108 protein-coding genes (2 of these 108 running past the window's edge) are annotated in these 115,343 nt (G+C 36.5%); 45 read left to right on the top strand and 63 right to left on the bottom strand.

Features of this window, described 5'->3' with window-relative positions; all coding sequences use genetic code 11:
- On the bottom strand, window positions 1-209 hold the 5' end (the start) of the coding sequence (locus tag GZ212_RS10625) for an RNA methyltransferase (protein ID WP_166959867.1). It extends 460 nt beyond the left edge of the window; 209 of the gene's 669 nt are visible here — the first part of the coding sequence; it begins with the start codon at window positions 207-209; its stop codon lies beyond the left edge, outside the window.
- A gap of 57 nt (window positions 210-266) precedes the next feature.
- Between GZ212_RS10625 and GZ212_RS10620 the strand changes: the two genes are divergently transcribed.
- Window positions 267-944 (top strand): NAD-dependent deacylase, encoded by a 678-nt coding sequence (locus GZ212_RS10620; RefSeq protein ID WP_166959864.1) that lies wholly within the window; start codon window positions 267-269, stop codon window positions 942-944.
- A 1-nt stretch (window position 945) separates the two neighbouring features.
- Here the strand turns inward: GZ212_RS10620 and GZ212_RS10615 are convergent, their stop codons facing one another.
- Window positions 946-1,590 (bottom strand): sterol desaturase family protein, encoded by a 645-nt coding sequence (locus tag GZ212_RS10615; RefSeq protein WP_053972540.1) that lies wholly within the window; start codon window positions 1,588-1,590, stop codon window positions 946-948.
- Window positions 1,591-1,762: 172 nt separating this feature from the next.
- Between GZ212_RS10615 and GZ212_RS10610 the strand changes: the two genes are divergently transcribed.
- Window positions 1,763-2,845, top strand: a complete 1,083-nt coding sequence (locus GZ212_RS10610; protein WP_166959861.1) for an endonuclease/exonuclease/phosphatase family protein — start codon at window positions 1,763-1,765, stop codon at window positions 2,843-2,845.
- Here GZ212_RS10610 and guaB read toward each other — a convergent pair.
- Both guaB and GZ212_RS10600 read right to left on the bottom strand, forming a co-directional pair.
- Window positions 2,829-4,301: an IMP dehydrogenase gene (guaB, locus tag GZ212_RS10605; RefSeq protein WP_166959859.1), complete on the bottom strand. Its 1,473-nt coding sequence runs from the start codon at window positions 4,299-4,301 to the stop codon at window positions 2,829-2,831. The genes GZ212_RS10610 and guaB overlap by 17 nt on opposite strands.
- A gap of 92 nt (window positions 4,302-4,393) precedes the next feature.
- Complete coding sequence (locus GZ212_RS10600) at window positions 4,394-5,110, bottom strand: Insecticidal toxin complex protein (RefSeq protein WP_166959857.1); 717 nt, start codon at window positions 5,108-5,110, stop codon at window positions 4,394-4,396.
- 173 nt (window positions 5,111-5,283) lie between these two features.
- On the opposite strand from GZ212_RS10600, the gene GZ212_RS10595 reads away from it, so the two are divergent.
- Entirely contained in the window at window positions 5,284-7,518 is a 2,235-nt protein-coding gene (locus GZ212_RS10595) for a TonB-dependent receptor domain-containing protein (RefSeq protein WP_166959854.1), read from the top strand.
- Here GZ212_RS10595 and GZ212_RS10590 read toward each other — a convergent pair.
- Window positions 7,515-8,378 carry a hydroxymethylglutaryl-CoA lyase gene (locus GZ212_RS10590; protein ID WP_166959852.1) on the bottom strand — a complete coding sequence of 288 codons (864 nt, stop codon included), beginning with the start codon at window positions 8,376-8,378 and terminating at the stop codon, window positions 7,515-7,517. The genes GZ212_RS10595 and GZ212_RS10590 overlap by 4 nt on opposite strands.
- Before the next feature lie 89 nt (window positions 8,379-8,467).
- On the opposite strand from GZ212_RS10590, the gene GZ212_RS10585 reads away from it, so the two are divergent.
- Window positions 8,468-8,959 carry an N-acetyltransferase gene (locus GZ212_RS10585; protein ID WP_166959849.1) on the top strand — a complete coding sequence of 164 codons (492 nt, stop codon included), beginning with the start codon at window positions 8,468-8,470 and terminating at the stop codon, window positions 8,957-8,959.
- Here the strand turns inward: GZ212_RS10585 and GZ212_RS10580 are convergent.
- Window positions 8,956-9,990 carry a quinone-dependent dihydroorotate dehydrogenase gene (locus GZ212_RS10580; protein WP_166959942.1) on the bottom strand — a complete coding sequence of 345 codons (1,035 nt, stop codon included), beginning with the start codon at window positions 9,988-9,990 and terminating at the stop codon, window positions 8,956-8,958. The genes GZ212_RS10585 and GZ212_RS10580 overlap by 4 nt on opposite strands.
- Window positions 9,991-10,063: 73 nt before the next feature.
- Here GZ212_RS10580 and pepT point away from each other — a divergent pair, with 73 nt between their 5' ends.
- Window positions 10,064-11,305, top strand: coding sequence for a peptidase T (pepT, locus tag GZ212_RS10575; protein WP_166959847.1), 1,242 nt, complete (start codon window positions 10,064-10,066; stop codon window positions 11,303-11,305).
- A 63-nt stretch (window positions 11,306-11,368) separates the two neighbouring features.
- Here pepT and GZ212_RS10570 read toward each other — a convergent pair whose 3' ends face one another.
- A complete protein-coding gene (locus GZ212_RS10570; protein ID WP_166959845.1) occupies window positions 11,369-13,744 on the bottom strand; it encodes a TonB-dependent receptor in 2,376 nt (791 codons plus the stop codon).
- Window positions 13,745-13,910: 166 nt separating this feature from the next.
- Here GZ212_RS10570 and GZ212_RS10565 point away from each other — a divergent pair, with 166 nt between their 5' ends.
- Window positions 13,911-14,516: a YdeI family protein gene (locus GZ212_RS10565; RefSeq protein WP_166959842.1), complete on the top strand. Its 606-nt coding sequence runs from the start codon at window positions 13,911-13,913 to the stop codon at window positions 14,514-14,516.
- Window positions 14,517-14,569: 53 nt separating this feature from the next.
- Here the strand turns inward: GZ212_RS10565 and yajC are convergent, their stop codons facing one another.
- The 4 genes from yajC to GZ212_RS10545 form a co-directional block, all read right to left on the bottom strand.
- Complete coding sequence (gene yajC / locus GZ212_RS10560) at window positions 14,570-14,860, bottom strand: preprotein translocase subunit YajC (RefSeq protein ID WP_053972527.1); 291 nt, start codon at window positions 14,858-14,860, stop codon at window positions 14,570-14,572.
- A gap of 4 nt (window positions 14,861-14,864) precedes the next feature.
- A complete protein-coding gene (locus GZ212_RS10555) occupies window positions 14,865-15,356 on the bottom strand; it encodes a DUF1573 domain-containing protein (RefSeq protein WP_053972586.1) in 492 nt (163 codons plus the stop codon).
- 49 nt (window positions 15,357-15,405) lie between these two features.
- Window positions 15,406-16,317: a transcription antitermination factor NusB gene (gene nusB / locus GZ212_RS10550; protein WP_053972585.1), complete on the bottom strand. Its 912-nt coding sequence runs from the start codon at window positions 16,315-16,317 to the stop codon at window positions 15,406-15,408.
- A 116-nt stretch (window positions 16,318-16,433) separates the two neighbouring features.
- On the bottom strand, window positions 16,434-17,537 hold the full coding sequence (locus GZ212_RS10545) for a Glu/Leu/Phe/Val dehydrogenase (RefSeq protein WP_166959840.1): 1,104 nt from the start codon (window positions 17,535-17,537) through the stop codon (window positions 16,434-16,436).
- A gap of 149 nt (window positions 17,538-17,686) precedes the next feature.
- Between GZ212_RS10545 and GZ212_RS10540 the strand changes: the two genes are divergently transcribed.
- Together GZ212_RS10540 and GZ212_RS10535 are read left to right on the top strand one after the other, a co-directional pair.
- Entirely contained in the window at window positions 17,687-19,441 is a 1,755-nt protein-coding gene (locus GZ212_RS10540) for an ABC transporter ATP-binding protein (protein WP_166959837.1), read from the top strand.
- Window positions 19,442-19,561: 120 nt separating this feature from the next.
- Entirely contained in the window at window positions 19,562-19,936 is a 375-nt protein-coding gene (locus GZ212_RS10535; RefSeq protein ID WP_053972524.1) for a PUR family DNA/RNA-binding protein, read from the top strand.
- A gap of 63 nt (window positions 19,937-19,999) precedes the next feature.
- Here the strand turns inward: GZ212_RS10535 and GZ212_RS10530 are convergent, their stop codons facing one another.
- Window positions 20,000-20,335, bottom strand: a complete 336-nt coding sequence (locus GZ212_RS10530; protein ID WP_166959835.1) for a tRNA-binding protein — start codon at window positions 20,333-20,335, stop codon at window positions 20,000-20,002.
- Between the two features lie 48 nt (window positions 20,336-20,383).
- Here GZ212_RS10530 and GZ212_RS10525 point away from each other — a divergent pair, with 48 nt between their 5' ends.
- Window positions 20,384-20,941 carry a thioredoxin family protein gene (locus tag GZ212_RS10525; protein WP_166959833.1) on the top strand — a complete coding sequence of 186 codons (558 nt, stop codon included), beginning with the start codon at window positions 20,384-20,386 and terminating at the stop codon, window positions 20,939-20,941.
- Here the strand turns inward: GZ212_RS10525 and GZ212_RS10520 are convergent, their stop codons facing one another.
- Together GZ212_RS10520 and GZ212_RS10515 are read right to left on the bottom strand one after the other, a co-directional pair.
- On the bottom strand, window positions 20,942-21,487 hold the full coding sequence (locus GZ212_RS10520; protein ID WP_166959831.1) for a YfiT family bacillithiol transferase: 546 nt from the start codon (window positions 21,485-21,487) through the stop codon (window positions 20,942-20,944).
- Between the two features lie 67 nt (window positions 21,488-21,554).
- On the bottom strand, window positions 21,555-22,487 hold the full coding sequence (locus tag GZ212_RS10515; protein ID WP_166959829.1) for a peptidylprolyl isomerase: 933 nt from the start codon (window positions 22,485-22,487) through the stop codon (window positions 21,555-21,557).
- Window positions 22,488-23,347: 860 nt separating this feature from the next.
- Here GZ212_RS10515 and GZ212_RS10510 point away from each other — a divergent pair.
- The 7 genes from GZ212_RS10510 (at window position 23,348) to GZ212_RS10480 (ending at window position 28,014) form a co-directional block, all read left to right on the top strand.
- Window positions 23,348-23,986 carry a suppressor of fused domain protein gene (locus GZ212_RS10510; RefSeq protein ID WP_206080430.1) on the top strand — a complete coding sequence of 213 codons (639 nt, stop codon included), beginning with the start codon at window positions 23,348-23,350 and terminating at the stop codon, window positions 23,984-23,986.
- 117 nt (window positions 23,987-24,103) lie between these two features.
- Window positions 24,104-24,814 (top strand): SIMPL domain-containing protein, encoded by a 711-nt coding sequence (locus GZ212_RS10505; protein WP_166959824.1) that lies wholly within the window; start codon window positions 24,104-24,106, stop codon window positions 24,812-24,814.
- Window positions 24,815-24,881: 67 nt separating this feature from the next.
- On the top strand, window positions 24,882-25,274 hold the full coding sequence (locus GZ212_RS10500; RefSeq protein WP_166959822.1) for a hypothetical protein: 393 nt from the start codon (window positions 24,882-24,884) through the stop codon (window positions 25,272-25,274).
- 104 nt (window positions 25,275-25,378) lie between these two features.
- Window positions 25,379-25,870, top strand: coding sequence for a hypothetical protein (locus tag GZ212_RS10495; protein WP_166959819.1), 492 nt, complete (start codon window positions 25,379-25,381; stop codon window positions 25,868-25,870).
- Between the two features lie 129 nt (window positions 25,871-25,999).
- Window positions 26,000-26,371: a hypothetical protein gene (locus GZ212_RS10490; protein WP_166959817.1), complete on the top strand. Its 372-nt coding sequence runs from the start codon at window positions 26,000-26,002 to the stop codon at window positions 26,369-26,371.
- 109 nt (window positions 26,372-26,480) lie between these two features.
- A complete protein-coding gene (locus GZ212_RS10485; RefSeq protein ID WP_166959815.1) occupies window positions 26,481-27,317 on the top strand; it encodes a hypothetical protein in 837 nt (278 codons plus the stop codon).
- 436 nt (window positions 27,318-27,753) lie between these two features.
- Complete coding sequence (locus tag GZ212_RS10480; protein WP_166959813.1) at window positions 27,754-28,014, top strand: hypothetical protein; 261 nt, start codon at window positions 27,754-27,756, stop codon at window positions 28,012-28,014.
- A 207-nt stretch (window positions 28,015-28,221) separates the two neighbouring features.
- Here the strand turns inward: GZ212_RS10480 and GZ212_RS10475 are convergent, their stop codons facing one another.
- The gene (locus tag GZ212_RS10475) at window positions 28,222-28,656 is read right to left on the bottom strand and encodes a cupin domain-containing protein (RefSeq protein WP_166959810.1); all 435 of its coding nucleotides are present in this window, start codon (window positions 28,654-28,656) and stop codon (window positions 28,222-28,224) included.
- 72 nt (window positions 28,657-28,728) lie between these two features.
- Between GZ212_RS10475 and GZ212_RS10470 the strand changes: the two genes are divergently transcribed.
- The 6 genes from GZ212_RS10470 to GZ212_RS10445 all read left to right on the top strand — a co-directional run bounded on the left by GZ212_RS10470 (window position 28,729) and on the right by GZ212_RS10445 (window position 33,355).
- Entirely contained in the window at window positions 28,729-29,325 is a 597-nt protein-coding gene (locus tag GZ212_RS10470; protein WP_166959807.1) for a TetR/AcrR family transcriptional regulator, read from the top strand.
- Between the two features lie 351 nt (window positions 29,326-29,676).
- Window positions 29,677-30,192, top strand: a complete 516-nt coding sequence (locus tag GZ212_RS10465) for a RidA family protein (protein WP_166959804.1) — start codon at window positions 29,677-29,679, stop codon at window positions 30,190-30,192.
- Window positions 30,193-30,390: 198 nt separating this feature from the next.
- On the top strand, window positions 30,391-30,921 hold the full coding sequence (locus tag GZ212_RS10460) for a hypothetical protein (RefSeq protein ID WP_166959801.1): 531 nt from the start codon (window positions 30,391-30,393) through the stop codon (window positions 30,919-30,921).
- Window positions 30,922-31,142: 221 nt separating this feature from the next.
- Window positions 31,143-31,646, top strand: a complete 504-nt coding sequence (locus GZ212_RS10455; protein WP_166959798.1) for a hypothetical protein — start codon at window positions 31,143-31,145, stop codon at window positions 31,644-31,646.
- A 171-nt stretch (window positions 31,647-31,817) separates the two neighbouring features.
- Entirely contained in the window at window positions 31,818-32,723 is a 906-nt protein-coding gene (locus GZ212_RS10450; protein WP_166959795.1) for a pirin family protein, read from the top strand.
- 32 nt (window positions 32,724-32,755) lie between these two features.
- Window positions 32,756-33,355: a hypothetical protein gene (locus GZ212_RS10445; protein WP_166959792.1), complete on the top strand. Its 600-nt coding sequence runs from the start codon at window positions 32,756-32,758 to the stop codon at window positions 33,353-33,355.
- 167 nt (window positions 33,356-33,522) lie between these two features.
- On the opposite strand, the gene recQ is transcribed toward GZ212_RS10445, so the two are convergent.
- Window positions 33,523-35,724, bottom strand: a complete 2,202-nt coding sequence (gene recQ, locus GZ212_RS10440) for a DNA helicase RecQ (RefSeq protein ID WP_166959789.1) — start codon at window positions 35,722-35,724, stop codon at window positions 33,523-33,525.
- 231 nt (window positions 35,725-35,955) lie between these two features.
- On the opposite strand from recQ, the gene GZ212_RS10435 reads away from it, so the two are divergent.
- The 4 genes from GZ212_RS10435 to lptB all read left to right on the top strand — a co-directional run bounded on the left by GZ212_RS10435 (window position 35,956) and on the right by lptB (window position 38,852).
- Complete coding sequence (locus tag GZ212_RS10435; RefSeq protein ID WP_053972584.1) at window positions 35,956-36,873, top strand: SIS domain-containing protein; 918 nt, start codon at window positions 35,956-35,958, stop codon at window positions 36,871-36,873.
- The gene (gene tatC, locus GZ212_RS10430) at window positions 36,873-37,685 is read left to right on the top strand and encodes a twin-arginine translocase subunit TatC (protein WP_166959786.1); all 813 of its coding nucleotides are present in this window, start codon (window positions 36,873-36,875) and stop codon (window positions 37,683-37,685) included. The genes GZ212_RS10435 and tatC overlap by 1 nt, the downstream gene beginning before the upstream one ends.
- 3 nt (window positions 37,686-37,688) lie before the next feature.
- Window positions 37,689-38,036, top strand: coding sequence for a carboxymuconolactone decarboxylase family protein (locus tag GZ212_RS10425; RefSeq protein ID WP_053972512.1), 348 nt, complete (start codon window positions 37,689-37,691; stop codon window positions 38,034-38,036).
- A 75-nt stretch (window positions 38,037-38,111) separates the two neighbouring features.
- Window positions 38,112-38,852 carry an LPS export ABC transporter ATP-binding protein gene (gene lptB / locus GZ212_RS10420; RefSeq protein ID WP_053972511.1) on the top strand — a complete coding sequence of 247 codons (741 nt, stop codon included), beginning with the start codon at window positions 38,112-38,114 and terminating at the stop codon, window positions 38,850-38,852.
- Between the two features lie 335 nt (window positions 38,853-39,187).
- Here the strand turns inward: lptB and GZ212_RS10415 are convergent, their stop codons facing one another.
- Window positions 39,188-40,060 (bottom strand): DUF808 domain-containing protein, encoded by an 873-nt coding sequence (locus GZ212_RS10415; protein ID WP_166959784.1) that lies wholly within the window; start codon window positions 40,058-40,060, stop codon window positions 39,188-39,190.
- Window positions 40,061-40,264: 204 nt separating this feature from the next.
- Window positions 40,265-41,014 (bottom strand): phosphatidylcholine/phosphatidylserine synthase, encoded by a 750-nt coding sequence (locus tag GZ212_RS10410; RefSeq protein WP_166959781.1) that lies wholly within the window; start codon window positions 41,012-41,014, stop codon window positions 40,265-40,267.
- A gap of 129 nt (window positions 41,015-41,143) precedes the next feature.
- Between GZ212_RS10410 and GZ212_RS10405 the strand changes: the two genes are divergently transcribed.
- A complete protein-coding gene (locus tag GZ212_RS10405) occupies window positions 41,144-42,214 on the top strand; it encodes a PorV/PorQ family protein (RefSeq protein ID WP_166959778.1) in 1,071 nt (356 codons plus the stop codon).
- 12 nt (window positions 42,215-42,226) lie between these two features.
- Window positions 42,227-43,381, top strand: a complete 1,155-nt coding sequence (locus GZ212_RS10400) for a DUF4105 domain-containing protein (RefSeq protein WP_166959775.1) — start codon at window positions 42,227-42,229, stop codon at window positions 43,379-43,381.
- Window positions 43,382-43,575: 194 nt separating this feature from the next.
- On the opposite strand, the gene GZ212_RS10395 is transcribed toward GZ212_RS10400, so the two are convergent.
- From GZ212_RS10395 to GZ212_RS10375, 5 genes are all read right to left on the bottom strand, one after another.
- Window positions 43,576-44,967 (bottom strand): exopolysaccharide biosynthesis polyprenyl glycosylphosphotransferase, encoded by a 1,392-nt coding sequence (locus GZ212_RS10395; RefSeq protein ID WP_166959772.1) that lies wholly within the window; start codon window positions 44,965-44,967, stop codon window positions 43,576-43,578.
- 1,187 nt (window positions 44,968-46,154) lie between these two features.
- Window positions 46,155-47,162, bottom strand: a complete 1,008-nt coding sequence (locus GZ212_RS10390) for a glycosyltransferase family 4 protein (RefSeq protein ID WP_166959769.1) — start codon at window positions 47,160-47,162, stop codon at window positions 46,155-46,157.
- A complete protein-coding gene (locus GZ212_RS10385; RefSeq protein WP_240923797.1) occupies window positions 47,113-48,480 on the bottom strand; it encodes an O-antigen ligase in 1,368 nt (455 codons plus the stop codon). The genes GZ212_RS10390 and GZ212_RS10385 overlap by 50 nt, the downstream gene beginning before the upstream one ends.
- Entirely contained in the window at window positions 48,477-49,178 is a 702-nt protein-coding gene (locus tag GZ212_RS10380; protein ID WP_166959765.1) for a transglutaminase domain-containing protein, read from the bottom strand. The genes GZ212_RS10385 and GZ212_RS10380 overlap by 4 nt, the downstream gene beginning before the upstream one ends.
- 200 nt (window positions 49,179-49,378) lie before the next feature.
- A complete protein-coding gene (locus GZ212_RS10375) occupies window positions 49,379-50,497 on the bottom strand; it encodes a glycosyltransferase (protein ID WP_166959762.1) in 1,119 nt (372 codons plus the stop codon).
- Between the two features lie 627 nt (window positions 50,498-51,124).
- Between GZ212_RS10375 and GZ212_RS10370 the strand changes: the two genes are divergently transcribed.
- Window positions 51,125-51,412: a GIY-YIG nuclease family protein gene (locus GZ212_RS10370; RefSeq protein WP_166959759.1), complete on the top strand. Its 288-nt coding sequence runs from the start codon at window positions 51,125-51,127 to the stop codon at window positions 51,410-51,412.
- A gap of 275 nt (window positions 51,413-51,687) precedes the next feature.
- Here GZ212_RS10370 and GZ212_RS10365 read toward each other — a convergent pair whose 3' ends face one another.
- The 12 genes from GZ212_RS10365 to GZ212_RS10310 form a co-directional block, all read right to left on the bottom strand.
- Window positions 51,688-52,776, bottom strand: a complete 1,089-nt coding sequence (locus tag GZ212_RS10365) for a glycosyltransferase family 4 protein (protein WP_206080428.1) — start codon at window positions 52,774-52,776, stop codon at window positions 51,688-51,690.
- A 323-nt stretch (window positions 52,777-53,099) separates the two neighbouring features.
- Window positions 53,100-54,437, bottom strand: coding sequence for a glycosyltransferase family 2 protein (locus tag GZ212_RS10360; protein WP_166959753.1), 1,338 nt, complete (start codon window positions 54,435-54,437; stop codon window positions 53,100-53,102).
- Window positions 54,437-55,264 carry an FkbM family methyltransferase gene (locus GZ212_RS10355; RefSeq protein WP_166959750.1) on the bottom strand — a complete coding sequence of 276 codons (828 nt, stop codon included), beginning with the start codon at window positions 55,262-55,264 and terminating at the stop codon, window positions 54,437-54,439. The genes GZ212_RS10360 and GZ212_RS10355 overlap by 1 nt, the downstream gene beginning before the upstream one ends.
- 254 nt (window positions 55,265-55,518) lie before the next feature.
- A complete protein-coding gene (locus tag GZ212_RS10350) occupies window positions 55,519-56,607 on the bottom strand; it encodes a glycosyltransferase family 4 protein (protein ID WP_166959747.1) in 1,089 nt (362 codons plus the stop codon).
- Entirely contained in the window at window positions 56,607-57,221 is a 615-nt protein-coding gene (locus GZ212_RS10345) for a sulfotransferase family protein (RefSeq protein WP_166959744.1), read from the bottom strand. Before GZ212_RS10345 ends, GZ212_RS10350 begins: the two co-directional genes overlap by 1 nt.
- Before the next feature lie 17 nt (window positions 57,222-57,238).
- On the bottom strand, window positions 57,239-57,913 hold the full coding sequence (locus GZ212_RS10340) for a sulfotransferase (RefSeq protein ID WP_166959741.1): 675 nt from the start codon (window positions 57,911-57,913) through the stop codon (window positions 57,239-57,241).
- Between the two features lie 2 nt (window positions 57,914-57,915).
- Window positions 57,916-58,659 (bottom strand): bifunctional 2-polyprenyl-6-hydroxyphenol methylase/3-demethylubiquinol 3-O-methyltransferase UbiG, encoded by a 744-nt coding sequence (locus GZ212_RS10335; RefSeq protein ID WP_166959737.1) that lies wholly within the window; start codon window positions 58,657-58,659, stop codon window positions 57,916-57,918.
- A gap of 200 nt (window positions 58,660-58,859) precedes the next feature.
- Complete coding sequence (locus GZ212_RS16220; RefSeq protein WP_166959734.1) at window positions 58,860-60,047, bottom strand: glycosyltransferase family 4 protein; 1,188 nt, start codon at window positions 60,045-60,047, stop codon at window positions 58,860-58,862.
- Window positions 60,048-60,168: 121 nt separating this feature from the next.
- Window positions 60,169-61,347 (bottom strand): glycosyltransferase family 4 protein, encoded by a 1,179-nt coding sequence (locus tag GZ212_RS10325; protein WP_166959731.1) that lies wholly within the window; start codon window positions 61,345-61,347, stop codon window positions 60,169-60,171.
- Window positions 61,348-61,355: 8 nt separating this feature from the next.
- On the bottom strand, window positions 61,356-62,465 hold the full coding sequence (locus tag GZ212_RS10320; RefSeq protein WP_166959728.1) for a glycosyltransferase: 1,110 nt from the start codon (window positions 62,463-62,465) through the stop codon (window positions 61,356-61,358).
- A gap of 126 nt (window positions 62,466-62,591) precedes the next feature.
- Window positions 62,592-63,986, bottom strand: a complete 1,395-nt coding sequence (locus GZ212_RS10315) for an asparagine synthase-related protein (protein WP_166959725.1) — start codon at window positions 63,984-63,986, stop codon at window positions 62,592-62,594.
- 10 nt (window positions 63,987-63,996) lie between these two features.
- Window positions 63,997-64,926 (bottom strand): glycosyltransferase family 2 protein, encoded by a 930-nt coding sequence (locus GZ212_RS10310; protein ID WP_166959722.1) that lies wholly within the window; start codon window positions 64,924-64,926, stop codon window positions 63,997-63,999.
- 282 nt (window positions 64,927-65,208) lie between these two features.
- On the opposite strand from GZ212_RS10310, the gene GZ212_RS10305 reads away from it, so the two are divergent.
- The 4 genes from GZ212_RS10305 (at window position 65,209) to GZ212_RS10290 (ending at window position 69,846) form a co-directional block, all read left to right on the top strand.
- Window positions 65,209-66,159, top strand: coding sequence for a hypothetical protein (locus GZ212_RS10305; RefSeq protein ID WP_166959719.1), 951 nt, complete (start codon window positions 65,209-65,211; stop codon window positions 66,157-66,159).
- Window positions 66,160-66,365: 206 nt separating this feature from the next.
- Entirely contained in the window at window positions 66,366-67,145 is a 780-nt protein-coding gene (locus GZ212_RS10300) for a putative capsular polysaccharide synthesis family protein (protein ID WP_166959716.1), read from the top strand.
- 356 nt (window positions 67,146-67,501) lie between these two features.
- The gene (locus GZ212_RS10295) at window positions 67,502-68,938 is read left to right on the top strand and encodes an MBOAT family protein (protein WP_166959713.1); all 1,437 of its coding nucleotides are present in this window, start codon (window positions 67,502-67,504) and stop codon (window positions 68,936-68,938) included.
- 2 nt (window positions 68,939-68,940) lie between these two features.
- Window positions 68,941-69,846 (top strand): hypothetical protein, encoded by a 906-nt coding sequence (locus GZ212_RS10290; protein WP_166959710.1) that lies wholly within the window; start codon window positions 68,941-68,943, stop codon window positions 69,844-69,846.
- A gap of 16 nt (window positions 69,847-69,862) precedes the next feature.
- On the opposite strand, the gene GZ212_RS10285 is transcribed toward GZ212_RS10290, so the two are convergent.
- From GZ212_RS10285 to GZ212_RS10195, 19 genes are all read right to left on the bottom strand, one after another.
- A complete protein-coding gene (locus GZ212_RS10285) occupies window positions 69,863-70,789 on the bottom strand; it encodes a glycosyltransferase family 2 protein (protein WP_166959707.1) in 927 nt (308 codons plus the stop codon).
- Window positions 70,779-71,405, bottom strand: a complete 627-nt coding sequence (locus tag GZ212_RS10280) for a bifunctional 2-polyprenyl-6-hydroxyphenol methylase/3-demethylubiquinol 3-O-methyltransferase UbiG (RefSeq protein WP_166959705.1) — start codon at window positions 71,403-71,405, stop codon at window positions 70,779-70,781. The genes GZ212_RS10285 and GZ212_RS10280 overlap by 11 nt, the downstream gene beginning before the upstream one ends.
- Window positions 71,406-71,427: 22 nt before the next feature.
- Entirely contained in the window at window positions 71,428-72,198 is a 771-nt protein-coding gene (locus GZ212_RS10275; RefSeq protein WP_166959702.1) for a glycosyltransferase domain-containing protein, read from the bottom strand.
- The gene (locus tag GZ212_RS10270; protein WP_166959699.1) at window positions 72,198-72,932 is read right to left on the bottom strand and encodes an O-methyltransferase; all 735 of its coding nucleotides are present in this window, start codon (window positions 72,930-72,932) and stop codon (window positions 72,198-72,200) included. Before GZ212_RS10270 ends, GZ212_RS10275 begins: the two co-directional genes overlap by 1 nt.
- 4 nt (window positions 72,933-72,936) lie before the next feature.
- On the bottom strand, window positions 72,937-73,770 hold the full coding sequence (locus GZ212_RS10265; protein WP_166959696.1) for a glycosyltransferase family 2 protein: 834 nt from the start codon (window positions 73,768-73,770) through the stop codon (window positions 72,937-72,939).
- Window positions 73,771-73,880: 110 nt separating this feature from the next.
- Entirely contained in the window at window positions 73,881-74,795 is a 915-nt protein-coding gene (locus GZ212_RS10260; protein WP_166959693.1) for a sulfotransferase, read from the bottom strand.
- 65 nt (window positions 74,796-74,860) lie between these two features.
- Window positions 74,861-75,826: a glycosyltransferase family 2 protein gene (locus tag GZ212_RS10255; protein ID WP_166959690.1), complete on the bottom strand. Its 966-nt coding sequence runs from the start codon at window positions 75,824-75,826 to the stop codon at window positions 74,861-74,863.
- A 12-nt stretch (window positions 75,827-75,838) separates the two neighbouring features.
- Window positions 75,839-76,816, bottom strand: coding sequence for a glycosyltransferase (locus tag GZ212_RS10250; RefSeq protein WP_166959688.1), 978 nt, complete (start codon window positions 76,814-76,816; stop codon window positions 75,839-75,841).
- Between the two features lie 129 nt (window positions 76,817-76,945).
- Window positions 76,946-77,818 (bottom strand): glycosyltransferase family 2 protein, encoded by an 873-nt coding sequence (locus GZ212_RS10245; protein WP_166959685.1) that lies wholly within the window; start codon window positions 77,816-77,818, stop codon window positions 76,946-76,948.
- The gene (locus tag GZ212_RS10240; protein ID WP_166959682.1) at window positions 77,811-78,632 is read right to left on the bottom strand and encodes a glycosyltransferase family A protein; all 822 of its coding nucleotides are present in this window, start codon (window positions 78,630-78,632) and stop codon (window positions 77,811-77,813) included. The genes GZ212_RS10245 and GZ212_RS10240 overlap by 8 nt, the downstream gene beginning before the upstream one ends.
- Window positions 78,633-78,636: 4 nt before the next feature.
- Window positions 78,637-79,371: a glycosyltransferase family 2 protein gene (locus tag GZ212_RS10235; RefSeq protein ID WP_166959679.1), complete on the bottom strand. Its 735-nt coding sequence runs from the start codon at window positions 79,369-79,371 to the stop codon at window positions 78,637-78,639.
- Window positions 79,372-79,534: 163 nt separating this feature from the next.
- Window positions 79,535-80,362, bottom strand: coding sequence for a DUF5672 family protein (locus tag GZ212_RS10230; protein ID WP_166959676.1), 828 nt, complete (start codon window positions 80,360-80,362; stop codon window positions 79,535-79,537).
- Window positions 80,355-81,350: a glycosyl transferase gene (locus GZ212_RS10225; protein WP_166959673.1), complete on the bottom strand. Its 996-nt coding sequence runs from the start codon at window positions 81,348-81,350 to the stop codon at window positions 80,355-80,357. Before GZ212_RS10225 ends, GZ212_RS10230 begins: the two co-directional genes overlap by 8 nt.
- Before the next feature lie 6 nt (window positions 81,351-81,356).
- Entirely contained in the window at window positions 81,357-82,040 is a 684-nt protein-coding gene (locus tag GZ212_RS10220; protein ID WP_166959670.1) for a sulfotransferase family 2 domain-containing protein, read from the bottom strand.
- On the bottom strand, window positions 82,037-82,789 hold the full coding sequence (locus GZ212_RS10215; protein WP_166959667.1) for a sulfotransferase domain-containing protein: 753 nt from the start codon (window positions 82,787-82,789) through the stop codon (window positions 82,037-82,039). The genes GZ212_RS10220 and GZ212_RS10215 overlap by 4 nt, the downstream gene beginning before the upstream one ends.
- Before the next feature lie 3 nt (window positions 82,790-82,792).
- The gene (locus tag GZ212_RS10210) at window positions 82,793-84,034 is read right to left on the bottom strand and encodes an ABC transporter ATP-binding protein (RefSeq protein ID WP_166959664.1); all 1,242 of its coding nucleotides are present in this window, start codon (window positions 84,032-84,034) and stop codon (window positions 82,793-82,795) included.
- Between the two features lie 133 nt (window positions 84,035-84,167).
- Window positions 84,168-84,518, bottom strand: coding sequence for a four helix bundle protein (locus GZ212_RS10205; protein ID WP_166959661.1), 351 nt, complete (start codon window positions 84,516-84,518; stop codon window positions 84,168-84,170).
- Window positions 84,519-84,712: 194 nt separating this feature from the next.
- Complete coding sequence (locus GZ212_RS10200; RefSeq protein WP_166959659.1) at window positions 84,713-85,552, bottom strand: ABC transporter permease; 840 nt, start codon at window positions 85,550-85,552, stop codon at window positions 84,713-84,715.
- A gap of 593 nt (window positions 85,553-86,145) precedes the next feature.
- On the bottom strand, window positions 86,146-86,538 hold the full coding sequence (locus GZ212_RS10195; protein ID WP_166959656.1) for a hypothetical protein: 393 nt from the start codon (window positions 86,536-86,538) through the stop codon (window positions 86,146-86,148).
- Window positions 86,539-87,090: 552 nt separating this feature from the next.
- Between GZ212_RS10195 and GZ212_RS10190 the strand changes: the two genes are divergently transcribed.
- Window positions 87,091-87,840, top strand: coding sequence for a hypothetical protein (locus GZ212_RS10190; RefSeq protein ID WP_166959653.1), 750 nt, complete (start codon window positions 87,091-87,093; stop codon window positions 87,838-87,840).
- A gap of 1,228 nt (window positions 87,841-89,068) precedes the next feature.
- On the opposite strand, the gene GZ212_RS10185 is transcribed toward GZ212_RS10190, so the two are convergent.
- From GZ212_RS10185 to GZ212_RS10170, 4 genes are all read right to left on the bottom strand, one after another.
- Complete coding sequence (locus GZ212_RS10185; protein WP_166959650.1) at window positions 89,069-90,037, bottom strand: SDR family oxidoreductase; 969 nt, start codon at window positions 90,035-90,037, stop codon at window positions 89,069-89,071.
- A 1,290-nt stretch (window positions 90,038-91,327) separates the two neighbouring features.
- On the bottom strand, window positions 91,328-92,614 hold the full coding sequence (locus tag GZ212_RS10180; protein WP_166959647.1) for a nucleotide sugar dehydrogenase: 1,287 nt from the start codon (window positions 92,612-92,614) through the stop codon (window positions 91,328-91,330).
- A gap of 17 nt (window positions 92,615-92,631) precedes the next feature.
- Window positions 92,632-95,103: an exopolysaccharide transport family protein gene (locus GZ212_RS10175; RefSeq protein ID WP_166959644.1), complete on the bottom strand. Its 2,472-nt coding sequence runs from the start codon at window positions 95,101-95,103 to the stop codon at window positions 92,632-92,634.
- Between the two features lies 1 nt (window position 95,104).
- Window positions 95,105-95,905 carry a polysaccharide biosynthesis/export family protein gene (locus tag GZ212_RS10170; RefSeq protein WP_166959641.1) on the bottom strand — a complete coding sequence of 267 codons (801 nt, stop codon included), beginning with the start codon at window positions 95,903-95,905 and terminating at the stop codon, window positions 95,105-95,107.
- A 106-nt stretch (window positions 95,906-96,011) separates the two neighbouring features.
- On the opposite strand from GZ212_RS10170, the gene GZ212_RS10165 reads away from it, so the two are divergent.
- From GZ212_RS10165 to GZ212_RS10135, 7 genes are all read left to right on the top strand, one after another.
- Window positions 96,012-97,868 (top strand): ABC-F family ATP-binding cassette domain-containing protein, encoded by a 1,857-nt coding sequence (locus GZ212_RS10165; RefSeq protein WP_166959638.1) that lies wholly within the window; start codon window positions 96,012-96,014, stop codon window positions 97,866-97,868.
- Window positions 97,869-97,962: 94 nt separating this feature from the next.
- Window positions 97,963-98,730, top strand: a complete 768-nt coding sequence (locus GZ212_RS10160; RefSeq protein ID WP_166959635.1) for an O-methyltransferase — start codon at window positions 97,963-97,965, stop codon at window positions 98,728-98,730.
- A 121-nt stretch (window positions 98,731-98,851) separates the two neighbouring features.
- Complete coding sequence (locus GZ212_RS10155) at window positions 98,852-99,424, top strand: cob(I)yrinic acid a,c-diamide adenosyltransferase (protein WP_166959632.1); 573 nt, start codon at window positions 98,852-98,854, stop codon at window positions 99,422-99,424.
- A 163-nt stretch (window positions 99,425-99,587) separates the two neighbouring features.
- The gene (locus GZ212_RS10150; RefSeq protein WP_053972467.1) at window positions 99,588-99,809 is read left to right on the top strand and encodes a DUF2795 domain-containing protein; all 222 of its coding nucleotides are present in this window, start codon (window positions 99,588-99,590) and stop codon (window positions 99,807-99,809) included.
- A gap of 157 nt (window positions 99,810-99,966) precedes the next feature.
- Window positions 99,967-103,320, top strand: coding sequence for a preprotein translocase subunit SecA (gene secA, locus GZ212_RS10145; RefSeq protein ID WP_166959629.1), 3,354 nt, complete (start codon window positions 99,967-99,969; stop codon window positions 103,318-103,320).
- Window positions 103,321-103,531: 211 nt separating this feature from the next.
- The gene (locus GZ212_RS10140; protein WP_166959626.1) at window positions 103,532-108,112 is read left to right on the top strand and encodes a malectin domain-containing carbohydrate-binding protein; all 4,581 of its coding nucleotides are present in this window, start codon (window positions 103,532-103,534) and stop codon (window positions 108,110-108,112) included.
- Between the two features lie 14 nt (window positions 108,113-108,126).
- Window positions 108,127-108,873, top strand: a complete 747-nt coding sequence (locus tag GZ212_RS10135; protein ID WP_166959623.1) for a T9SS type A sorting domain-containing protein — start codon at window positions 108,127-108,129, stop codon at window positions 108,871-108,873.
- Here GZ212_RS10135 and GZ212_RS10130 read toward each other — a convergent pair.
- Genes GZ212_RS10130 through GZ212_RS10115 form a run of 4 tightly spaced genes read right to left on the bottom strand, consistent with a single transcriptional unit; the run spans window position 108,851 to window position 112,216 of the window.
- Window positions 108,851-109,561 (bottom strand): peptidoglycan DD-metalloendopeptidase family protein, encoded by a 711-nt coding sequence (locus tag GZ212_RS10130; protein ID WP_166959620.1) that lies wholly within the window; start codon window positions 109,559-109,561, stop codon window positions 108,851-108,853. The genes GZ212_RS10135 and GZ212_RS10130 overlap by 23 nt on opposite strands.
- Before the next feature lie 17 nt (window positions 109,562-109,578).
- A complete protein-coding gene (locus GZ212_RS10125; RefSeq protein ID WP_053972463.1) occupies window positions 109,579-111,045 on the bottom strand; it encodes a hypothetical protein in 1,467 nt (488 codons plus the stop codon).
- Window positions 111,046-111,096: 51 nt separating this feature from the next.
- Window positions 111,097-111,681: a hypothetical protein gene (locus tag GZ212_RS10120; RefSeq protein WP_166959617.1), complete on the bottom strand. Its 585-nt coding sequence runs from the start codon at window positions 111,679-111,681 to the stop codon at window positions 111,097-111,099.
- On the bottom strand, window positions 111,665-112,216 hold the full coding sequence (locus GZ212_RS10115; protein WP_053972461.1) for an RNA polymerase sigma factor: 552 nt from the start codon (window positions 112,214-112,216) through the stop codon (window positions 111,665-111,667). The genes GZ212_RS10120 and GZ212_RS10115 overlap by 17 nt, the downstream gene beginning before the upstream one ends.
- A 172-nt stretch (window positions 112,217-112,388) precedes the next feature.
- Here GZ212_RS10115 and GZ212_RS10110 point away from each other — a divergent pair, with 172 nt between their 5' ends.
- Complete coding sequence (locus tag GZ212_RS10110) at window positions 112,389-112,955, top strand: DUF2911 domain-containing protein (protein WP_053972580.1); 567 nt, start codon at window positions 112,389-112,391, stop codon at window positions 112,953-112,955.
- A gap of 4 nt (window positions 112,956-112,959) precedes the next feature.
- On the opposite strand, the gene GZ212_RS10105 is transcribed toward GZ212_RS10110, so the two are convergent.
- Complete coding sequence (locus GZ212_RS10105) at window positions 112,960-113,901, bottom strand: NAD(P)-dependent oxidoreductase (protein WP_166959614.1); 942 nt, start codon at window positions 113,899-113,901, stop codon at window positions 112,960-112,962.
- Window positions 113,902-113,991: 90 nt separating this feature from the next.
- Here GZ212_RS10105 and GZ212_RS10100 point away from each other — a divergent pair, with 90 nt between their 5' ends.
- The 3 genes in view from GZ212_RS10100 to GZ212_RS10090 are tightly spaced (each overlapping or abutting the next) and all read left to right on the top strand, a layout consistent with a single transcriptional unit that may run on beyond the window.
- Window positions 113,992-114,705, top strand: coding sequence for a glycosyltransferase (locus tag GZ212_RS10100; protein WP_166959611.1), 714 nt, complete (start codon window positions 113,992-113,994; stop codon window positions 114,703-114,705).
- Window positions 114,705-115,331 (top strand): lipid-A-disaccharide synthase N-terminal domain-containing protein, encoded by a 627-nt coding sequence (locus GZ212_RS10095; protein ID WP_053972458.1) that lies wholly within the window; start codon window positions 114,705-114,707, stop codon window positions 115,329-115,331. The genes GZ212_RS10100 and GZ212_RS10095 overlap by 1 nt, the downstream gene beginning before the upstream one ends.
- Window positions 115,324-115,343, top strand: the beginning of a protein-coding gene (locus GZ212_RS10090; RefSeq protein WP_166959608.1) for a glycosyltransferase family 39 protein. The gene runs 1,603 nt beyond the window's last position; 20 of the gene's 1,623 nt are visible here — the first part of the coding sequence; the start codon lies at window positions 115,324-115,326; its stop codon lies beyond the right edge, outside the window. Before GZ212_RS10095 ends, GZ212_RS10090 begins: the two co-directional genes overlap by 8 nt.

The raw sequence follows: 115,343 nt of genomic DNA, 5'->3' as shown, positions 1-115,343 counted from the left end.
TTAGCATTTTGCTCCTCAATCACCTGAACATCCTGAATCCCAAATACGTCACAACTCCTTATAACCGCGCTGGTATTGTGTAATTGAAAAACATCTTCCGTAGCAACTGTAAAATGTCTCGTTCGTCCTTCCAAAACCTCCAAAAAACGATCTCTTCGAGATTCGGTCATAAAGGATTCTAAATATTCAATAAGTTTTAAATCGGTCATTTTTCAAAGATAATTGAAATTCATAATTTGCAAGGACAATACGCAATAGGAATCCTAATGAAACATTTGGTAGTATTAACTGGAGCTGGTATGAGTGCCGAAAGCGGCATTAAAACATTTAGAGATGCAGATGGCCTCTGGGAGGGTCATGATGTTATGCAAGTGGCCTCTCCTCAAGGATTTTCACAAAATCCAGAATTGGTCCTAGACTTTTACAATCAAAGAAGAAAACAACTTCTAGAAGTGTCTCCAAATGATGCCCATCTAGCTTTAGCTGCACTAGAAAATAATTTCAAAATGTCCATCATCACTCAAAATATTGATGATTTGCATGAACGTGCTGGAAGTTCAAACGTGTTACATTTGCATGGAGAATTACTGAAAGCCAAAAGCACCAAAGATGAATCCCATATTGTTTCTTGGACCAAGGATATAAACATTGGCGATCTATGCCCTAATGGGCATCAAATGAGACCACATGTTGTTTGGTTTGGAGAAGCAGTTCCAATGATAGAAAAAGCGGTAGATATTTGTTTAACGGCGGACATCCTTCTGATAATAGGAACTTCTATGCAGGTCTATCCTGCTGCTAGCCTAATGCATTATGTGGCAGATGATATTCCTATTTATTTTATTGATCCCAATCCAGCCATGGCATCCAATAACAAAATTACCGTGATACCTGAAAAAGCATCAACAGGCATGAAACTATTTGAAAAACTGGTAACCTCTTGATTTACCTTTTTTGAGGTTTTGGGGGCATGGTTCCAAATACCTTATCCCAAAAAGTATTAGAAACACCGTAAGCCTTGTCAGGGTATTGGAAATGGTGTAAGTTATGATGATGCCATAAATGCTTAAAACGCTTTGGTGGACGCTTTACATGTATAGCACGGTGCACAAAGGAATACATTAAATATCCTAAAAAGAAACCTGGAAAGTATCCCCATGTTAAATTAGGAAATCCAAAAATCCAAAATAGCAGATAAAAAATACCAAACAATAAGGAAGCTAAAATCAATCCTGGAACTGGAGGCATCAATAAACGCTCTTCATCTTTAGGATATTGATGGTGTGACCCATGCATGATAAAGTGAAACCTTTTGGTCCATTTCCATTCGTTATACCAATGAAACAGGTATCTATGAAGCAAATATTCGGCTAAAGTCCACGACGCAAATCCAATCGCAAATAAACCTAAAAATCCAAGTACAGAAATACCCTTCATAGCAATAGCTACATAGGCTATGGCCGCAATGGTAATTCCATAAACAATGATATTGGAAATGGGATTGGTCTTGGTCAAGCTTTCCAAAAATGGATTTTTAAAAATCTGAGCTTGTCCAGTTTGAAAATCGGTGGTGACCCTATGTGGTTTCATATAAGATGAAATTTTAGGGTGTAAAGATAAAAAAGAAGCTTGACACTCAAAAGTAGATTAAGCTAAACCCCTAAAAAAAAACAGATTCGTAAAAGAAATCCGAGATACGAGGAATTATGGCATTAAATCGACGAGATTTTGTATTTTAAAGCAAAATTAATCCTTTAATGTATTGAATTTAAAATCCTTCTTATACACATTAGGTACATTAGCTGTTGTTATGACATGCCTTCCTTTACTACCTTTGGATGCTTGGTGGATTAGAATGTTTGATTTTCCTCATGTACAACTAACGGTTTTTACTTTAATCGCCTTGGTGTCCTTTGTTACCAAATTTAAAATAGATGATTGGAAAGAATATGTCTTTGTGGGAGCATTGATAAGCTGTTTTATTTATCAAGGCATCAAAGTATATCCTTACACACCTACAGCCTCTTTGGAAGTCATGGATAGCTCAAAACCTCAAAAAAATCAAGTTTTAAAACTTTACACAGCCAATGTCCTTCAAAAAAACAAGCACTATGATACAATAAACCAACAAATTCACACTTTAAAACCTGATATCATCCTATTGACCGAAACCGATAAAAAATGGCGAAATGCCATTGTTTCTCAACTACCGAGTGACTATAAATACCGAAAGGAGGCTCCTTTGGACAATACATATGGTATGGTTCTTTATTCTAAATTGGAATTGAAAAACCCAGAAACCCATTTTTTGGTTAATGATAGCATCCCCTCCATGAGTAGTGAAGTAAAACTGCCTGATGGAAGTTGGATTCAATTATACACCATCCACCCTACTCCTCCCATGCCACAAGAAAATCCCATGTCAACTGATCGGGATGCTGAAATGATGATTGTGGCAGAAAAATGTAGAAATTCAAAACTACCTGTCGTCGTTTTGGGAGATTTTAATGATGTAGCATGGTCAAAAACCACCAACCTTTTCCAACGTACAGGTGAATTACTGGATTTGAGAAAAGGTCGTGGATTTTATTGTTCCTACGATGCCAATAATATGATTTTTAGATGGCCTTTGGACCACCTGTTCATTTCTGACGAATTCAGACTGAAAAAAGTCATGCTTTGCGATAAAACAGGATCTGATCATTTTCCTTTTTACACAGAGTTAACCTATGAACCCAATTTGGCACATGAACAAACTCCTGAACCTCCAACAGAATTGGAGTTAAAACAAGCCAATGATCAGATTAAACGACTTAGGAAAAAAAGACCTATCGCGAATAATTAGGTGATTCCTTAGTGATGGTCACATCATGTGGATGACTTTCATTGATTCCCGATGCCGTAATTTTCACAAAACGACCATTTTCTTTTAAGGTCTCAATATCCTTAGCACCACAATAACCCATTCCAGCGCGTAAACCTCCTACAAATTGGTGAATGCTCTCAAACAACTCACCTTTATATGGCACACGACCAACAATTCCTTCTGGAACCAATTTTTTAATATCATCTTCTACATCTTGGAAATAACGATCTTTACTACCTTTCTCCATGGCTTCCAAAGATCCCATTCCTCGGTAAGATTTAAATTTTCTTCCTTCATAGATAATGGTCTCACCCGGAGATTCTTTTGTTCCGGCCAATAGAGAACCTAACATCACACTATCAGCACCAGCAGCAATAGCCTTTGGAATATCCCCTGTATAACGAATACCACCATCAGCAATAACTGGAACACCTGAACCCTTAATAGCTGCTGCTACTTCCAATACAGCAGAAAATTGAGGAAATCCAACCCCTGCTACTACTCTAGTAGTACAAATAGAACCAGGACCTATACCCACTTTGACAGCATCAGCACCTGCTTCAACCAAATACTTGGCTGCTTCTGGAGTGGCAATGTTTCCAACTACTACATCCAATTGCGGGAATTTGGTTTTTACTTCTTTCAATACAGCAACCACACCTTTGGTATGTCCGTGAGCGGTATCAATAATAACCGCGTCTACTCCTGCATGAACCAAAGCTTCAACTCGTTCAACAGCATCACCTGTAACACCAACAGCCGCTGCTACTCTCAAACGACCAAACTGGTCTTTATTAGCCTTTGGTTTTTGAGTCAATTTGGTAATATCTCTAAACGTAATCAAGCCTACCAATTTGAAATCCTTATCAACAACCGGAAGTTTTTCAATTTTGTTTTCTTGTAAAATGACCTCAGCATCCATCAAAGAAGTACCTTCTCCAGCCGTTACCAAATTTTCAGAAGTCATGACCTCAACAATGGGACGTTGGTTGTTTCTTTCAAAACGCAAATCGCGATTAGTAACAATGCCTTTTAAAACCCCTTGATCGTCAACAATAGGAATTCCTCCGATGCTATGCTCAGCCATGTTTTGTTTGGCATCAACCACCTTAGCACTTAAAGGCAATGTCACAGGGTCTATAATCATCCCACTTTCAGCACGCTTAACACGTCTTACTTTGTTGGCTTGCTGTTCAATTGTCATGTTTTTATGCAACACACCAATTCCTCCTTCCCTAGCAATAGCAATAGCCATCCTACTTTCTGTCACCGTATCCATAGCGGCAGAAACAATAGGAGTATTTAAAGTAATATTTCTTGAAAATTTAGTCTCTATACTAACTTCGCGAGGAAGAACTTCAGAATAAGCTGGAACTAAAAGGACGTCATCATAGGTTAAACCTTCACCTAGAATCTTGTTTTGATGTGCAGTCATGTTGCAATTACGTTTATAATTGCGGGCAAATTTACATATTTTTTTTCACTTTAAATCCCATGGAAATTATAAATGAACGTTAAGTTTCATATTTATTCCTCAGTTGTGTAAATTTCCTTTTTAAAATGAGGCCTTAGCGTTTCTAAGGCATATTGGTAGCGTACATCTGCATTGGTTATATCTCCCTGAAAACGAATATCTTTAGGAACCATCAATCCATAAAAGCCTTTCCCTTTTGCCATTTTTTCAATGGTATGTAAAGTCTTTTCGTCCACCTCACTATAAATGGGTCCCAACCATTGAAATTGTTCCATTTTCAACATATCCTGATCCCAAGAGAGCGCTTCATCCCCTTTAATAACTTCTCCTTTCAGCAATTTATCTACGGGATCAAAACAAGCATTAAAGACTGTAACACTCCCCATCTCTGCATAGGTTTTTATATCCTTACTTGTAAAAACGGAATAGGGAAATACCTTTATCAAAGCCAATTTTTTAGAAATATAATGAGCCATAGTAGGCCAAACAATCTCATACCCCCTTGCCACTAAAGTCTCATTGAGCCACACATAAAAATCACGACGTTGTTTGATGGTGGTATACTCCTGAGGTAATTGATGTTCTAAATTATAGAGATTCGCCTTTTGCCAAACCAGAGTATTTTGCTTTCTATCTTTTTTCAACCAGTCTGAGGGACCCAATTCTTTCAGATTTGTAGTCTTTTGATAGGTTTTTAAACATGGCCACTCACTAGCAGAGACAAAACACCCAATTAACATAAGGCATAAAAAAAAGAAGGTTTGTTTCATGATAAGGTCAATTAAAGCTAAAATAAATCATTTTTTAAACTTTACAACGAATTAAAATCCTAGCATCCAAGGAAAAGCAAATCGCCAACCATCCCTTTATTTTTATTTATTCTAAATAAATTTGATATTTTAAAAGGTGTTTGTACTTTTGCCGCAAAATTTAAAAAACACCAATGAAACATCTTAAAACTCTATTAATTGGCTTCCTATTTATTTCCCTAAATACCTTGGCTCAAGAACAAAAAGAGGAAACAACTTTAGATAGCGTTCAGGATTTAAGTGAAGTGATTATTAAAAGCCATGTAATATTAGGAAATAAGCATGTTGCCAAAAATCGTACGGGCTCAGCATACTACCTATCTAGTGAGGAATTAAAGAAATATAACTATACCAATATTAATAGAGTATTGGCCAGTGTTCCTGGTGTGAATTTAGTAGAAGAAGATGGATTTGGATTAAGACCCAACATTAGCTTAAGAGGGACGTCACCTGAACGAAGTGCTAAAATAAGTTTAATGGAAGATGGTGTTTTAATTGCACCAGCACCATATAGTGCTTCTTCCGCATATTATTTCCCGTCAGTGGCGCGCATGGAAGCAATTGAAATACTTAAAGGAAGTAGTCAAGTACAATATGGCCCCTTTACGACTGGAGGTGCCATCAACATGGTTTCTTCTGCTATTCCTGATTCATTTTCAGGAAACATTAGCGGCTCTTATGGAAGCTTCAATACGCAGCAATGGCATGCTTCGGTTGGAGATAGTAAAAATTTAATTGGATATCAGATTGAATATTTAAACTACAATTCAGACGGCTTCAAATTTCTTCCTAATCAATCAAATACGGGATTCGACAAGAATGACTTTATGGCCAAGTTTCGAGTAAACACCCCTAAAGACGCGAAAATCCAACAAGCTGTTGAATTGAAGTTCCAATATAGTGATGAAGTATCCAATGAAACCTATTTGGGTTTGACTGACGCCGATTTCTCCAATAGTCCATTCGATAGGTATGCCGGTTCTCAGAAAGACAAAATGACAAATGACCATCTACAATTTATGGTAAGTCATGACTTGAATTTCTCAGAAAATCTCAAATTGGTAACCAAGGGTTATTACAATAGCTTTTCTAGAAATTGGTATAAACTAAATGATGTTACAGCAAATGGTGATAAAGTGGGAATTGCAAATATCGTGGAACAACCAGAAGCCTATTCTTCACATTACCATTTGATTACCGGAAGTTTATCTTCAACATCTGATGATTATTTAGCGGTAAAGGCCAATAATAGAGATTATATTTCTAAAGGTGTTCAAACCAAATTGGATTATCATTATACCATTGGAAATACGTTTCATGATTTGGAAGTTGGTGCTAGATATCACTACGATGAGGAAGACCGTTTTCAATGGGTAGATAAATATGGTATTTATGATCAAACGATGGTTTTAGTAAATGCGGGTGTACCTGGAACAGATGCTAACCGTATTAGTAGCGCTAAAGCCTTTGCAGCATTTGCCATGTACAAATTAAAATTTAACAATTGGACTATTGCACCAGGTATACGTTACGAAAATATCGAGCTCATGAGGTCTGATTATGGAAAAAATGATGTTAGCAGAATTGGGACCGAACTATCTAAAAGAGACAATCAAGTAGATGTTTTCATTCCTGGTATTGGGGCCAATTATAAGTTCAACAATCAAATGTCCCTTTTCGGTGGTATTCATAAAGGATTTTCTCCACCAGGCAATGAACCAGGACAAAAACCTGAAGAAAGTTTAAACTATGAATTGGGAGGACGATTTAATTTCATGAATATTTCGGGTGAAGTGGTTGGGTTTTACAATCAGTACAGTAATCTTTTAGGTAGTGATTCGGCTGCCTCAGGAGGTACTGGATCTTTAGACCAATTTAATGCCGGAGAAGTAAATGTATATGGTTTAGAAGTATTGCTAAATTATGATTTACTTCGTAATAATGCCAATTGGAACCTACCTATTGCCTTAGGATATACCTTTACAGATACGGAATTCTTAACCAGTTTTGATAGTGATGAAGGTATCTGGGGAGAAGTTACAGAAGGTGATGAAATCCCTTATATTTCAAAGCATCAAGCCAATGCATCCATGACCTTGGAAAACAAACATTTTCTATTGGCACTTAATGGAAGATATAATGGTGCTTTTAGAACCGTAGCGGGTACCGGAGACATCCCTGTCAATCAAAAAGTTGACGGGAATATTGTTATTGATTTTTCTGGAAAATACTTTGCTACAAAATACTTGGCCCTAACTGGGCGCATCATCAATTTACTAGATAATACCTATGCTGTTTCTAGAACTCCTGCAGGATTGAGACCTGGACATCCATTTGGTATTTATGGTGGAATAGAACTACAGTTTTAATGATAAATACTGAAAATTTTGGTGGCCTCGTTGTGGGCACTTTCAAAACTGAAGGCATTCAAGCCTGAAGCTTTTTTTGTGGTAAAATAGGAAAGTAATTTTTCAGTTGGCATATTACCGGTGAGTTCATCTTTGGCCATGGGACAACCTCCAAACCCCTGGATGGCTCCATCAAACCGCACGCATCCAGCTTTATAAGCAGCATCTACCTTTTCAAACCAAGTGGTTGGTGTGGTGTGTAAATGAGCTCCAAATTCAATATGTGGGTATTTGGGTATTAAATTGGAAAAAAGGTAGTCTATGGTCTCTGGATCGGAGGTACCTACGGTATCACTCAAGGACAGTATTTTAACACCCATGTTGGCTAACCTTTCGGTCCACTCCCCTACTATATCCACATTCCATGGATCGCCATAAGGATTTCCAAATCCCATAGAAATATAAACCACGACTTCCTTATAAGACTTATTGGCTATTTCCAAAATCTCGCTTAAAGTGTCAACCGACTGGCCTATGGTTTTGTGAGTGTTCCGCATTTGAAAGTTCTCTGAAATTGAAAACGGATATCCCAAATAATCGATTTCTGAATGTATAGAAGCATCCTGGGCACCACGAGTATTGGCAACAATGGCCAATAATTTACTTTTGGTGGCACTTAAATCCAGTTGTGACAATACCTCTGCCGTATCCACCATTTGAGGGATGGCTTTGGGTGATACAAAACTGCCAAAATCTATAGTATCAAACCCCACCCTTAAAAGGGATTGAATGTATTGCACTTTCTTTTCGGTTGGAATAAATGCCTTGATACCTTGCATTGCATCTCTGGGGCATTCAATGATTTTTACGGTGTCACTCATAGAAGCTCAAAGATAAGAAAGATTCACATCTGCGAAAACGTTTTCTTATCCCTAAATTTTCTTATTTTAAATTTTCTAATTATTACATTTTGATTAAAACAGTAACCAAACCTAAAGAAATAAAAAGAATAGCCCAATTAGCACACCGCATTTGGAACCAACATTATGTGCCCATTATTGGTCAAGCACAAGTAGATTATATGGTTGGTAAATTTCAAAGTGAGGCAGCCATAACTGCCCAAATAGATAACGGCTATCTCTATTATTTAATCCATTGGAAAGATTTGCCTGCTGGTTATTTGGCGCTTGCTCCAGACTTAACAGCAAAGAAATTAATGATTAGTAAAATTTACATAGCACAAGAGTTTAGAGGAAAACACCTCGGTCAGCAGCTTATAAATTTTTCGGTCAATAAAGCCATTGAACTTCAAGCCTCTATCCTATGGCTAACAGTAAACAAAGACAATCTGAAATCCATAGAATGGTACCAAGCCCAAGGCTTTAAAATCAAAGAAAAAGTGGAGTTTGATATTGGTAATGGCTTTATAATGGACGATTACCTCATGGAAAAGAAGCTTTAAGCCTTCTTCAATACCGCTTTATTAATCGCCTTCACCAACTTTGGACCTTCGTAAATAAACCCAGTATAAACCTGAACTAAATCGGCTCCCGCCTCAAGCTTCTCTAAAGCATCTTCTGCAGAGTGAATACCACCCACACCAATAATGGGGAATGCTTTTCCACTTTTATCTGCAAGATACTTTATGGTTTGGGTACTCTTTTCCTTAATGGGTTGTCCACTTAATCCGCCATTTCCAATCTCTTGCAAACGTTCTGTTGAAGTCGTCAGACCACTTCGATCCACACTCGTATTACTGGCAATGACACCATCCAACTTCGTTTGTGCCATAATTTCAATAATTTCATCCAACTGAAATTCATTCAAATCTGGAGCAATTTTTAAAAGGATGGGCTTCTGTTGTGAAAAAGATGTATTACTTTTTTGCACCGCTTCAATCAATTCTATCAAATAATCCTTATCGCTTAATTTAGCATGACTTCCTACATTGGGACAGCTTACATTCAGTACAAAATAATCGACATAAGGATGTAGCGCTTCAAAACAAGCTAGATAATCTGCGGTATAATGCTCGGGAGCAGTCTGGGTGTTTTTCCCAATGTTCCCGCCAATAATCATTCGGTGTTTGTTTTTCTTCAGCTGGGAGATAGCAGCCTCCAGACCCTTATTGTTAAAACCCATTCGGTTAATCAGTCCCTGATCCTCTTTAAGTCGAAACAAGCGTTTTTTCGGATTCCCTGCTTGCGCCTTGGGAGTTACTGTTCCTATTTCTACAAATCCGAAACCAAAAGACCCCAATTCGTTATATAACTCGGCATTTTTATCAAATCCCGCAGCCAATCCCACTGGGTTTTTAAAAGTAAGACCAAAGAGATTGCGCTCCAATCGTTTATCCTCTACGTGATACATCGATTTAACCAAGGCTCCCATACCAGGCACCTTATGCAGTGTTTTTATAAAACTAAAGGTAAAATGATGGATGCGTTCAGGATCGAAGGAGAATAATAGAGGCCGAATAAAAGCTTTGTACATATTGGCAGAATTGTGGTGCAAAAATAGTATTTTTGAAGGTCTTTTTATAGCGAACACAAACAAAACTTATTTCATGTTAAATAAACAGCATATAATCGATAGGTTTACGAAGTATGTTACCATCGATACGGAATCAGATCCAGATTCTAAAACAACTCCTAGCACCGAAAAACAATGGGACTTAGCCAATTTATTGGCCGAGGAATTAAAGGCCATTGGCATGACCGATGTGTCCATAGATGAAAATGCCTATATCATGGCTACCTTACCAAGTAATGTTGATCATGAGGTACCCGCCATTGGATTTATTTCCCATTTTGATACCTCCCCTGACTTTACTGGGGCGAATGTGAAACCTAGAATCATTGAAAATTATGATGGAAAGGATATCACGCTCAATGAGGAAGAAAATATCATTTTGTCTCCAGACTATTTTGATGATCTGTTACAATACAAAGGACAGACCCTAATTGTAACAGATGGAACAACCCTTTTAGGTGCTGATGACAAGGCGGGTATTTGTGAAATTGTTTCTGCCATGGAGTACTTAATCAATCATCCTGAAATTAAGCACGGGGATATTAAAGTAGGATTTACCCCAGATGAAGAAATTGGTCGTGGTGCCCATAAGTTTGATGTAGAAAAATTTGGAGCCGATTGGGCCTACACCATGGATGGAAGTCAAATTGGTGAATTGGAATACGAAAACTTTAATGCTGCTGGAGCCACTGTAAAAGTGAAAGGAAAAATTGTACACCCTGGATATGCCAAGGGCAAATTGGTCAACTCCATGTATATAGCGACCGAGTTTATCAATTCCTTACCTAGGCTTGAAACACCTGAGCATACTGAAGGTTACCAAGGCTTTTTCCATTTGCATGACATGGAAGGCCATGTAGAAGAAACCGTTTTGAAATACATCATACGAGATCACGATAAAAATCATTTTGAGGCTAGAAAGGAAGTGATGTCCAAACTGGCTACTGAAATCAATCAGCAATACGGTAAAGAAGTGATTGAAATTGAGATCAAAGACCAATACTTCAATATGAAGGAAAAGGTAGAGCCTGTGATGCATATTGTGGATATTGCAGAAGAAGCGATGAAGCAACTAGATATCACACCCATCATCAAACCTATTCGTGGAGGGACCGATGGGTCGCAATTAAGCTACATGGGATTACCTTGTCCTAACATTTTTGCTGGCGGACATAATTTCCATGGACGTTATGAGTATGTGCCTGTAGAAAGTATTATGAAGGCTACCGAAGTTATTTGTAAAATTGCCGAAATAACAGCTGAAAAACACAAATAATAAAACATTATTATAAATAAAAAAGCAGTCTAAATGACTGCTTTTTTATTGTTTGAATGTTTCTTAGAACTGATAAGTTAACACACCTGAGAAATTTCGAGGGTCAGTTTGATTGATAAAACTTGTTCTGTAAGCATTATATCCTATTTCATTAAACACATTGTTTAATAGCAACCTAACGTTCCAGTGGTTATTGATTCGGTATCCCGCTTGTAGATTTACAAGCGTATAAGCATCCACATTAAACGGCTTTTGGCCAGGAACAATTCCTTCATGGGTCACAGCCCCAGAACTCCAGTCATTGATAGGTCTTTCACCAGTATAATAGGCTCCTGCTCCAATTGAAAATCCTTCCAAAGCACCTCTAAATTGGTAGTTTCCATACAGATTTGCTGTGTGCTTGGGTGTATTTAAAGGCGATGAACCACTTACATAGGCTGTATGCTCTTTGTACTGGGCATCTATGTAACTATACCCTGCAATCACCTCTAGGTTTTCCAATACTCTTCCAGTCAATTCTACTTCAATCCCTTGACGTTGGTCATTTCCTCCTTTTTGATAATATAAAATAGTTGACCACGTATCATCATAAACAGGTAAGTTAATATCCTTGTTGTTGATTCGGAATAAAGTTAAGTTAAACCTAAGACGGTCTTCCAACCAAGTGGTTTTAACACCTGCTTCCAATTGGTCGTAACGCTCATTACCCAGTTCTTCGCCATTTTCTCCCAATCGTGCCGCTGTTCGTGGATAAGAACTGTTGGTATAGGAGGCAAAAATATTGATGTTCTTTGTAGGTGAAACCACAATACCTCCCAGAGGATTAAAGGCATCACTCATCGTATTTTCTACCTCTCCAATCGTCTCCGTGGTACTGTATCTCAAGCCCACAAAAGTTTGGAACCAATCAGTCCAGGCTACAACATCTTGGGCAACAAAGCCAAGAGACCTAGTTTTACCACCTCCCAATCGGGCATCTCCTAAGGACAAATTAGGTAACTTATTGCTGACACTACCAAAAACATCAATAGTATCAACCGTTGAAACAGATTGACTTGAAGTGCTGTATTTAGTAGTTCGGTAATCAAAACCTACTTGTAAGGTGTGTTTTACCTTCCCGGTATAGATGTCTTGTCCTATAAGGTCAAACTGTAACACGCTGTTGTCATCGGTTCTATTGGAAACCGAGTACCCACGTCTTTTCAAGTTGTAAATGGTCTCTCCATCCTGTTCGATGGCACTTCCCAAACTAGCGCCTTTATCATCCAATTGTAAATGGGATTTATAATAGGCTGCCTTTAAGGTCAAATGGTCGCTTAACTCTCTGTCAAATCTAATGGAATAGGTACTGTTTTGAGTAATGGAACGGTCATTGGCAAACCCTAGAAATTGATCATAAGTCAAATCATAAATGGCATTGGTGTCATTTTCAGCCAAATTGATGGTTCCTACATCTGGAGTACGGCTGTCATCAAAATAATCCATTTCTACTGTGAAACGAGACTTGTCATCTACCTTCCACTGAAAGGAAGGGTTGATATAAAACCTTTCTGAAGAAATTCCATCACGGTAACTATTGGCTCGCTCAAGAGCACCATTGATTCTATAGGCTACCTTATCATTGCTATCGATAGGTCCATAGACATCAAAGGTGGGACGTACTTGTCCAAAACTACCCACCCTCATAGAGGCTTGTCCACCAAACTCATATTTTGGTGTTTTGGTCACAATATTGATTACACCTCCCGGACTTCCTAAATCGGTGGCTACACCCTGAGTAACGGAGGCAGATCCTTTTAAAACTTGGATGTTATCTACCCCTTGCATGTCGGTAAGGATACCAACACCTCTAAAATCAGAATGTACCCTGACACCGTTTTTCAAAATCGGAATTCCTCTAAACCCTCTGGAAGACATACTTTCACGTTTGTTACCATAAGTAGCGAAAGTATAAACCCCAGGCACATTTTTAGTGACTTCAGAAATACTTAGTCCACCTTGGTTCTCAATTAACTTCTCCCCAATAACCGAAATACTTTGAATTTGTTTATAGGGTTCTAGTGGCAATCTGGTAAGCGCCTCAATCTTATCTGGATTTTTAAGACGTCTTCCAAAAACCTCAACGGCATTTAAATCGTTGTTAAACTCCAAGCTAACATTTAAGCTATAGACCTTGTTCTCTGAAAAGTCTAGGGTCTGACTTTGGGTTTCAAACCCCATATTGGACACCCTGACCTCATATCGCCCAAAAGGAATATCCTTTATAAGGAATTCTCCTTCATCATTGGTCATCGTTCCTATCGATGTTCCTTGAAGGGTCACATAGGCATTGGGAATAGGTTCTTGATTGGTTTCTGTAATAATTCCTTGCAAACTGGCTTGTGCAAAAGAAAATTGTGTGAATACAAACGCTAGTAAAATAAGTGTAAATCGGCGCATGAACAATCAGTGTTTTTATTTAGATTTATTTAAAATAACGACGCAAATATACTTCCCTTCATATATCTCACCAACTTATTTAGAATGATTTTAAACAAAAATTTATAAGTGACTAAGCCAATGAAAATTAGAAGTTGTATTTTTATACATAAACAAAAAAACACCCATGAAAAAAGCCACTTCCGTTGAAGAATACATTGAGAACAATGCCCATTTCAAAGAGGAATTGACTCTGTTAAGAGACCTTTTATTGCAAACAGAATTAGAAGAAACCCTCAAATGGAGTGCCCCTGTTTACACCATAAATGGAAAAAATGTTGTGGGTTTAGGAGCCTTTAAAAACCACTTTGGCATTTGGTTTTTTAATGGCGTGTTTCTAAAAGATGAACAGGGTTTGTTAATTAATGCCCAAGAGGACAAAACCAAAGCCTTGAGACAAATGAGATTTGAAAACCTTTCAGAAATCAAAAAAGAAGCTGTTCTCTCCTATGTCAAGGAAGCAATAGACAATCAAAAATTGGGTAAAACTGTGAAACCAGCCAAAAAGGTTACCAAAGACACCTTAGAGATCCCAACCGAACTATCCCAATTTTTAAAGCGGGATAAGAATCTTTTAAAATCTTTTGAAGCCCTTACCCCTTTCAAGCAAAAGGAATATGCCGAGTATATTGCCACCGCTAAAAGAGAAGCCACCAAAACGTCCCGATTGGAAAAAATAAAGCCCATGATAGAAAACGGGCGGGGTCTTAATGACAAATACCGGAATTGTTAGCATAAAAAAAGCCACTTAAAAAGTGGCTTTCCTTAAATTGTACTAAACTGAAACTATTTGGCTTTAGCAGGTTCGTTAAGCTTTCTACTTCCCTCCATAGAGATGGCAGAACGATCAAACTTAATTTTTCCAGCTAAGGTTTCAATGACACAGCTACTGTCTTTCTCATTCAATTCAACAATTTTACCGTGCATACCACTTTTGGTAATCACCTTATCCCCTTTTTTAATTTCAGCGAGGTATTTCTTTTCTTGTTTTTGACGCTTAATTTGAGGGGCTATCATGAAAAAATAGACCACAGCAAACATCAAAATAAGCGGTAAAAAACTTCCAATTCCTTCCATATTCTTATTTTACAGCAGGTGCTTTAGAAATTGCTTTTGAAGGAGCGTTAGGATCTTCTTTTACAAAAGCTTTGATCTTTACCATTTCCTTACCTTTTTCAGTGTTGGCAGTAACAGTAATTGTTTTACTTACGTTTCCTTTACCAGAACCGTTGTACTTAACAGTAAACTGTCCAGACTCTCCAGCAGCTAAAGGCTCTTTACTCCAGTCTTTAGGAACTGTACATCCGCAAGAACTTTTAATATCTGTGATAACCAAAGGAGCTTCTCCTGTGTTGGTATATTTAAATACAGTTTCTACAGATTGCTTTGATTCAATTTGACCAAAATCATGTTCAGTCTTATCGAAAGAAATTTCAGGATACTTGGTAGCCTGAGCATCTCTTGCAGAAGCTTCTGCTACGTTTTCTTCACTAATTTTTTTTGAAGCATCCTCCTTACAAGAAGTAAATGCCACTAAGCATAAGGCAGATAAGCCTAATATTACTTTTTTCATAATCATTTATTTTTTGAGTTCGGGTGGTAAATGTAACAATAAATTCTTATTACATCAACCCTCGCCCTATTTTATTTAGGTTCCCTTGGTCTTCATATTCCTTTACCAACTTGTCTAAAATACCATTAATAAAGATGCTACTTTTAGGCGTAGAATATTCTTTGGCTATCTCTAAATACTCATTAATAGTAACTTTCACCGGAATGGTTGGAAACTTTTGCAGTTCACACATGGCCATTTTCAACAAAACAGTATCAATGATGGCAATTCGGTCTGCATCCCAATTTTGGGTTTTCTCCTCTATTATTTTGGCATAAGAAGATTGGTTCAACAAAGTTTTTTTAAACAAAGCGACCGCATAATCCTTATCATCCAAATCCTTGAATAAAGGAGGTAAAAAGAACTCATCATTCGATTTAGCCTTTACCTTTCTCAATAATTTTAAAATCACTGTATTCACCAAAGGTAAATCATCTAACCAAGTTAGGTTTTTGTCCTCTAGATAATCGTAAAGCTTTTCGTTAGGTGCAATAATTTCCTTGAAAAGATCAATAACAAACTCCTTATCTTCCTGGAATGTGGAAGTCTTGGTTTTCATATAGTCCTTATAAAGATCACTCTTCATAAGCTCCTTAAACAACACATCAATGTACTCGTCGTCTAATTCCCAATTGCGAATGTGACGATCTGCCATGGCTTCCTGAAAAGGTTCGTTATTGATTAATTTTTGTAGAACTTCATTGTTTACCAGCTTTCGGTTGGGATTTTTGTCCTCAGAGGTAGCCAAATACTTTTTACTAGACCTGTCTAAATGGTCATCGGCTTTCTTTTGCAATTCAATTAAAATGGATAGCAATAATAAATACAAGTTATACATGTTATCCATACTTTGAAGAAGAAACTTTTGTTCCTTTCCAAAATCATCTCCTTCTCCACCTTGGAAGGAATAAATGGTTTGCATGACCTTAATTCTAATTTGTCTCCTGTTAAGCATATAAACAAAGAACTTTTATAACATTAAAAAGGGCAAAAGCTGCTTGAACTTTTGCCCGACAAAATTAATATTATTTTGAAGAATTACTTCTTGTTTTCTTTTTTTCTTGTCTCAATTCGATCTTGAGCCATCTTTAAAGCCGCTTGGTGGGTTGTGATATCCTCATTTTCAGCTTTATTCAAAATATCTAAAGTGGTATTATAGATGTTTTCGGTTTTACGGATGATTTCATCTTTACCATAACCTTCCAATTCTGCATACACATTGATGATACCTCCCGCATTAATCAAGAAATCAGGAGCATATACAATCCCCTTCTCTCTTAATATGCGTCCGTGTTTTTGCTCTTCAGCCAATTGGTTATTAGCAGCACCAGCAATTACTTTTGCTTGAATTTGGTTGATGGTAGCATCATTGATTGTTGCTCCCAAAGCACAAGGTGCATAGATATCCATAGCTTCTTGGTACATGTTATCTCCCGTATAAATAGTAGCGCCATAAGTTTTGGCAACTTCCAATAAGCGATCTTGATTGATATCAACGATGGTTACTTGCGCTCCTTCTTCGGTTAAATGTTTTACCAAAGTTTCACCCACATGGCCAATACCTTGTACAAACACTTTTTTACCTTCCAACTGGTCTGTTCCAAATTGGTATTTGGTAGCTGCCTTTAATCCCATAAATACCCCATAGGCTGTAATAGGTGACGGATTACCTGCGCCTCCTTTAGCTTCAGAAATACCGGTAACGTAAGGTGTCGTTTCTCTTACCAAATCCATGTCTGCTGTTTCCATTCCAACATCTTCGGCAGTGATATATTTTCCTCCTAAAGAATGTACAAACTCAGCAAAGCGAGTCATTAATTCAGGCGTTTTTTGGGTTTTGGCATCTCCAATAATAACGGCCTTTCCACCTCCTAAGTTCAAACCAGTAATGGCCGACTTAAAAGTCATCCCTCTCGAAAGACGTAAAACGTCATTTAGGGCTTCCCATTCATTGTTATAATTCCACATTCTAGTACCGCCAAGGGCTGGTCCTAAGGTCGTATTATGGATACCGATTATTGCTTTTAAACCTGTATCTTTGTCGTTGCAAAAAACAACTTGTTCATGATTGTCAAAAGAAAGTTGACCAAAAACAGGGTCTACTTTTTTTAACTCTTGTGGGTTTAGGACGTCTGAAATCATTTAATGAAATATTAGGTTAAACGTTTACGTGATTTAAAAATCATTAAAATCACCGCGCAAAATTAAATCAAAATTATCAATATGTCAAAATTAACGTATCAAAAATAACAAATCGTTAATTTGATGTGTAATTTCTGTTAAATCAATATATGAAGGAACTTCGCCATCTCAATAAATACTTCCTAAAATATAAAGGCAAATTGCTTTTAGGAATCATCATTACCATCATTGCCAGAATCTTTCTATTGTTTACCCCAAGACTCATCAGAGAATCGGTGAATGTGGTAGATCAATTCCGAAAAGGCGGACTCTCTATGCAAGAAGTGCAGGATGAATTGCTTCAGGACATCATTTATATCATCATAGCTGCTGTGATTGCAGGAATTTTTACCTTTTTAATGAGGCAAACCATTATCAATGTGTCCAGGTTCATTGAATATGACCTAAAAAATGAGGTCTACCAACAATACCAGAAACTATCTCTTAACTTTTACAAGCAAAATCGTACTGGGGATTTAATGAACCGCATCAGTGAAGATGTGGGACGAGTAAGAATGTATGCAGGTCCAGCTATAATGTATAGCATCAACACGGTGACCCTGTTTGTGATTGCACTTATCTATATGTTTAATGAGGCTCCTAAACTAACCCTATATACGGTGTTGCCATTGCCGATCCTTTCTGTAGCTATTTATAAACTGAGTAAGGAAATCCATAAACGCAGTACTATTGTTCAGGAGTTTCTTTCCAAATTATCCTCTTCCACTCAGGAAAGTTTTAGTGGTATTGCCATTATAAAGGCGTATGGTTTGGAACCCATGACTTCAACTTCCTTTAATGAATTGGCTTCAGAAAGCCGTGACAAGCAAATGGATTTGGTCAAAGTTAGATCCCTATTCTTTCCTATGATGATCCTATTAATAGGTGTCAGCAATTTAATGGTGATATATATAGGAGGAAAACAATATATAGACGGTGAGATAGAAACCTTAGGGACTATTGCCGAGTTTATTATTTATGTCAATATGTTGACCTGGCCAGTAGCCACTGTAGGTTGGGTGACTTCAATTGTACAGCAGGCGGAAGCCTCACAAAAACGTATCAATGAGTTTTTAAAAATCCAACCAGAAATCACCAATAACAATTCAGAGCCTACTAACATCGTTGGCGATATCGAATTTAAAGATGTATCTTTTACCTATGATGATACCAACATTCAGGCATTGAAGCATGTATCCTTTAAACTTATTCATGGTGAAACTTTGGCGATTATTGGCAAAACAGGATCTGGGAAGTCTACCGTTTTAGATTTAATAGGACGCCTATACGATGTGACTGATGGAACCATCCTTATAGACAACAAACCCGTTGAAGATATTAACCTAACCTCTTTAAGAGACCATATAGGTTATGTCCCTCAAGATGCCTTTTTGTTTTCTGATTCCATCAGCAACAACATTAAGTTTGGTAAAGAAGAGGCTACCGACGAGGAAGTCATTCAAGCGGCGAAATATGCCCAAGTTCATAAAAACATTATGGGCTTTAGTAAAGGATACGAAACCGTATTGGGTGAAAGGGGGATTACCCTTTCTGGCGGACAAAAACAAAGGGTATCTATTGCCAGAGCCATTGTCAAAAACCCGAATATCTTACTATTGGATGATTCCCTTTCAGCAGTGGATACGGAAACTGAAGAAAAAATCCTAAGACACCTAAAGGAAATAGCCAAAAACAAAACAACTATTATTGTGAGCCACCGGGTGTCATCGGCTAAAAATGCAGATAAAATACTCGTTTTGGAAGATGGAAAAATCATCCAACAAGGAAACCACCAAACCTTGTCTGCACAAGATGGATATTATAAGAAATTGTATTTGGAACAATTGAGTGAAACCCATTCTTAAGAGGATTCCTATTAAAATTTCTTAAAATCAGCCAAAAAAGAAATAACACAAATTGTTGGTTAATATGGTTTTTTTTTAGATTTTTGGACTTCTTAAAATTGATAATTTAACAATTAGACTATGAGTAATAATGATATGATGGAGAAAGAGGAAATATTCTCTAAAGTGCTAAGGGCAGGTAGAAGAACCTATTTCTTTGATGTAAGATCTACTAAGGCTGGAGACTACTACCTAACGATTACTGAGAGCAAGAAATTTACCAATGACGATGGTTCATTTCACTACAAAAAGCACAAAATTTATCTATACAAAGAGGACTTTACTGACTTCAATGAAATCATGCAAGAGATGACTGAATACATTATTGATGAAAAAGGCAATGAGGTAATCAGTGAGCGTCACCAAAAGGATTTCAAAAAGGAGTATGAAGAGGAAACTGTAGGAGAAACTAGTTCTGCAGACAAGTTTACCGATATTGATTTTGATGATATTTAATCATCAATCTTACTAAAAGACTAACAAAGAAAAAGCCATTACAATGTAATGGCTTTTTTATTTTTAAGATATGGTGCTTCCGTTAGGAACTACCTGTTCAGGATGCAATAACATAACGTCTTTTTCCTTAACCGCTCCCATGACCAAACATTCACTCATGAACTGGGCTATTTGTTTTCTGGGAAAATTGACAACAGCCACAATTTGCCTTCCTAATAAATCTTCTTTTGTGTACAATTGAGTGATTTGTGCCGAAGTTTTACGAATCCCCAAGGCTCCAAAATCAATGCGCATTTGATAAGCCGGTTTTCGGGCTTCAGGAAAATCATTTACCTCAATTATCGTCCCTACTCTGAGGTCTACTTTAACAAACGCTTCAAAATTTATTTCTGGTTTCATTCCTCAAAAGTATCATTTTTTGCGTTATTTTGAAGTAAATAAAATACGATGGCAAATACACCTTCAAACATGCTTCCCTTAGGAACCAAAGCTCCAGAATTCACATTACGAGATGTGGTATCAAACGATGAGATTTCGCTAGATAATGCCAAAGGACTTAAAGGCACCTTGATTATGTTTATTTGCAACCACTGTCCGTTTGTAAAACATGTGAATGAACAGATCAGCCTTTTGGCCAAAGACTATAAATCAAAGGGTATTGCATGTGTTGCTATTTCCAGTAACGATGTGGAAAACTATCCACAGGATGGACCAGATGAAATGAAAGCTAATGCCATAGAACAAGACTTTATCTTTCCTTATTTATATGATCAAACCCAGGAAGTAGCGAGAAACTATAACGCTGCCTGCACGCCAGACTTTTTTCTATTTGACGACCAGCTCACTTTGGTGTATCGCGGGCAATTAGATGATTCGAGACCTGGAAATGGTGTTCCGGTGACTGGAAAAGACTTAAGACACGCTATGGATTGCCTGCTTGAGAATGAAACCAATACCTGGGACCAAAAACCAAGCATTGGGTGCAACATTAAGTGGAAGTCTTAATTAGTGCCAGTGGTTTCTAATGATTAAGTGCTCAATGTGGGCATAGTGGTGCAAACTGTGCCACGAGTACATACCTAGATTGACTTTTAAAGGAATCTCACTGTGGGTTTCTGGATGAATAAAGGACTTCTCAAAATCTTCAGGAGACAAACCTTTTAATAAATATACCAACTTGCCATGGACTGCCGTCAAGTGATCAAGTGACAATTGTATTGGTGCTGTTTTTGAATCAAACAAATCAGCCCATCGGTCTTCATAATAAGCCTTGATGACCGGCTTGTTTTCGGTGAGTGCCCATTTAAATCGAGCGTAGCTGTGGTGGTGACTGTCTGCAATGTGGTGAATCAATTGCCTAACCGTCCAACCATAAGGTCGGTATGGCGTTTCTAGTTGCTCGTCTGTTAACGGATGTACCAAAAGCGTTAATCTTTTGGGAAAGGTCTCCAATACATCTATCCATTCCTCGATATGTCCCGGGGTAATCGTGCTAGGTAGCTCAAAGTTACCTATGGGATATTTCAGTTTTTCCAGCTGCGCTTCGGTCATACCTAAAATTAAAAAAAGCTGTTCATTTGGAACAGCTTTTTAACGTTTTATATAAAGCGCGAGCTTCTTATTTCACATCCACAAGTTCGACATCAAATACCAAAGTAGCATGAGGAGGAATTACACCGCCAGCACCTCTGGCACCATAACCCAAATCACTTGGGATCACCAAACGAGCCTTATCACCTACCTTCAATAGACCGATACCTTCATCCCATCCTGAAATAACTTGTCCTACCCCTAATGGAAAATCAATAGGTGCATTTCTTTTGTATGAAGAGTCAAATACAGTTCCATCGGCCAATTGCCCTTTGTAGTGTACTGAAACGGTTTGTCCTTTTTGGGCTGCTTTACCAGAACCTTCTTGTAATATTTGGTAACGTAGACCACTATCTGTTCTTTTGAAACCTGCTGCCAACTTATCCAACTCGGCTTCTCTAGCAGCTTGTTCTTCTAAAAGTCTTTTTTCACGAGCCCCTTCAAAGGTTCTAAAAGCCTCTACGGCGTGGAACTTTTCTGCAGCTTCACCTTGACGAATAATCTCAACGTGGTCTATGGTATCACCTTGAGCAATAGCATCAACTACGTCTTGGCCTTCTACCACTTTCCCAAAAACGGTATGATTGTTATCCAACCATGGGGTTTCTACATGAGTAATAAAAAATTGGCTTCCGTTAGTTCCCGGTCCGGCATTGGCCATAGAAAGTACCCCTGGGCCATCGTGTTTTAAATCGGGGTGGAACTCGTCATCAAACTGGTATCCTGGGTTACCAGAACCGGTGCCTTGAGGGCAACCGCCTTGAATCATAAAATCTGGAATGACGCGGTGAAACTTCAAGCCATCATAATAAGGTTTCCCTTGCGGTCTGGCTTCGTTTTCCAAATTTCCTTCTGCCAAGGCCACAAAGTTTCCTACCGTGCCTGGGGTTTTTTCAAATTCCAAGTTAACTAGGATATCTCCCTTTGGGGTTTGGAATTTTGCATATAATCCGTCTTGCATGTTCTTGTTTTTAAATGAGGTGCAAAGATACATGTTTTGAACTTAAGAAGGAAGTCAGGAAGCTGTTTGGTTGGGAGTGTTTTTTGTGATGGTATACATGGTTTGGTCATGCTGGAATTAATGCCAGTAAAAAGTGAGTAATGGGTATTTAATTTATTTACTTTTGAATTCATAAGGTGCTAAGCTTTAGCCCTTGATATTTCAAATTTAAGAATTCTAGATGCCATTAAAAAAATTGACATATAATCCTAAAAAGAATTCGATTCTAATACTTGGAATTTGCCTGACAGGAATGTTAGTTGGAAATTACGTTCAACGATTTCGAATTTCTGACCACCATTGGATTTATCAATATGGTAGTTATATAAATATGGCTATGGTTCTTGTTTCCATAACTTGGTCAATGTTTCATCCATTAATAATATTTACTGAGCATAAAATTATCTGGAGAAAAAATATATTATGGATTTTAATAGGACTTATTCCTTCCTTGTATTTTGGAATTGGGACCATTATTTTCATAATTAAAACAATTGAATAAATAGGATACTTTTTAGCGTTCATAAATACAAATAGGTTTGAAAGCATTAGCTGCTTCTGTCATGCTGAACTTGTTTCAGCATCTTATTATCATGAACACCATTTGACAACAGACCCTGAAATGAATTCAGGATAATTCGGGCTGGTGTATTGTAGGAATTTATCTATCTTAGGGGAAAATCTAATAAAATTAGTGGCTCCAGAGTATTTATATACATATTGCTCGAAATTTGAAAAATCAAATGAAAACACACAACTATATCCTAATCATTTTGATTTTCATTTCACCTTTTACCTATTCTCAAGAATCTCCAAAAAATATGAGTAAAAAAGTTCCAAATAGCGTTGAAATTGTTGATAACCATTTAGACCTATTTTTTGATGAAAATACAGACATAGTGGTTTTTGATGAAATAGAGTCTGAAACAATTCATCGAGACATCTTTTTCATAAAAGTATCAGAAGACAGGCCATTTCATATTCTTTTAAGTTGTGGAATGAGTGCATTACCTATGACAATTCCTGAAGATGTTGAATCATCAGAATTTGTTGAAATAATGATTTTACTTCCTAAAGAATGGAATTTGGAATACGAATCTTTATGCGATGAGAAAAATTATTGGCCGATTAGAATCATGAAAGAAATAATGATGGCTCCTCACGAAAATAAAACTTGGTTTGGATATGGACACACTTATGGACACGAAGAAGATGAGGAATTTGCCAAAGGAATTGGATTTAGTTCAATAATGTTAGCTTATTCAATGGAATTATCTGACGATTTTACTCAAATAGAATTAGAAAATGAAAAAGTCGTTGATATTTATACGCTAATTCCACTTTATAAAGAGGAACTGGAATTTAAGAAAAAGAATGGAGCTAGAGCCCTACTTGAACGTTTTGACAATTTTGGAATTGAGGAAATAGTAAAAATCGGAAGAAAAAATGTGTGTAAATAAAATACTACTGTTAACAATATAGAACTGTAATAACACCACATTTTAAACCAAAAAGCATCAATATAAAACCTTCTGCTGACGGTTAATGAGCCGTTAACAGACATATTTACAAAACTTATGAAACACGTTAATCTTTATTTACTACTATTAGTATCTACTATTTCATTTGCACAGGAATTGGACTACACCAAAATCCCCCAACTTCAAACAAAAGCTACTTATACAACACAGGTAAGCCCAGATAAAATTACACTTTCCATAACTTTATCAGAATCCAACACAAGAGGAAAAGTATCCGTTGAAGAGTTAGAGAAAAGAATGGAGGAAGTACTAATGGAAAATAATATAGATTTACAAAAACAACTTACACTCACAGACTTATCCAGCAATTTCAAAGAGTACTTTCTTAAGAAAACAGATGTCCAGAAAACAAAAAATTTTCAACTAGAAATAAATGATGCTGTTAAGGCAGGAAAAATATTAAGAGGTCTTGAAAATCAAGATATATCAAACGTTCAATTATTAAAAACAGAATATTCCAAACTTGAGGATTTAAAAATCGAATTAAAGGGAAAAGCTATTGAAAAAGCAAAACGACAAGCGGAAGAAATGGTAAAAAGTCTTAATCAAAATTTAGGTTCAGTAATTTTTATTTCCGATCTGGAAACTAACATAACAGGACTATTTAATGGTAGAGTTTCCGGAATAAATATCAGGGGCTTGAATTCCATTGGTTATGTTGCACCAAAACCAGAAAGTGATTTGGATATTGAATTTGACAAAATAAGAGTCGATGCGACCGTAATAGTTTATTTTAAAATAGAATAAAAACAAAATGCAGGGGCGGCTGGGTGAATGATTTGAATTGCTTGAGAAAACACCTAAAAATCTGAAAATGACGGATAATAAATTGAGGATTATTTCCATAATCTCATATTCTCTTATTGTTCTAGCAGGACAAATGATTGGCCTTCCATTCATTTTATGGTTGATCTTTATCAGCTTTAGCTTTGGACACCATGATCAGATTTTTGCCATATGTGGAATACTTGGTCTTTTTATGAATTTTATAAAATTTACAAAATCGAGAAAGAGAAAAATATTGAGTTTTATTCTGATGATTTCACCAATTGCAAAACGATTAACTGAAACTCCAATTGAAAAGTTTAACTATTTGGCTTTCCAAATACCTTTTTTCGTTTTTTTAATCACTTATCTTATTTTCATATTAATACCAAGCGATGACAAAAAAACTGCTTGCAATGGGATGTGTAATGAAAAGCCTTAGTGTGGTCATGGGTTGTTTGTAGGAAATTTATTTATTTTTGGAAATAATAAACATAAACACCAAGGTCTGTTTATACATATAATGTCCAATTCAAAAAACGTAGAATGAACAAAGAAAATACCTTGTTAGTATTATGGATCCTCTTCGGATTTATGTTCATTAGCGCGATTGATTCTTTTTTACGTCTACTTACATTCTCAATATATGTTTTAAAAAGTGAGTTAGGACTTTCTTACAAAATACTGACCTTTTCAATGCCTTTAGTCACTTTGACGCTATATAGTTTAATTACATTCTTCATTTTAAGAAAACTGAAATCTGATGTCAGCGGCATTTATTTGACCAAATTTCCTAAAATCCTTTTTATAGGATCATTTCTAGTAACACTGCTTTTGAACCCCTTGACCAATAGGTTATCTCGCTTATATTCAGAACGTCTAACCTCGATTAAAAATGCAAATGTTTACGATGTCCTTGAGGTTCATGAATGGATGTCTTTTGGAATAGGTTTTTCGAGATGGATTATTTTAATCATTTTAGCTTTTATTTTTTTGAACAAACTAAACAAGACCATAAATAAAAACGAAACACATTAAAGACGGTCATAAAAAGACCTAGTTCGGTTTTTAGCGTTGTTTATTGTAAATAGCTAATTAATTTTAAAATGAATGAATCAATAATAAATATAATTAAACCAATATGTTCAGTAATAAGTTACGTGAAGCATGAAGCAATCATTTAAACTATTTCTTTTCCTTCTTTTGTTAAGTTCTTGTGATTTTGGTAGAAAAGGCATTGAAGTCAAAGTTGAAAATACTACCAAAAGTACTCTTCATAATATATCTGTAATAGCGAGTCCTCAATCCTATGTCATATTTGACAGTATTGCTCCGAACGAAACCACTACAAAATTCTTAGATATGAAAGAAACTAATATTTTGGATGGTTCATTTACCCTAAATTTCACATACCCAGACGGAGAGAAAGCAACTCAAACTTTCGGATATCATAACAACGGATTCCCTAATAATTATCTAATTTGCTGTAAAATAAATAAAATGACAGCCTATGTAGCTTTTGACAGGTACTGTGATTAATTCAAAACATTTTATCATAAAAAGAATTGTACCGATTTTTGGATTGCGAGTTATGAAACTCTAATAAATTTTTAAAATCAAAACTAACCACAAACTATAACCTACACTTATGAAAAAACTATTTTTACCATTCCTTCTCATGGCATTTTCATTACAGGCGCAACAAAGAGAAACTGTGGATTTGAAATGGAAAATTAACGATACGTTGACTTATAATACGGTTATGCGCAATGTAGTTCTTGAGAGAAGTAAAGAACAGACCGAGAATGATTCCATTTCAGAAAAAATGAACAATATGTTCAAGGTTGTACAAGAACAATTATACCACCTGAAATACGAAACAAAACTATTCCCAGACAAAAATAGAAATGTGGACATTGCTATGATGCTCAAAAAAGATAAAGCAGATACAACCGAAACTATGTTTTCGGGATTGGCAAAAATGAATGGAAACGTAGTTTTAAGAGGAAAAGTGAGTCCTGATGGAGAAGTTTTAAGTTTTTATTACAAAGAGGATCAAAAGAATCTGATTTCAATTCTCTTTGAACTTCCTTCAAAACCAGTAGCAACAGGAGATGAATGGGATTTGAAAGTTAGTATGGTTTCAATGGACCAAAACTTTATAGCAGATACTCTTTACAAGAAGAACGTTGTTCGACTAAAAGACTTAAAAAAAATAAACGGTAATAAAATCGCTGTAATTGAATATGATATGGAGGAATACGTTTCGGGAGACTTTGGAAATGGAATGATGACCATGTTTTCTAAAGATAAAACTCTTAAAAAAACGTTTATGAAAATGTCACATAAAGCAACTGCCGAATTTGATATAGAAAAAGGTTACTGGATTTTATACGACGGAATAATGGATATTGAAACTAACTTTTCAATTATGGGATTGGGTGGAAATAAACGAACTGAGTTTAAACTTTCACTTGAAGAATAACTTTGAACTGCATTGACTCCTATAAAAAGCCTTCCATGATGCTAAACGTGTTTCAGTATCTCGTTGTTATGAACACAATTGGTGTTTAGGTTAGAAAATGTATACAAGGAGACTAGCTGGTGTTATATGAGAATTTCTCTATTTTAGGAGTATCTCTAAAAAAATTTAACCCATTGACGTGTATATTTGCTCATAGTACCCAATTTTGAAAAATCCCAAGAACATAAAAGAATTATTACAAATTGATATTGATTTCCTTTATCAAAATTCTCTATTCAAATCAGACTCAAAAAATGACCAAAATGATACTCGGAATTATTTACTTTTCCATTTGGAGTCAAAATTTTTAGATTTATTTGACCAATTTCAAATAACACTATTTGACGGAAATGCTCGTCATTTGGAGTTAATTTCCAATTATATAAACTCCGATAAGATGAAAAAGATTATTGAATTGATAATAAGCCAATACGGAGTTGACGAAAATAATCAAACCATATCAGATTGGAATACTTCAAAATATCTGTCGTGGTGGTTTAAAAATTCCAATCTTCAACAAACAATTGATGAACCAGAAAACTCAGACGAATTGTATTACGGCATAGTGATTGACGGAATGAAAAATAACCAATTAAATATAGTATTGCTTGACTATATAAATATTGACCCAAAACTGAATAATAAAAACTGGTTATAACATCGTGTCCAATAAAAACCCTTCTGTCATGCTGAACTTGTTTCAGCATCTGGTTGTGATCAAAAAAATTTGTAAATAGACCCTGAAATGAATTCAGGGTGACAGGGAGCTGATCCCAAACTAGCTACTCTCAAATCGGGTCGTTTCCAAGCTCCTAATCATAGACCATTGATCAAGAAAACGACCTTGAAGCCGCCCATGCCCTATTTAGACTTTTATAATCATATCGTAATCCGCTGCAGTATCCATAACCCTTTTAATGATTTCAGGGGCCAGGGATTTTTCAATGGCATTTTCTTCTCCTTCAGGAATTCCCATATCTTCAAAAAAAGACCTAAAGCCTTTTGGACTATGGATATTAACCCATTTACAGGATTTAGAACTTTTATTTGAAAACGTATGCAACGTATTTGGTGGTATATCGATAGATTCACCTGCCTTTAAAACCCTTATTTCCCCATTTATGAAAAATTCCATTTCTCCCTCTACAATCAAGAATGATTCTTTTAAGGAATTATGAAAATGTGGTGGGGGACCTTGAACTTGTGATGGTGTTTCTGCTAACATTAAATCAAAATCACCCGTAGTATCATGAGGGGTAATTTTATGTCCTAAAACCCATTTTGCGCTTGTTGATTCCATTTTATGAGATTTTTGTCTCACAAACTTATCGTTTTATTTTTTTACAAGCAAATTTTATAAGATATTTGTCTCATGAAAGAAAAATACATAAATACGGGTAGAACGCATCAAAAACTTGAAACTAGGAAGCTTATTCTAAAAACCGCCCAAAAGTTTTTAAATAAGGGTATGGATGTCAACCTTGAAGATATTGCCAAAGAAGCAGGAATCTCGAGAGCCACAGTTTATAGGTATTTCTCCAATACAGATATTTTGGCCGCTGAGGCCGGCCTTGATATCAGCACTAAAGATCCTAGCGACATTTATCAAGAGATTAAAGGAAAAAGTTTTGAAGAAAAAGTACTGGAAACCCAACGCTATTATAATGAGCTTGCCGTAAATCATGAAAAGCTCTTTCGTAAGTACCTGAGTACCGTTTTAAACTCAAACGCTTCAACTCCCAAAAGGGGTGCTAGAAGAAAAAAGACCTTAGAACTAATTCTAAATGATACCGACTTTTCTCAGGATGAAAAACAAAAACTTTCTAATTTACTTACCATATTTATGGGGATAGAACCCCTTATCGTGGCTAAAGATGTATGTAATTTAAACAATAGCGAATCCATGCAGCTTATGGAATGGGGCATGGAATTATTGTTTAAAGGATTATTTCACAAAAAAGAGGAATAAACTCCTATTGAATCAAATACCATCATTGCCAATTAGCAGCCTTCATTGTCATTCAGAGGCCCATGAATTGTGTTTATCAATGGATATCCAGTCCCTCCTACTCTTGGTTAGCTTGGTAAGGGAATTAAATAAAAAGCATTAGCCAACTTGCCACACAATTCCACAATGGTTCAATCATAATGGAAAAAGCATTACCTTTAGCTTAGCCCGATTTCTATCTTTCCAACGCTTACAGAATTTATGGCTAGCATACCTTTTAAAAACCGTTATTCATAATAGTGAAAAACGGAAATACCATACAAAACGGTATCGCCGAAAACCGACCAAAGTAGGCACTAAACCATTTGAATTATGAAAAAAGCAACCAACCAACTGACTTTATTTGCTACCCTTACCATTCTAACCTTAAACCTTCAAAGTTGCGAGCAAAAACAAAAAGAAGCTCCTAAAGAAATGGAAAAAGAAATAATCGTAAAATCGGAAAAACCAGAATATTTCCTTTTGCGACCTGAAGTAGAAAAAGCATATGGCTATTCTCATGCCGTAAAAATTGGAAATGATATAAAAATTTCTGGAGCAGTCAGTATGGACGATGAGGGAGATCCTACTGCCATTGGCGATTTGGAGCAACAGATGAAAAACTGCTACTCCGATTTAGAAAAGATTTTAAAGCATTACGGATGTACATTTGATGATGTAGTGGTAGAAAACATTTTTACAACAAATATGCCCTTAATGCTGGAAAAATCTGCATACCGAGCTGAAATTTACAAAAATGGTTTCCCCACAGGTTCTTGGCTTGGGGTTAAGGAATTGGCACTTCCTGAATTTATGATTGAAATTGAGTTGGAAGTGCATAAACCTTAAAAATTAATAAGGAGGTTTTGAACTCTCAAGAAAAGTTTGCTACGGGTTTTAACTATCAAAGGTCTGTAGTAGTAGGATCTTATGACTTATAACATGTTAAATCAAAATTCATTACTTTTAGTTTGATTCGACTCCGAAGTTGAAAATCCTCACAAAATTACTAACTTGGTTGTGAATACTGAAACTCATAATTATCGAATGATTAAGAAGATATTTTTATTGCTTTTATTGTTACAAGTATTGATTTCTTGTTCAACTAAAAAAAAATCGGATGAAGCTGTAAAAAAAGTATATCCTGCTGAGAGGTTTGGACAATTGAATAGAAGTATTATAGATTCTGTTTTGCAGCAAAATGGTAATATAAGAATTGATTCACATAAACCATTGGTAATTATATACTATCCAGGAAAGGATAAATGTAACTCATCGGGTACTTCAACAAGACAATCCACAGAAGTTTGGTACAATCAAATGGAAATAGGGATTAATAAAATAAAGCCCTCAAATATTCTTTATGTTTATAAAGATTCTACAGGCTTGTTTCAAAGGAATGATGGATTTAAGGACTGGAAAAAAGATCCGAATGAAATAATAGAAAAAACTTTTTTCAAAGAGCATCCGCCATGTAGTGGATATGTTCTCGTTTCCGATACTGGAAGATATATTTCATGTTTAGCTGAATTTGATAAGAAATTTTTGTGGCAAAGATTAGAACAATTGGTTAATTAAAAACCAACTTATGTAATCGTTGCAATGAGGAATAAGGCTCACTCAAAGAGGTTGCCCTTATTGTTGCACAACCTCAAAACCCAAAGAATTACCATATTTTATACTGATTAACCAACACCTTTCCTAGCCAATAATTACATATTCCCTAATTAAAAACAAGCTTTTACTAATTCCGATTTACTTTTGGCAATCTGATTAGATAATTTAGTCGAAACGAAAAAATGAATGTTAAGGTATTTATAGGTTTCCTTTTAGTAGCTGCTTTAGTTTCTTGCAAATCAAAACAAATAAAAATTAGTGATGTAGATTTAGAAACTTACTGCACAAATGCTATCAAAAAAGGACTTATTGAAAAAGCCCCTTTAATCCTTTTGGACGCTAAACCAATTGGTTTGCTCTCAGAAATAGATATGGAAAATTTTGAGTTTAAAACAATTAATTCTAATAGTTTAAGCGTCATTCCCAAAGGTTCAGAATACTTAAAAAGGATTTGGGGGGAAGATTCAAAAAATGGTGTGATCGAAATTACTAAATTCAAAACTTTACATTGTGGAACACCACCAAAGTGGATTTATTTGTTAAATGACCAAGAAGTGAGTTTTGAAACAATAAAGAGTTTGAGAGGCAAAGATATTAAGTATTGGACTAGAATTGATGATATAGTAGATTCTGAAAAGAACGATCTTGTGATTGATATTATAATAACAAATAATAAATCAAACTAAAGTCCTTTTAACTTGGCATGAATCTCACCTTCCCAGTATACCTAGCAGGAAGGTATTCTATTGTAAATACTTTACATAAAAACACTAACTTTAAAACCGTATAATACATTCATACAAAATCTCACGATTCCACTATTTTTATGGTGTAACTTTCAAAAGGAAAACCAAGGTATGCAATCTAACGTCGGACTTATTTTAGAAGAAAAAGCAGCTGATATAGGCAATTTTATGGTGGGAAGACTACTCCCATTCAGACAAAAACGAGCCGTTGGTCCGTTTGTGTTTATTGACCACATGGGACCAGCCTGCTTGGAGTCTTATCAAAATCTAGATGTACCTCCACACCCTCATATCGGGCTCTCTACACTTACCTATCTATTTGAAGGAGCCATTTTCCACAGAGACAGTTTGGGCAATGCCATAGAAATCAAACCGGGAGAAGTCAACTGGATGACAGCCGGCAAAGGTGTGGTGCATTCAGAACGAACCCCAGAATACCTGAGACAAAAAGACAAATTTCTACACGGACTCCAAATTTGGATTGGATTACCTAAAGAATTGGAGCAATCAGAACCCTCCTTCTACCATATCAGCAAAGAAGATATTCCAACGTGGAACGACCATGACGTTTCCTACAAGTTGATTGCAGGTAAGCTCGGTGATAAAAAATCGCCTGTTCCAGTACATAGTCCGTTATATTTTTTGGAAATAAAAACCAAATCAGCGCAAAAAATTAAGATTGGCGACCAACTTTATGGCGAGGTGGGTATGTATATTTTAGAAGGTAGTGTCACTATTGAAAACAACTCCTATGGCACCAAACAATTGTTGATTGCCAAAGAAGCAACATTATGTGAATTTGAAACCAATGGGGAGACCTCTTTGTATCTTTTTGGTGGCGAACCATTTGAAGAGGAGCGCTTCATGTTTTGGAATTTCGTAAACTCTGATAAAGCGATTTTGGAGCATGCCAAAGCCAACTGGAAAGAACAAAACTTAGAAGCCTTCCCAAAAATACCTGATGACTCAGAAGAATATGTGCCCCTACCTAAGTATAAGTTTAAAAAGAACAACTAATTTTAAAATCAAAACATAAAGAACCCCAAAACATGAAACACCTATTTCTATTATTTATTTTTAGCATAGCCTGTCAAACCATATCATTGGGTCAAAAAAGTGAAACAGTTTCTGATTTTACAGCTTTTGAGCCTATATATCTCCATCTAAAAGAGAGTCCAAATGTAATTTTTAAGCGATTCAATGAATTACATAGCCAATCTATAGATTCCATATTTAAAAAGGACTATAAAACTTATCATGTGCAGAATGTTTTATCTCAAGAAGAGCTCGAAAGTTTAAAAATCTCTGAAAATGATGTGGATCGTTTTTTTAAATCATTAGAAACCAAAAATCAAGAAGTAACGCTATTTTCTAATTTGGAAAGTCAAGAATCGACAAGTATTAACGATCACATAATATTAATGAAAGTTACAACCAAGGGATATGTTAGAAAAGAAGGAAGCGGTACCCCTCCTTACTACAAAACAAAAATTGCTTTAGCATTTTACAATCTCAATTTAAACCAATTAGAATATTATGAGGAATCCAATTATTTCCCATGGCTTTATGATGGAATGTTTAAAAAGTATAAGAAACAACTAAAAAAGATATTTCAAAATTATCAAGACCATCTGGAACAAAAGGAATAGCTAATTGCTAAAAAACTTCTGGGTTCACGATTAAACTTCTTTCAGTTGACACCAATCATATAACACAATGTTTATTGACATTTATCATCTGTCATTAATCGTAAAGAGCCAAACAGAATCAAAAAGCCACCAAAAACCAACAACTAAAAACAAAAAACCAGTAACAACTAATTAGCCACCTCACTGATAAATTTGATGCGGTACAATCGCAATTCCTCATCGTCATAATCGCCATCAAACTCATCTATGGCCGTTGAAATCTTATCAGATTCTGATTCCATAAAATATTCATGGATTTCTTCCTGTTGGTCATCATCCAGAACATCATCAATCCAATAATCAATGTTCAGTTTGGTCCCTGAATACACAATGGCCTCCATCTCCTTGATGAAATCTGGCATATCCATCCCTTTAGCAGCAGCAATGTCATCTAAAGGTAATTTTCGATCGATACTCTGAATGATATAGAGTTTTAGAGCAGAATTGGTCCCCGTAGATTTCACAATCATGTCATCGGGACGCGTGATATCGTTATCTTCCACATATTGGGCTATCAAACTCACAAAATCCCGACCATATTTTTTGGCTTTTCCTTCTCCTACGCCATGAACATTTCCAAGCTCCTCCAAAGAAGTGGGATATTTCAATGCCATATCCTCAAGGGACGGATCTTGAAAAATCACAAACGGAGGAACTCCCAATTTCTTGGCATTACGTTTTCTTAGGTCTTTCAACATACCCAACAAAACTTCATCTGTAGAAGCACCACCGCCTTTGGCTGCCGTTACAACCGTTTCATCACTGGAATCATCAAACACATGATCCTCAGTCATCATAAAACTCTCAGGAGATTTTAAAAAGGACCTTCCTTCTGGACTCATTTTAATAACCCCATAAGTCTCAATATCTTTATTTAGGTAACCTGCCACCAAAATTTGGCGTACCAAAGCCATCCAATAGGACTTCTCCTTGTCTTTCCCCATTCCAAAGAAAGGCTGCTCATCTGTTCTATGGGACTTGATCATCGCATTGGCTTTACCCACAATGACATTTACCAAATCCTTAGCTTTATACTTTTCATTCGTTTTTGAAACGGTTTCCAAAACAACAACCACATCATCCTGGGCTTCATGTTTCTTTTTGGGATGACGCACATTGTCATCCATATCACCGCCTTCTCCTGTTTCGTTGTCAAACTCTTCCCCAAAATAATGTAGGATGAATTTTCTTCTGGACATAGAGGTTTCGGCATAAGCCACCACTTCTTGCAATAAGGCGTGTCCTATTTCCTGTTCGGCGACAGGTTTCCCAGACATGAATTTCTCTAGTTTCTCAATGTCCTTGTAGGAATAAAACGCCAAACAATGGCCTTCGCCACCGTCCCGACCAGCTCTACCGGTCTCTTGATAATAACTTTCGATACTTTTTGGGATATCATGATGGATCACAAACCGCACATCAGGCTTGTCAATACCCATTCCAAAAGCAATCGTTGCAACCACCACATCCACATCTTCCATCAAAAACATATCCTGATGATTGGCTCTAGTCTTGGCATCCAAACCAGCATGATAAGGCACCGCCTTAATGCCGTTTACTTGCAAAACTTGCGCCAACTCCTCTACCCGCTTTCTACTCAAGCAATAAATAATACCAGATTTTCCCGGGTGCTGTCTCACATACCTAATGATATCGGCATCTACTTGCTTGGTCTTGGGTCTAACTTCATAATACAAATTAGGCCTGTTAAAAGACGCCTTAAAAGTATTAGCATCGGTCATTCCCAAATTCTTCAGAATATCTTCTTGAACCTTGGGGGTAGCCGTAGCCGTTAAAGCAATCATAGGAATGTTTTCCCCTATACGCTTGATGATGTGTCTTAAATTTCGGTATTCTGGTCTAAAATCGTGCCCCCATTCACTAATACAGTGGGCTTCATCTATGGCGACAAAAGAAATGGAAACCGATCTTAAAAAATCGACATTTTCTTCCTTGGTCAAGGATTCTGGTGCCACATAAAGCAACTTGGTCACTCCATTGGTCACATCGGCCTTCACATTTTTGATTTCGGTTTTGGTAAGGGATGAATTCAATACATGGGCTACGCCATTATCATTTGAAACGCCCCGAATGGCATCTACCTGATTTTTCATCAAGGCTATCAAAGGCGAAACAACAATTGCCGTTCCCTCTTGCATGAGAGCAGGTAATTGATAACACAGGGATTTACCACCACCTGTGGGCATGATTACAAAAGTGTTTTGTTTAGAAAGGATGCTATTAACTACTTGTTCTTGTAAACCTTTAAACTGGCTAAACCCAAAATACTTCTTTAAAGCAGATCGCAAATCTTGCTCAACTATCGACATGTATCACTATTGTTTAATTTACACTAAAAGAGAATTTACACTAATCCAAAGATAGTTTAGTTATAGAAACTCCAAGCAATTTTTTCGTTAGCTTTGCAGCACAAAAAATGCAATTAGAGTTTACTCATTAACTTTAAAGATAAAAAAATCTTTAGAAGCATCAACCCAAAAAATATTAAAATTTTGAATAATCATTCAACCATTTTAGAAAATGCACGCCAAACCATTGAAATGGAAACAGAAGCCATTTCTAATTTGAGTCAACTATTGGATCAAGATTTTGCCGAAGCGGTTCAACTAATCTATAATTCCAAAGGAAGAGTCATTATTACTGGGGTTGGTAAAAGTGCTATCATTGCCACAAAAATTGTGGCCACTTTAAATTCTACAGGAACACCTTCAGTTTTTATGCATGCCGCCGATGCCATTCATGGCGATTTGGGGCTTATTCTCGAAGATGATGTTGTGATTTGCATTTCAAAAAGTGGTAACACACCAGAAATAAAGGTTTTGGTCCCATTGATAAAAAATGCCCAAAACAAAATGATTGCCATTACGGGTAAAAAGGATTCCTTTTTAGGGCAACAAGCCGATTTTGTATTGAATGCCTATGTTGAAAAAGAAGCTTGCCCAAACAATCTAGCGCCAACTACCAGCACTACTGCCCAATTGGTTTTAGGTGATGCCCTAGCAGTTTGCTTGTTAAAGCTAAGAGGTTTTTCCAGCAAAGATTTTGCTAAATACCACCCGGGTGGTTCACTAGGTAAAAAACTATACTTAAGAGTTAAAGACTTATCAGAAGTGAATCTAAAACCTCAAGTAAGCCCAGAAACCTCTTTAAAGGATGTGATCATTGAAATTTCAGAAAAAATGTTGGGGGTGACTGCTGTTTTGGAAAACGATGAGATCATTGGGATTATTACCGATGGGGATTTAAGACGAATGCTTTCCAAGGCAGAAGATTTTAATACCCTAACAGCTAAGGATATCATGAGTAAAAATCCCAAACGAATCCAAGGAGATGCCATGGCTGTCGATGCTATGGAGTTGATGGAAGAAAACAACATCTCCCAATTATTGGTTGAAAAAGACGGTAAATACGCTGGAGTGGTCCATATTCATGATTTAGTTAAAGAGGGTATTTTATAATGGCAGCTAAGAATGTAAACGACATGTCCTTCCTAGACCATTTGGAGGACTTGAGATGGCACATCATAAGAGCTGTTCTGGCCATAGTGGTGGGCGGAATTATCGCTTTTATTTTCAAGAGCTTTATTTTTGACACCATCATTTTGGGGCCCAAGCACATGGACTTCCCAACTTACAAATGGCTGTGCAAAATGGCGCAGACCTTAAGCATGGATACCACCTTTTGTGCCGATGAATTTCCGTTTATAATTCAAAATAGAACCATGGCCGGTCAGTTTACGGCACACATCTGGACTTCCATCTATGCCGGATTAGTCATTGCCTTTCCCTATGTTATTTATCAAATGTGGAAGTTCATTAGCCCTGGGATGCATAGCAGTGAAAAAAAATATTCCAGAGGATTTATCATCATTTGCTCCCTGCTGTTCTTTACGGGAGTACTTTTTGGATATTACATTGTTACCCCACTTTCAATCAATTTCTTGGGTACTTACAGCGTGAGTAATGAGATTTCAAATCAAATAGATATTAGCTCCTACATTTCGTTAGTTAGGTCTTCAGCTTTGGCCTCAGGTATTATTTTTGAATTGCCAATACTCATTTATTTCCTAACAAAAATTGGATTGGTGAACCCAACCATGCTTCGCAAATACCGAAAATTTGCTTTGGTTATTGTATTAGTAGTGTCTGCAGTCATCACACCGCCAGATATTGCCAGCCAGATTATTGTAGCAATCCCGGTATTAATTCTATATGAAGTAAGTATTTATATCTCGGCATTTATTTTAAAAAGAAACAAATCTAAAGCCTAAGCTATGTCACAAATAGTAGATGATTTCAACAGTTACCGTTCCAAGATGAACGAAAAGATTTTGTCAGACAATAACAAAATCATTAAAAGAATCTTCAACTTAGATACCAACGCCTTCCAGGAAGGAGCTTTGGATGTAAAAACCAAAGAATTACTCGGTTTGGTAGCTTCGGCGGTACTGCGTTGTGATGATTGCGTCAAGTATCATTTGGAAAAATGCCATGAGGAAGGACTTACCAAGCCGCAAATTGTTGAAGCGCTTTCTATAGCTACTTTGATTGGCGGAACCATTGTTATTCCGCATTTAAGAAGAGCCTACGAGTATTTGGAAGCCTTAGAAGAGACGCGTTAAACTTTTAATAAACTCCTTAGGCCTCCTTCGGTCTCTGGGATTATTTTTTATTTTAGCAACAAGTATTATAATATCATGAAGTTAGTAGCAACCAATTTAATGAAGTCCTACAGTGGACGAAAAGTGGTAAAGGATGTTTCATTGGAAGTAAACCAAGGTGAAATCGTTGGATTACTTGGACCCAATGGAGCGGGAAAAACAACTTCATTCTACATGATTGTGGGACTAATCAAACCCAATGGGGGTACCATCTTCATGGATAATACAGACATTACCAAATTCCCCATGTACAAAAGAGCACAAAACGGAATTGGGTACTTGGCACAAGAAGCTTCGGTTTTTAGAAAGTTAAGTATTGAAGACAATATTTTGAGTGTGCTGCAATTGACCAAATTAAGCAAGAAGGAACAACTTCATAAAATGGAATCCTTGATAGAAGAATTTGGTTTAAACCACATTCGTAAAAACCGAGGAGATTTATTGTCTGGAGGGGAAAGAAGACGTACCGAAATAGCAAGAGCTCTTGCAACCGACCCCAACTTCATTCTATTGGATGAACCATTTGCGGGAGTAGATCCCGTAGCTGTGGAAGACATACAGCGCATTGTAGCCCAATTGACCAAAAAGAACATCGGGATTTTGATTACCGATCACAACGTTCAGGAAACCTTGGCCATTACAGACAGAACCTACTTGATGTTTGAGGGAAGCATCCTAAAAGCTGGAGTTCCAGAGGAATTGGCCAATGATCAAATGGTAAGAAAAGTGTACTTAGGTCAAAACTTCGAATTACGTAAAAAGAAAATCAGGACTTAGAATTGAGTAGTGAGTAGTGAGTAGTGAGTAGTGAGTAGTGAGTAGTGAAAAAAAGCTTCAATGTATCACTCATAACCTTTATTTAATTTATTCTTTTTTAAAAAGATCAGCCTTTATAAAAACTCTTGACTCAAGACCCTATTCAAATCTATTTTCTATATTCTATTCTCTATATTCTATTTTCTATTCTCTCAAACCTTGTCCTGACTCCTGACTCTTGACTCTTGGCTCAGTAATCCATTTTCTATTCTCTATATTCTATTTTCTATTCTCTCACAACTAGTCTTGACTCTTGGCTCCTATCTCTTGATTCTAATATTTCAGGCACCAAAAAACTATTCTTTCTTAAATAACTTTTTAATAAGCATCACGACACCTAGTACCACAAATCCAATCACCAATCCCATCAAAAAATCACGTAGAAAGGATGGCCAAGTTTCCAACAAATGATGTAAGAAAGGAACGTTATGGGTAAAAATACCTCCAGCAACCAAAACTAGGGCTATGGTTCCTACAAAGGACAAACCTTTGACAATTTTAGGAAGTACCCATACCAAGAAATTTCCAATGGTATCGGTAAAACTTTCATCACGATCGTTAAAATTAATCAATCGCAAACCCAAGTCATCTAGTCTTACAATCATGGCAACAATACCATAAACCCCAACAGTTGCAAGTATCGCAACTATAGAAACAACCATGATTTGTACAGATATAGGTTGGTCCATAACCGTTCCTAAGGCAATGATGACAATCTCAACCGAAAGAATAAAATCAGTGACAATGGCCGATTTTATTTTTTGCTTTTCCAATGCCAAAACCGCTTCCTTATCAACAGTTTCAGACAAGTCTACAGCCTCATGACTTTCCTTATGTTTGGAAAAATAGTGAAAGATTTTTTCAGCACCTTCATAAGACAAATAAAGCCCTCCAATAACCAAAATGATGGTTACAGCAATGGGTACAAAAGCACTTAACAAAAAAGCGATAGGTAAAATAATAAGTTTATTCAGGAACGAACCTTTAGTAATGGCCCATAATACAGGGAGTTCCCTAGAAGATACAAATCCCGAGGCCTTTTCAGCATTCACAGCTAAATCATCTCCTAGAATACCTGCTGTTTTTTTGGTACTTACTTTGGCCATCACAGCCACATCATCCATTAGGGAAGCGATATCATCTAAAAGTGCAAAAAATCCGGATGCCATATTGTTTTAATGTTTGGTTTTTAGTGTTTGGTTGTTGGTATTTGGTTTTTGGTTGCAAGATTGAGCATTTTAATCTCATGTCAAGCGCTGTCGAGACATCTCATCATTCTTTCATAATTAAATATATCGTCATGGCTCTTGTTTCTTGCCTCTAGTATCCAACCCGCCATTGTTAATTGTTTATTTCTAATTGCTAATTGATACCTACTTCACAAACCAATAGCGCTCAAATACCACAGAGACTAAGACATATCCTATAATGATCATGGGAATAGCAGCAAATTGAAAAAACAAAATAGCCAAAATACAGAACAGCAAAAAGCCATAGCGCACTAAATTATCCTTAAAGGCATATGTTTTTACTTTCAATGAGAACAGCTTGATAGGCGACACCAATAAATAGGAACTTAAAAAGGTTAATCCAATCAAAAACCAAGGATTCATTATCAAATTGGTTAGCCATATTTGTTGTTGAAATTCCGCTGCCAATGGCAAAGAAACGATTAATAAGGCATTGGCTGGGGTAGGCAATCCTTTAAAATAAGTCTGCTGATCCTCATCCAAATTAAACTTGGCCAACCGATAGCAGGAAGCCAACGTAATCACAAACCCAAGCAAAGCATAGGGCACAAAGGGAACATCAAACCAAGACAAGGCATATTGCCAGTTCTCAAGTCCATTTTCTGGTTCCGCGACGGCAGTAAGCAACCTAAACATGACCATCCCAGGAACCAAGCCACTAGTTACCAAATCCGCCAAAGAATCCAATTGAATCCCCAACGGACTCTGAACGCCCAATATCCGAGCCAGAAAACCATCAAAAAAATCAAATAAAATTCCTAAAGCCAAAAACAAGGCAGCCATTGTAAAATTGTTTTGGGAAGCCAAAGTGACAGCCAAACAACCACAAAATAAATTAAGAAGGGTAACCAGATTAGGTATATGTCTAATCATTAAAAAAAGATTTACAACGTAAAAATAGCAAACTATTTCCGTCTATTCCAAACCAGGCACAATATCTTAAAATAAATCAAGTTTATTATATTGAAAAATAAGTGCATCTTTGCACAAAGAATGAGCTATTTGAAAAAGATTTTAACCGCTATTTGCTTAGTTATTTCTTACGGTGCCGTTGCGCAAACGGCACGCAAGTACTCCAATGAATTTATGAATATAGGAGTCGATGCAGCCGCTATGGGAATGGCCAATGCAGTGACTGCTTATTCGGCCGATGTCAATTCAGGGTATTGGAATCCAGCCGGTTTAGTCCATTTGGAAGACAACCAATTGGCCCTGATGCACTCCAGCTATTTTGCTAACATTGCCAATTACGATTATATTGGATTTGCGATGCCTTTGGATGACCGAAGCGCCATGGGCATTTCTGTTATTCGTTTTGCTGTTGATGACATTTTGGATACCACCCAATTAATTGATGATGAAGGAAATATCAATTATGATCGCATCAGCCAATTTTCTACGGCAGATTATGGTGTGACCTTTTCCTATTCAAGACACCTCCTATTTGAAGGTTTAAACTACGGTATCAATGCCAAGGTCATCAGACGAATTATTGGTGATTTTGCATCTGCTTGGGGATTTGGATTGGATGCCGCCATTCAGTTTCAAACCAAGAACGACTGGAAATTCGGAATCATGGCAAGAGATATCACTACCACCTACAATGCGTGGAGCATCAACGAAGAGGAGTTCGCAAAAATTCAAGATGCTGTGGAAGGACAAAACCAAGAACTACCAGAATCCACAGAAATTACCATTCCGAAATTGCAAATTGGAGCCGCTAAAAAGTTCGTCATCCGTCACGATTATTCCCTTTTGGCTGAAATAGATCTAAATGTTCGTTTTGCTGAAACCAATGACGTGATCGCTACCTCTTTTGCCAGCATCAATCCGGCTTTGGGATTGGAATTTGGATACATAGACATGATTTATTTAAGAGGCGGATTGGGTAATTTTCAAAACGAGTTGCAATTAGATAACTCCGAAAGAGTAGGTTTTCAACCCAGTATGGGAGTGGGCTTTAAATACAAAGGCATTCAGGTAGATTATGCCTTTACCGATATAGGGGACCAAAGTGTTGCTCTTTATTCCAATGTGTTTTCCCTAAAACTCGATTTTAGTATCTTTAGATAAAATTCCCAACCCATGCTTAAAAAGCTTTTAGTTTGCCTCTTCTTTGTACCGCTATTAGCATTTTCTCAAGAAATTTTATCTCCAGAAGCTGAAATAAGTGTGCTTACTGTTGGCCCTGGAAACAACCTCAACGATGCCTTTGGCCACAATGCCTTCCGAGTCAAAGACCCCAGCAAAGGCTTGGATGTCACCTTTGACTATGGTCGATATGATTTTAATGCACCTAATTTTTATCTTAAGTTCGCACAAGGAAAACTGGACTATGCCATTGGCAAGACCAATTACTCAGACTTTTTAGGCTTCTACATTTGGCAAAAAAGAACGGTTAGAGAACAAGTTTTAAACCTAAAACCCTTTCAAAAAGAAGAAATCTATAAATACTTAGAACGTAATTACCAACCAGAAAACCGCAATTACAAATACGATTTCTTTTACGACAATTGCGCCACAAAAATCAAAGATGTTTTAGTAAAGGCGCAACCAGAAAAAATCAAATTTGAAAAACCAACCAACTACGAACCCCAAACTTTCAGAACCCTTATTCAAAGAGAATTGCATTGGAATACTTGGGGTAGTTTGGGCATAGATATCGCTTTGGGTTCGGTCATTGACCAAATGGCTACACCAGAAGAGCAGATGTTTTTACCAAAATACATTCATGCCTATTTTGAAAAGGCTCAAATAGGAAGCCAACCCCTAGTAAAAGAGGAAAAAACAGTGTATCAAGCTCCAGACAAAGTATTAAGTACGTCCTTCTGGGTGAGTCCCATGTTTATTTTTTCCATTATAGCATTATTCATTTTATTCCAAACATACAAGAACTATACGAACCAATCCCGAAGCCGCTATTTAGACACCATTATTTTTGTTCTTACAGGATTTATTGGCTTGGTACTACTGTTACTTTGGTTAGCTACAGATCATTCAGCTACAGCCGCCAATTACAACCTGCTATGGGCATTCCCCTTAAACCTTTTGATATGGCCGCAGCTACTTTCAAAACAGCCCAAACCATGGTTGAACCGCTATCTTAAATTTTTGATTATTATGCTTTGCCTTATGGGGCTTCATTGGATTATTGGGGTGCAACGCTTTGCTCCTAGCCTGATACCATTAGTTTTCGCCTTAGCCATCAGATATGTGTATTTGATAAAAAGCATGAAATAGGGAATAGTGGTTAGGAGTTAGGAGAAAAAATAATAGTCACTTGGATCTTTGTCACTATTGAAAATACAGATCTTTTGCATCTGAACATTGATTTTCAAGATCCTTACTACTAGAAAATAGTCTTTCCAAGAAATCTATATTCTGTGTTCTGTTCTCTTTGTTCTATTCTCCATTCACTTTTCACTTTTCTTCTTTCATTGCCCCCTGTAAAAAATAATGGTACTTAAAGTTTTCACAAGAATATTGGCATCCAAAAAGAAACTGCGGTGTTTGATATAATATAAATCATACTGAAGTTTAAGAAGGCTATCCTCCACGGTTTCTCCATAACGAACCTTTACTTGAGCCCAACCGGTAAGGCCAGGTTTAATCACATGACGCGTTTCATAAAACGGAATGACTTGAGAGAGATCTTGAACAAAAATAGGACGTTCGGGTCTGGGTCCTATCAAACTCATATCTCCTTTTAGAACATTCCAAAATTGAGGAAACTCATCCAAACGGGAACGTCTTAAAAACTTTCCAAAGGATGTGATGCGAACATCATCCTTACTCGCCATTTGAGCTCCTGAGGCCTCAGCATCCTTAACCATAGTTCGAAATTTAAGAATTTGAAACGTCTTGCCATTCTGGCCAACCCGCTCCTGTCGGTAAAACAGAGAGCCTCGATTACCAAATACATTCCCGATAAGAATAAGGGGTAGTAAACAAAATCCCACGAATAGACCTATCACAGAAATGAACCAATCAAACAGACTATGAAAAAACAGATAAAACTTATTTCTATTACTACGACTAAAAGGAAAATAACGGTAAAAATCTTTCCCCACATAGTGCACGGGAATACGGTGAACCATCTCCTCAAATACTTGACTATATTCTCTAATAGACACACCCTTTTCCAAAAGACCAATCAAACCTTGGTATAATTCTGGGGTAATATGATCGGCATTATAAGCGGATACCACAATTTCAGTAACTTTTTTTTCATTAACCAAGCGCGATAAATCAGATACGCCAAATTCAGACACCCCACCATAACGAGAAGCTTCTTTGTGGTTTCCCGCGCTGTTAATAATTCCGACAATATAGAAATTAGGATCGGCCTTTCTAAAAGCCGTGACAATCTGCTCCATTTGATCGACTTCCCCAACTAAAAGGACACGTCTGTAAAACCGAGGTCGAGTAACGACCATCAAATAAAAGACCCGCCATAAAAGGATTGGCAACAAGATAGAAAAGAAAAAATAAAGAATCTGCATCCGGTTGGATGGCAGCAGGGGGGTTAAAAAGGGTGTTAACAAATAGAATAATACCGTTACCGAAACGGTAATGCCCACATTGGGGATCACTCGGTGCAACATGGCAGAGCCCTGTATATCATAAATTTCAAAAATGGTCCCAAAAACCATGAGATACAAGCCTAGGACCCCAACCCACATCCAATTCTTGGAAGAAATGGTAAAATAGTCAAAATCAAAATACGAAGACACCAACATAAGCGTAAAGAAAACCACCCCCAAATCGATAACTCGCAAAAGGATTTTACGCTCCGAAATATTAAAATGAATATCTAAGGCTGACACAAATGTTGGTTAATAGCACCCTAAAGATATAAAGAATGCAAACCACTCCAAGCCAAATCGATAAAATCGTATGAAATTTGTTTAATAAAACGTGTTTTTACAAAGTCAACCCTTAAAAAAAGAGGACCCCAATCCTTGTAGACTTCCAAATCCCATAAAACGAATTCAATTAAATCGACCTAACTTTTTGCCCATAACTAAAGACAAACCAAATTTCATCAACGCCAAAAACAATCGACATAATTTTTAAACCGTAGTAAAATCAAAAACCAGCTTTGCTTGGACACCGGAGCGCCGGACTAGCGAAGCGATTGTGGCGCGCACGATAAAGCTGGTTTGCTAGATTTTCAAGGTATAGAAAGTAAGTCTAGCATTTTTTGTTACTTTTTTTGGCAATGCAAAAAAGTAAATTAATCCAAGCTTTTTCATAACTCATCTACAAAAAATTCAAATCAAAACCTATGGTAGCTATCAAAAGATGGTTAATGGCATCAAAACATCTTGATGTTTTGGATACTTTTGCATCAAGGTAAAAGTATCATCCCATTTTCAGTATAGTGCAGTGTAGCATATCATGTGAGTCCTCAAAACAAATCTCGGCAACACCGAAAAAACAACAACCTAATTTTTGACTACAACTAAAGGCAGATCAAATTTCGGCAAAGCCGAAAAATCGATGGTCTGCGACATAATGAGCAGAAATAGCTTTTACCAGAAAAACACTAGGAGCTATCAGACCGAACCATATTAAAAAGAAATAGGTTTAAATGCCCAAAGCTCATGGTAGCTATCGAAAGATAGCTAATGGCATCAGAACATCTTGATGTTTTGGATACTTTTGCATCAAGGTAAAAGTATCATTCTATTTTCAGTATGGTGCAGGGTAGCACATCATGTGAGTCCTCAAAACAAATCTCGGCAACACGGAAAAAACAACGACCTAATTTTTGACCACAACTAAAGGCAAACCAAATTTCGGCAAAGCCGAAAAACAACCGACCTAGTTTTTAAGACGTAGAAAATCAAAAACCTTCCTCGCTCGGGCAGAGGAGCGCCGGACGAGCGCAGCGGTTTTGGCGCACATGATAAAGGAAGTTTGCCAGATTTTCAAGACTTAAAAAGTAAGTCTTGATGTTTTGGTTCGTTTTACATCAAGGTAAAATGAACATGAAAACTAAATTAACTTATCATTTCAACAAACCAACCCACTGTTTCTTCACCACTTCCCAATCAAACCCCTCCACCTTCTTCCTAGCCTCCAAAGCAATGGAACTTGAAACCTCAGAGTGTTCATATAAATAAATCAAAGCCTCGATAAAAGCATTAGCATCATTAGGTGGCACCAACCACCCATCCTTCTTGTGCGAAACCAAATAAGGCATCCCTCCTACATGGGTAGACACCACGGGTAATCCTAAGGCCATGGCTTCAATAACACTTACTGGCATGTTATCAAAATGGGTGGTATTGATAAAAAAGTTGTCGGATTTGGAAAGTTCATGCCAGTCTGACTTGGATAACTTTCCTGTAAATGTTACGATAACATCCAATTGGTTTGCCAAATCCTGCAACTTCTTCAAACTCCCATCACTATCGGGACCAACCATGGTCAAATAGGCTTCATACCCTCGGTCTTGCAAGCCTTTTAAAATTTGAACCGCTAAACTTGGATGGTAAATTTCAGAAAAGGAACGTACCCACAAGAGGCGAATGGATTTAAAGGAGCGTTGATCAAAAGGATATTTAGAAATTTCAATGCTATTGGGAATATAAACTGATGGATAACCATGACTTTCAAAGGTGTCTTTCATAAAAAGCGAAGGTGACACCAAAGTATGTGCAGACCCAAACACACAGCGCGATAATTTAGGATTTCTTTGTAGTCGCTTTTCCAAATTCCCGCCATGAAGTATGGGAATATAAGGCAAGTGCAACAACCGACACAATTGACTCACTGCCAAAGCATAATAAAAATTAGTAGTGCTATAGGTATCGATCAAAACCACATCAGCCCACCGCCGTTTCACTAAAACACACCAACACATATCCAGCAAACGCAACCATTTATGGCGTTTACTAGAGGTATACCACAACTTAAAACCAAAAGCTTCCAGTCTAGACCCTAAAACATGGATACTGGAAACGTTACTCTTTGATTGCTGCAGGTTGTTGCCTACGTAAAGGACGTTTTTCATAAGTAACATTTAATAAGGCCAAGGCATAAACAAAAGCAGGGGCCGCAATACGCATAGACATATGGTTAATGGTTGCAAACCAAAAAGCCAACAAGGCAAAAAAGAACACATTACGTTTATTTTGACTTCGTATGGACAACGGTTTAAATAATAAAATAACCAACATGGCAATCCCAAAAATCCCATGTTCAGCCAGGGTTCGGCTTACCTCATTGTGGGATGTGATTCCTTGTCCTTCCTCCTCAATTCGTTGATCCTTAGCACGACTGGAACCAATCCCCAAAAAAGGATGCTCGATAAACCCTTCCAACTCCTCCATGAACAATTCACTTCTACCCGTAGTTAAATCCTCCTTCTCCCTTCCTAAATGATCCTTATTCTCATACCGTAACTCAATAAAACCGTCTGTTAACTTAGTACTAATGGTCCAAACAAGTGCACTTCCACCAATAAACAATCCCATCATTAAAATCAACTCTGACTGCTTTCTGCGGTTTATCGATAAATAATAAAAAACTAGAAAAGCTATCAAAGTAATAATAGCTGCAATAACGCCACCCCGACTAAAGGTGACCAAAGCACGATACCCAATCAATCCAAACAAACCCAAATTGAAAAATTTTAAAAAGAGGGTGGGTGATTTCATAAAAAATCGGACGGCTACCAAGAACATTCCCAATCCCAAGACAGCAGAGACCTGATTCGCTCCCCAGCCTCCAGCAGCAGATCGATTGGATCCCGTATTGCTCAAAACATCCTTGATACTGGGATTATAAAGATAGATATACACCGTATGGGCAATTATGGGCAACAACATGACGTAAAAGATTTCCATAAGCTGCTTTTGGCTGATCCGCTTGTCATAAGTGAATAAAGCTGCCAACCCCAAACAAACTGGGCCGCTCAACACAAAGGCGATATTAGTTCGAAAATTAGCATCAAAACTCAAGGTCGTGGAGGCCACAAAAATGGAAGGCACCATACACATGATGTATAAGAAATATGGGTATCCTTTCCCTGATATTCCTTTATAAAACATTCCTAAGACACAAAAAGCAATAACCACATATTTTCCTGCTTCATAGGATATATTACCCTTGGTAGTTCTTAAAAACACCTCAGCTCCAACAAAAATAGCGCAGGCCTTTAAAATCTCAAAAACACGTTGGTCGTTGGTGGTATAGACAACACGGTACAAACAATAGCACAACAAACCTAAAAAATATACCTTGGCCAAAGGTTCAAAAAAATATATAATCACGCCCAATAAGACATGTAGGCCAACGGCAATCACATACTTTTGATCTGATGGTCTCAAGAAAATATGCGCTGATAAGAATCCATAGGAAAGAGATAATAATAACTCTTCCGAAACAGATAAATTAAAAAATGAATAACAAAAACTGGAACCAACCTAGGAGCCCATTTTAAAAATGTGTCATAGGTTTTATTGGAATAATTACAAATCAAAAATGGAACTGTTGAGGTATGGAAATAATTTCGATCCAAGGCGGCCTCGTCTACTAACATACCTTCCTTAAAACATTTAACGGATAAGCGTTTTCCTGCTCTCTGCGCTTCAAAATAGTCCAAAACTGACAACGGCACCTCAGATTCCGAATAAAACATCAAACAGTAATACACATCCACCATGACCCACTTCCCAAGTTCCTTACAATAAACTTCATTAAAACTATGACCGCCATAAACTAGGTCAAAAGGGGCCCGAGTTGTTCCCCATTCCCGAACCTGAAGGTCATTGATGACGCAAAAATTATTAAAAATTTGAGCCATATCACTACACACACCTCCTTGGCCAGCCAACATCAACCTCAAAGCTTCTTCAGATGGTTTGCTTAAACCTGGACCTCCTGGAACATGATCATGCAACCAAACACTTAACTTTTTTAAGTTATCTAAATCGTAAGCAAAAGTCCCGCCCAAAAAAATAATATCATTGATAACCTTAAAATAAGCAGGAATGTCAGTTTTGGGATTACGAGAGTTAAAATTCATGCCTTCCATAATTTGTTCATTCCCATTTTGGGATAACAAACGAAATCGAGTTAAATAAAAAAAAGGGTGTCGCTTAATAAACCGCGTAAAACTCTTTATGGGCATCTTGAATTCCTTTTAACACCTCTAAAATAGATTAATTTTGTAAAACACAACAATTTTCACTCAATTGTCTGAATAAAATTCTATAACTTAAACCTTTATAAAAGGACCTCTTTTAAATGTTCACCATAGGAGGCATAGGAGAACTTCTTAACGCCATCCAAACATTGCTTACCCATATTTTGATAGGTCTCTGTAGTCAAATCCAAAAAAGATGATAAAGTTTTTACCAAGGTTTCAATTTTCAAATCATCCAACAAAAAGCCTGTATCAACAGTCACATACTGACCAATAGCAGAAACCGAGGAGACTATAGGGACGCACCCATATGCCATAGCTTCAGAAATGACTTTGGGAAAACCTTCCGATTGAGTGGGAAGCACAATACCATGACTTTTGGCATAGATATTATGGACATCAACCCGAGACAAAAGACCATGAAATAGGACTGGAATATTAAAACCTGCCATGAGATTTTCATATCGAGCAATCTCAGGACCGGTGCCTACCACGTGAACTTGATCCAATTTTTTAAGAATGGAATCGGGCAATTTTTTCAAGGCATTTAAAAAAACATCTACGCCTTTGGCTTCTTCTAAGCGTCCAACAAAACAGAGAACCACTCCTTCAGTTATAGGTTTTTTAGTTTGGAAGGCGGCTACTCCTTTTTCAAGTTCGGTTTCCGTCAAACAAGGATTCTCAAAGGTCAAACATTGACTGGGTTGATCAGGCCAATGCCCATTAATGGTTACCTTCCGTTTTTGATGCATCAACAGCCACCGTTGAAAACGGTATGACAAAGGTGCTGCCTCCTGTTTCCAGTTACCTGCATATTTAAACCAACCTGATTTTTGAGTACACATCAAGTAAGGAATCACATATACCCCTATCCCCGTGGGCGCCCGAAATTGGAACCAGTCACTTTCTGCCACTGCCTTTTTAACCTGACGTAGTACCTCAGGAGCTTGCCCAAGCACCCTTAATTTGTCGGTCATTTTTAGTCCTCCTATGGCTGGTAAGGGCCGAAACTCAATCCGCTGATCCTGGTAAGCCATAGCATGGGCAGGTGGCGTTCCATCGTGTAACATCGCCACATGAACAATCCGATCAAAAAGTTTTAAAAGACTATTGATTTCCATTACGGTTGGTCCAAACCCCACAATCTGGCCATTGGCTGTTTTATAATGTTCCGTATGTGAAATAATGGTCAAAGTCATAAAGAATGGTTTGCCAATCAAATATAGTCCATTACCCCAAACCACCAAATGTATTTGTTAAAGATGCTTTCGATTCTAAGACCCACACAATACAAATACCCGTTGTCACTTCGAGTGGTTTTGCGACACTAGGAGCAAAAATGTATCGAGAAGCATGTCGCTTTGGGCATTGGCCCGAAGGAAAAATCAGATCTTTTGCATTTAAATATTTATCGTCGGGATCATTCCAGCTAGAAAATTGTATCTAGAAGCAACTAACAACTAAAAACCATCAACCAAACACTAACCTGTCACTTCGAGTTACCTACCGTTAGGCATTAGGTGATTTTGTTAAGCGTAATAGTCCAAAATACTATCTATAAGTATGTCAATTCGAGTGGTTTTATGAAGCGTAGCGGAATAAAACTGTATCGAGAAGTCATGTTTCAATTTTAAAAATTGATTATTTCCTCATTGTTCTCGATACACCTCCCTGCGGTCGGAACTCAAACTGACATGACACTTTTCTGTCACTCCGAGTAATTTTGGGAGCAAAGCGATCAAAATTGTATCGAGAAGTCACTTCGAGTGATCGTTCGAAGAGCAACAAAGAGCGATTTTTATCGAGAAGCTTACTATCTTTAAAAAATGAAAGTCTATTTCGTGTACATTTTAGAATGCTCTGACAAGTCATACTACACTGGGATTACCTCAAATCTTGAAAAAAGACTTTCTGACCATCTTTCAAGGAAATATTCCAATAGCTACACAAGCACAAGACTACCAGTAAAATTGGTTTTCTATGCAGAATTCACCAATGTCGAACTTGCCATTTCAACCGAAAAGCAAATCAAAAATTGGTCGAGAGTCAAAAAGCAGGCTTTAATTAACAATGAATTTGACAGTTTACCCAATCTATCCAAGAAAAAGTTTTAATAGTTCTCGATACACCTCTCTACGTTCGGCACTCGAACTGACAAGACACCTTTATTGTCACTACTAGTGATTTTTGGAGCAAAGCAATCAAAATTGTATCGAGAAGTCACTTCGAGTAATCGTTCGAAGAGCAACAAGAAGGATTGAATCCTGAATCAACCATCAACTAAAAACAATAAACTAAAATCGTCTTGACACTTGATTCATGAATCCAACTTCCCACGAACTCCTAAATACTAACTCCTAAATACTGACTACTGACTACTGATTACTGTTTACTGTTTACTGATTCCTTCAATCACCTCCACATAACCTTTAACAACCTGCTCCCAAGCATGGGTCTCAGCCCAAGCCTTCGCACCTTCCGAATAAGCTTTATAATGACTCAAAATCTCCTGAATGGCTTCTATTATAGCTTGAGGGTCTTCAGAATCAACCAATTTCCCAGAAACCCCATTCTGTATGGCATCTTCCACCCCACTTCCCAAGCCTCCTAAGGCGGGAATCCCAAAACCATTAGCTTCCAAAATCGCAATCCCAAAGCCCTCAACATCACCAGTAGCGGTCTCCTGACTCAGCATCACAAAGATATCGGCGTCTTTTAAATAGGAAGCCACCTCATCTGTAGACAACCTCCCATGAAAACTCACATGTGACTCGACCCCCAACCGTTCAACCTCTTTTTGAAATCTGGAAACCTCTGTTGGCAGTCCCACACAGTGATAATGTAAGTCTGGAAAAACACGAAGCAATTCAGGCAATAACTTAATAACCTGCAATTGCCCTTTTCGTTCATGAACGTTCCCCACGGTAATCAGTTTAGGGTTCCCTTTCAAAGTAACTGGAATAAGATGGGTGGTTGCCCATTTATCCTCTGCATACCCATTGGGAATCACGCAAACCTTATCCTGGAACTGAGAAACCTTAGAGGCTGTAAAATTGGATACGGCAACCAAACGATCAAATGAATGCAATGCCCTATCGATACTTTTCTTCAAAGTGGTTTTATGGAAATTGACTTCAAACCCATGCAGAATCCCTATACTAGGCTTTTTATAAAGCCATTGGGTAAAACCCACCAACCACAAAGAAAATTTCCCACTGGCAAGAACCACATCCGTATGGCCCACCAAATTACGATACTGTTGAATACGCTGAAAATACATCTGCCACCGGGGACTTCGAAGTGCAGTACGAACTACCCGAAACGGAAGAGCTTCGTCAAATGTATGTTCTTCAAGACCTTCCGAAACTCGTTGATCGCTCAAGACGGTGATGTGATATCCTAATCGATGTAGTTGTTTCGCCAATTGGTAAGCATGCTCACCAATCCCCCCTGGCAAGGGCGGAAACTCAGACGTCACAAGCAATAAATTTTTATTTTTCAATGATTTACACACTTTTTTTTTAGAACACTAACATTAACCTATTCACTATTCACTATTAACTATTAACTATTAACTTAATTCTTACCTCTAGAATCTAACTCTAAACGATTACACAATTAAACCACAACTCACTACTGATTACTGATTACTAACCACTGACTCCTGACTCCTGACTCCTGATTCCTGATTACTGATTACTATTTTGATATGATTTAAGCCAAAAGTTCTATTTTCTATTTTCTTTTCTCCTATAACTAATCCGTCTATTGTTCATTGTTCATTGTTAATTGTCCACACATCTACTCATCCCCTAACTTCTCAACCTTTGGCCCCTCCTTAATTTTCTGACTAGCCATATACCAGGAACGCCCCACTTGAACCAAAACAAGAGGCAACAGCAACAAGCTGATTAAGCCACCCAAAACCATCATACCTCTATTTTTTTTAAATTGATAAGGCATCACCGAAAAAGGTACGGTTCGCACAAGGCTATATATAGATGCCTTAGTACCAAAATACCTCTTAAAATAATAAATAACACTAGGAATAGGTCTAGGTGCCAACCAATGCTTGGGTCGAAACGCATCCCAACTCCCCATCTCTCTTAACCCTCCAGTACCTACTTTCAAATGAAGTCGTTTTGCATGGGGATTAGAAACATTACTAAATCCCGCTAAATAACAGCGCATTCCAAATTCCCCATCGCCCATACGTTGCTTTTCAAACTGCCGATCAAAAAGCCCAACTTGCAGGAAGACTTCTTTTTTTAGCAGTACATTACCCGTGTCCAATTGATCACTGATTCTAAAAAACTGATAATTTAATGGAACTCTGGCTCCCTTTTGACTGATGGATACCCCAGAGGAAATATCTGCATTAAAATAGTCCAAGCCCTTTAAATGGGCTTCAATCCAGTTGGAGTCCACGCGAGAATCATCATCATACAACAAAATAAAATCTCCTTTAGCCCTTTCTATAGCCTCATTTCTAGCCCGCCACAAAGCCTTTTCCGCCTGTCTCCAATGTATCAACTCAAAAGACCATCCTTCATAAATCGTAGCATCATAGTCTTCGGTTTGATCCACTACCAAGACCTCAAAATGTTGATATGTTTGCTGTTCCAAATCCTTAAAAACATCCTGTAGATAGACATAGCGATTCAAGGTAGGTATAACAATGCTTATAAAAGGTGTTTTGGATAACAAGGGCGATTGAAAAATGGAATAACCATCATAAGCAATCCGGTCTTGAACCAAATGTGGTTTTCTAACCTCCCTTTCTTTCCAAAAAGCAAGAAACTCCTTAATAGGATGATGAAAGCTTAAAAGTCGTAATACAAAAACATACCAAACCCAAGCCCAATGAAAATTTTTCCTCAAGAACCGATACTCATCTACCAAAGGAAGTTTTTCAAAGGTATCATAAGTTGGCGTATCCCCAATAAATCCCTGTTGTATCGCCTGCCAAGACAAGTCGTATCGGGTTGCCAATTCCGAGGCGTACTTCATATCAGAAGTCAATTGAGATAGCACTTCTTGAGGAAGGTATCTGGCAATGGGAAACACTGTGAAACCATCTGTTCGGAGCCGTTGAAAGTAATGGGTTGGCTGTAAATATTTTAATAGTCTAAATGGCATTATAATAAATTGGGTAAAGGACTGCTTTCTGCAATGCCGGTCAAATAGTTTGGATATGGTTTTTCTTTAGGAAGAAGTAATAAATGATATTTCCCCCGCCCCTTTACAGCCTCTACAGAAGTTAATTGACTTCCAGTCTTGAGATACCAAGCGCGATAAGACACGACCTCACACCAATCAAGTATCCTTTGAGTGTTTGTTTCCATGGTCAAGTCTTCGTTGCGGTGCATTTCAACAAAAAAACTGCATTTTGATATTTCGGATAGCTTCTTGGCTCCTTCCAAAACCAAAGCTTCAGCCCCTTCTACATCAATCTTCACCAAATCTGGTAATATATTGTAAAATTCCATTAAAAAATCTAGCGTTACCGTTTTTACCTGTATAAAAGAATTAGCCTGAGAGGCTGTTTTGGCATGGGAAGCATACATACTTCCTGCGGCTCCCGTTCCAATCGTATAAAATTTCACCTCCTCATCACAGTTGGCACTAACAAAAGCGGAATAAAAGTTAACTCGGAACCCAAAGTGATTCTCTAAAAACATCTTTGAAGCAGCTTGCAATACTTTGGGGTTGGGATCCACCAAAACAACTTGACGATTGGGATTTTGAATAAGGGAAAGTAAAGTCATATACCCCACATTACTACCTATGTCAAATAGGATGTTATGGTGTTTAACCAAATGAAACCACCATGCATCGTCCTTATCACGACGAAGTCTGATAGATTTTTTTAAAACTTTTAAAGGAACCCCACACAAAGTAATTTTTATAAAAGGCTGCTCCTCCTTTAAAACATACTTCTTAATTCCTTGCCATAGCCAACTCAATACAATAAATGTTTTTGTAAATTAACTCCCCTTTTGAACTATTTTAATAATCGAATAAATCTATTAAAAAATAAGGCCTTTCTCAAAGATTGAAGTTATAATTCTTTAAAATAGCTTCACTAAACCTTCCCTTTTAAAAATAGGCACATATATATTTCCAGTAATTATTTGAGAGATAGACTAATTGGTTTTTAACAAGTAGTTACCTTATCATCAAGAATCAAAGGCTACATTTACTTAAACAAAGAAGATAACTATGGTTTGTTAGTTCTTAAAAGAACGGTTTTAATCTGTTCATAGATGATATCTGGATTAAAATAACGTTCATAAAGGTTTTTAAAATAGGTTCCTTCTAATCCCTGACCTTGAAAATAAGGTAACAATCTTTGGCTTAAAGAATTGGCATCTCGCGGGTCAAAAACAAACCCATCCAAAGTATGGGCTTCCTCTGTTAAATATCCCAAAGAACCAAAAGATGATGATACTAAAACCGGACACCCCATTGCCAGCGCCTCAATAAACACTAACCCAAAAGCTTCATGCAAACTAGGTAACACAATAACATCCATCGATTGGTAAAATTCAATCATTTCAGTATGAGATAAATTCCCTAAAAAGTCAACATGTCTCTCAAGTAGAAGATCTGAAGTCCATTGTTTTAAAAAAGATTCATCCTTACCTTGACCTGCCAAAAACAATTTAAAATGGACAATTCCGGAATCCTTTAATTGGTTTAAAGCTTGAAGAACCAGTTTTTGATTTTTATGGACTTCCAACCGACCCGGACACCCTATTTTAAGCACGCCTTTACTTGAGCGCTCCAGTTGAAATTCGCTAACGTCTTTCAGTATATTATGAATAGGCGTCCAAAAGGGAATTGTTGTAATTCTGGCGTCCAAAATACCATAAGCGTTTATAAGCTCCTTCTTAGTTGCTTGGGAATTTGCAATAATAACATGGGCCAATTTCAAAAATTGCTTTTTTATAAAAATTTGTTTTCTAGAGGCTCCAGTCTGTTCATTTAAAGAATGATACCAAACAATATTTTTTTTAACGCCCAAAATCCGACCAAACAAAAGAGCAGGATTCACATAGCTAAAATTGGAAACCACCACATCCGGCTGAACGCTCTTTAGTATATTATAAACCTCATAATAGTTCCTAAGGTAGCCTCCTTTTTTTTTGATGATCAATTCAAAAGGGTGAGAATCATCTACCTTCTTTTGCCCTTTCAAGCTAAAAAAAGTGACTTGATGGCCATCATTGGAAAGTCTAATTGCCAATTCCTCATAAAATTGAGAAAGCAATCCCCGGTTAAACGTATATAAAATTAGGATATGCACTAATACCCTTTTTTTAAATTCCAATAGAGAGATCTCAAATCCCGATACCATTTATATGTGGGGAGCCTTCTTCTTCCATTATTTCTTCCATGCGGAAAAGCTTCTCTTGGAATTTCCTGAATATTGAGAAAACCACATAAAGTTTCATAATTGAAATTCTTCTTCATGTCCATAACTAAAAAGTGGGGGTTGTCACCAAAAAATACTTGTACTTCTTCATTGTGCTGTTGATAGACTTCTAAGTAACTCGACTCAAAACCTTCTGCACAAGGCACACCATAAATTTTTTGATGTAATGGGTTTCTAATACTGGCAAAATATTGCACGACACTACGGATCCAAGATTGAGGATCTCTAACTGTCAATATAAAATACGCTTCTGGAAAAAGCCCCAACAACTCTTTGTAAAATAATGGCCAAGGCATATCTTGAACCGCATCCCAATCCAGTAATGTTGTTTTAATATAAGTGTGAAGTTCTTTGGTATCTAGAAATTTCAAAAGATTTTTATCTCCCCCATAGACACGATAACCTAAACGTTGTAATGCCAATTCTAAAGAAGTAGTTCCTGTTTTTTGGAACCCAATGATAAAGACTTTTTCTTCTTTTCTCATTAAAAAACCCAATTTTTTTAACTTAAAACACCGCTCTTTCTTAAAAACGCCACCCACCTTTGCCACCGATGCTCACCAACAACTGGCAAAAAGAAACTTCTAATCTTTGTATTGAATCGATGCTTGAAAGTCATACGTTCCTTAAAATACTTTGCTTTCGCATGTGGCTTTTCGGCTACTTTTCCTAAAATGTTTTTAGGTAGAGGTTCATTTAAAAAATCACACAAATCCTCCCAAGAAAGTGTTTTTATATCCACACTCAAAACTTTTTCTGGATGCTTGTCTTTATAAAATCCAAAATGATCATAGTACTGCTCAAAAAATTCCAAAAAGTCCCCTTGACTCTCCTGAGATTTCTCTATCTTAAAATAGGGGTATGCCAAATAATTGGTTCCCTTATTCCCATACGAATCATAAAAACTTTGCCACCAAGCCGCCTTTTCACGTTTCAATTCAATAAACAAAACCTGTTTATCTTCCTTAAACAGCTCCCATTCAAAACACCAAGGGTAATCCTGAAAGCCATCATAAGTCTCAAAACGGTGCTGTAATAAATCCAAATCTCCAGGTTTAAACTCAAGCTCTGGCCCAGTAACTTGATACCCCAGCATCCGAAGCATCAAAGTAAGTGTAGAGGTTCCGGTTTTGGGCAACCCTACGACAACAATCTTATAAGGTTTAACACCTCCCATAACTAACTTTTACGGACTTTAGCAATCAAATGTGCCGTATTCTGTGAACTTTGGCTCACATTTCGGGATTGCAGACGATTTACCAAATTACAAAATGACGTTTTTAAAAACAACCAAGGCCTTTTCTTGGAAAATCCAGTTAACCCACCAACCCGATATTTCCCAGTTTTAACGGCATAAGTCACTTCCACAATATCAAAATATTGCTTCAATAACTCCTCTAATTCCCTCTTGGAATAATGCCGCACATGATCAGGGTTCTTATGAGGGCCTTCATTTTTGATAAAGTCCCCATTGGGGGTTGTAAAATAAGCCCATCCGCCTGGTTTAAGCACCCTGGCAATGTGCTTAACAAACAAAGCATCTTCCTCAACATGTTCAATAACTTCAATACAGGCCACGGCATCATAGATCTCCGACGGTTGAGCCGATTGGGTCATATCCTCAATAACCAATCCTTGAATATTACTTCGCTTGTCCTGAATGGATGATAATATGGTTTCGGTAAATCCCAGATGCAATTCGGTCTGGGTCGCACTCTCCTGGGGCACATCCAATAAGGTGACTTGTACAGGAAGTCCGATGGTATATGGGGATTTCCGTCCGCCTACATCCAGCAACTGAACACCATCCTTATAGTCACGGTTCATGGAAGCCACCAAACGCTTTAAATCTTGGCGTACCAATTGAAGATGTACCGGCAACACTGGAAGCGCCAACCATCGCAACCACTCATATCGAGTCATAAATAGATCATTTTCTTAATAGCATACAAGTATAACACTCTCCCTTATAAAAACCAAGCCTTATGCTCAATGCCCAATTTTTCTTGACTCTTGACTCTTGGTCCTTAAATCCTCCTACTACCTACTAATAACCGATTACTGAATACCAAGCAATACATTGTTCATTGTCCACAAATCCACACATCTCCACATCCACGCAACTACATATTAAAAAACCTTCCAAAAGCCTCACGTTGCTGCTCCAACCCAAACTCCTGCTGTACCCTTCTCATAGCGCCTGCTCTCACTGCGTCCAAACTCGCAGAAGACAATCCCAACAAATCTATAAGAACTTGAGCTAAAAATTCAGGCCGTCGCTTGGGCACTACCCAGCCGGTCTCTCCATGTAAGACATTTTCAGGTAAGCCTTCAGCATCACTCACCACACATAACAAGCCCATAGCTTGAGCCTCGAGAACTGCATTGCAAAACCCTTCTTGAATACTATATTGCAGATACACATCATGATTCTTATAAGCTTCCCTTACTTGTTCTGGGGTTCTTTCTCCTAAAATCGAAACCTGACTCTGCAATCCCAGCTGATGAGTGGCAAACACCAAACGTTCATATTGATCACCTGTTCCTACGATGGTATATTTAAAATCCACTCCTTCGGACTTCAGTAAAGCCAAGGCCTTCAAAGTATATTCCAAACCTTTTTTCCAATGCAACCGAGCCACCGTAAGGATTCGTAACGGTCTTTTTAGGGACTCCAAGGACACGCTTCCCTTAAAAAAGGACACATCAATCGCTGGAGTAATTACAGATATAATCACCTCTGGGACACCCAACGCCACCAAATCAGTTTTCATTTCTTGGGATAACACATGATAAACACAAGGCTTAGAAAACAAGATTTTATACATAGTGGGTTCTTTTAAAGGAGACAGATACAAATCAAAGCCCCTAAAGCTCACCCCCATTCGAGCCCCCATAACTTCGGCTACATGCTCCCGATGAACTGCCAAGGCACCAAACCCAAAATGCAACCAGTCCAAAGACTCTGTCATCAAATACAAACTCAAAAATACATTTTTTAAACTCCGATAACGGGAACGGCCACTCTTACGATTTAAACTATAAAGTTGGAACCATTTTAAAGGAGACGTTTGAAAACATAAGACCAAAAGCCTAAAAAGCTTCTTAAACAACGGCGCTGAAAAAGGAGATACCCGTACCTCACATAAAAACGGTTCTCTATTAGGCTTATCCTGATCAACAAACAACACCACCTCAAATCCCTGTGCCTGCAAACCTTTGATCTTATTCCTAAAAAAAGTCTCCGAATATCCAGGTACTTGTGATAGCACCAATCCAATACGCTTTTTATGTCCTAATGTCCTACTCACTATTCACTTTTTCTATAATCTTGGTTCTTGGCTCTAGCTTCTCTCCTTTTAAATCCAACTTCCCACAGACTACTAATTCCTGACTCCTGCCTCCTAAATAACCATTGTTCATTGTTAATTGCTAATTGTTAATTGTTAACTGCTCATACAAATCACTCATTCCCTCAACCATCAAATCCAAACGATGCTGGGTTTCTATGGTCTTCCTAGCCTCACGCCTGATGGCTTCCAATCGCTCCTGAGGCAAACCAGCCACATAGGTAATTTTCTCTGCCAACGCCTTGGGATCTCTCACAGGTACCAAAAATCCATTCACCCCATCTTCAAGCACTTCATCCATTCCCCCACAATCTGTAGCTATAACCACCGTACCTATAGCCATGGCCTCCAACACCACATTTGCGATTCCTTCTTCCACGCTAGGAAGCAACAGCACATCGGCACTCTCCATATAATACCGTACCAAATCTCCTGAAACAGCTCGCTCAAAATTGACCACTTCCTCCAATCTTAAATCCCGTCGTTGGTACAACAACTCAAAATCTTCCTGCACTCCCAATAATGTAAAATGAAAATCGAGTCCCTGTTGTTTTAACAAATAACAGGCATCCAAGGCATATCCATAGCCCTTTTTCCAATGAGAACGACCTACGGCCAACAACCGCAAAACAGCCCTGGGTGATTTAATTTCTCGAAAACCAAAAGTAGTCAAATCCAACCCACTATAAACAGTTTTTATCAAGGCAGAAGGAGCCCCATAATGTTTACTCTCCTTTCCAATGGCATTTGAAACCGCATGAAACCCATCTACCTTTGGAAAAAACGTTCGATACATGGATGCCAACTGAAGATCTGCAATGGGGGAATAGTTGACATGGGCACCCCGTAAACTCAACACCAACTTCATCCCAAAATCCTGCACCCAAAGCCACTCACCTATCCCCTTGGCCCATTGCACATGAAACACATCAGGCCGGTGGTACAAAACAGGATAAGTTTTAAGACGGGAATATAAATTAAAGCGTTGTTGCTCTTTTAAATAAACATCCAATGCCTTCTTAGACTTTGAATTAAAAAGACTTAGCAATAACCAATATTTAAATAAATAAAAAATCTTAAACACTCGGGAAGTTCGATATCCTAAAACCCTGACATTATCAGGATAATGGACTCCAAACTTTTGAATGCCAAACAAATAAATGGCATGGTCTTTTTGAGCCAAACCATCAACCAAACGCTCAATAAAGGTTGAACTTGGTATCTCTCCAGAATAAATGGCTATTTTAATTCTTTTACTCAAACTGTATCTTAATTTTTAGAGAGTAGGTTTTTATAAAGCTCAGTATGCGATTTAATAAATTTTTCTACGGAATAGGTGTTTTCCGCTCTAGCTCTCATTTGCTTTCCCATTATATTGCGATCTTCTTTGCTCATCTTCATTATTGTAACAATAGATTTCTTTAAACTCTCAACATCATTGGGCTCGAACAAACAGTTTGGGAAAGGTTCCAATATATCTTTGACGCCACTAACATTTGATCCAATAACAACTTTTCCAGAAGCCATGGCTTCTAAAGGTGCTATAGGAAGCCCTTCTCCTCTTTCTAAAGTCGGGATCACAAACAAATCGGAAATGGCGTGGTAAGGTCTAACATCTAGTTTTTTGCCTACAAAATAAATGGTTTCAATGCCCTTGGTCATGGCTTTTAGGGTATCAGCATACTTGCCTTGATCATTACCTACAATCAAAAGTTTGACCTCTGGTTTATCCAATTCAATAATGGCATTTATTAATACTTCAATGCCTTTAACAGGGATTAGATTCACTACAGAAACAATGACAAAATCATTAATGTCAATATCAATTCCTTGCAAAACCATAGGATCACTTTTAAAGTCAGGATTATAATAGCTGGTATCAACGCCCAAAGGAATTTCTTCAACCTTTTTAAGTAGTTTTTCAGAGTAAAAGGATTTCATATCCGAATTAATTGTAATAATTTTAGAACTTAAGGCACTTCTCCATCTCCAAGCCTTATTCCCCCAACCCATAGATTTTTTAGTATGAATCCAAGGAATACCAGCTAATTTTGCTGCTAAAGGCTCAGAAAAATCACTACTCCAGTGCCAGGAATGGATGATATCAAATTTCTTCTTTCTAAAAAAGCGAATGGTTTTTATAAGCCTAAAGGGAAATGTAAAAAATGGGCGGTAATCAATAGCAAAAGGAAACAAATGAACCTTTACATTCAGGGTTTCAATTTCCTTAAAAAAAGCGCCGCGACTGTGAAAACAACAAATTTCAGGCTCAAAAAGAGTCCGGTCTAAGTTATTTACCAAGTCATAGACTACTTTACCACTTCCCGCCGTATCAAAATTGGTGATGGTAAATAATATTTTGATTTTTTTAGAAGTCATTTTGTTGAAGGGAGCTGATAGCTACAATTTTTCATATGTACTGGCAGCAAGACCTATTTTTTCGCATTTTAATTGAATTATATGGTATAAGTATACTCTTTCACAGAAAAATTATTATTTATTACATTACAATTCCGGTTTCTTATGAAATCTCTCTTGAAACAATGCCAAAGTTAATAGCATACTTACAGAATGAGAATATTTTAAAGCATCCTTTTGTTTAAAATACTCATAGAATTCCTTTATAATCTCCTTTGGAACAAGTTCCTTTAATTTGGATTCAAATAACCATTTTTTTAATGGTTGATCATTGTCCTTCCCAACAAACTGCAATTCCCAATTTCTAGAAATATAAGGTTTACCAATCAACTCATTAAAGGCTCTTTTCATTTTATTGGTCACCCTATACGGTAAATTATACGGTGATTTATTTAAATGGTATGAATTTAAATTAAAAGGCCGTTGTCCCTCCCAAGTAATCTTGGCCAGTTCTGGAGCATTTTTCTTAATGTATGCAATTTGAAGGCGTCTATTTGCCAAATGTTCTTCGGGTACCGTACAGATAAATTCAAACATTCTATCATCATAGTAGGGCAATGTCACAGGATGTACACTCTCGAAAACAGATAAGTTATTGGAAGACCATCGAGATACGTAATACTTGGTTTTAAAGGCACGCAATTTGGCATTGGTATCTTCTATTTCAATACCTTTTAACAGCATCCTTAAACGCCTCTCAAAATAATCTTCAAAACGACCTCCCATACCCCAAGCGTTCCATAAAGAACTGGCTAGTTCTACTCCTCCTTTTTTTAAAAGAAGCTTCGTTAATACGGCAATTTCTTCATCAAAAGACAATTGGGGTAATCCAAAGGAGTCAAACATTAAATCCCCCATATGTCCCAAAGAAAACACATGACCCATCCCCTTAAAAGCATCTATAAATGCCATTTGACGCGGATGGGTAAACTCCGAATAGCATTGATTGATGTCAGCTAAGTCTTCAATACAATCCCATAAATAACCTTTTGGAACGGTAAAAGAAGTAAATGTGAAATCGCACGCTTTAGCTATTCTTTGGGCTATTTTAGTTTCTGGATAGCCTCCGGCATACTCATAACTATAGGAATGAACCTTAGGATGGTCCCGAAGCGCAACAGCCTGTGTTCTACTATCTAACCCGCCAGATATGGGTAAAATGACTTTTTTGTTATCCGTCTGTTCTTTTACGATAGTTTCAAATAAGCTCGTAAACTCCCGAAGCGTATCATCAAAACCAATATTTCTTGGTGAATAATGCCATTGAAACCACTTTTTAGAAGAAATAATTTTATGGTTGTCATCTAATTGATATTGGGTACCTGGAGAAAGTACAACCTCATCCTTCCAATAAGTATCTGAATCGAGGAAAAAACCGCAAGCAACAAAAAAACATATGGCCTCTAAATCTAGTTCATGATTACCCTGAGATTTGACTACAGTTTTTCCGATGGGTAAAATAGGTGTTTTTAAGGTTTTCATTTCCCAGACACTATTTATAAAAATATCGGTTCAATCGGATAAACATGTCTCTCGATATTAAATGGTATTTATATAATTTCAAAAAAGAAGAAGCTCTCATATAACTTAAAAAAGACATGTATTTTTTTGTATAAAACAAACTTAAACTATTTTGTAGGTAAAACAAATCTCCTTTATTATTCGACTTTCCAAAATAGCGTATACATAAAAAGTAATATCCAGTCACTAAACTCCTTTGTCGCTTATCCAATTGGTAATGGACGTGCATATAAGTAATCAAAAAGTCAACAGCTCCGCATATAAGATGAACAGGTTTTTTTTTAATATCTATGGGGGCAACACGATAGTAAAAATCAACTTTGTTATCAATAACCTTATAACTTTTACTATTCAAAAGCGCTCTAATAAATAGCTCCACGTCTTGCAGCCTGTTTAATTCTGTATTGAATTTCCCAATACTCTTAAGAAACGCTTTATTCCATAGCACACAGGATGTTTGCCAAATAAATTTGGCTTGTAAAAAATGATCTAAATAATTGGCATTGGCCGAAGGTGCGGGCCTGCTATTCCCATATTCATCTAAAAGATTAAAATTTTTGAATACGACAAAATCTTCAACTTCAATAAGCCTATTACTCACAAAGTCGTCTGAGATAAGGTCATCTGAATCTAAAAAAACTAAGTACTTGTATGAGGCGAGGTTAATACCAATATTTCTACAAACAGAAGCAGTTGTTTTTTTATCGGTAAAAACGAGTTCAATATTAGAGTTACTATTCTGCTTAAAGTACTCAACAATAGAAGCTTTAACCAAAGGCTCTGAAAAATCATCAACTATAATCCATTCCCAATCGTTAGCACTCTGTTTTACTAAACAATCATATATTTGTTTAATACCTTCAAAATTATTAAAATGAGGTGTTATAATACTTATTGCCATAGATTAACCTGCGAATGAAATAATCACTGCAATATAATAAACCTACCCGCAATTAATTCAGGATAGAATATTATAAGCTTCCTTTGAAAAATTATAGGAACCTACTTTTTTCTTATTTTATCATTGTAAATAAAGTTGATTATAGATGAAATGAGTGTTGGAAAGTAATTTTTAGAAATGTATTTTTAGATCCTATTCTTAAAAGGGAATTAAGCATTAAATAAAGGTTTAGAAATAAAATTAACGTAAAGTCTCGTATGAAATATGCCTCTTAACGCACATATGAATAAATTTATTTTCAAGAGCCTTTTTACTTTTTCAATTATTCTAGGAGGATATTTAGTTGTTTCTTATATCGTAAATGGGGATGATAAGAAAAGTAATGACTATTTGGCCGCAATTGAGGATAAACATAAAAGGATTGGGAAAATCAATAGTCCCAAAATCATTTTGGCGGGAGGTTCCAACTTAGCTTTTGGAATAAATAGCGAAAAAATCCAGAAGGATTTATCTATTCCTGTTGTTAACCTAGGCTTACATGCTGGGTTAGGTTTAGAATTTATAATTAATGAATTAAAAACCTCAATAAAAAAAGATGATATCATCATATTATCTATTGAATATTTTTTAGAAAAAAAAGGGTCATATCGTTTAAAAACCTACACTAAGACGTTGTATCCCAACGCATCTAAATATTTCAAAAAAAATATGAAAGAAGATATTTCCATTCATATCGAAAAGACCCGAAAAAACTTAAAATCAATAAACCAATCCAGAAAGGTAGATACTTCATTCTCCATATACTCGAGGAAAGGATTTAATAAATTTGGTGATGTCGTATCTCATTTAGACCTAATTCCTCCAAAAGAAATAGCTAATAGAACTATCTTATCATATAGAATTTGGGAGGGTATTGAAATCCTTAATGATTTTTTTGATTATGCCAATTCCATAGGGGTACATGTTTTTTTTATATATCCCAATTACCCTAAATCAGAATATAAAAAGAATAAAAAAATTATAGATAAATTACATCAAGACTTGATGAGTAACCTGTTAATTGAAACTTTAGGTACTCCTAAGGATTTTATTTTTAATGACAGTTTATTTTTTGATACTATATATCATTTGAACAAAGAGGGCCGAAATTTAAGAACAATAAGATTAATTGAATTATTAAAGAATAGTGCAAGTATACAGCAATGCATGAAAAAGATAACTAAAACAAAATAGTCAATGGTATGTAGTCTGACGACACAAATAGATTTAAAAAAGGAACTATAAAATACTTCTAAAGGTGATGTTATGACTAACCCGTATGCCGCTATTCAAAATTTTCTAAATATAAATCGTCCTGCTCACTTGGGTATACTATTAGTATTTGGTTTAGTTAAGCAAACCGTTTTTTAATATAAAATATAACAAATCCAATAAAGAAATTGAAAGCATTTACCCATTTTAAAAAACAACTAAAAAAAACTGCCAAAAATTTTTTGTTGACAATAAGATTGCTAAAACGTATCGAAATAATTACAGTTGCAAAAGTAGGAAGCGCTAGTTTTAAACACGTAATGAAACACGATAAGAGATATCTTGTTAATCATGGGCATTCCCTATTACGTTTAAGAACCGTACTAAAAAATAATAAGAATACCTTAATAATTGTTGGTGTAAGAAATCCAATTGATAGAAATTTATCCTATTTATTCCAGACATATGCTCGTGACTTTTACAATGATGTAAGAACAAAAAAGAATGGTTACAAAGGTGAATATTGTTTTATCTGTTCTAAAAATGATTTATCTAAAATGGATAATGATGATTTGATTCAAAAATATTTTAAAATGGGGTATCATAATACATTTAACGATTGGTTTTATGAGTTTTTTGAAATCACAGGAATTGATAAAATGTCATTCAACAAAGAAAAGGGTTTGCAATGTTATAAATTACCAAATAATAACACAGTTATGATTTATGTTTTAGAAAAATTAAACAATAACAAAAGTCAAATATGCAAATATCTAAATATTGAAGATTTACCTCATTTTAATAATAGTGAAGATAGAGAATACAAAACCAAATATCAAGAAATTAAGAGTAATATAAAATACCCGAAATCTTATCTAGACAGACTATTAAAAACGGATATCATTCATTTTTTTTATACAGAAGAAGAAATTGAAGCTATGTATAAGAAATACAAAACATTTGATTAAACCAACCACTAATGGCTTTTGGTATAAGATACTATTTAGATAATAAACCAAAAGTTGCAAAATAACTAGTGTAGGATTTCACTTTTCAGAATGACATTTTAAAATATTCTTCGCTTAAATTAAAATGTATTTATTAAAAATACGATTGTCCGTAATCATTCATAAAGAGCTGTCCCCTCGAGCGCAGTCGAGAGGTTTTAAGTCTTACTTATTCTTAATGAGGTTCGACTGCGCTCGACTTGACAAAAGCATTGTTCTTATGATAGATAACGGATATTCGTTAATAAAAATTATAGTATGAGAAAAAATTCCATTATAATTTATTAAATAGTATTTTTATTCAAAACAACGATTAATTGCTTTTTAACTCCATTGACTTTGCCATTTTCTTACCTATAGTGTTTGTACTCTATTGGTTTGTAGTTAACAACAATCTCAAACGACAAAATTTTTTAATTATCATTTCAAGTTATGTATTCTACGGATGGTGGGACTTTAGGTTTTTAGCCCTAATCCTGCTTAGCACGATAATTGATTATAGTGTCTGTCTTGGACTTGCCAAAGCGGAAAACAAAACCAAAAGAAAAAAACTACTTTGGATTAGCATCCTGTTTAATCTTGGATGTCTTGGTTTTTTTAAATACTATAATTTTTTTCTCGATAATTTCATAACCGCTTTTTCATTTTTCGGAACTACCATCAAGTCTAGTTCCTTAAACATTATTTTACCGGTTGGTATTAGTTTTTACACCTTTCAAACTTTAAGCTACACCATAGATGTTTACAAGCGGCAACTTGAACCGACCAAGGATTTCATTGCATTTTCAGCTTTTGTGAGCTTCTTTCCCCAATTGGTTGCCGGACCAATTGAAAGAGCTACTAATTTGCTACCCCAATTTTATAAAAGGCGAACTTTCGATTATTCAAAAGCAGTTGATGGAATGCGTCAAATTCTTTGGGGCTTGTTTAAAAAAATTGTCATCGCCGATAACTGCGCTATATTTGTTAACATCATTTTTGGTGATTATTCATCATATTCTGGCAGTACACTTTTATTAGGGGCTATTTTGTTTGCGTTTCAAATTTATGGCGATTTTTCTGGGTATTCCGATATAGCAATAGGCACTTCCCGTCTGTTTGGATTTAACCTTAAACAAAATTTTGCCTTCCCATACTTTTCAAGAGACATTGCAGAGTTTTGGAGGCGTTGGCACATTTCACTTTCTACATGGTTTCGAGATTATCTCTATATTCCCCTTGGCGGTAGTCGTGGTGGAACCTGGCATAAAATTAGAAATGTGTTTATTATTTTTCTGGTAAGTGGGTTCTGGCATGGGGCCAATTGGACTTTTATTGCCTGGGGCACGCTTCATGCCATATTCTATCTACCTCTACTATTGACTAAAACCAACAAAGTTCATGTAAATATTGCAGGAAGGTATAATACAATACCAACCCTTAGGGAATTTTCCTTAATGATTATAACATTTGGGCTTACCACATTAGCATGGATCCCTTTTAGAGCAACCTCTATAGGAGAAGCAGGCAACTATTTAATTGGAATTTTTAATTTTTCTTTATTTTCTATCCCTGAAATACGGCCAACCTATTTAATTATTTCTATACTTCTTTTTTTACTAATAGAATGGATTGGAAGACACAATCAATATGCTTTAGAAAATTTTGGTTTTAGTTGGAAACGTCCTTTAAGGCTTACATTCTATTATTGTTTAATAATTGCTATTTTTTGGTATAGTAGAGATGAGCAGGCCTTTATCTATTTTCAGTTTTAATTATGAAGCTTTTTTTAAATAAAGTCATTAAGTTCATATGCTATTTTTATGGCACATGGTTATTATTAAGCCTATCTATTAATTATATAATTGATAAAAATGCCAACTTTAAATTTAACAAGAATATAGATAAAATTATTATCGGACATTCTCAACCTGAATGCGCTTTTAATGACAGTTTAATACCTAACTTCAAAAATTTGTCAAAATCTGCGGAGGCTTATTTTTACAATTACCAAAAACTAAAAAAGGTTTTAGAACAAAACCCACAAATTCAAGAGGTTTTTATAGAATTTAATCCTACAAACATTATGGCAAGAGAAGATCAAAAAATTTGGAGAGATCAATTTATTACCCGCAATCTCCCACATTATTATGCTTTTTTAGAACCAAAAGATCACTTGTTGTTGGCAAGAAAAAATTACTTGGGATACCAACATGCAACTTTGAAATCCATTGGGACCAATATCAACCGAATTATAAATAATAATGAAAATTTTATTGATTCCATAGGAGGATATCACTATTTAAAATCAAATAAAACCCAAAAAATATTAGACACTTTAACTAATTCATTTCAGCATGAACAAATAGGAACAACAGCTAACATTTCATCATATGATTTAAATTATTTGAAAAAGATGGTAGAACTTTGCAAAGAGCGAAATAAAACTGTTTACCTCATAAGAAGCCCATATCACCAAAAATTTGTCGGAAATACTTATGAGGCTATTTTTCAAAAAATAAAAGATGAACAATATAGTAGTATTCCTTTTTTAGACTTTAAGGATTATAAACTGCATAATGATGAGTTTGGAGATTTACAACACCTAAATTATTTAGGTGCTAGAAAGTTTTCAGTTTGGTTTAATCAAAAGCTGCAAAGCAATTTCGATAAACAAAACTAAGTCATATTAATACCTCTCACTCGTTTTTTAAATTTAAGTAATGTAAGCCAATCTCTGCATTTTTCTTCCGACTGTTCATAACTTCAGGAAGAACATTCTTTAATTGCCCATATTTATCCATATTAAATTTAGCCTCAGTAAACTTTAACTTTAAAATTAGCTTCAAAATAGTCTTTACTATAATTTGCTTTTTTATTCTAACATTACTTTCAATTTCAACATTAATATTAGCCCAGGACTGCTTTAACCCACGTTCATAATACGTTAGTTCATCTGCTTGACTCTTGAATTTCTTTCTCTTTCTATATGCTCTATCGTGATATATATATACTTCAGGAACAACACCTATTTTGAAATGATGATACAATACACGATGGCAATAATTAACATCTTCCCCATAGTGGTGAAAAATAGGATCAAAGCCACCAATAATTTCCAAGGTACTGCGTGGTAACAACCAGGCTGCGGCATTCACAAAAGACAACTCATAAACTTCTTGGTTATATAAGTGTTTGTTTAAATCTAGTTGCAAATTTGTATTTTCCTTAATATATTTTGAAAAATTATAATCTAGTTGGTTCCCAATTCCATTGAAATGAATGGGACTTAAAATTCCAAAATCTGTGTTTATCTTATGAACTTGTATTAATTTTTCAATAGTTCCCTGTTCTAAATAAGCGTCTTGATTTAATAAGAACAGATAATCCGCTCCTTTATTTAAAGCATAGGAGATCCCTATATTATTAGCTGCGCCAAAACCAAGATTAGTGTCTTGTTGAAGTAAAACCACTTCAGGAAAATTTTGCCGAATAAAAGCAGCGGTTCCATCACTGGAGTGGTTGTCTACAACTATTACCTTATAAGATTCACAACTTTTTAAACATTTAGAAAGCCATGTCATCCCATTATAAGCAACTATAATGATATAAAGATTAGTCTTCATGCGTACAAACAACAATATGTTGAAAGGTTACCAAGTCTTTATTAATCCGTTTCAACAACTTAAATTTCCAATCAAACTTAGAACCAATGGCATCCCGAGATCTATACTTTCGTTTATATAATACAACTTTCAATCCTGATGCTTCAACTAAATCATAAACATCCTTGCGAGTAAACCACCGTAAATGGGTTTTATCAAAAATACCTCTAGGATTCTGTGGAAACGTCCCTTTTAGGTAAACTTGAATGAATAATTCGATGTGAGCAACATTGGGTAAGGAAATAATAATTTTACCATTTTCATTAAGCCTTGATTTGAAGTCTGTAAGCACATCCTTCGGGTGTAATAAATGCTCCAACACATCTCCAAACAAGATATAATCAAATAAGGGTGATTCATTTAATACAGTATGTCTAAATACATTGGAATTTAAATCTCCACAAAACACTTTGCTATTGCCTTTTGCAGCTTCACTTGCCATTTTGGCATCATACTCAATTCCATAAACAGAAGAAGCTATTTTATTTTTTAGCAAATACTCGCCATTGACTCCCAATGCGCATCCTACGTCCAATACCTTATTAAAATGACCCTCCATCAATTTTAATAATTCCATCCTTAAACCTATATAAGATGTATTATACTCCTCCAAAATTTATTTTCTTTAAAAGTAATATGATTCTTATTGTCATTTTTTTTTGAAATACAAGAAAAGGAATCTGCTTTTGGGTTGTTAAAAATTCATATCTGTTATGATTATGCTTATGAAAAATTGAATATACATTATTTCTAATATCTCCATTAATCCTAATTGGAATAATTTGAAATTTCTTCAAACAATAGGATAAAGAAATTTGGTCCCGTCTTGAAAATGTTTTTGTCTCAAACCACCAACTTTTCAAAAAATCCTCGTTATTAAATTTATTGTTTCTAACAAATAAACCCGTTGCAAAAAGACCTTTATTATTTTTTACCCCTTTCAAGAAATATTTTAACACCTGTTTAAGCAATTGGTGTGGGTAATCTTTTTCCAACTTTATACATTTTATAGCTTCATCATAAACACAATCTCTTTCAGGATGATCAAAAAATGCCAATCCATTTTTAGAGACAAATTTTAATAAGTTTGGGACTTCTTCGTGATTTATCTGCATGTTGGCATCATGCCAAATGACATAATCATAGTTTTTAAAAGCCTCTAACCCTAAAATTTTATAATACCTGGCATTTTTAGTAATATCATCATAGATTGGTTTTTTATGTATAATGTTATAACAATTGGATCTCAATTCTTGATCATCGGTAATAAGAAAGTAATCTATATGTTCATTTTCCACATAGTTTAAGGGATCTTTTACACAATCCTTACCACCAAATATCGCTGTAAATATCGCTACTTCTAAAGACATTAATAACGAATTGGAATTGGGCTAAATTTATCCCTATTTCTAAATACCCCAAGGGTTTCGCTTACAATCTTATAGGTTACATTTCTATTTTTTTGTTTATAGAATTCAACAAGTGCCTGCTCCCCCTTACGATTAACATCATCTAAAACGATACAAAAATCACTTGTTAAAATATCTTCCAACTTTTCCAATGCAGGAAATCTTGAGTATTGTAATTTTGAAGTATTTGCAGGCGGGCCGTCTATGATTACTAAATCAAACTTCTTTTCTTTTAGGGCAAATGTCAGGACATTAAAATCATACCAATTAACAGTTCCCTTTGAGGTCGTTACATCTTTTAAATCTACTCTTATAATAGTTACAAATTTTAGTAAATCTTCATTATCTAAATATTCTTTTAAAGTTTCTGCCCAAGCTTCATTATGCTCAATTGAAATTATTTTCGCATCTAGCTTATTTTTTTTTATCAACCTAGCCATCAAGATGGTAGAAATACCAGAACCAAACTCTAAAACACGCTGTCTTTGATTTATAACAATTTCATTTAATATATAAGTTATACAAAAGGGTCTAAGAGCTCCGCCATTAAATGGTATGTAAGGGTAGCCTATTAATAGGGATTGTAGAACAGCCATAGAATAAATATCATCAGATTTTTTTTTATGATGCCTTAATTCATAGAATGACAAATTGTTCTTTTTTATGGCATTTTTGATTCTTGATATAATAGTCATTCTTTTATTTTAATAAGCCTTTTAATTTCTTGTACAATCTAAATTTTGTCCTAGTTAAATTTAAAGTAATTAGTGATTTATAAAAATTTCTTTGGTAACTTTTTAAAATAGTTGTTCTTAAAGCATTGGCTAATTCGGGTGAAAAGTATTTTTTACACATCACATAGGAATGGACATCTAACATTAAGGGTCTACTACCAACATCTCTGGTGCCTCCATAAGAAGCTCCTATATGATATAATTTAGCATGGGCATTATACCACGTCATGTATCCTTTATTAAAAAGCCTTAAGGCTATATCTCTATCTTCTCCGGCACCTGTAGGGTCAAACTGCTCATCAAAGCCTCCAATGGTATCAAAAACACGTTTCAATATGGCTGAACAACAACCTGGAAATGACATACAGATTCTAGATGTATTTGAATTTGGATTTCTTGTTAAGACTTTGATAAAATTATCCACTCGATAGTCAAAATAATCATGACTTTTTGCCAAATAATTGCCTTCAGTATCACAATTTGCCCCAGCAACAGCATGAAAACCGTCCTTAATAATCGGAGTGGTGATTTCACGTATAAAATTTGAATCGATTCTGGCATCATCATCTAAAAAAACTAAAATATCGCCCTTTGCTTCTTGAGCTCCAACATTTCTAGATATACATGGCCCTGTTGAATCTAAAACGATGTGCTTGCAATTCTTAATCTCTACAGGGTTTATCGATTGATCTACAACAATGATTTCAAAATCCGATATATCTTGATTTAATAGATCCTCAATTAATGGATTTACAAAATCGATTCTATTTCTTGTAGGTATAATGACACTTATATTCATTTTCCTTATCATTTACTTAGCGCAAATTATTAAATAGCCCAGGTAAATGACTACGTGTTTTCCTCTTAAATTCGCGATATAGTTAATAATCCTCTTTAAAATAATACAATTTACCACTCCTTGTCTGTATAGAAATATTTAGAAATTTCGTTTGTCCCCATTTTTATTCTGGATATTTCCTCTTCAGATAGCCTATTCTTCCAATTATAGATATTTTCTTTACTATTTCTATGTACTCCCCCTTTATCTAATTTAGTGTGATTTATAATTTCTTCCTTAACCAAGTTAAAATCTTTGATTCTGAGTTTTTTATAAAGTTTATTAAATTCTTCAATTGGTGCTTCTGAAATATCTTCGTGACGTACAAAAATCCAATTTTTATGCTTGTCTTGATAATCCTTTATTCTATAATGAATAAGATTCCATAACATGATACCTTGGTCAATAATATCATGTTGTTTAGTAGCGTAGTTTTGTATTTCATCTTCAAATGGCTTTAGCACCTCATTTATTAGTTTTTTTTGATTTAAAAAATCATTAAAATCGTGATTCCAATCTTTAACTTTGATACTGGCAACAAAAGCGGCTGGATGTCTAATTATCACTACTACATCTGCGCGATATTTTCTAGCTATCCAATCCGCTGAAAAAATACATATCGGGTCTTTAATTAAATACCTTTTAGTTAGTCTTTTTTTTATAAGACCTAATTTTTTCTTTAAAATTTTAGGTTCCAACTTCACAATTGGTTTTATCAAATCGACAGTAAAATAGTGATAGGGTAAACCAATAATTCCATCAAGATATTTAATGAATTTATTTTTACGTTCAAAACTATCTGAATCAGTAACATATTCAAACATATATTTTATTGGACTCAGACTATTAAGTGGGTAATATTTATTAAATGGCTCATTCACAAAATTGATTTTTCCGGTTAGTGATAACATTTTTCCTAACCATGTTGAGCCAGACCTGTGAGAACCAGTAACAATAATGGGTCTATTATAAAATCTCTTTAACATTAAAATATTTCTTTAAGTATTTCTTATGTCTATTATTAATTAAACAACCATGATCCTTTAATTTTTCAACGGTTTCTTATTAATTTTTCTAATCGATAGCTTCTAACATTTATGAGTCTAGCTACTTTTAAATACCCCATTAGAAAATAGTATTTAAAAATCCCTATTTTATTTTTATAACTATTTATTCCTTTTAAGAGATAATTCTGGGTGTAATTATCCTCATGATCCATTGCTAAAAATAACAAATTCAACAAGGCCTTATATATAAAATGGATCATTTCTTGGTCCCCTATTGTAACCACCCGTTTTAGGTTCTCAAATTCAACATAAGCTTGAGAGGCCCTATTCTTTAAATTATAATTCCCTATTTTAAGACTACCTATAGAATTGCCATGTTTTCTATATAAAAAGAGCTTATCTTCAATAAAATGATACGCATCAGCAGGTAAATCAAACAGGTATCTGTGAAAAAAATCGGTCTCTTGAGCATCTGTTAATTCGACATTAAACAAAGCCATCGACTCTAAGCTTTCCTTTTTAAAGAGAACGGAAGGTGTTAAAACATCCGCCTTCCTCAGCGTAAATTCTTTAAACAAATACCCTTCATTAAAATATTTTGTTGGTCTAATGATATGCAACTTTGAATCCGTATAAAATCCAGAACAAATAATGGCCTGTATCTTGTGGGAGTTAAACAACTGTATTTTTTTTTCTATAAAATCATTTAACATGATATCATCGCTGTCAAACCAATTGACATACATTCCTTTACTTACTTTAAACCCATAATTTCTAGCTGCATTCCCTCCTTTTGGTTCATCTTTAGGCCTGCGATGAAATTGAAACCGAGCGTCATTTTTACAATAGGCCTCCACAACTTCTTGGGTGCTATCTGTAGAACCATCATCTACTACAATACACTCCCAATTGGTATAGGTTTGCGCCAAGACCGAGTCTAAGGTTTCACCTATTAAATGTGATCGGTTATAGGTAGGGATAATAATAGAAACTAACGGGGTTTTCATCATTTTTAGCAAATATCAGACAATGGTATTAGCGACTATCATTGAAAGTAATTGTAAACTAATTAATAAGAAAGAAAGATGTTTTTGATAAGATCTAAAATATTTATTAACTAAAATTCTCCTCTGAAATTTAAAAAACTTCAAGATATCCTTATGAAACAAATAATACAGACTTAATACGAACCAAAATCTAAATGAAATATGATTCGTACTATAAACAAGGTGTTCATAATACCTATATAAACTGTTGTGCTGTTCTTTTTTAAACTTGTTTATATACTTATATATTATTAAGGAAAAATAGATATATCTAGCCTCAAGCTTTTGGCTTTCCCTATATCCCTTTCTTGATATGCTCTCTGGTGAAATTCTTATAAAAGCAATGGCTTCGTTGATGGTGTAAATAGTTTCAAACTCAGTAAAATCTAGCCAGGCAAAATCATCGACACCCCAAGCCAATGGAAAATCTCTAAATCCATGTTTCAAATAGGCTTCTCTTCTAAATAAATGTTCAGAAAGAGAACTTCTGGAGGATTTAAAGATATTTTTATAAAATGAATCTGGTGAAGTTTCAATTTTAGGATGGGTATAAACCTTAGATAATTCAGCACCAAACTTATTAACCTGAGTTGCATACCTTACAACATTTACCCTAGAGGCTTGAATTGCTTCAATTTGCCCGTAAAACGCTTCAATATAGTTAGTGCTAATATAATCATCATCACCTAAAAGCATCAACCATTCTTCATCCTCAGATAAAGCAATACATCGCTCCCATTGCTTGACTAAGGATTCTTTCCCCAAATTAGACTCAAACCTTCTATATACAAAATCAAATTTGTTTTTATAACACTCTAAGAGTGCTACAGGATCTTTAGGGCTAGCATCATCCCCAATATAAACTTTAAACCGTTTATCTGTTTGAGTTGCTAGGGACTCTAAGGTGTCTTTAAAAAAAGTATGTTTATAAAAAGGGATAATGATGGCAAGCATAGTTACGCTTATGGTTTGAAAATTTCTTTTCTATTTAATTTTTAATGTTTTAGTAAATGGGTTGTAAGCCTTCTCCTTTCAAATTCAGACCAAAAATCTCAAAAACCCCACTTGATTTCCACGTCCTCATCACTTAAAGATTCTTTTTATTTTCACTAGCTGTTTAAATAATGGATTGTATTTTTTTAATAACTTCAATTGTAAGTTTCTATTTATCAGGAAAAAATATTTCTCATAAATTATGGTATGGTATTTTAAAAGATCAGATTTCACATGCGTCATATTAGAATTTGTTGCTTGATTGCTATGCAATCTAAATCCAACCAATTTTTTATTCAATACGGCAATTTTATATTTCCTTAAAACTCTATTACAGAATTCAAAATCCAATATTTGAAATAAATCCTCCCTAAAAAATCCAATGTCATCGACTATTTGTTTCCTAAAAAGAAATACCGTGGGTTCTCCTATTTTATTCAAAGGTTCTATTAACAATAAACGTGATTTAAAAACAGATCTATCTAAATATTGAACCCCATCAATTACGGGTATATTTAAGTGGTCTTGCAAATCCCCATAAGTTTCTATCCATTGTTCTGTTTCATCATTCCTATAGGTCTTATCCACAAGAATATCTCTTTTGCAAGCTACCAAACCTACTTTTTTATCATGTTCCAAAAGGTCAACCATTTCAGAAATACAGGTCGGATTTAAAACATCATCCTGAAATAGAAATTTGATATAAATGCCATTGGCCTGTTTGATACAATGGTTCCAATTGGCTCCAATACCACTAGGTTCATGAGGATATATATGTATGGGAATAGCTGTTTTTAATTGATAACGTTTTATAATATCTAAGGTGGCATCACTTGATGCATCATCACTTATTACTATTTCTGTATAAGGATAAGTCTGGGTTAAGGCACTCTCTAGAGCTTCGGCAATATACCGGGCGCCATTATAAGTAGGAATACAAATGGAAACTAAAGGCTTATCCATGAAAAATATGCTTTAATTTCTTCAAAAGCAAGACAACATTTGTCTTATTAGCCTTTGTCAATTTTTTATTTTTTTTAAGTAATTGCTTGTTTTGTTCCAACAATGAAGGAATGGAACCAAAGGTATTAATATATAATTTGTGATGTTTGATACTGATATATCTAAGAGTTTCTTCAAAATCATGCTCAGAAATAGCAACATTTCTTGATTGTTCTTTGATTCTGTAAAAAAAGCAAACGTTTGGAATCCTATATACCTTCCCACCATCCTTTAAGAAATTAATCCAAAACTCCCAATCTTCAAGACCTATAGTTAAATTAATATCATACCCGCCACACTTCACAAAATCTTCCCTTTTAAATAAGGCTGAACAAAAAATTATATTATTTCTTAATAGTTCTTCAAAAGTGTAGTTGGGTAGGTTCATACGTCTATTCTTCTTCCCAAAAAATTGGGCCTCACTATAAACAACTTTAAGCGTGTTGTCCCTATCAAACTCCCTTAATCCTAATTCTAAATAATTTGAAGCAATTTTATCGTCCGCGTCCAATGGCAAAATAAAGTCACCTTTGGCTTCTTGTATCCCAATGTTTCTAGCATGACTCACACCGCCATTCTCAATTTCTATATATTTAAACCGAGTATCTAATTTTAAATACTTACTTGCAACCTCCTTGGTATGATCGGGGCTACCATCGTTAACAATAAGGCATTCCCAATCGGTAAATGTTTGACAAAATACAGACTCCAAACACTCACCCAAATACTGAGCTTGGTTAAAACAGGGAACAATAACGGATATGGTTGCAGACATCAACTTAAAACTTTTGTACTTTAATTAATTGGGTCTTAATTTTTTTCAAAAGTTTTTCAATTTTACTCCGGAAAAAAAACGTCTCTTCCAGCACTTGTTCTCGCTCTTGTTGAACCAATTCTGGCGACGTGCTACTAACACCATTATGATAAAAAGTAGCAATCACTTTATTAAGGGGCTTATAGGTGAACTTATATTTACAGATACCAAGCATAAAAAACTTCCAGTCAGATACAATTTTAAGGGTTTCATCATAAACCATCTTATTAAAACATGATTTTTTTATTAAACTTGCCGGATGAGGTAGGGTATCTTCATAAAAATAGGAGAAATTCAACTTGTTTGGATACGTTTTTATGAACTTTTTTGATGCAATCACTTCAATATGGCCATACAGTATATCTATGTTTTCATCTTGTAACAAAAAAGGTTTAAATAATTCTAAGGATGTTTTGGAATAAAAGTGATCGCCACTATTTAAAAACAACAAGTAATCACCTTTTGCTTGCTTTATACCTTTATTCATAGCATGATAAACGCCTTTATCTGGTTCACTCACCCAATAGGCCAAGTGATCTTTGTGCTGCTTAATAACCTCAACACTCCCATCGGTAGAACCTCCATCAATAATGATATATTCAATGGGGTTGTAGGTCTGGTGTAGCACACTAGCCATAGTTTTCTCAAGACCCGTTTTGTTGTTATAATTGATTGTTATAATAGATAGTAATACGTTCATTCAACTTTAAATGTTGTGTTATAAAACATTTTATAATCCGTTTCCAATCCAAATAGTAATTTTATATCTAATCATTAAAAGTCTTTGTTATGGTTACATGATGCTTCTTCCAATCCTAATTCATAAGTTTATTATTAAATAGATTTTTATGGTCTCCTTCAATCTACTTATTCGAGTTTATTTTATAACCAAAATCCTCAATAAAGGGCTTCCAAAACGCTAGATCGTATCGATACCAAGCATGACACCCCATAGGTAATGTATTTTGGTTTATTTGATACAAGTATTTAGGGTTAACTTCAAAAGCAAAGGGTATGGCTTCATCAATGGGAGCTATTTTAAAATTTTGGATTTTTTTCGATATTACTTGAACAATAAAGCCATCTTCATTTAAATGTTTCGCATTCTGTATGGTATGATTTTCCCAAAAATAAATAGATACATAGTTAAAAATAATAGATAATTTTCTTAATATTTTGTTCTTTTTCCCAAAATAATACCTAACCTCTTTTTTAACACATACTTTCTTTATAGCTCGTTTCATTGCTCTTATATTGCGCAGGGAGAATCCAGAATTACCCACTCCTAGAAATTCCTTTGTTGGTTTATTATAACCAACAAACCAAGGAGCACCTATATAATCATAGCCTTTATGACACCAAGATAAAAGGTCATCCTTAAACACAAAAGCATCTAACTCATAAGTGAGTAAATATTCATAATCATCAAACAACCCATAAAAAAATTTGCTCAATTTTAGTTTGTTATATTTTTCAACAGATGATTGCCAAATCGGGTTAACATAAACCACCTCAAAATCAGGAATCACGACCTTAAATTTTTCAAGATTTAAACCTTTTGGTGCTACTATTTTAATATCATGGGCGCCCAATACTTTAAAACATTGCTCAAACGAAATAAGCTCTAATTCACTTGGAGCATCTGTATGCACGGGGATAACAACAACAACCTTTTTCAAGTATTTAGCCATAAACCAAAACTTTTACAGCTTTTTTAATTCTCTTAGTCAACCTATAGTAAACTGATTTGTTTTCCTTCGGTTTTGGCTTGATAACTGCTTTCCTTTTGGGATAATAAAACACATCCAAGTTACTAATAGTCTCCACATGATTGTTTAAAAGTTTTTCCTGATAATCGTGAAACAACGGAATCAAATCAGGTCTATTATTAAAATCATATCGTGTTAAATAGGAACAAATGTCATCGGGTTTATGGAATTTATAACTACTAAAATGAAAAAACCGAAGATGATACACCTCATTAACCAAATAGGTATGGTCTTGAATCGTCAGGTGTCGTTCATGTAGATTCCAATTAGCCATATTATAACCAGGATGCTTTAAAATAAAATAGTTATCAAATAAAGCAGGTACATAGTTAATCCATATTTGATCATAAAACATACTTTTAGAAAAATCAGCAAATCCATATTTAGTGACTCTTGCTCCCCACCAATCAAGAAAATCAGAGACTTTTTGATAATTGCTTAACCCTATAAACCCCAGATTAAAGACTCCTCCTCTTAATGTATGATAGTCTGTAGGTGCATACTCATCCTCAATGGGTTTACAAATATGGGGCGTTATCACAATGTTTTTATCGTCTAAAATATCAAAGACCTCATTAAAATGGCTTGTCACCAAAATATCAGGGTCTATGTACAATAGTTTTTCTGGCTTTAATTGAGTAAAAATATGATGAAAATAGAAAGGCTTCACTGCCGTATTCAATTCAATAATATTGTACTTTTTATGTAAGTCATCAAAATCAGGAATTTGGATGTCTTCAACGGGTATAATTAAAAATTTCGAAAAAACAGTATAATCAAAAGATAGATCAAACTTATCTACCAACCCAATAATAAATGTTGCTTCCGGATGATGCTCTAAAAAGGAATCTCCCAGTGTTTTGGCATGGGCTAAATAGTTGTTAGAGCAAATAGTAAAGGCAATGGTCATTTAATTTCAAATAAATCTCTTAATATTATTCTTAAAACCCACTCTTTTATTTTCAAACTTATACCCCAACAAGGAAATGTCCTTTTGAAAATATTCATTAACCAACTTTTTTTTTGAACGCGTGTAAAAATTTGAATAATGTGAATACCGTAAGGTTTTGTTTTTATGCAAATTAAATTCTTCCTTGATATCCAATTTATTGATTATAAAATGGATATCTGCATCAAAATTTTCAAACCTACCTATAAAATCAGGTTTATAAACACCTTTAAAATCAAAAAAATCTGTTTGTTGCAACAAATGATCGCCTAAAAAATGAGGTCCCTCATTATTAGTTAATATCTTACCAAACTTATTGGTTTTCTTTATATAGCTAGAAAAGTCCCCTCTAACACCTGAAAAATTTTGAATCCACATAAAGTCAGAATAAGCTCTATCCCATGGGTTTCTAACAAAAGTAAATTTATAATAGGTATTCCATTGTTCTTCGGTAATTAATTCTGTTTCTAACATTTGCCTAGCTGTAGCGTGTTGCATATGTATTTTCCTAACAGGGCACCATCCAAATAAAATATCATAATTTGGTGGTGAAATACCGAATTCAACTTCTGGAAAGAAAAATTCATTGATGCTCGTTCCTGCCGTTTTAGGGATATGAATAAAAATACATTTGTGTTTGTGTGAAATCATACTTTCCAATCATTACAATTCCAATTCAACAACTTTTCAGTTTTCTCAATATCTTCCATAAAAAAATCTAACATAAAACTTTTTTCCATCGTGACTTTCCTTTCGCCATAAGGTATTTTATTAATTTCCATATTATCTGAAATGGTTTCAAACATTTCTAAGTCTAAAAACTCCAAAACCTTTTTCAGGCTATTTTTATTACTTAAATGAAAGTCTTCATACTTAAGAAAAAGTACTTGATGTTTGGGAAAGAATCCATATACTCTTTCTATTTGCTCAGAGTATAAACCTCTTTGCAAATATGATTTTACGGGATGTTGTTTCTTTTTAAAATGCTTTATTTCACAAGCCTCATTCTTTATGGACTCTTCAAAAGATCTATCCTCAAAACCTCTAGAAAACTCCATATTCCAATGTGAGAATGCCCTATTAATAGGGTTTCTAAGTAATGCTACCAATTTTAGTTTCTTGTTATATCTATACATCCTCTCAATACATGGTTCCCAATATAAATATATAGGCGTAGCTTCTCCATATAAAGTGTTTTTTTGTCGCTTTGGATAAAACTCCTCTAGTATTTGATATTTAGGTTTACCGTTAAAATACCTATCATCATCAAAAAAATGTGTTTCTTTAATAGTGGACATGGTAATCCTATCATGCATCCGAAGGTAAGCATCAAGAGCTGATGTGCCTGCCTTTTGAGCTCCAATAATGATAAAATCTAATTTGAATTTTTTTAAAAACATTCCCTACCTACTAATGAATTTTGCTGACAAAAGAAAAGGTGGCCAAATATCAAGTTCATGAATTATTTGAAATTTGGCAATATCATTTTGTCTTAATAGGGGAGCTCTAATTTTTCCTTCTGAAACCAAGATATTTATAGAATATACTCCTTTTGAGAGTTGCAAATTTTGGTGAAAAACACTAAATCTAATGATATCATTATCTAAGGTAAAATCAAAGTTTTCATCATTTTCAGTTAAAACCCCTACGGGTCTCTGCTCTTTGTCAAAAATGATTACCTTAAAAAAAGGAAAACTTTTAACCTTTCGTTTCAATTTAAATTTGAAATTAATTTTCAAATCAGAATTCCAATTAACTGAGGCTATTTCACTATTCTCATTCCTTTCCCCCTCAATAAACACACTTTCTAATTCTATTGTTCCATCATTAAATACAACATTAGTCTCATTATTGCTAAATCGCGTATAATACAAATCGATTCCCTTCGCTACTTCCGTCCCTTGAAACCTTACTTTTCCATCCTCCAACAATATTACCTCATTACATATTCTAGATACCATGGGCATACTATGACTTACAAATACAATGGCTGTTTTTGGCAAAATGGTATCAATTCGCTTAAAGCACTTAAGAACAAACCCCAAATCACCCACAGCTAACACCTCATCTATGATCAAAACATCCGGTTCCATTTGGGCGGCTACGGCAAAGCCCAAACGCACCTTCATACCACTACTGTAATGCTGCACAGGCATATCAATAAATTCCTCCAACTCGGCAAAAGCAATAATATCTTCCAGTCTATCATCAATTTCTTGTCTGCTAAAGCCTAAAACAGCCCCATTGTTATAAATATTTTCACGCCCGCTTAAAATGGGGTTAAATCCCGCTCCCAATTCAATCAACGCACCCACGCGCCCCGTAATGTCTATTTGGCCGCCATCAGGGTAAATCAAGCCATTCAATAGTTTTAAAAGGGTACTTTTACCGGCCCCGTTATGGCCAATAAGTCCTAAACACTCCCCTCGGCGCAACTCAAAACTCACATCCTTCACCGCCCAAAACTCTTTAGGCCGCAAACCCGTTTCATACCCACGCCCCAACATACCGTTGGCCAAATCCTTGACCCCATACCACAAACTGGTCTTAAAGTCTTTGCAAAACTTTTTACTTAGCCCCTGCACCCGCACCAAGACCTCATTCTTACTTTCTGTATCCTTTGGTATGTTTGTTTTGTTATTCATTTATATTTTTAATTAGTGAATCGATAATCGTGATTCGTGAATAGCAAAACCACTCCCATTCACTTTTCCCCATTCACTATTCACTATTCTCTACTCACCACTCCCTATTCACTACTCTCCATTCACCATCCTCTCACTTCTTCCCCCTCAAATAATTTCTATATCCTAAAATAAGTTTTTTCACGCTCACAAATAGGGCTTCGATAATCTCATTTTCTTTTAACAATTGCAATCTTAAAACAACTAAATATTGAGTTTCAAGTTCAGAAACCGAACCCAACGCGATGTTGAGAAACTGCATAAGTTCCTTATCACCCTTTCGGGCACTTCCTTCGGCAATATTAGAAGGAATAGATACAGCAGCTCGTCTCATTTGCGACATCAATCCAAACTTCTCAGAATCTGGCAACCCAGATGTCCATGCATAAACCTCAACCACCAAGTCCATACTCTTTTTCCAAACATCTAAATCTTTATGATCCATAACTTCTTTTTTTTGTGAATCGGAAATCGTGAATCGGAAATGGATAACTCAACTCACCTCTCTCTATTCACCAATCACTACTAACCATTCACCACTCACCATTCACCAATCACCATTCACCAATCACCAATCACCACTCACCATTCACTACTAACTACTCACCATTCACTACTCACCACTCACTACTCTCCATTCTATGAACTCAACCGCTCCACCACAATAGGAATGGAAAACCTATAAAACACCAATCCAAAAAACAACAGCGGCAAACAGGTGAAAAGTATAATGCCGTAATATCCTAAAAACTCAGGGAGCATTCCAGTCAAAAGATCACGAGGTACCGTCACTAAAGGGGTAAAAGGGTTATAGGTCATAAACGATCGCATAAACCCACTCGTAGGTATACTGTAAACCACGGGGGTAGCATACATTAAAAACCGCATTCCAAAACCTATAAGCTTGCTAATATCCTTATAAAGAAGCCCCAGAGGGGTTACCAACAACCCCAAGGTCGTCCCCACAAAAATAGCACCTAACATACCCAATGGAAACAACAACATACTCCAGTGCCATCCCATCCCGTAAAAGAGTATAAATAACACCAACAAAACCACCTTCACCAGACTGTTAAACAACAGTTTAAAAATCCCCGATACCAACAAGGCTTCCTTAGGGAAATTGATTTTGGTTAAAATAGATTTGGCACTGTTGGTACTACTAATGGGCGAATTGATAGCCTCAATAATAATAGACCAAATCAAGGTACCCGAAAACACATAAACAGGATAAGGAATACCCGTATCAGACAAGGCCACGGTACCCGATTGCTTCAAAGCCATCCAAACCAAAGCAGTCATTAAAGGCGTAATAAAGGCCCAAAAAACACCCAAAAAAGATTGACGATATTGCGCTTTAATGTCCCTAACAGCCAATTGGGTGGCCAAAAAACGGGAAGCATAGATATCCTTCAAACTGCTTCCCAGCAAAAAGCTCAATTTAAGTTGCTGATCTTTGCGGTAGGTACGGGTTTTCAAAAAATAATTGATTTAATAGCTTTCTTGGCAACTAAGATAAGAATTGCAGAACCTTATAAAAATGTTTTGGTGAAAAATGCAGAGGGTTGTTAATAAAAAGGAGGGTTTTGAAAAAGTATAAAGTTGAAGGTAGAAATCAGCTGATGCTTAAGTAAACGAGATAACTACAACTCAACCTCACATGGCTTGATTCCGGATACACCTCCCTACAGTCGGCACTCGAACTGACAACGTCTTTTTAACCTCCCCATCTCACTTCGAGTGATTTTATGGAGCGCAGCGGAATAAAATTGTATCGAGAAGCTTGTCACTTCGAGCTTTGTCACGGCATTCATCGTCGGGATCGTTCGAAGAGCAACGGAGAACGATTGTATCGAGAAGCCACCAAACACCAACAACTAAAAACCAAACACTAAAACAATTAAACTACTCAACATTCACTATTCACTATTCAATTTTCTATGCTCTACATTCTTTTCTCTTAATACACGTCTTGCCTCTTGGTTCTTGGTTCTAGCCTCTCGACTAAACATTAATCAGAAATCAGGAATTAAAACCACATTACTAATCGTTAATTGATAATTGTTAATTGCTTAAGCTATTTCCTGAGCTTGATCATCCTCCAAATCTTGCGACCTATTCTTTAAAGACTTCGGACTACAAAAAATATCAAAATCGGGATGGTGTAAATAAGAATCCACATCAATTTTTCCTTCCTTCATCATATAACCTTGACGCAATTCCTCTTGGGTCATCGAAGGTAAATTTTCAAATCGCGTGGAATTAATATATTCAAAAACCACATTCAAGGGCACCGAAAAACAATAACAAAAATCATAAATACTAACGAGCGATCGGGCAGACAATCCTCGCTCATCACGCACATACTGTAACATCCTTCTAGCAGTCCGAATACAAAGCCCAGTCATATGGGACACATCGGTAGAATCAATAAATAACTTCTTTTTTTTAGGGGACATACTCATAACATAAGACTTTAAAATTCAATAAATTAACTAATGAATCTCAAGCTAATAAGTAATACGTTTAAAAAATATAGAAAGCAAAAACTTTCGACAAACAACATCATTTAAACATGTCTATTCCTACATATTTTTCTATTTGTAAGAATTTTTACGTATTAACCTACTTTTTATAACAATTCACCGATAAGGATATACAAACATCGATAAAAATAAATTTATCCTACAATTTCGATTTCATATTTAAATGCAGTATAGCTTAAGTATGGCTCAAGTACGGATAGTGTACGGTGAGTGTATGAAACCTCAAGGCAATTTGAGCCTTTCAATAAGGTCCTTGAGCTATCAAAAAAATAAGTTTTCCAATTTTTTAAGACCTGTTTCGGACAAGAAAACCCAAAAAGATCATATTCGGACATCTGGAAAAATCCACTGCCCTTTAATTCCCAACTTGCTTCTCGAAACAGAACAGCTCCATAGTCCCAAAGGCGCCAGGGTAAGAAAGCGAGCAGTTCCTTTCAAAAATAGTTTATTAATGTTTTAAATTTTTGCGATATGGCAAAGTTGAAAAGCTTAATCAAGATCGAGGGAACCCTGGACGATCTTACCTTTTACAAGGGCAAAGAAGGGTATTTGGTGAAAACCAAAAGTGGAGTAAGTGCAAACAGAATCAAAAACGATCCTGCTTTTGCCAGAACTCGTGAGAACGGATCCGAATTTGGAAAATCGGCTTCTAGTGGTAAAATACTTAGAAGAGCCATTTTACCATTGATGGAAGATGCCAAAGACAGTCAGGTCACCGCACGGTTAACCAAAGTGATGACCCAGATTAAAAATTTGGATACCACCAGTCCTCGTGGACAACGTGTTGTGGAAGTGGGAATTACAACTCCTTCAGGTCAACAAACCCTAAAAGGGTTCAATTTTAACGACCGGGCCATTCTTAGCACGGTACTGCTGAGTGATATAGGTTTAGATACAGCCACAGGAGAAATCACTTTAACCGATTTCATCCCAGCTCAAAACCTATCCGTTCCAGTGGGAGCAACCCATGTAAGCTTAACAAGTGGTTTTTTAAATTTGAATTTCGCAACGGGAGATAAGGACTTACAACTTAGTCCAGTTTCCAACTTACCTATTGATAATACAATCACCACGGTGACCCTAACCCCTGCCGCTGTCCCCACAGGAACCGGCACCCAAGGGTATTTCCTAAAAGTGGCCTTTTATCAAGAAGTAAACGGAATCCAATACCCGTTAAACAATGGGGCATATAATGCCCTTGAAATTCTGGAAGTCTTATAACCAAAAAGACGCTCCATCCAAAAGACCGTCCCTAATCAAGGCGGTCTTTTTTTTTTAAAAAGGTTCCCCTCTTTAGACAAAGAGGGGTGGACAGCACCAAGCATACTTGGAGCTGGACGGGGTGTTTGAACCCTAAGCCAAAAAAATAATGATTCACGGTGTCTCCCCGAGCGCAGTCGAGGGGTTACTTTAAAATCAATTTCCTTCTAAGAGGTCTCGACTGCGCTCGACCTGACAACTAACTTTTAATTATTAAAACGCCTGTCGTCCAGAACTGTCACACTGAGCATGTCGAAGTGTTGTTTCAGGATCTCCTTAAACCCCTTTCCGGCAAAGCCGAATAACCACCGACCTAGTTTTTAAACTGTAGTAAAATCAAAAAGCTGCTTTGCTTGGGTAAAAGAGCGCCGGACAAGCGTAGTGATTGTGGCGCGCATGATTAAGCAGGTTTGTAAGATTTTCAAGGTGTAAAAAGTAAGTCTAGCATTTTTTGTTACTTTTTTGAGCGATGTATAAAAGTAAATACAAATAAAAATGAACAAATATGCTTCGACAAGCTCAGCATGACAAGAAATGTTTGAAGTAATATTGAAGAATCATTTCGGCAACGCCGAATAACCACCGACCTAGTTTTTAAACCGTAGTAAAATCAAAAACCTGCTTTGCTTGGGTAAAGGAGCGCCGGACAAGCGTAGCGATTGTGGCGCACAGGAAAAAGCAGATTTGTCAGATTTTCAAGGTGTAAAAAGTAAGTCTAGCATTTTTTGTTACTTTTTTGAGCGATGTATAAAAGTAAATACAAATAAAAATGAACAAATATGCTTCGACAAGCTCAGCATGACAAAGAAAGTTTAAAGAAAACAGGTCGCCCTTTTTGGTTCTCGATACACCTCCTTACAGTCGGCACTCGAACTGACAACGTCTTTTTAACCTCCCCATGTCACTTCGAGTGATTTTATGGAGCGCAGCGGAATAAAATTGTATCGAGAAGCTTGTCACTTCGAGTTTTGTCCCGACAACATCGTCGGAATAATTCGAAGAGCAACGGAGAACGATTGTATCGAGAAGCCACCAAACACCAACAACTAAAAACCAAACAATAAAACAATTAAACTATTCCCTATTCAATTTTCTATGCTCTATATTCCTTTCTCTTAAACACTAGCTATCATGACTCCTAGCTCTAGCCTCCTGTATCTCCAATTGATAATTGTTAATTGCTAATCGGTCATTGTTCATTGAAAACCTTCCAGGTCAAACCTAACCCTTCCTTCACAGTTACCTCGGGTTCATAGCCCAACAAGCGCTGACCTTTGGAAATATCTGCCAACGAATCACGCACATCCCCCATACGTGGCGGACCATAAATGGCTTCAAGTTCTGATTCTGCGGCTTCCTTTAAAGTATGCCACAAAGTATTGACCGAAATTCGCTCCCCACAAGCTACATTAAACACCTCATTGGCAGCTTCCTTACTAGCAAAAAAACCTTTCACATTGGCTTGTACCGCATTAGCCACATAGGTAAAGTCCCGGGTCTGCTCGCCATCGCCATTAATCTTAGGCGGTTGCTTTGTCTTCAGTGCTTGCATAAACAAAGGAATAACAGCGGCATAGGCACCATTTGGACTCTGCTTGGGACCGAAAACATTAAAGTAGCGCAATCCAATGACATCAGTACCATAGGTTTTACCAAACACATCGGCATACAATTCATTCACATATTTGGTTACCGCATAGGGCGATAAAGGCTTTCCAATAACAGCTTCCACTTTGGGCAAACTGGCACTATCGCCGTAAGTGGAACTAGACGCCGCATAGACCATTCGTTTCACCGACGGACTATCTTTCAAGGCAATCAACATATTTAAAAAACCAGAAATGTTCACCGCATTGGTAGTCGCTGGATCATCAATCGATCGAGGCACCGATCCCAAAGCTGCTTGGTGAGAGACATAATCCATCCCTACCATGGCTTTATGACACATATCCAAATCACGAATATCCCCTTCCCAAAGTTCAAATTGAGGGTGCTCCATAAACTCGGTAAGATTCTCCCGGTATCCATTGGAAAAATTATCCAACACGCGCACCTTCTTGGCTCCATGAGCCAATAAATAGGCCACCAAGTTACTTCCAATAAAGCCTGCGCCTCCAGTCACTAAAAATGAATATTCCTTTATTTCATCTGTTACCATACCTTGTCTTTAAGTAACGTAAAGATAGCGCTTTATATAGGCTTTAAAAATCATCTAGCCAGATTTTAACCGAAATTATGGAATGAAGAAAGTTCCCTCACCATTTATTTTCACTCATTATCTTCACTAAACCTGAAAGCTCCCCTCTTTAGTTAAAGGGAGGAGCCATATCTGATATCCTTAAGACCACAATGAAAACCCACTGCCCTAATTTTTATCTGTATCAAAAGTCAAAACCATATTTCGGCAAAGCAGAAAAACCGATGTTTTTGAATCGTTTTGGATTAAGGTAATTACGAAGCATATCATGATTCCATAAAAAATAATGATTCACAATGTCTCCCCGAGCGCAGTGAAGGGGTTACTTTAAAACCGCTATTCTTCCAAGAGGTCTCGACTGCGCTCGACCTGACAACTAACTTTTAAATATAAAAACGCCTGTCATCCTGAACTTGTTTCAGGATCTCCTTGAACTCCCCTTTCAGGCAAAGCCGAAAAACCGATGGTCTGCGACATAATGAGCAGTTTTAATCTGAACTAGAAAAATACTAGGAGCTTACGGCTAAAACTCAATGAAAAAGAAACAAGGCTTAATGCCCAAAGCTCATGGTAGCTATCGACAGATAGCTAATGTCATCAGAGCATCTTGATGTTTTGGTTCGTTTTACATCAAGGTAAAATGAACACAATGTAAGGTGCTTCGACAAGCTCAGCATGACAAGGAATGTTTGAAGTAATATTGGAGAATCATTTCGGCAATGCCGAATAACCACCGACCTAGTTTTTAAACCGCAGTAAAATCAAAAACCTGCTTTGCTTGGGTAAAGGAGCGCCGGACAAGCGTAGCGATTGTGGCGCGCATGATTAAGCAGGTTTGTAAGATTTTCAAGGTGTAAAAAGTAAGTCTAGCATTTTTTGTTACTTTTTTGGGCGATACAAAAAAGTAAATCCAAATAAAAATGAACAAATATGCTTTGACAAGCTCAGCATGACAAAGAAAGTTTATAGAAAACAGGTAGCCCTTTTTGGTTCTCGATACACCTCCTTACAGTCGGCACTCGAACTGACAACGCCTTGTTATTCTCCCTATGTCACTTCGAGTGGTTTTGCGACAGTAGAGAGCAAAATTGTATCGAGAAGTCTATATTCTATTTTCTTTGTTCTATTATCTTATAAACGAATCTGTCTTGGCTCTTGACTCTTGGTTCTTGCTACTTAAATCTGAAACATTAGGCTGGCTAATGCCCACTAAGCAACACATTGCTCATAGTTAATTGTTCATTGAAACTGTCACAACCTAGCATCCACCAACTCCCTAGGAAGTAAAGACTTCACATCAAAAACAACCGTTTTATCAGCTTTCATCCCAGCAATATCCAAATCTAAAAACTCTTTATGCGATACCGCCAAAATAATCGCATCATAGGTGGCTGCCAATTGGGAAGCGTCACTTATCAAGGGAAGCCCGTACTCCTCAAGCACCTCATCCTCAGAAGCCCAAGGATCATAAACATCCACTTCGATATCATAGGTTTGAAGCTCTTCAATAATATCAATAACCCGAGAATTACGAATATCAGGGCAATTCTCTTTAAAGGTGATACCGAGTACCAAGACCTTAGCTCCTTTAATGGTTGCTCCCTTCTTGATCATCATTTTCACGGTTTCAGTCGCTACATAGCCGCCCATACTGTCATTCATTTTACGACCAGCTAAAATAATCTCAGGATCATAACCCGCTTCAATGGCTTTTTGTGCTAGATAATAAGGATCTACCCCGATACAATGTCCTCCTACCAATCCTGGGGTAAATTTGATAAAATTCCACTTGGTTCCAGCTGCTTCCAAGACCGCTTGAGTATCAATATCCAAAAGCCGGAAGATTTTAGAAAGCTCATTGACAAAGGCAATATTGATATCCCTCTGGGAATTCTCGATCACCTTAGCCGCTTCTGCCACTTTAATGGAGGGCGCTAAATGCGTACCAGCAGTAATAATGGAACGATACAAAGCATCGACTTCTTGGGCTACCTCAGGTGTACTTCCAGAAGTAACTTTTAAAATCTTGGTAACCGTATGCGTTTTATCTCCAGGGTTGATACGCTCAGGAGAATAGCCAGCAAAAAAGTCCTGATTGAAAGTCAAACCAGACATCTGTTCCAAAATAGGGACACAAAACTCTTCGGTAACTCCAGGATACACGGTCGATTCATAAATAACAATGTCGCCTTTTTTAAGTACTTGCCCAACAGTTTCACTCGCCTTTTGCAAGGGAGTAAGTACAGGTCGCTTCAGAGCATCAGTGGGTGTGGGAACCGTAACAATATAAATTTGGGAGGCAGCCAGATCCTGTACCTCTTTAGTAATTTTCAGACCAATATCTTGGGAACTTTCCGACAAAACAGCTTTTAAGTCTTCAGAAGACACCTCAAGAGTATGATCCTCTCCTTGTTGCAATTCTCGAACCCGTTTGCTATTGATATCAAAACCAATAGTGGCATAGGCTTTTCCAAACTCAACGGCCAAAGGGAGTCCCACATACCCCAAACCAATTACTGCAATCTTTTTATTACTCATTTTATTGTATATCGTTATTAAATTCTTTTTAAAAACTGCTTAACCTTTTCCCATCTCGAAACGCGTCCATTTTGATGATAGGCATTTCCGTAAACACCATAGCCATAGCCGTAACCGTAACCATAGCCATATCCGTATCCATAATTATGATTGGATTTATGCTTATAAAAGTTAAGCACAAAATGAACATTATTCATCTCTCCGTTGCGATACTTAGCATTGACCAATTGCAACATCCCTTTTTTGGTGTAATCCAACCGCACCATAAATAAGGTCGTATCGGCATATTTAACTAATTCCAAAGCATCGGTCACCAATCCCAATGGTGGGGTATCCAACACAATGATATCATAAGTCTGTTTGAGTTCTGCCATCAAGGAGGCCATTTTCGGACTCATCAGCAATTCCGAGGGATTGGGCGGAATAGGACCCGATGTAACCACATCCAAATTTTCGATATGGGTAGCACTCTTTACATCTTCAAAGCTTCTTTCCCCAATAAAATAATTAACCAAACCATGTTCGTTTGTCAAATCAAAATCATCAAAGATTTTAGGTTTCCTTAAATCCAGACCTAACAAAATGGTTTTTTTTCCAGAAAGTGCATACACCGTGGCTAAGTTGATCGAGCAAAAGGTCTTTCCTTCCCCACTAACCGAAGAGGTAACCATAACTGTTTTTCCTCCAGTGGATTCCTCTTTATTCAGAATAAATTGCAAACTAGAGCGAATGGCCCTAAAGGATTCCGCGACCGCCGATTTCGGTTTCTCAAACACCACCAAATTATTGTGGTATCGGTACTTCCCTAACAAACCAATAATCGGAATTCTGGATAGGATCTCCACCTCATCAGACCCATGAATGGTATTATCCAATAAAAAGAGAACAAAAATAAAAGCCAAAGGTATAAAGGTTCCCATCATCAAGGCCATCATATAGTTCAAATTGTGATTGGGACCTATACGTCCACCACCAATATCCTTGGCTTCATCAATCACCGTAATATCCGATACATTGGCTGCTTTGATAATGGCTGCCTCACTGCGCTTCTTCAAATAAATATCATAAGCTTCTTGGCTCAAATCCAATTCCCTTTGGATTTTCAAAAAGGTCTGCTGTTCCTCAGGCAGGTTAGAAAGTTTGCCATTTAAACGCCCCATTTCCTTTGAAATACTATTTAAATTAAGTTGAATGGTATTCCTAGTAGCATCAATGGTTTCCAAAAGCACGTTCTTCTCAGAATCAATCCGTCGATCCAACTCATCAAACAATTCTGAATCCTCACGGGTCGTATATTCCAAATTTTGTCGCTCAATGGCCAGTCCCGTAATTTTACTAACGCTGCTCAGTATGTTCCCTTCATTGATTCCTACCGAAGTGGGGGCCGCTATATTGACATAGTTGTCTTTGGTTCTCAAATAATTTTCTAAATTGTCTAGATACAAAATCTTGGCTTCCTCTTCCCTCTTTTGCTGCTCAAAGACCTTTAGGCGCTCCGAAGTTTCCATCATTTCATCCTGTATCGTAATCACCTGGTTCTTTTTCCGGAACTCATTCATCTGGTCATTGACCTGAACCAAATCGGTATTGACCTTATTGAGGGTACTGTCTATAAATCGAATGGTATTGGTGGCATAAAGATTTTTTCGTGCCAACTCCTCCCTACTTAAAATAGCAGCCGTGGTATTCAAATAATCGACAATCTTCGCCTTATTAGTCCCAGATAAGAACAGTCTTATAACTGATGATGCATTTTTCTCAAATGGGGTAACTTTAACAAAGGTCTTATATTGATTGACGATGCCATCAAAATTTAAAAACCTTACAAAAAACTCACTTCCGGGTTTGACCGGCTTCACCAATTTAATGGTTCCATTGAAAAATGGTAAATGAATGGGTTGGTTTAATGGAAAGGTTTCTTTGTATTCACCTACGGGCAAAGTGACTCCTTTTTTTTCCTTTGTTGTATAATTTTGAACAGTTCCTCCTGAGTTTTCAAAAGTAGCAAACAGTTCAACTTTGTTACCTTCCAAAAAGCGCAATCCCAAAGGAGGACCCAGTAACTGTCCTCCGGTAGTATCCAAACTCACCCGAAATGGAGCTTGATGATAAATATCCTCTTTGCGATATTTCCCCTCCTTAAGGTATTCCATATAAAACTGTAAGGAGTCAACCACCTTTTCGTTATGATTCCTGGTTCCCAGGGTGGTCATGGTTTTCCCCATTTTACCCGAGACACCACCCCAATTAAAGGAAATACTGGTAGTCGTAGTAAAAAACGGGCTTTGGTCGTTTTCCACAGATATTAAGGAGGTCAAGGCATAAACATTGGGCTTTCTTACGTTTACCATATAGGCCACTAACATGGCTAAACCAATACATACCAAAATCAACTTCCAATTGTTTAGGATTTTAAACAGATACCCCCGAAAATCAAAAGTAATTCGAGATTCTTGGGTTTCTATGTCTTGTATATCAAATTGGGACATATTATAAACGATCGATTAAAAGAAGAGTCGTTGAAAGAACCGTAATCACAGTAAACACAGTTAAAAAGGTATCTTTAGCCGTTGTTCCAAATCCCATACTAACTTGCTTCAAAGGTTTCACATAAATAATATCATTGGGCTGAATATAGTAATATGGAGACTCCATCACCTTAATATCGGTCAAATCGATATGATGTATTTGCTGTCCCTGAGGGTACTGGCGAATAATCAAAACATCTTTTTTATTACCCGTAATAGGAATTTCACCACAATTGGCAATAGCTTGAAAAATATTTACCCGCTCCTGAAACAAGGTCTTAGTACCAGGGCTTCCTATTTCTCCGTTAGCCGTATATCGTAAACCTGTTAATTTTACCGTGACAAAAATTTGGGCTGTCTCCTTAAAATGTTCGGTCAATAACTTCTCCTTAACCATACCTTCAATCTCCTCTAAGGTATATCCCAACACATTCATTTTACCTAATAAAGGAATACGGATTTCCCCGTGCAAGTCCACCGTAAACCCATCAAAATAGGCTCTTTGATCACTATCGGCATTCAGGTTTTCTTCACCCACCGGATTGAAGATGGTCAGTTTCTCTTGATCCAATCCCCGTACACGAATGTTCAACACATCATTGATTTGAACCCGATAGGGTTTCTGGGTTTCTGTAATACGAGGAATCGTATCGGCTCCATAAGCCTGTTCCTTATTTTGTAAATACACCAAATCCTTATGGGGAATGCAGGAAGTAAAAAAAAGGGTGATCACCACCCCTACAAGCATACACACGTTCTTCATTTGAAAGCGCCTAGTTTAGTAACAAATATAAGTTTTAGATACTAATATCAAAACTAAAGGAGCTAAATTTGGGTTTTATACGTTTATTTGCAAAAAAATAGCACCCTTGAATTATTTAACGGTTGAAAATATAGCCAAATCCTATGGAGAAGTCACCTTGTTTCAAGACCTCTCCTTTAGTGTCCATAAAGATCAAAAAATTGCTTTCGTTGCCAAAAACGGAACAGGTAAAACCTCTATCCTTAACATGTTGGCCGGAAAGGATGTCCCCGACTCTGGGAACATCATTTATCGCAACAATCTGAAGGTAGCCTTTCTACCACAGGAACCAGAGCTAGATGATACACTTACAGTAGAGGCTTCCATTTTTGATGGAGACAATCCCATTTTGGACGTCATCAACCGTTATGAAAAGGCGCTTTTAAATCCGGAAGATACCGAAGCCTACCAAAAGGCTTTTGAAGCCATGGACCGCCACCAAGCTTGGGATTTTGAGACCCAATACAAACAAATCCTGTTTCAATTGAAATTAGAACAATTGGATCAAAAAGTTGGGATGCTTTCCGGAGGACAAAAAAAACGGTTGGCCTTGGCCATGGCACTATTGAAAAAGCCAGACCTTTTGATTTTGGATGAGCCTACCAACCACCTAGACTTGGAAATGATTGAATGGTTGGAGTCCTTTTTCGCTAAAGAGCAACTCACCCTTTTTATGGTCACTCACGATCGCTATTTCCTGGAGCGCGTGTGTAATGAAATTATAGAATTAGACCATGGGCAACTCTTTAGCTATAAAGGAAACTATTCTTATTACCTCGAGAAAAGAGAAGAACGTATAGATCGTGAAACGGTGGAAACGGGAAAGGCAAAACAACTTTATAAAAAAGAATTGGACTGGATGCGACGCCAACCTAAGGCCCGTACCACCAAATCAAAATCCCGGATAGACGATTTTCACGATATCAAACAAAAAGCGCACCAACGTAGAAAAGACCATGTAGTACAATTGGAACTGAATATGGAGCGCTTGGGAAACAAGGTGGTCGAATTCCATAAGGTTTCCAAGAGTTTCAAAGACAAGACCATCCTCAACCAATTTGAATACAATTTTCAACCTGGCGAACGGGTGGGTATCATCGGAAAAAATGGAACTGGTAAATCTACCTTCCTCAACCTTTTAACAAAATCCATTGCTCCAGATGCCGGAAAAATTGTGCATGGAGAAACGGTCAAATTGGGATACTATACCCAAAAAGGGATTAACATAAAACCCCAGCAGAAAGTAATTGAAGTCATCAAGGAGTTTGGGGAGTTTATTCCTTTGAAAAAAGGAAAACAAATCAGCGCGCAACAACTCTTAGAGCGCTTTCTATTTGACCGAAAGAAACAATATGATTTTGTAGAGAAGTTGAGCGGTGGAGAGCGGAAGCGCCTGTACCTTTGTACAGTCTTAATCCAAAATCCCAACTTTTTGATTCTGGATGAGCCAACCAACGATTTGGATATTGTAACCTTAAATGTCTTAGAAGATTTCCTTTTAGATTTTCCAGGTTGCCTTATAGTGGTTTCTCACGACCGGTATTTTATGGATAAAATTGTGGATCATTTACTGGTATTTAAGGGAGAGGGAGAAATTGACGACTTTCCAGGTAACTATACCGATTACCGAGTGTATGAGGATAGCCGACCACAAGAAACGGAAAGTGATAAAAAGGAGAAAAAGGAGTGGAAAAAAGACAGCAATAGCAAACTGTCTTACAATGAGCAAAAGGAGTTCAACAATCTGGAAAGCAAAATAAAGGCTTTGGAAAAAGACAAGTTGAAATTAGAAAGTCAGTTTCATGATACCAGCCTAACCAATGACCAGATCCAAGAGCTCTCCCAAAAACTCCAATCCCTATTGGATGATATTGAAGAAAAGGAACTGAGATGGCTAGAACTCTCCGAAAAAATGGAAGACTAGTATAGTGTATCGTTGTTGGTTGTTGGTTCTTGATCCTAAATACTAATGAATCATTGCTAATTGCTAATTGTTTATTGTTTATTGTTAATTGTAAATGGTCTACCAAATTATTTCTTATTTAAAATTTCTGAAGCGCTCCACCAACCAGCATGGGGTGCATTCGCCATTTGTCTATGATTTGGTCACCAAGTGCTTTTACCTAAAACAACCATTTTACGATTATAAAAGACTGAAAGCCTATCGCAAAACCTTGCTCAAAGACAAACAACCTCTAGAAATGCTGGATTTGGGAAAGGGCTCCCGAAAAACCCAATCGCAATTTCGTACCCCATCAGAATTGGCCAAAACAGCTGGAACCCCATTAATAAGAGCCAAACTCCTCTTAAGATTAACCAATTACTTTCATTTTGAGACTATTTTGGAATTGGGAACCTCCCTAGGAATGGCAACCCATGCCATGACCTTAGGAAATCCTAAAGCTCAAATAACCTCTGTGGATGGAAACACAGAAGTGGCAGCTTATGCGGCAAATAAATTGGCTAAATGGAAGAACATCCATATTCTTAAAGGAAGTTTTGAGGAACACCTCCCAAATTTAAAAGAACAAAAGTGGGATGCCATTTTCTTTGATGGGAATCATACCAAAAAAGCCACTCTGGAATATTTTGAAACCCTTCTCCCTTCTGCACACAACGACTCCGTTTTCATCTTTGATGATATTTATTGGTCTCCAGAAATGACCGAAGCTTGGGAAATCATTAAAAGCCATCCGCAAGTGACCGTTACAATCGATACATATTACTGGGGGTTGGTATTCTTTAGAAAAGAACAACAAAAAGAACATTTCACCATCCGAGTTTAATTTATCCTGCTTACTGTCTAGTTTCTACTGTCTACTGTCCCCTACTTACTGCCCAATAACTTCTTTGAATTACCTACCATAAAACGTACCTTTGGATCCACGAACATTCGAAACTAATTTTATGAAAATATATACCAAAACTGGAGATCAAGGCACCACCGCATTATTTGGGGGTACACGGGTATCCAAAAATCACATCCGCATTGAAAGCTATGGCACCGTTGATGAGCTAAATTCATACATCGGTCTAGTTAGAGATCAAGACATCCCCTCCCAAGACAAAGAGCTTCTAATACATATTCAGGATCGCTTGTTTACCGTTGGAGCCATTTTGGCCACAGACCCTGAAAAAGCGACCTTAAAAAATGGTAAAGACCGTTTAAACATCCCCAAAATTTCAGAGGAAGATATCCTGCGGTTGGAACATGAAATGGACCTAATGAACGAGTCCTTGCCTCCTATGACACATTTTGTGTTACCCGGCGGACACCAAACGGTGTCATTCTGTCACATAACACGATGTATTTGCAGAAGGGCTGAGCGATTAGCCGTGTCATTAAACGAGGTAGAACCTGTTGATCCAAACACTTTAAAGTATTTAAATAGGCTTTCAGATTATCTATTTGTGTTGGCACGGAAATTGTCTCATCATGTGCATGCCGAAGAAGTAAAATGGATACCCGAAAAATATTAATCCATTAATGCCCGGGGTATAAAACCGTTAAAAACGAATGCATTACCCTTGTTTTACGGCACCTTTCAAACGTTCTTAATAATAATGTATAAATAATTCATTTTTTTCTTGACTTTTTGAAGTAAAAATTTATTTTTGCAGAAATTAAAAAAACTAATGAATCATGTATTGGACTTTAGAATTAGCTTCCTATTTAAGTGATGCACCATGGCCAGCAACTAAGGATGAATTGATTGATTACTCCATTAGAACTGGAGCACCGCTTGAAGTTGTTGAGAACCTTCAGTCTATTGAAGATGAAGGAGACCAATATGAATCCATCCAAGAGATTTGGTCAGATTATCCAACAGACGAAGATTACCTCTGGAACGAGGATGAATATTAATAACATCACTGTTTAAAAAGTCTCTTCAAGAGACTTTTTTTTTATTGTTAACTATTCCTAAAAACCATACAGTAACTTATAAATCGCCGTATTTTTACAGCGGTAAGATCTTATTATCATGGTTGGAGACAACCATAAACATAAAAACATCAATAATATGAGTATTTTAGATTCCGTACTTAAAATCTTTGTCGGAGACAAATCAAAACAAGACGTCAAGGCTATTATGCCTATCGTCAACAAAATAAAATCCTTTGAGGGAGACTTGGAAAAGTTATCCCATGACGAACTGAGAGCCAAAACCACCTATTTCAAAGACCAAATTGCCGAAGCACGAAAACCCTTCATGGATCACATTGCTGAACTGGAATCTAAAGCGGAAGCCACTGAAGATATCGATGAACGCGATGAAATCTACCAAGAAATAGACCGAATTCAAGATGATATTTTTGAAGCTACTGAAAAGGTGTTAAACGACATCCTTCCAGAAGCTTTTGGAGTGGTTAAGGAAACGGCCAAACGTTTTGTTAACAATACCGAAATTACGGTAACAGCTAGTGCTTTTGACCGTGAGATTTCAGGAACCAAAGCCTATGTAACCCTAGATGATGACAAAGCCATTTGGGCCAATTCTTGGGATGCCGCTGGAAAAGAGGTGACTTGGGATATGGTGCATTATGATGTGCAGTTAATTGGAGGTATCGCTCTTCACCAAGGTAAAATTGCCGAAATGCAAACAGGGGAAGGTAAAACTTTGGTTGCGACCTTACCTGTTTATTTAAATGCCCTATCAGGAAAAGGGGTTCACCTTGTAACGGTGAATGACTACTTGGCAAAAAGGGATAGTGCTTGGATGGCGCCTATTTTTGAATTCCATGGTTTGAGTGTTGATTGTATAGATTACCACCAACCGAATTCCGCAGCCAGAAAGAAAGCCTACAATGCTGATATTACTTATGGAACCAACAACGAGTTTGGTTTTGATTACCTAAGGGATAACATGGCCCATTCACCAAATGATTTGGTACAACGTCCCCATCACTATGCCATCGTCGATGAGGTGGATTCGGTATTAGTGGATGACGCTAGAACGCCATTGATTATTTCGGGTCCCATTCCGCAAGGAGATAGACATGAATTTAATGAACTTAAACCCAAAGTAGATAGTATTGTTGGGGTTCAAAGAAAATATTTAACAGGTGTCTTAGCCGAAGCTAAAAAACTGATTGCTTCTGGAGATACTAAGGAAGGTGGATTCCAATTGTTACGCGTGTACAGGGGGATGCCTAAAAACAAGGCTCTGATCAAATTCTTGAGTGAAGAAGGTGTGAAACAGTTGCTTCAAAAGACCGAGAATTTCTACATGCAGGACAACAACCGTGAGATGCCTAAGATTGATGCCGAGTTGTACTACGTAATAGACGAGAAAAACAACCAAATCGAATTAACCGATAAAGGGGTTGAATTCTTATCTGGTGCAGACGATCCAAACTTTTTCGTCATGCCTGAAATCGGAACGGAAATCGCCAAAATAGAGAACAAAAATTTAAGCAAAGAAGACGAAGCCGCAGAAAAAGAAGAGTTATTCCGTGACTTTGGAATCAAATCAGAACGCATCCATACTTTAAACCAATTACTGAAAGCTTATGCCTTATTTGAAAAGGACGTACAGTATGTGGTTATGGATAACAAGGTAATGATTGTAGATGAGCAAACCGGACGTATTATGGACGGTCGTCGTTATAGCGATGGATTGCATCAAGCCATTGAAGCCAAGGAAAATGTAAAAATTGAGGCTGCCACACAAACCTTTGCTACCATTACGCTTCAAAACTACTTTAGAATGTACCGCAAACTATCTGGTATGACCGGTACAGCGGTAACAGAAGCAGGAGAGTTCTGGGAAATCTATGAATTGGATGTAGTGGAAATTCCGACAAACAGACCCATAGCAAGGGATGATAAAGACGATTTGGTTTATAAAACCAAACGTGAAAAATACAATGCCATTATTGATGAAGTTACCAAGATTTCTCAATCGGGTCGCCCTGTTTTGATTGGTACCACATCAGTAGACATTAGTGAATTGCTATCAAAGATGCTTCACATCCGTAAGGTGCCACATAACGTATTGAACGCCAAATTACATAAAAAGGAAGCCGATATTGTTGCTGAAGCTGGTCAAGCTGGTCAGGTTACCATAGCCACCAACATGGCGGGTCGTGGTACCGACATTAAACTGCAAGGTGCAGTTAAAGATGCTGGAGGTTTAGCTATTATTGGTACTGAGCGCCACGATTCTAGACGTGTTGACCGTCAGTTAAGAGGTCGTTCAGGACGTCAAGGAGATCCGGGAAGTTCTCAATTCTATGTCTCATTGGAAGATAACTTGATGCGCTTGTTTGGTAGTGAACGTATTGCCAAAATGATGGACCGTATGGGACTTCAGGAAGGTGAAGTAATTCAACACTCCATGATTTCAAAATCCATTGAAAGAGCCCAGAAAAAAGTAGAAGAAAACAACTTCGGTATCCGTAAACGTCTATTGGAATATGATGACGTCATGAACTCCCAAAGAGAGGTGGTTTACAAACGTAGACACCACGCGTTATTTGGTGAACGCCTACGTGTGGATCTAGCCAATATGATTTATGACACTTCTGAAGGTATTGCTGAATCTAATAAAGCGGCAAATGATTTTAAGAACTTCGAATTTGAATTAATTCGTTTCTTCTCCATGAGCTCGCCTATTTCTGAAGAAGAATTCGGAAAAATGACTGCTATGGAAATGGCAGGTAAAGTTTACAAAGCAGCTTTCCAACATTACCGCGAAAAAATGGAACGCAATGCAGAAATAGCATTTCCAGTAATCAAAAATGTTTACGAAACCCAACGCGATAAATTCAAACGTATTGTAGTTCCATTTACAGATGGGGTTAAGACCTTACAAGTAGTCACAGACTTGGAGAAAGCCTATGAAACTCAAGGAAAACAACTTATCACCGATTTTGAAAAGAACATCACTTTAGCCATAATTGATGATTCTTGGAAAACCCATCTACGTAAAATGGATGAATTAAAACAATCGGTTCAGTTGGCTGTTCACGAACAGAAAGATCCTTTATTGATTTATAAATTTGAGGCATTTGAATTGTTCAAATCCATGATTGATCAAGTTAATAAGGATGTTATTTCTTTCCTTTTCAAAGGAGAATTACCATCGGAAGACTCAACTGCAATTAGTGAGGCTAGACAGTCTAAACCGAAGGAGAAATTAGAAACTTCCAAAGAGGAGATTCCAAATATGGACGAAAGAGCTGCTCAAAATAGAGCCGTTGGAAACACTCAAAAACAGGAGGTTGTCGAAACCATTGTTAGACAACAGCCCAAGATTGGAAGAAATGAAAAAGTGACGATTAAACATGTCATGAGCGGTGAAAATAAAACCCTAAAATTCAAACAAGCAGAACCTTTAATTACCAATGGTGACTGGGTGATTGTAGAAGATTAATACACACTTCATTTTAAAGGAAAAGCCAAGAATTTTATTCTTGGCTTTTCTGTTTATGGGCATGATGTCCGAAAAATAATCGTTTTAACGAAAAGCTAACATTTCACTCTTAAAATTCCTCAATTATTTACTAAATTCACATTCCAATCCTCCCTGATAATTTTTTTCGATTAATAGCGCCAGTACAACAAATCTTGAAAAAAATTGTAAAATGTCTTTTAATTGTTTTAAAACAAACTATTTAGCTAGATGGGCATTCCTAGCCATACTAAGTATTTTTTGGTCCCAACACACCCATTCACAAACCATTAGTTTTGGTTCTACCGGTCTCATTGGTGAAGGAGTATTAAATCCTACCTCTTTAGAATTTGGCCCTGATGACCGCTTGTATGTTTCCCAACAAAATGGAACTATTTGGGCTTATACCATTGAGCGCGATAATGCACCTGCGGGAAATGGCACCTACACCGTTACAGATGTTGAGGAAATCACCATGATTCGTGACTACACGAAAAACCACACAGATTTGGGTGAATTAACACCCGTCATCACTAGACAAATCACTGGAATTAAACTTTCCGGAACAGCTGAAAACCCAATTATCTATGCCTCTTCATCAGACAACCTCATCGGTGGTGGTGGTGCTGGAGAAGATACCAATTTAGATACCAACTCTGGAGTACTTTCCAGATTAACTTGGGACGGCTCCAACTGGATAAAAGTAGATTTAATAAGAGGATTACCAAGATGTGAAGAAAACCACTCTACCAATGGTATGACCCTTTTCGAACGTGAGGGCACCGAATTTATGTTACTCTGCCAAGGAGGAAATACCAATAAAGGGGCTCCTTCAAACAATTTTGCTGCAACCCCTGAATATCTTTATTCAGGTAATGTTTTGATTATTGACATGGACCAATTGGAATCTATGCCCATTTATAATGACCCAAGAACAGGAACTGATTTTGTTTATGATTTGCCCACTTTAAACGACCCAACAAGAGCTGACATCGATAATACAAGCCCTTATTTTCCTTATCCTTCTGGTCACCCTCTTTATAACGCTACCATCGATTTAAACGATCCCTTTGGTGGACATAATAGTTTAAATCAAGCTATTTTTGAGGCAGGTTCCCCGATTGAAGTCTTTGCTCCCGGTTTTAGAAACACCTATGACATCGTGGTCACAGAGAGCGGAAGAATCTATCTATCTGATAATGGTCCAAACAACACCTGGGGTGGAACTCCTAAAATTTACGATATCAATACCGATGAATTTCTAGGTTACCAAAACACCGTAGACTATGATCCTGCTAACCATTATATCACTAACGAGTTAAGCGAAGAAAACAGTTCTTTATATGGAGATCCGCTTCATTTTGTAGGGACCATAAACGATGCCAATTTCACCTATTATGGCGGGCATCCAAACCCTATTTTAGCATTCCCTAATAAAGCAGGAATCATTGGATACCTCAATTCTGGAGGCACCTGGATAGAAGAATACAATGGATCATTGGAATCTCTTTTAGGAGGTGTTACCGGATACTTTCAATCCTCTTTCATTATAGAGGATTTCCCCGTAAGACCAGAACTAGGTGAATACCAATGTGATTTACCTGTTTCCAGTCCTGAAAATAATATTTTGGATGTGATCAACTTTTCAACAAATGGAATTGCTGAATATACAGCGACCAATTTTGAAGGGGCTATGCAAGGAAGTATCCTTACAGCTTCTTTTGGAGGTGATATCAATAGGTATGTTTTTAATGAAACAGGAGACCAAGTCATTGAATATGAAGCCATTTTCTCAGGTTTTGGTAGTATCCCATTGGATGTCATTGCTCAAGGCGATGCCGATATTTTTCCAGGAACTGTTTGGGCGGCTACCTATGGCTCAAACAGCATCACTATTTTTGAACCTCAGGATATTGATTGTATAGATCCTCTGGATCCAGCATTTGACCCCATAGCCGACTATGATGGTGATGGTTTTACCAATCAAGATGAAATCGATAATAACACCAATTATTGTTCACAAGGAAGTAAGCCAAACGATAATGATGGCGATTTTATTTCAGATTTGAATGATGACGATGATGACAACGATGGCATCTTGGATGTGAATGATGCTTTTGCTATAGATGCTGATAACGGAACAACCACCAACCTTCCTATTCTTTATCCATTTTGGAATAATGATCCCGGAACTGGAATGTTTGGTTTAGGTTTTACAGGATTGATGCTTGACCCAACCGGATCTACAGATTATTTAACGCAATATGACCCAAATGATTTATCTTTTGGCGGTGCTGCCGGAAAGGCAACGGTTGATTACATCTCTCCAGGTGATTCCTTTGAATCCTTTAATGATCAGCAATACGGTTTTCAATTTGGAGCCAATGTAGACACCAATTCCAATCCTTTTACGATACATACCCGAATAGAATCCCCCTATTTTGGAATTAATGGTTCTCAAACCAATCCTCAAGATTTTCAATCCTATGGATTACAAATTGGAAATGGCGATCAAGACAATTATTTGAAAATAGTTATCATGAACGGAACTTCTAATGCTGATAATATTAACGGACTACAAGTGGTCCTTGAGGAAGATGGCATTGTAACAACGAACTATACAGAGGATGTAACAGACCTTTTAACAGCTAATGCCATTGACTTATACTTTGCTATTGATCCAGCTACCAATTCAGCACAACCCTATTATTCGTTGGATAAAGGGCAAAACTTATTTTTATTTGGATCGCCAATAACCCTACCTACTTCCTTTTTAGACCCTTCAGATAATCAAGGATTGGCCGTAGGAATGATAGGGACTTCAAGAGGTTCTGATTATTTTGCCGCTACTTGGGATTTTATAAATATAGAAGAAAACGAAAGCGGTATCCTATCCACAACCCCTAGTTCCATTGATTTTGGGCATACCCCTAACAATATCAATTATCGTATTAAGTATTTTGAATTACAGAATAATGGAGGTCCGACAGATGATCCCATCACTATTACAGATATGTCTATCACTGGAACAGATGCAGCCTTATTCAGTATTGATGCAACCACCCCTATTGTTCTGAATCCGGCAGCTTCCATGCAAATCCCCGTACTATTCCATGCGGATGGAACAGTTGGTACAAAAGAAGCCCAGTTGACCATTACCCATGATGGAAACAACAACCCTATTTTATTTAATTTGGCTGGAGAACTTACAGAAAATTACTCACCCGTTGTTCGTATAAATTCTGGAGGACCAGGATTTGATGCCACAGATGGCGGCCCTAATTGGGAAGCCAACCCTACGGGAGACGGTGGAATTGGAGAATCATTTGTAGTTGATGGCGGTGGCGGAACATATACCAACGGACCTTTAGATTACAGTATAAAAGACCCTTCTATCCCTGATTATATTGATCAAGCAACCTATGAGGCCATTATGCATACTCATAGAAATTCATTGGATATTACGGTTCCAATGACCTATCACATTTCTGTGCCAAATGGAAAATACATTGTAAACCTTTATGAAGCATCCCTTTATGGTGGTTCTTCGCAACCTGGTGAAGTAGTTTTCAGCATCAATATGGAAGGTCAGCGTGTGTTTTCACATTTTGACCCTAATGCGATGTTTGGACATTCGGTTGCTGGAATGCTTCAATTTAATGTAACGGTTACAGATAATGATTTAACCATTGAATTTATTGAGGAGATTGAACGCTCTAGAGTGGTTGCCATTGAAGTACTAGGTCTCACCTTCCCTCCTTTGGAAATTGATCCTCTTGAAAATATAACCAGTTGTGAAAATGCCATTGCAGATATCACTGCTTCGGCTACGGGCGGAAATCCAGCAGACAATTTTACCTATGCCATAAGTGGGCAACCAGATGGTATTGGAATAGAACCAACAAATGGTATCATTTTTGGTCAAATTGCATCTTCTTCTTTGACAGGTGGACCTAATGGTGACGGCGTGTTTAATGTAACCGTAACCGTTTCAAAAGACAACAGTTTTGATGCAACCGAAACCTTTACCTGGACCGTATTTGAAGACATTGAAAATCCAACTATCACCTGTCCAGAAAACATTACAGAATTCATTGATGAAGGTGAAATAGAAGGCTTAGTTACTATTGAAGAACCAGCAGGATCGGATGACTGCTCCTTAGGGTCACAGCTTGAATATTTAGGAACTCGAGCTGATGGCCTAGAGTTAACTGATCCGTTTCCATTAGGAGATACCATTATTACATGGACCGTGACAGATGCCAGTGGAAACACTTCTGACGCATGTGAACAAACCGTGACCGTGGAGGTGGGACAATATACCTTGGACCTATCTGTAACACTTCAAGGAAGAATAGACTACTCTGAAGATTATGATATTATTCTTTACCGTACCAACGATTTAGTAACACCTGCCTACATTTTTAGTGAAACAGCAGATAGTGCTGGAAATATTTCTATTGGAAGTACTATTGGGCAAGGATCATATAAAGTGCTAGTGAAAACGTCCTTGTATTTGCAACGGATGATTGAAGTAAATTTAACAGAAAATAGTTCCGAAACAATTCCTGTCCTATTAGCAGGAGATGCTAATAACGACAATATCATTAACATAGCCGATCTTGGTATCTTCTCAGGTGCTTATGGAAGCACTTTTGGTGACGCCAATTACTCGGAATCGGCTGATTTCAATAATGATTCTGTCATTAACATTGCAGATCTTGGCCTGTTTTCGGGTAATTATTTCGCAATTGGAGAAGACCAAAACAATTAAACAAAAATATATCTATGAAAACTTTAACCAAATCAATTTTATTAGGCACCTTCCTGATGCTTTGTTTTTCTTTAAAAGCTCAGGTAAATATGGTGGCGTCTGTTAATGTAACTCCGCCGTTGAGTATTGGCCAAACCTTTGATTACACCTTGGAAGCTCAGTCTGATGGCACCCCATACACAGCAGCCCAAGTGAAAATCACTTATGACCCTACATTATTGCAGGTAAATAGTTTGACCAATGGCGATCTTTTTGCCAATACAATTATCACTAATACTGGAACACCTGGCGTTATTCAATATGTAGCAGGATCAGCTGGAATTACACATACAGGCAATGGAACTATCTTTACTGTGGAATTTGAAGTTTTAAACGGAGATGAATCGATTACCATCGTCAATGATACCAATCCAGTGGATGGTGCTTATATTTCTAATCCAGATGGTATTAATGTCCTTGGAACTACTAATGATGTGGTTCTAGAAACTTTATCACTAAATGCTAAATGGAAAGCGCAATTAAAAGTCTTTCCAAACCCTGCAGACAAAGATCTCTTTATTCAACTATCTGAACCTTCAAAAGTATCCCAAATCAATCTTTATTCCTTAGAAGGAAAATTGGTAAAAACTTTTGATCAATTGGATGTAGAGGATAATCAAATTCATTTAAAACTACAGAACATCCCAAGTACCTTCTACTTGGTAAAAGTCATTTCCCATTCAGATGAACAGGCCACCTTTAAAATATCGGTGTCCCATTAAAAACTTTTAATAGCAAATTTGGATCTGGGCATAATTCTTTGAATTTGTCCAGATTTTTTTTGCTACAAACACCAGGAAAATCACCATAATATGCCTGCATATCCCTAATAATTTGAAAATGTAAATGAGGCGCATAATCACCATTTACTTCCGGGGCTCCCAAAGCAGCAATAATTTGTCCTTTTGAAAATGATTGACCCACTTCCAAATTGGTAATAGATTCCCTAGTCAAATGTCCATAAAGAGTAAAGAAGCGAATTCCTTGAATATGATGTTCCAAAATAATTGTTGGGCCGTAATCCCCAAATTGAATATTATCCCTAAAGCTATGTATTTTCCCATCTAAAGGTGCGAAAATAGCGGTTTCTTCAGCTGCCCATAAATCCATACCTAGATGAATGTTTCGTTCTGTCTCTTTATCAGATTTATTAAAATGCTTGCTACGCTTGTATATATCTCTCGTTTCCAAATAGCCTCCGTAAGCTACCTGTGCCTCATGCTTTTTTAAATAATCATTGATAAAGACTTCCCAATCCTTTGAAGAGGTGACATCAAATTGATGCAATTGTGCTTGGTTTTCAGAAATATCTATGGAAACATAGGATGACAAAGGAATCGTGTCATCAATAACCCTAAGGGGTTCTGGAGAAATCTGGGATAAAAAGGAGTTGAATGTGTTTGGGTCCATAGCCCAAAGGTAGGAAACTATTTCATAACCACTTGGCTAAACTTGGCGTTTACCACAATGGTTTTGCCACTGCCCAAATCTCCAGTAGAAAAAGAAGACACCATGGCTTCATTGGTTGACTTTGGGTGCTTAAAACTAGAGTTTTTCCCTTTGAATTGTAGGTTATAATTTGTTTGAGGCAGTGAAATTAAAGCATCACTGTTTTCTAAAACAATATTTAAATTCTGAAACCCAGAATCAATGTCACCTATAACCAAATCTCCAAAGCTCCCATCAATAATAGCGCTACCTGAAAGTTTGTCTAAAATAATGTTTGAAGAATTAGCACTTAAAACCAATTGTTTAACTTGATTAATTTGGGCATCATCCACATATTTAAGCTTTAGTTCCCCAGCCAACCATTGGTTTATTTTTACAGGGGAATAGGAGGCATTGATGGAAGTTTTACTTCCATCAATGCTATTGGCTACTAAAGCCGTATAAGTTAGATCTGCTTTTAAATCCTGAATATTGGAAGCAAATTTCAATTCACCATGCCTTACATTCATATTTAATTTGGCCTTTTTAGGTATCTTAATTCGTATCGTCTTAATTACACCTTGGGAATCTGGACCAACATGTCTTAATTTATAATTCCTAGACTTTTCTCTCATTTTTTGCCTTTCCTCCTGCATTTTTTCACGCTCCACTTGCATTTTTTCACGTTCATGAATTCGCTGTTGTCTTATAGCTTCTCTTTGTTCCAGTCTATGAGCTTGTTGTTCCATTTGACGACCAAATTGTTCTCCCCATCGTTCCATGTCCTTCCCAAATTGCTCACCCCATTTCTCCATGTCTTTCCCAAACTTTTCACCAAATTCTTTACCAAATTGTTCACCCCACGCTTCCATTTGTTTTTCAAACTCACGCATTTCTGGACTCTCTTCCCATTTCTTAGCCCATTCTTCCATTTTTTTGGCATATTCATCACCATACTTTTCTCCATATTCCTTGCTCCATTGTTCCATATAGGCCTCTCCTTCCCTTTGATATTTGTCATAATCAAATTGATATTCACTCACTCCTTTTGGTAATTTTGGAAGCTTAGGCATTGCAGGAAGAGGTGGCATATCAGACAACCCTTCTAAGGTAGGTGCTACGACCAATTCAGGTAACCTAGCCAGTTCTAATTCCAAAATCCTTAAGGCATCTGAAGATTCGTCATCAAAGTACACAAGCCTGTTGTTCCAAGAGCCATACATGCCTTCAGTAGTGATTGATACTTGATCTTTGGATCCATCTACAGAGATTTTCCAATCTTTTAAAACCTCATTCAATTCCTCTTTTGAAAGTTTATCGCTTTCAATATAGGCTTCCACCTCAATAATGTCTTTATTCCAGGTATCTATAACCAAATTGGTATAACTAGTATTGAGGTCGATGACCACCTCATCATTAACATTTATAGACTGCGATATCTTTTCAAGCTTTTGCTGTGCTGACATACTCAAGCACATACAAAAGATGCATAGGTTCAATAGTGTTTTCATGATATATTAACTCGTTTTTTGATTGTATTGATTTTCGTTTAATAATTTTAATTGTTCTCTAAGGCGGTGCAACAAATTCAAACGTAACTTTAAATTATTGATAAGTGCTGTCACGGTAAACTCGTTTGGTCCTTTTTCAGTCAGTTCAACCGAAAGTTTTTGATATTCACTATTCAACTCTTCCAATCTTTTAACATAGCCGTCAAACAATTCTTTGTTTTCAGGAGTAACCTTCACTTTTGACAATTCAAAATTGATGCTCGCCAAATAATAGTCCTCCACTTGCTTTAATTCTGGAGACACATCTCCCAAAGATTTTGTTTCCTCTTCATTAGTTTTTGACGGTGTATCCACAACTTGTGGATTGGTATCCAATGGTTCATTATCCATCCACTTAAATCCAGAATACACCAACCCAACAAGCACCACGATACTTGCTGCCACATACATCCAAGATCGATTTTTAACCGGTTTTTCCTTTGGAAATTCCTGATCCAAACGATCCATGAATCGGTTTCTATGACCTTCTGGCATTTGCACCTCCTCTTTGCCTTGGTTTTCTTCAAAGAGTTTTCTAATATCTTGAGCCATGTCTTAAGGGATTTAAAAGTTCTTGTAATTTTGCACGTCCGCGAGATAACTGGGTTCGGGAAGCGACTTCCGTGATGTCCAAAATCTCTGAAATTTCTTGATGATCATATCCTTCCAAAATGTAAAGTGAAACGACATACCGGTACTTGTCTGGCAATTGGTCTATTGCCTTCTGAACATTCTCTTTGGTAATCTCATCTTCTACCAACCATTTGTCTTCATAGGTTGTATCGACCACTTTTAAATGGTTTTGCTGTAACTCAATAAGCTGTTGCTTTCTAGATTTCAGCACATCAATACATCTGTTGATGACAATACGTTTTAACCAAGCCCCAAAAGTCACCTCGGCATTGAATTGATGCAGTTTTCTGAAAGCCTTTATAAAAGCTTCTTGAACCACATCTTCAGCTTCTGCTTCATTTTTCATAAATCGATAAGCCACAATGTACATCCCATGACAATATTGGTCATATAACTGCATTTGAGCTAAACGATTATTCTCCTTGCATTGTTCAATAATGCTATCTAGAAGCATAAAATCACTTTTGGTTTATGATTAGTTCACTTGAAAGACGATAGAAAAAAACGGATGTTGCAAAAAATTAAAAGTTTTTTTAAGTTACGTAAAATCTGTTAAAGATTATTGAATGCCAATACAACTTGGTCGTGTAATTAAGTATCTTTATCAATCAAAAAATTTTTCTAAAATGAATAGATTTTTAAAGTGGGTCTTGTATTTCTTGGTTTTTGTAGCCGTTGGAACCTTTATATATGCCTATTTTGTGGATGATAGCTTGTTTCAAAAACGTCTAAGTCCTAAGGACACTGTTTCTTTGGTGAAAAACGATTTGAAAATGGAAGTGTTTTACAACAGACCTTCCAAAAGAGGTCGTGAAATTTTTGGGGGCTTAGTACCGTACGAAAAGGTATGGCGTACAGGGGCGAATGAAGCAACCACTTTTAAAACAAACAAAGCTTTAAAAATCAAAAATGATTCCCTTCCCGCAGGAAAATATACCCTTTGGACCATCCCTAATGATTCAACTTGGCATGTCATGTTTAACTCTAAAGATTATCCTTGGGGTGTTGATATGGAAATGAATCCAATGAGAGAACCTCAATTTGATGTAGTAAATGTGGAAGTTCCTGTTGAAATGATTAATACCACTGTTGAGGAATTTACTATTGGTTTTGATAATTCTTTAGATGATTTATCGCTAACCATGGTTTGGGATGACATCAAGGTGGCAGTCCCTATTGAAACCTACAACTAATTCCTTAAGAAAAATATTTTTTATACCAGGCAACCTGCTGTTCAACAGCTTCTAAAAGTGTTGTTTGCGGATTGTAATCTAACAATTTTCTTGCTTTATCAATATTAGCTTTAGTTCGTAATTGGTCTCCTGGACGCTTTGGAATAACATTAATTTCAATTTGCTTACCAAGCACCTTTTCTACGGCTTCAATACCTTCTTGTGTAGTATGTTCAACCTCAGTACCTAGATTAATAACCTCACCATCTACTTGAGATTCTTTACCAATAACGCTAACCACGCCATCAACAATGTCACCGACATAGGTAAAGCTTCTTAAATGCTTATCACTACCTTCAAAAAGAGGGAAAGCCTCGTCATTTAAACCGTTGGCAATTAATTTAGTATACATCTTCTCAGGACGCTCCCTTGGACCAATCACTGAATACAATCTCAAGGAACATGCTTTCATTTGTTTTTCCCTGGACTTCTGAAGCACTAATTGTTCGGCAGCCAATTTAGTGACACCATAATGGGAAGCTGGCTTAGGAGCACGCTCTTCCGGATAGGTTGCCTCCAAACCATAAATGGAAGAAGTTCCAATATTTACAAACATTTTCAAATTGGGCAATTGCAACGCATAATCAATCAGATTTTTTGTTGCAATAATATTGTTTGAAAAATAATCTTCGAAGGTAGATGTTGACGAAATTCCTGGTTGAGCTGCATAATGAAATATATATTCCACATCCGTAGGTAACTTCTCAATTAAATTAGCTTCTCTTAAATCTAATTGTAATACTGAAATTCCTAAATCATTAAGAGCTTTTTCATTCAGTTTTTTTAATTCCTCGCTATAATAAGGAGAGAAATTATCAACCCCAATAACTTGATGCCCCAATTTTTGAAGCCTTTCCGAAGTATGTGAGCCTATAAACCCAACAGCCCCTGTAACAAGAATTTTCATAATGATTGATTGTCTAACAAAGAAACATTTTTTTTTCTAAAGAATATAATTATTCAAAAAAGAATACTTTTGTAACGTAACTAATATTTCATGACATACGAGTTCACCATTATTGTTCCTGTTTATAATGAAGAAGCCAATTTGAACCGAGTTGAAAAGGAACTTTCTGATTATTCAAAAATAGCCTCAAAACCCACAAAAATACTTTTTGTTAACGATGGATCTAAAGACCGAAGTCAAGATATTATTGAGGATATTTGTTCAAGACAACCTAATTTTCATTACATTTCTTTTGCTGAAAACAGAGGCCTAAGTGCTGCAATTAAGGCTGGATTTGATCATGTAGACACGCCTCTATTGGGATATATTGATTCGGATTTACAGACAGCTCCAGAGGATTTCAACCTATTGTTGGAACATATCGGGTCTTATGACCTGGTGACAGGTGTTCGCTCTGATAGAAAAGATTCCTTTGTAAAAAATATGTCCTCCAAAATTGCCAACGGCATTAGAAGATCTTTCACTCATGATGGCATGGACGACACCGGATGTCCGCTTAAAGTGATTAAAACAGAATATGCTAAACGCATCCCAATGTTTCGAGGGTTACACCGCTTTCTACCGGCGATGATTTTGTTGCAACATGGGACAATCAAGCAAATTCCGGTGCGACATTTCCCAAGGATAGCGGGTACAGCTAATTTTGGACTTTGGAACAGATTATTGGGTCCTTTAATGGATTGTTTTGCCTATTTATGGATGAAGAAAAAATACATTAATTATACGGTAGCCAAAAAAGGATAATGGAAAATCATTGGTTGGTATATAGCGTTGGATTTTTGGCTCAAATATTATTTTCCTCCCGATTGATCATCCAATGGATCACTTCTGAAAAGCAAAAACGAGTCATAACACCTAGTTTGTTTTGGGTGCTGAGTTTGATCGCTTCTTTTCTGTTATTTGTTTATGGGTATCTCAGAAATGATTTTGCCATTATGTTGGGCCAAGCCCTCACCTATTACATCTACATAAGAAATTTACAATTACAGGGGCATTGGAATAAATTACCTAGACTAGGGAGATGGATTTTATGGATTTTCCCAGGATTGATTGTTATTTATTATTATAACAATAACATCATTGATATTGAACGGTTATTTCAAAATGAAAGCATCCCATTATGGTTGTTAACACTTGGTATAATTTCGCAAACTGTTTTCACTTTTCGATTTATTTATCAATGGCTATATTCCGAAAAAAATAAGGAATCTTCCCTGCCTTTAGGATTTTGGATTTTGAGCATCACAGGATCTTTGTTAATTTTAAGTTATGCCATCTTTAGAAAAGACCCTGTTTTATTTGTTGGGCATTTGTTGGGAGCCATTATTTACACCAGAAATTTGATTATTCTTCATAAACAACATGACTGATTTTCTTAAAAA

It is taken from the genome of Mangrovimonas sp. CR14 (genome assembly GCF_011764015.1).
GTDB classification, from domain to species: domain Bacteria; phylum Bacteroidota; class Bacteroidia; order Flavobacteriales; family Flavobacteriaceae; genus Mangrovimonas; species Mangrovimonas futianensis.
The sequence above is the reverse complement of the archived record's forward strand: the minus strand, read 5'-3'. Positions and strand labels throughout refer to the sequence as shown.

What these genes read in the sequence shown, in the direction of transcription:
- GZ212_RS10105 (WP_166959614.1), bottom strand. Translation starts at nt 113,901, where the DNA reads ATGAAAATTCTTGTTACAGGGGCTGTTGGGTTTATAGGCTCACATACT.
- tatC (WP_166959786.1), top strand. Translation starts at nt 36,873, where the DNA reads ATGGCAGCTAAGAATGTAAACGACATGTCCTTCCTAGACCATTTGGAG.
- GZ212_RS10255 (WP_166959690.1), bottom strand. Translation starts at nt 75,826, where the DNA reads ATGATGAAAACCCCGTTAGTTTCTATTATTATCCCTACCTATAACCGA.
- GZ212_RS10600 (WP_166959857.1), bottom strand. Translation starts at nt 5,110, where the DNA reads ATGAAACAAACCTTCTTTTTTTTATGCCTTATGTTAATTGGGTGTTTT.
- GZ212_RS10455 (WP_166959798.1), top strand. Translation starts at nt 31,143, where the DNA reads ATGAATGTTAAGGTATTTATAGGTTTCCTTTTAGTAGCTGCTTTAGTT.
- GZ212_RS10155 (WP_166959632.1), top strand. Translation starts at nt 98,852, where the DNA reads ATGAAAATATATACCAAAACTGGAGATCAAGGCACCACCGCATTATTT.
- GZ212_RS10460 (WP_166959801.1), top strand. Translation starts at nt 30,391, where the DNA reads ATGATTAAGAAGATATTTTTATTGCTTTTATTGTTACAAGTATTGATT.
- GZ212_RS10400 (WP_166959775.1), top strand. Translation starts at nt 42,227, where the DNA reads ATGCTTAAAAAGCTTTTAGTTTGCCTCTTCTTTGTACCGCTATTAGCA.
- GZ212_RS10160 (WP_166959635.1), top strand. Translation starts at nt 97,963, where the DNA reads ATGGTCTACCAAATTATTTCTTATTTAAAATTTCTGAAGCGCTCCACC.
- GZ212_RS10205 (WP_166959661.1), bottom strand. Translation starts at nt 84,518, where the DNA reads ATGGATCATAAAGATTTAGATGTTTGGAAAAAGAGTATGGACTTGGTG.
- GZ212_RS10285 (WP_166959707.1), bottom strand. Translation starts at nt 70,789, where the DNA reads ATGAAGACTAATCTTTATATCATTATAGTTGCTTATAATGGGATGACA.
- GZ212_RS10320 (WP_166959728.1), bottom strand. Translation starts at nt 62,465, where the DNA reads ATGACTTCTAAAAAAATCAAAATATTATTTACCATCACCAATTTTGAT.
- GZ212_RS10175 (WP_166959644.1), bottom strand. Translation starts at nt 95,103, where the DNA reads ATGTCCCAATTTGATATACAAGACATAGAAACCCAAGAATCTCGAATT.
- GZ212_RS10465 (WP_166959804.1), top strand. Translation starts at nt 29,677, where the DNA reads ATGAAAAAAGCAACCAACCAACTGACTTTATTTGCTACCCTTACCATT.
- GZ212_RS10215 (WP_166959667.1), bottom strand. Translation starts at nt 82,789, where the DNA reads ATGTTTTTAAAAAAATTCAAATTAGATTTTATCATTATTGGAGCTCAA.
- GZ212_RS10235 (WP_166959679.1), bottom strand. Translation starts at nt 79,371, where the DNA reads ATGAACGTATTACTATCTATTATAACAATCAATTATAACAACAAAACG.
- GZ212_RS10240 (WP_166959682.1), bottom strand. Translation starts at nt 78,632, where the DNA reads ATGTCTGCAACCATATCCGTTATTGTTCCCTGTTTTAACCAAGCTCAG.
- GZ212_RS10530 (WP_166959835.1), bottom strand. Translation starts at nt 20,335, where the DNA reads ATGAAACCAGAAATAAATTTTGAAGCGTTTGTTAAAGTAGACCTCAGA.
- GZ212_RS10375 (WP_166959762.1), bottom strand. Translation starts at nt 50,497, where the DNA reads ATGACTTTGACCATTATTTCACATACGGAACATTATAAAACAGCCAAT.
- GZ212_RS10275 (WP_166959702.1), bottom strand. Translation starts at nt 72,198, where the DNA reads ATGTCTTTAGAAGTAGCGATATTTACAGCGATATTTGGTGGTAAGGAT.
- GZ212_RS10390 (WP_166959769.1), bottom strand. Translation starts at nt 47,162, where the DNA reads ATGAAAAACGTCCTTTACGTAGGCAACAACCTGCAGCAATCAAAGAGT.
- GZ212_RS10230 (WP_166959676.1), bottom strand. Translation starts at nt 80,362, where the DNA reads ATGGCTAAATACTTGAAAAAGGTTGTTGTTGTTATCCCCGTGCATACA.
- GZ212_RS10565 (WP_166959842.1), top strand. Translation starts at nt 13,911, where the DNA reads ATGAAAAAAGCCACTTCCGTTGAAGAATACATTGAGAACAATGCCCAT.
- GZ212_RS10225 (WP_166959673.1), bottom strand. Translation starts at nt 81,350, where the DNA reads ATGACCATTGCCTTTACTATTTGCTCTAACAACTATTTAGCCCATGCC.
- GZ212_RS10125 (WP_053972463.1), bottom strand. Translation starts at nt 111,045, where the DNA reads ATGTCAGCACAGCAAAAGCTTGAAAAGATATCGCAGTCTATAAATGTT.
- GZ212_RS10315 (WP_166959725.1), bottom strand. Translation starts at nt 63,986, where the DNA reads ATGAAAACCTTAAAAACACCTATTTTACCCATCGGAAAAACTGTAGTC.
- GZ212_RS10185 (WP_166959650.1), bottom strand. Translation starts at nt 90,037, where the DNA reads ATGGTAACAGATGAAATAAAGGAATATTCATTTTTAGTGACTGGAGGC.
- GZ212_RS10370 (WP_166959759.1), top strand. Translation starts at nt 51,125, where the DNA reads ATGAAAGTCTATTTCGTGTACATTTTAGAATGCTCTGACAAGTCATAC.
- GZ212_RS10540 (WP_166959837.1), top strand. Translation starts at nt 17,687, where the DNA reads ATGAAGGAACTTCGCCATCTCAATAAATACTTCCTAAAATATAAAGGC.
- GZ212_RS10490 (WP_166959817.1), top strand. Translation starts at nt 26,000, where the DNA reads ATGAAGCAATCATTTAAACTATTTCTTTTCCTTCTTTTGTTAAGTTCT.
- GZ212_RS10270 (WP_166959699.1), bottom strand. Translation starts at nt 72,932, where the DNA reads ATGACTATTATATCAAGAATCAAAAATGCCATAAAAAAGAACAATTTG.
- recQ (WP_166959789.1), bottom strand. Translation starts at nt 35,724, where the DNA reads ATGTCGATAGTTGAGCAAGATTTGCGATCTGCTTTAAAGAAGTATTTT.
- guaB (WP_166959859.1), bottom strand. Translation starts at nt 4,301, where the DNA reads ATGACTGCACATCAAAACAAGATTCTAGGTGAAGGTTTAACCTATGAT.
- GZ212_RS10195 (WP_166959656.1), bottom strand. Translation starts at nt 86,538, where the DNA reads ATGAGTATGTCCCCTAAAAAAAAGAAGTTATTTATTGATTCTACCGAT.
- GZ212_RS10310 (WP_166959722.1), bottom strand. Translation starts at nt 64,926, where the DNA reads ATGGCAATAAGTATTATAACACCTCATTTTAATAATTTTGAAGGTATT.
- GZ212_RS10545 (WP_166959840.1), bottom strand. Translation starts at nt 17,537, where the DNA reads ATGATTTCAGACGTCCTAAACCCACAAGAGTTAAAAAAAGTAGACCCT.
- lptB (WP_053972511.1), top strand. Translation starts at nt 38,112, where the DNA reads ATGAAGTTAGTAGCAACCAATTTAATGAAGTCCTACAGTGGACGAAAA.
- GZ212_RS10515 (WP_166959829.1), bottom strand. Translation starts at nt 22,487, where the DNA reads ATGCAAGACGGATTATATGCAAAATTCCAAACCCCAAAGGGAGATATC.
- GZ212_RS10150 (WP_053972467.1), top strand. Translation starts at nt 99,588, where the DNA reads ATGTATTGGACTTTAGAATTAGCTTCCTATTTAAGTGATGCACCATGG.
- GZ212_RS10380 (WP_166959765.1), bottom strand. Translation starts at nt 49,178, where the DNA reads ATGAATTTTAACTCTCGTAATCCCAAAACTGACATTCCTGCTTATTTT.
- GZ212_RS10535 (WP_053972524.1), top strand. Translation starts at nt 19,562, where the DNA reads ATGAGTAATAATGATATGATGGAGAAAGAGGAAATATTCTCTAAAGTG.
- GZ212_RS10495 (WP_166959819.1), top strand. Translation starts at nt 25,379, where the DNA reads ATGAACAAAGAAAATACCTTGTTAGTATTATGGATCCTCTTCGGATTT.
- GZ212_RS10335 (WP_166959737.1), bottom strand. Translation starts at nt 58,659, where the DNA reads ATGACTCGATATGAGTGGTTGCGATGGTTGGCGCTTCCAGTGTTGCCG.
- GZ212_RS10245 (WP_166959685.1), bottom strand. Translation starts at nt 77,818, where the DNA reads ATGGATAAGCCTTTAGTTTCCATTTGTATTCCTACTTATAATGGCGCC.
- GZ212_RS10450 (WP_166959795.1), top strand. Translation starts at nt 31,818, where the DNA reads ATGCAATCTAACGTCGGACTTATTTTAGAAGAAAAAGCAGCTGATATA.
- GZ212_RS10510 (WP_206080430.1), top strand. Translation starts at nt 23,348, where the DNA reads ATGAGTAAAAAAGTTCCAAATAGCGTTGAAATTGTTGATAACCATTTA.
- GZ212_RS10110 (WP_053972580.1), top strand. Translation starts at nt 112,389, where the DNA reads ATGAATAGATTTTTAAAGTGGGTCTTGTATTTCTTGGTTTTTGTAGCC.
- GZ212_RS10615 (WP_053972540.1), bottom strand. Translation starts at nt 1,590, where the DNA reads ATGAAACCACATAGGGTCACCACCGATTTTCAAACTGGACAAGCTCAG.
- nusB (WP_053972585.1), bottom strand. Translation starts at nt 16,317, where the DNA reads ATGCAAACCATTTATTCCTTCCAAGGTGGAGAAGGAGATGATTTTGGA.
- GZ212_RS10505 (WP_166959824.1), top strand. Translation starts at nt 24,104, where the DNA reads ATGAAACACGTTAATCTTTATTTACTACTATTAGTATCTACTATTTCA.
- GZ212_RS10220 (WP_166959670.1), bottom strand. Translation starts at nt 82,040, where the DNA reads ATGATTTCACACAAACACAAATGTATTTTTATTCATATCCCTAAAACG.
- GZ212_RS10415 (WP_166959784.1), bottom strand. Translation starts at nt 40,060, where the DNA reads ATGGCATCCGGATTTTTTGCACTTTTAGATGATATCGCTTCCCTAATG.
- GZ212_RS10290 (WP_166959710.1), top strand. Translation starts at nt 68,941, where the DNA reads ATGAAGCTTTTTTTAAATAAAGTCATTAAGTTCATATGCTATTTTTAT.
- GZ212_RS10595 (WP_166959854.1), top strand. Translation starts at nt 5,284, where the DNA reads ATGAAACATCTTAAAACTCTATTAATTGGCTTCCTATTTATTTCCCTA.
- GZ212_RS10095 (WP_053972458.1), top strand. Translation starts at nt 114,705, where the DNA reads ATGGAAAATCATTGGTTGGTATATAGCGTTGGATTTTTGGCTCAAATA.
- GZ212_RS10500 (WP_166959822.1), top strand. Translation starts at nt 24,882, where the DNA reads ATGACGGATAATAAATTGAGGATTATTTCCATAATCTCATATTCTCTT.
- GZ212_RS10140 (WP_166959626.1), top strand. Translation starts at nt 103,532, where the DNA reads ATGTCTTTTAATTGTTTTAAAACAAACTATTTAGCTAGATGGGCATTC.
- GZ212_RS10250 (WP_166959688.1), bottom strand. Translation starts at nt 76,816, where the DNA reads ATGCTTGCCATCATTATCCCTTTTTATAAACATACTTTTTTTAAAGAC.
- yajC (WP_053972527.1), bottom strand. Translation starts at nt 14,860, where the DNA reads ATGGAAGGAATTGGAAGTTTTTTACCGCTTATTTTGATGTTTGCTGTG.
- GZ212_RS10435 (WP_053972584.1), top strand. Translation starts at nt 35,956, where the DNA reads ATGGAAACAGAAGCCATTTCTAATTTGAGTCAACTATTGGATCAAGAT.
- GZ212_RS10555 (WP_053972586.1), bottom strand. Translation starts at nt 15,356, where the DNA reads ATGAAAAAAGTAATATTAGGCTTATCTGCCTTATGCTTAGTGGCATTT.
- GZ212_RS10260 (WP_166959693.1), bottom strand. Translation starts at nt 74,795, where the DNA reads ATGTTAAAGAGATTTTATAATAGACCCATTATTGTTACTGGTTCTCAC.
- GZ212_RS10180 (WP_166959647.1), bottom strand. Translation starts at nt 92,614, where the DNA reads ATGAGTAATAAAAAGATTGCAGTAATTGGTTTGGGGTATGTGGGACTC.
- GZ212_RS10410 (WP_166959781.1), bottom strand. Translation starts at nt 41,014, where the DNA reads ATGATTAGACATATACCTAATCTGGTTACCCTTCTTAATTTATTTTGT.
- secA (WP_166959629.1), top strand. Translation starts at nt 99,967, where the DNA reads ATGAGTATTTTAGATTCCGTACTTAAAATCTTTGTCGGAGACAAATCA.
- GZ212_RS10305 (WP_166959719.1), top strand. Translation starts at nt 65,209, where the DNA reads ATGAATAAATTTATTTTCAAGAGCCTTTTTACTTTTTCAATTATTCTA.
- GZ212_RS10130 (WP_166959620.1), bottom strand. Translation starts at nt 109,561, where the DNA reads ATGGACCCAAACACATTCAACTCCTTTTTATCCCAGATTTCTCCAGAA.
- GZ212_RS10280 (WP_166959705.1), bottom strand. Translation starts at nt 71,405, where the DNA reads ATGGAATTATTAAAATTGATGGAGGGTCATTTTAATAAGGTATTGGAC.
- GZ212_RS10210 (WP_166959664.1), bottom strand. Translation starts at nt 84,034, where the DNA reads ATGAATAACAAAACAAACATACCAAAGGATACAGAAAGTAAGAATGAG.
- GZ212_RS10485 (WP_166959815.1), top strand. Translation starts at nt 26,481, where the DNA reads ATGAAAAAACTATTTTTACCATTCCTTCTCATGGCATTTTCATTACAG.
- GZ212_RS10470 (WP_166959807.1), top strand. Translation starts at nt 28,729, where the DNA reads ATGAAAGAAAAATACATAAATACGGGTAGAACGCATCAAAAACTTGAA.
- GZ212_RS10135 (WP_166959623.1), top strand. Translation starts at nt 108,127, where the DNA reads ATGAAAACTTTAACCAAATCAATTTTATTAGGCACCTTCCTGATGCTT.
- GZ212_RS10265 (WP_166959696.1), bottom strand. Translation starts at nt 73,770, where the DNA reads ATGAATATAAGTGTCATTATACCTACAAGAAATAGAATCGATTTTGTA.
- GZ212_RS10590 (WP_166959852.1), bottom strand. Translation starts at nt 8,378, where the DNA reads ATGAGTGACACCGTAAAAATCATTGAATGCCCCAGAGATGCAATGCAA.
- GZ212_RS10345 (WP_166959744.1), bottom strand. Translation starts at nt 57,221, where the DNA reads ATGAGAAAAGAAGAAAAAGTCTTTATCATTGGGTTCCAAAAAACAGGA.
- GZ212_RS10570 (WP_166959845.1), bottom strand. Translation starts at nt 13,744, where the DNA reads ATGCGCCGATTTACACTTATTTTACTAGCGTTTGTATTCACACAATTT.
- GZ212_RS10100 (WP_166959611.1), top strand. Translation starts at nt 113,992, where the DNA reads ATGACATACGAGTTCACCATTATTGTTCCTGTTTATAATGAAGAAGCC.
- pepT (WP_166959847.1), top strand. Translation starts at nt 10,064, where the DNA reads ATGTTAAATAAACAGCATATAATCGATAGGTTTACGAAGTATGTTACC.
- GZ212_RS10360 (WP_166959753.1), bottom strand. Translation starts at nt 54,437, where the DNA reads ATGCCATTTAGACTATTAAAATATTTACAGCCAACCCATTACTTTCAA.
- GZ212_RS10190 (WP_166959653.1), top strand. Translation starts at nt 87,091, where the DNA reads ATGGCAAAGTTGAAAAGCTTAATCAAGATCGAGGGAACCCTGGACGAT.
- GZ212_RS10445 (WP_166959792.1), top strand. Translation starts at nt 32,756, where the DNA reads ATGAAACACCTATTTCTATTATTTATTTTTAGCATAGCCTGTCAAACC.
- GZ212_RS10520 (WP_166959831.1), bottom strand. Translation starts at nt 21,487, where the DNA reads ATGACCGAAGCGCAGCTGGAAAAACTGAAATATCCCATAGGTAACTTT.
- GZ212_RS10340 (WP_166959741.1), bottom strand. Translation starts at nt 57,913, where the DNA reads ATGGGAGGTGTTAAACCTTATAAGATTGTTGTCGTAGGGTTGCCCAAA.
- GZ212_RS10480 (WP_166959813.1), top strand. Translation starts at nt 27,754, where the DNA reads ATGAAAAAGATTATTGAATTGATAATAAGCCAATACGGAGTTGACGAA.
- GZ212_RS10425 (WP_053972512.1), top strand. Translation starts at nt 37,689, where the DNA reads ATGTCACAAATAGTAGATGATTTCAACAGTTACCGTTCCAAGATGAAC.
- GZ212_RS10115 (WP_053972461.1), bottom strand. Translation starts at nt 112,216, where the DNA reads ATGCTTCTAGATAGCATTATTGAACAATGCAAGGAGAATAATCGTTTA.
- GZ212_RS10170 (WP_166959641.1), bottom strand. Translation starts at nt 95,905, where the DNA reads ATGAAGAACGTGTGTATGCTTGTAGGGGTGGTGATCACCCTTTTTTTT.
- GZ212_RS10475 (WP_166959810.1), bottom strand. Translation starts at nt 28,656, where the DNA reads ATGGAATCAACAAGCGCAAAATGGGTTTTAGGACATAAAATTACCCCT.
- GZ212_RS10525 (WP_166959833.1), top strand. Translation starts at nt 20,384, where the DNA reads ATGGCAAATACACCTTCAAACATGCTTCCCTTAGGAACCAAAGCTCCA.
- GZ212_RS10120 (WP_166959617.1), bottom strand. Translation starts at nt 111,681, where the DNA reads ATGGCTCAAGATATTAGAAAACTCTTTGAAGAAAACCAAGGCAAAGAG.
- GZ212_RS10620 (WP_166959864.1), top strand. Translation starts at nt 267, where the DNA reads ATGAAACATTTGGTAGTATTAACTGGAGCTGGTATGAGTGCCGAAAGC.
- GZ212_RS10580 (WP_166959942.1), bottom strand. Translation starts at nt 9,990, where the DNA reads ATGTACAAAGCTTTTATTCGGCCTCTATTATTCTCCTTCGATCCTGAA.